We start from the raw sequence: 115,343 nt of genomic DNA, 5'->3' as shown, positions 1-115,343 counted from the left end.
CACTGGTCGCCAAGCGGCTTAGTGACTTTCCCAACGTAAAATGGATGCAATCTGTCTATGCAGGAGTGGATGCGCTCGCTACAGTAGAAAAGTCCGATTTTCTTCTCACCAATGTGAAGGGAATATTTGGTCAACAAATCTCAGAATATGTGTTGGGGTACCTCATCCAACACCATCGCCACTTTTTGCCCTATCAAGAAAGTCAGAATCAGGCCAAATGGGTGCCCAAACCCTACCAATCTCTAAGCGCACTCACTCTATTGGTCTTAGGGACAGGCTCGATAGGTAGCCACCTCGCCAAAACGGCTCAAGCATTTGGCATAAAAGTGATCGGCATTAATCGTAGCGGCATTCCGGCCATGCACTCGCCTTTCGCGGAGACTTACCATATTCAAGAGCTGGAAAGTGTACTCAGCCGAGTCGACGTTATTGTTAACACGCTTCCGAGTACACCCGATACACTGCATATTCTCAATAGCCAATCTCTTTCTCATTGTCGCTCTGCGCTACTGTTCAATGTTGGCCGTGGTAATGCTATCTGTGAATCTGGCCTATTGTCTGCGATTGAAAACCAATCTATCACTCACGCCTATCTTGATGTGTTTGAAAACGAACCACTAGAAGCCCAGCATCCCTTTTGGCATCATCCTGCCATTACTGTGACTCCTCATATCGCCGCGCTCAGTTTTCCTGAGCAAGTTGTCGAGATCTTTGCTGAGAACTATCAACTCTGGCGAGACGGCTTTTCACTCATCAATGAAGTCGATCTCGAGAAAGGTTATTGATGCTAGAAAAATTACTCAAAGAGGTTCGCCAGTGTAAGCTTTGTGAGCCAGAGCTACCGCTCGGTGCAAATCCAATCATTCAGGCAGGTAAGCAAGCCAAATTGCTAATCATAGGGCAAGCGCCAGGTACCCGAGTGCACAACACCTCCATCCCTTGGAATGATCCAAGTGGTGACAGGCTTCGTCAATGGCTTGATCTCGACAAAGCTCACTTTTATGACTCAAATAATATCGCCATCATGCCCATGGGGTTGTGCTATCCGGGTAAGGGGAAAAGTGGTGACCTCCCACCGAGAAAAGAATGCGCTCCTCAATGGCACAATAAAATTCTTGAGCAGTTACCCAATGTAGGGATGACATTGTTAATCGGCCAATATGCGCAAAATTACTACCTGCAAGATAAACCGAGGACGCTGACTGAAACCGTGAGAGTCTGGCAACAATGGGCCCCACGCTATTTACCTCTACCCCACCCTTCGCCGCGAAATACGCTCTGGCTAAAGCGTAACCCTTGGTTTGAGAATGAAGTAGTCCCGTTCATTCGACAATATGTGCATGAGCATTTAGGGCATTAAGTCACTATATAGATTCTAAGCGAGTCGCATTTTTGTAATAAAATTTCAACAAATATAGAAAACACCGTCTAGCCAAATTGATTACATTCATTTGCACAATATCTGCAAACTTAGCCTACACCATTTGACTCAAAGCGATATTTTTCGCTAGATTGTCTACTTAACAAGGAACAATGGATGTAATTTTTTTACAAGGCAGGATGACAATGAACGAGAAATACTCTGCTCTCAGAAGTAATGTAAGCATGCTAGGGCATTTACTTGGCAACACGATCAAGGATGCGCATGGTGATGCCCTTCTAGAAAAAGTAGAAACTATTCGTAAACTTTCTAAATCCGCGCTTTCTGGTAATCAATCTGATCGTGAAAGCTTGATTGAAGAGATCAAAAGCTTACCTGATGAGCAACTCACTCCTGTTGCGCATGCCTTCAACCAATTTCTCAACCTCACCAACATGGCAGAGCAGTACCATACGATCTCTCGTCATTGTGACGCGCACGTCTGTGAACCCGATGCCATCAATACCCTGTTTTCCAAACTAAGCCAAAATGGCATCAGTAAACTCGATACCGCTCAAGCGGTCCGTGACCTCAATATAGAGTTGGTACTTACAGCGCACCCCACTGAGATCACACGCCGCACGATGATCAACAAACTGGTCAAAATCAATAAGTGCTTATCGAAATTAGAGTTAAACGATCTGTCAGTGAAGGAACGTCAAAAGACAGAACGCCGCCTCGAACAATTGATCGCCCAAAGTTGGCATTCAGACACCATTCGCCAGCAGCGTCCGACTCCCCTTGACGAAGCTAAATGGGGATTCGCGGTTGTAGAAAATTCACTGTGGGAAGCAGTGCCTGATTTCCTACGCGAATTGGACGGCCGCCTACGAGGCTACCTTGAAGAAGGCCTGCCCATTGATGCACGCCCTGTCCACTTCTCGTCTTGGATGGGAGGGGATCGTGACGGTAACCCGTTTGTCACTCACACCATTACCCGTGAAGTGATGTTGCTGTCACGCTGGAAAGCGGCAGATCTATACCTTAATGATATCAATGAGTTGGTAAGTGAACTCTCAATGACTCGTTGTAATGATGCGGTACGTGCACTAGCTGGTGAAGATGAACATGAGCCTTACCGCGCGGTACTAAAGCAACTACGCTCCCTACTGACCGAAACCAAAGAAATACTTGATGCAAAAGTAAACGGCCAGAAGCTAGCCGTTAAAGCCCCACTTCAGCGTGTCGAACAACTATGGGCACCACTTTATGCGTGTTACCAATCTCTACATGAATGTGGTATGGGCATTATTGCAGATGGTTCTCTACTCGATACCCTGCGACGTATCAAAGCCTTCGGGGTGCATCTGGTACGCTTGGATATCCGCCAAGAGAGTACCCGCCATTCAGATGCGTTATCCGAATTGACTCGCTACCTTGGCATTGGTGACTACAACCAGTGGAGTGAGCAAGACAAAATCGCCTTTCTGACCAATGAACTGGCTTCTAAACGTCCACTTCTCCCACGTGACTGGCAACCATCAGAGCCCGTCCAAGAAGTACTGGATACCTGTAAGATTGTCGCAGCCCAACCGCGTGAAGCATTCGGGGCTTACGTTATTTCGATGGCGCGTACCGCCTCTGATGTTTTAGCGGTACACCTATTACTGCAAGAAGCGGGATGCCCATATCGTATGGATGTCTGTCCACTTTTTGAGACGTTGGACGATCTGAATAATGCAGAGTCAGTGATCAAGCAGCTAATGGGCATTGATCTCTATCGTGGTTTTATTCAAAACCACCAAATGGTCATGATTGGCTATTCTGACTCAGCGAAAGATGCCGGAGTAATGTCTGCAGGCTGGGCTCAGTACCACGCGATGGAGTCCTTGGTGAAAGTCGCTGAAGAAGAAGGAGTCGAGCTCACCCTATTCCATGGTCGAGGTGGAACGATTGGCCGTGGTGGTGCCCCGGCTCATGCCGCTTTATTATCTCAACCACCAAAAAGCCTGAAAGGTGGCCTTCGAGTGACCGAGCAAGGCGAAATGATCCGCTTTAAGCTGGGCTTACCAGAAGTGGCAGTAAACAGTTTCAACCTATATGCCAGTGCAATTTTGGAAGCTAACTTGCTACCACCACCAGAGCCGAAACAGGAATGGCGCGATCTGATGAATGTCCTATCAGAAGTGAGTTGTGAAGCTTATCGACGAGTCGTCCGCGGTGAACCTGACTTTGTTCCTTACTTCCGTCAGACTACCCCTGAATTAGAGCTCGGTAAATTGCCTCTTGGTTCTCGTCCAGCGAAACGTAACCCTAAAGGTGGAGTAGAAAGCTTGCGTGCGATTCCATGGATCTTCTCTTGGAGCCAAAACCGTTTAGTCTTGCCAGCATGGTTAGGAGCAGGAGAAGCCATTCAGTATTCTATCGACAAGGGCCATCAAACATTGCTTGAAGAGATGTGCCGTGAGTGGCCGTTTTTTTCCACTCGCCTAGGCATGCTCGAGATGGTTTATACCAAATGTAACCTTGAGATCTCCCGATACTATGACGAACGTTTGGTCGAGCCAAAGCTCTTACCTCTTGGCGATAAGCTTCGAACGCAGCTACAAAAAGACATCAAAGCCGTACTGAATGTCGAAAACAATGAGAACTTAATGCAAAGCGATCCTTGGGGGCAAGAGTCTATTCGCCTGAGAAATATCTACGTTGAGCCATTGAACATGCTGCAAGCTGAGTTACTCTATCGCACTCGCCAAAGTGAAACAGCTTCTCCTGAACTTGAAGAAGCATTAATGGTCACGATTGCTGGTATTGCAGCAGGTATGCGTAATACTGGATAAACCATTACCAAAGCACAAAAAGGCTGTCATCCTAGACAGCCTTTGCTATATCTGATTCTAAAAACGTCAAAGCAATTAGCATTATTTAAACAAAAAATAGTAACAATACAGATTCCACAGAATAATAATCCAAAATATTTATTTATTGAGCAAATTATCAGTTTTTTGGTTTATTTTGTTCTTCTATTCCACTTTATGCTTATTATTTAGATATAATGTTGCTCCCTTGCGATACACAACAACATCTACATATCGCTCTAGGTGATAAAACGGCTTTTTTAAGGTGACATGGCCAACTTTGTTGGCGCTGCTTAAATACATTCACTGATGATAAGTGCCAAAGAAGCACGACAGTAACTAAGCAGTTGTTAGTAGTTATTTGACCATTTGGATTGAAGACATGTCATTACCACACGTTATCCTGACAGTTCTAAGCACGCGCGACGCAACTGGATATGATATCACCAAAGAATTCTCGGCCACTATTGGCTACTTCTGGAAAGCCAGCCACCAACAAGTTTATCGTGAGCTAAATAAAATGGCTCAAAACGAGTTGGTTACCTGTGTTTTAGAGCCTCAAGAAGGCAAGCCAGACCGAAAAGTATATTCTATTACCGACTCCGGTCGTGTTGCATTAGGTGAATGGTTTGATCAACCCACAGCACACCCAACCGTTCGTGATGAATTCTCTGCGAAGCTGATGGCTTGTGCTGTTCAGCCTTCAGCGCCTTATCGTGAACAACTTGCAGAACTTGTTGAAGAATCACGCAAGTTAGTCGCTCACTATCAGGAAATTGAAAACGCATATTACTCAACACCTGCAACGCTGGATAAACAGCAACGCTTAGAACGTTTAACGCTTCGCCGTAATCTCTTGGTGCGCCAAGCATGGATTGAGTGGGCAGAAGAAGTGCTCGCGGAACTAAGCTCTCTAGGTTAAAGAGACAAAAAAGGGTTGAAGCCAAAGCTTCAACCCTTTTTCTTTTAAGAAAGAACCTTCTTAAATACCATCGCCACCAATAAAACTCTGCGAGCGCCCATTGAATTGTTGATCCATATCCAATGATGGCTTATCTGTCTTGGGTCGACCAACGATCTTAGCTGGTACTCCAGCCACAGTCGTATGAGCAGGGACAGCTTGCAGTACCACTGAGCAAGACCCAATTTTAGCACCCTCACCGACTTCAATATTACCCAAAATCTTAGCTCCGGCTCCGATCATTACGCCTTCTCGGATTTTTGGGTGACGATCACCGCACTCTTTCCCCGTACCGCCCAACGTCACGTCTTGCAAGATCGACACGTCATTTTCAACCACAGCCGTTTCACCAATCACTATGCCGGTTGCGTGATCCAGCATGATGCCTTGGCCAATTTTCGCAGCAGGATGAATATCAACTTGGCATGCAACTGAAATTTGATTTTGCAAGTAAGTCGCCAAAGCAATGCGCCCCTGGCTCCATAGCCAGTTTGCTACACGATAGCCTTGCAGGGCATGATAGCCTTTGAGGTATAAAAGAGGCATTGAATACATGGAAACCGCAGGGTCTCGATTCACTGTTGCACAGATATCACAAGCAGCGGCCTCCGTGATCGAGTGATCAGCGTTAAAAGCTTCTTCTACGACTTCACGAACAGCCATCGCTGGCATCGAAGCTGTGTTCAGCTTGTTCGCCAAAATATAGCTTAGAGCAGCAGCTAAGCTCTCATGCTTAATGATCGTCGCATGGTAGAAGCTTGCGAGCATCGGCTCCTGCTCTGACAGCTCTCGAGCTTCACGGACAATGGCTTGCCAGACTTTCTGTTTTTCACAATGTTTCATTTATCAACCCTTCACCTAAGCCGGCTTAAGTGCTTATCGCTTTCCATTTCTATCAGCGTTTACGCCTCTGATTTCTTATCTCGAGCAAGCAAATCTTTTGCTGCCAAGTGAGCATCTTTTCCTTGATACAATACTTGATAAATTTGGTCAACAATCGGCATCTCCACGCCCATTCTCTGAGACAGCAACCAAACCTCTTTTGTGTTGCGGTAGCCTTCAACAACTTGGCCAATCTCTTCCTGCGCCGTATCGACATCTTTACCTTGTCCTAGAGCGAGCCCGAAACGGCGGTTACGTGATTGATTATCTGTGCAAGTCAAAACCAAATCGCCAAGTCCTGCCATACCCATGAAGGTCTCTGGCTGCGCGCCTAATGCAGCGCCAAGACGCGTCATTTCCGCAAGACCACGGGTAATTAATGCCGTACGTGCATTCGCACCAAAACCAATGCCATCGGACATTCCAGCCCCTATAGCAATCACATTCTTCACCGCACCACCCAACTGCATACCGGTGAAATCGCTGTTGGCATATACTCGAAAGGTCTTACTGCAATGAATTTTCTCCTGCAGATCAGAAACAAAACCTTTATCAGGAGAAGCCACAGAGATTGCTGTTGGCATTCCCATCGCTAGCTCTTTCGCAAAGGTCGGCCCTGACAAAACCGCCATTGGGTGGTTTTCTCCTAAAGCTTCAACTGCAACTTCTTTCAACAATCGACCTGTTTCAGGCTCAAGCCCTTTGGTTGCCCAACAAATTCTGGAGTCCGGCCTTAGGTAAGGCTTAACATTATTCAGTACAATACCAAAAACATGGCTGGGTACGACAACCAATAGGTCACGACTTGCCTGTACAGCCTTTTCTAGATCTGATTCAATAATCAGTGAGTCAGGAAAATCAATCGCCGGTAAAAATTCGTGATTAGCTCTATCAGATTCCAAGCGCGCCATATGCTCAGGGTCATGCCCCCAAATCACCACATTCGCACCATTTCTCGCGAGTGAAATAGCTAGAGAAGTACCATAGGAACCCGCGCCAAGCACTGTCATTGCTATCTCTTTACCATAGCTGTTTTGAATGTCTGAGTCCGTCATTAATCCGCCTGATCGTATCTAATATGTGGAACTTGGAATGATTTCAGTGTAAGGCACTATTATCAGCAATAAATAAAAAATGCACAGCACATCCCTCGATGCTCTGTGCATTTCTTTAAGAAATAGCGATGAAACAATTAAGCTTCCGCTGTACCTTCTTGCTGAGCTTGCTGCTGTAGGTAGTTCATAAACAGAGCATCAAAGTTAACTGGTGCTAGGTTAAGTTGTGGGAACGTACCTTTAACCACTAAGCTAGAAATCGTCTCACGAGCATATGGGAATAGAATATTAGGGCAGAACGCACCTAGACAATGCGCAAGCTGGCCTGCTTCCATCTTGTCCGCTGTGAAGATACCACCTTGTTGTACTTCACATAGAAATGCTGTTTCTTCTTCGTTTTTAACCGTCACGGTTAGACGTAAAACCACTTCGTACACACCTTCACCTAGCTCACGGCTCTGGGTGTCTAAGTCCAATTTCACGTCAGGATTCCACTCTTTCTGGAACATATTTGGTGAGTTAGGCGCTTCAAAAGAGACGTCTTTTAAGAAAATACGTTGGATTGCGAAATTTTGCGCTTCTTGTTGGGGTGCTGCTTCAGCCATTTTAAAATCCTTTAATAGATCAAGTCGTCTGCTTGGAGACTAACTGAGAGAGTTGATTGTGACTAGGTTTTCCAAACAATTCGTGGAATTGTTCACATCTCTCTCTAATAAGCGCTGATTTTTTATTCAGCGCTTTCGTAAAATTCATGCCATTTACTTCTTGCCTTTTACCAGAGGCAAATTCGCTTCATTCCAGGCGATTAAACCATTCTTCAGCAAACTAACATTTTCAAAGCCAGCTTTTGCTAGGAGATTAGCACTCTCTTGCCCTGTTTGGCCCGTTTTGCATACCACAATAATTGGGTTAGATTTATGGTTTTCAAGACTACCTAAATTACCTGCTTTAATGTCAGAAGGTAAAATGTGAACTGCATCAGTAATATGCCCCTTACGGAACTCGTCTTTACTACGAATATCAACCACAACACCATTTTCACGATTCATAAGTTGTGTCGTTTGAGAGGCCGTCACTTCTTTATATGCCGCCGTTGTGGATTTTACGATATTCATGATTAAGGCAACCAAAAGGCCCACCCATACTAGAGAAAGTATCATGTTCTCTTGAAAAAATGCGATATATTCTTGCATGTCCTGTGCTCTTAAATTGTAGAGCGGCCTAAATATAAGCAGCTCTGGACTCAAATTCAGTTTGGGAGTATAGCGAGGATAAGAACTTAAGGCGAGAACACCTTAAGTTTGATAGTTAATTAGCTAGTCATTCTCTCGACGAAATGCATAACGAACCAATACAATAGCAACTCCCAACATCCCTCCCAGCAACGTCGCTAATACGCATATCAATGCTCGTTTGGGCCCGTTTTTTTCTTCTGGTACTACAGGAGGATCAATCACTTTAAATGCATATTCATCTTTCACTTCTGCTAGCATGAGTGTCTTAGTTTGTTCCTCAATCAATTGATAAAACACATTCTGCATATCTACCACTTTAGTTCGTTCTAATTGTTGTTCTAGATACTCAATATTGCGATTAGTTTCCGTTAAAGATTCTTCTTTCATCCATAAATTCAGCTCCTTCACCAACCATTGAGTCCATTGCTGAGCAACAAAAGGTGATAAATGAGTGATACTGACAGTGACAATTCCTGTGTCTTTTGCTTCAGATACATTTAAGAGTTCTTTAAATGCTTTATAAGCTTGCCAAGCGGTGGGTTCTAGTGATAGTTCAGAATTATCAGGATCATTTAACCAACGGGTGCCATCATAAAGCTCTGGGTCAAGTACCAACTTATTATTCTCTTTATCCCAAGATTGCGTTGCCATCAAAATCGGTAGTAATGCATACTTGTCAATAAAGGCATTGATAAACTTACGCGATTCCAATGTAGCTAAAGACAAAGACTTATCGTCCGTTTTTCCGCTATTCACATTAATACCAGCCAATGACGCTAGCCCACCAAATTGGCTGGCCATAGCCGCAAGGCCACCACTTTTTTCATCGTTAGCAGCAACTAAGGTGGCTGACGCTTGATAAGTGTTAGGTTGAGATAAAGCAAATAGCACACCGCCTATCGCAAACAATGCAGTCGTACAGAAAATGATCCATTTTCCCTTCCATATCGCCAAACATAATTCTCTCAAATCAATTTCATCTTTGGCTACTGAAAAGTCTTGCACATGCGTAAAATGGTTATCATGAATAATAGGTTTGTTCATAGTCTCTTCTTATAATATGAAGCCCTCTAACAATCGAGGGCTTCTTATACCACTAGTCTTTTATTGCACTCCAAGCCACACCAATTTGGTAAAGGATCTGTGTTGCTGAAGTTAAGGTGCTTAAGCCATCTAGGTAATCCGTATCGAGCGGCACAATAATCGTATCGCCAGGCTCTAAAGGCATAGACTGACGACTAAACCAAAATGAGTTGTTGGGTAACATAACGGAGCCATCAGCACGCACAACATAGATTCGGTCTGTATCCGCTTGTTTTTTCGTTCCACCAGCAGAGGAAATATAGTCTTCGATCGTCATCCCTGGAGTAAAGGTGTGGTTAGAAGAAAACTGAACTTCCCCCATCACACTGACAATGGGCTGCCGAGCAGGAATATATAGCTTGTCCCCTTTCTCGACCATAATGTCAGCGTTCGGTTCTCCTGAGAGCGCTTCGGGTAAATCAATCACTAAGCGACCAATGGCCTCTGCGGAGGCAAGCTCATCGGCAATAGCCATCGCTTCAGTAGGACTCGTAGTATAAGTAGCACTTGAATTCTGTCGGCGTAGCGCTAAATTACCAATCTCCTGTTTTAATTGTAGATTGAGTAGCTTTAAACGTTCTGCTTCTTGGCGACGTAAACTCTCACGACTAAACACCGCCCCTTGCGCATAGGCAAACTGGGTCAGCCCACCGGCACGCTCGATGAGATCTTGGATAGTTTCACCACGCTGGAATGTGTAAATTCCTGGAAAAACCACTTCACCTTGTAATTCGATAGCGTTACCGCGCTGCCAATTGGGCTGAGTCTTGATCACAATATGATCTTGAGCTTGAATATCGAGTTTCTCTTGACCACTCAATATTTCCTGAGGAGAAAAAGAGTAGTGTTGAACCACAAAGTCTTGTTTAACCTTCTCCGAACGACTTAACTCTGCGCTGTAAAGAAATGCTTGCTCAGCAAAACCACCGGCTGCACTAATAAGTTTTTCAAAACTGGCATTCTCTGTTAATGGATAAACACCGGGGTATTTTACTGCGCCAGTCACTTCAATAATCTTTGCCTGCTCAGAGAGATTTGCTTGAGCTTTCAGCCTTTCAATTATCGGTTTTAACAATGATTCTCGACTAGAAAGTCGGAAATCATCCGCTTCCGCAAATTTATCAGCATCAGCAATATCGAGCTCCTTTTGCCGCTCTTTCTCTATTAGCGCTCCTGTCGCAGAATCTAATGTCGCAACACTTTTGGATTCCGTTACTGAATTTTCTGTATTATTCCCACTGACGTGTTCACTCAGCTCTTTCGCTCTCTTTGAGCTGGTCGATTTCTGATCTCGATACCAATAGTCAACGTTTAGACCATTATCAAATACAAATAACTGGTCGCCTTTTTGAAGAGAGTAATTTTCGCTCGTACTTGGTGAAGTTAGCACTTCACCTAAGTTAAATTGCCACACGCTAATATCACGACTTTTAGGCTCTTCTCTAACCAGTAGCGCATAAGTCAGATCGGCATTTTCTTTCAAATCCTCGAAGCCAATCACATCGCTGATCTGCAGTCCATTTTTAAATTGGTACGCCCCTTGACGAAACAACTCACCACGCAATGCTATCGCATTATCCAAGTTATCCCCAGTAGGTAACAAAGATACTTCGTCGCCGGCTTGTAGCTTAAAGCTCTTTCCATGAGGTGATGACAGGTCCAATGTCAGCTGCTCAATACCATTTGCATTTCGTCTTTTTACGTTAGCTTTTGACAAATACGCACTAGGTAAAGCGCCACCGGCAATATCAATTAAATCATTGATATTATTATCCATGCCAAGCTCATAATGAGCGGGACGAAGCACTTCTCCTTTAATCACCACATCAGATTTTTTCGCTGGGACAAGGATGGTATCTCCTGCTTGTAAACGAACATCTTGGCTAGAGTCACCATTGACAATCAAATCGTAGGCATCGAAGGTTACTACTGTTTTACCTAGCCGTTTTACTTTAATGTTTCTAAGGCTACCGGATAATTTGATCCCACCAGCCGCAATCAAAGCTTGTGATAACGTCGTTAAACCATTGACATTGTAGGCTCCTGGCTGCTTGACATCACCAGTAACATAGACTTGCATAGTGCGCATTGCACTTAAAGATACAACCGCTTCAACACCAATCGATTTGCGCTGAATAAGAGACGCTACGTAATTTTTTAACTCACTAAACGTCTGACCAGCCACATACTCCGGCCCATATTCAGGTATATTGAGCTTCCCTTCGCGATCAATTTTCAACTTTAAGTCACTAAACGATTTGCCAAATAATTGAATACGAACTTCATCTCCTGGCGCGATGATATAGTCATGAGGCACTGGTAAATGATCGACAGGTGTAAAGTCTAGCGAAACACCAGAGAACACATCGTAACCAAAATAAGGTAGCTCTGAAGCCATTACTTCTTTGCTTTTTCCACGATCAGTCTTGGCCCCTCGGTCTGACGCATCAGTCGCTCTTTCTGGTTTTTTTACTTCAGGGGGTGCTGTATCTGTGCTTAAAGATGCGCTATCAAGAGAGTTTATACTAGAAAGATCGACTCCCATTTGTCGCGCAAGCTGCTCTTGTTGAGCCTTAGGAAGAGACTGGAACTGATTAATCTGTGCCTGAGTTGGCGTTGCAGCATGAATACTCGCACTTAGGAGCATTGGGATGGCCAACATATTTATGTTTATATTTAACTTCAACGTTCTGCTACTCATTAATTTATATAATACTCTACTCTCTGACATTAGTAACGCAAATCAAAACCTAAACTCATACTTCGAACCAAATACCGTTTCACTGTCAGTGGTACTTCTATTGATGTAATCAATGTTAAGCTTAATTTTTCCTTTGAGTGCAGGGAGCTGATAAGCCAATTGATATTGTTCCTGCTTTTCGTTGCTATCATTCAATAATTTTTTTGTCGAAATAATAGCAGAAATTTGATGGTCATTAACAAGCTGTAAATAACTACTCAATGACCAGCTAGCCTTATTCAAATAGCTAGACTGCAGATAATCGTCAATCCCATCACTAATAATGGACTGACTCTCCTCTGAAGACATCAATTGATATTCAGCCACTATACGTAATGAGCTATCAAATATCGACTTATGCCCGCTCCAACCCACTAGATACGCACCTAATCCGTTATCTTTTTGAGCTGAAGACATTTCTGTATACAGTCCATGCTGTACACTATATATTTCCGGCAAGGTCAACTTTACATCAACAGCGACTTGCTTTTGGTTCTTCAAAGCTTGCTGCTTGTTTGCCTCAAACCAATAATGCTGAGTCAAGCCAAGTTCGAACCAACTATTTAATTTACTCGCATACCTTAATGAGGCTCTGTAATCATAATCAAGTTTGTCTAACTTTGACGTCACAACGTTTAGATTCCAAACACCCAATAGCGGATTCTCTCCGATCCAGCTCAAGCCAGCATCTAAATCTTTTCCTGATGTAGTTAAAATGAGACTATGATTCCAGCCGTGCCCCCACCACCTAGGAAGCATCCCTACATCAAATAGTGTGTGGCCAGCATTCAAGGCGATATAACTGTCCGTAAATGAAGTTTCTTTGCTCTCATCATTTTCTCGGTATGAAGAATTAAGCCTAAACGCATAACTATCAGTGAGGTGCTCATAACTTGCCTCCACCGTCCATTTGTCACGGCTGACATCAGAAAACCAACCATTGTCCAGCTCCGAATTCCCTCCAGACATCACAAAACGACGATTACCTCGGTTGAGCTTAGCCGTATTCAGAGCGTATTTGAAATGCTCAAGTTCAGTACCAAGATGATTATTGACAGTGACAAGAGCGTCACTTCCTGCCACGGAAGACCAACGCAAAGGAAAATTACTTGTTACACCACTAAGTTTGCTTGCATCACTTAAAGCCGTCATGGATGACCTCAAAAAAGGGTCATTTGCTTCGATCCAAGGAGAAGAATAACTATTACTACTTATTAACAGAATAGGTATAAGTACTATCGATAAGCTGAGCCTCTCAATCCTTGGCATGTGTCCTACTTTAATTTTCTAATTCACCTATAAAGCACAAATAATGTAGTGTGAATTGCCTAAAAATGAATTCATTATAAAGGCCGATTTAGATTAAGCAATCCACCATACTGTGATCGTCTTGCATTAAAGTTATTTTAATTTTTACAGATATAATAAAGTGAAATAGAATCAGAATTGGAGCAGGTGAAATTTGCTCCAACATCGATGTTAATTTGTAAATTTACAAAGGGATACTCAATGAAAAAAATTGCTCTAACCATGTTAGTGGCGCTATGTGCTTCTGCTGGGGCTTTCGCTGAGGAAAGTACCGCTGCAAGTACTGCAGGTGGCTCTACCGCTGGTGGTACAGCAGCTGGCTCTACCGCAGCTGCATCTACAGCAGCTGCTGGCGTAGCAACCACGACGGCCGTCGCGGTAGGCGCGGCCGTTGCTGTTGCTGCGGTTGCAGTTGCTGCATCAGATAATGATGGTACTACTGGTACTACTGGCACTAACTAATTGGTACTTTCGTTATAAACACCCTTAGCTTTGCTAAGGGTGTTTTTTTGCAATATTAAGGCCTGAGCTTTCATAATGACCAATAAAATACTTGCTCTATTTATCACGACTTTAATCCTATTCTTAAGCGGCTGTACCCAACGCTTCTCTGATACTAACGAGACCCTTAAAGAAGCCTTTTGGGGGTTTGAAGACGTGAATTTAGATAAAGAATCGATAGAAAACATCCCTTACGCCAGCAGCTATTTTAAAATCAATGATGGTCCACAAATCTTTATGGTGCTTGCATTCGTTGAAAGTAACCCCAACACCGGAAAAACTCAGTATAAGTGGCTATCCAGTGATAAAGCGATGATTGTGACCGAAGAAGGACGTATCGTTAAAACATATAACCTTCCAGACGCAAATCTAAGGGGTACAATTCCTTTCAAAGAAATGAGCCACTTTAAAACGCCTCAGTATACTTGGGATGCCGTTTATGATTGGCAACCAGGTTACCAATATAATCATCATGCCAAAATTATGACAGAATCCGTTGCTACGACTCAATTAAACTCGGTACTGTGGTCTCAACAAGTTAAGATTTGGCAAGAGTACATTTCATTTGAAAAGCTAGGCAAAAACATGCAAAGCACCTTTTGGGTAAATGATAAGGGCCATGTACTAAAGTCGGCTCAATGGGTCATTCCAGACCAGCTTTTTATCGAGCAAGAAGTACTCAAACCATATCAAGGATGAACTTAATGACACGTGGTTTTTTATTTTTATTAACTTTGAGTTCTTTCGCAAACGCTATTGCCGCTAACGTCACTGTTGAACTTCCCAGTGAGCAAATCGTGATGGATTATACTGCTCCGATTCGTTTAGAAAGAGCCCTCGCTGACACCATAGAGCATAGTCAGAGAAATACTCCTTTTAGCTATCCGATCAATAACGCTCTATTCAACTTGGATAAACAAAGAGTTGCCAACAACAAAAAACAATCGGCACTGAATCTGATTGATAAACTCAAACAACAAGAAGCCGAACTGTATGAAAGTCTGGGTATTTTACGCGAGCAAGTTAAGACTTGGCAGGTAGGTTATCGAGAAAACCTCTCATTGGATCTCGACTTCGTTCGTCTCACTCCTTCTGCCAACCCTATGCTAACTGGCCACTATCAATTCGAATACCCAGAGCGGCCGACAACTATCACCCTAGAAGGACTGTTTTTCAGTCCGACGATGCCTGAAGTAAAACCCGATTGGACAGTGAAAGATTACTTATCAACATCCAGAGTACTTTCCAGCGCAAATAATAGTCATGCTTGGGTGATTTACCCAGACGGTCACTACAAACAAGTCGGTTTCGCTTACTGGAACGATGAAAAAACACCTCTGCCTCCAGGCTCTAGCATCTTCCTAGGGTTTAACAATCCATCCAAAGAACTCTCTCAACTTGAGCAAGAGATCGTCTCTCTGATTGCCTGGAGAAGAAATTACTAATGAAACTCAATCCAATCACAGCGCTATTTCTTTCCCTTGGTTTCGTTTCCATCAGTCAAGCAAGTGATAATCTCAAAGTCTCTCAAACGGATTTTGGTGGCGTCGGGCTAATGCAAATGCCTTCTGGACGCATGGCTGAAGAAGGTGAGTTCAACATAGGTGTCAGCATTAACGATGACTACCAACAATATACAGCATCAATTCAGTTGATGAGCTGGCTCGAGTCTACCGTCCGCTACACACGGGTACCCGATCTATTGTTTAGCAGCGATCCTGCCTATAGTGGAGATAATTTATATACTGATAAAGGAATCGACTTCAAAGTCCGCCTTTGGCAAGAGGGGTACTGGCTACCTGAGACGTCAATTGGAGTTCGTGATTTTGGCGGAACAGGGCTATTTGACGGTGAATTTGTTGCCGCCACAAAACGCTTTGGTAGTGTAGACATCACCCTAGGGCTTGGCTGGGGCTACCTAGGCCAACGCGGCAATGTGACCAACCCTTTCTGTAAAGCGAGTGATAAATACTGTAATCGTGACAGTGATTACAAAGGTACCGGTGGTAGTGTCGATTATGAGCGCTGGTTTAAAGGCCCAGCAGCAATATTTGGCGGTTTGGAGTATCAAACGCCTTACGCGCCACTTCGTTTAAAGCTGGAATACGACGGTAATGATTATACCCAGGACTACCCTGTTGTTCGCGCTGGTAAGCCTCTGCCTCAACATACTCCGTGGAATATAGGGGTTAACTATCGTTTAGGAGATTGGGGGGACGCCAAAGTCAGCTATCAACGTGGCGATACCATCACTTTCGGGGTTAATCTCTACACCAACTTCAATGAGATGAAAGCAACATGGCGTGATGAGCCTAGACAAGCAATCAATAACACTGATACCCCTAATCCAGATTGGCAATCGGCAGCAAAACAGATTGAGTCAAACGCAGGCTTTGAGCAAAACTCTGTTACGCTTGATGGCGATACCATCATCGTCAAAGGCCAGCAGAAGAAGTACCGCGACAGAGAAGAAGCGCTTGACCGAACCGCAGCCATTTTGTCTAACCACTCAAACGACTTGATTCGTGTATTTAAAGTCGTTGAACAACAAGATGGTATGAACCTTAAAGAAACCACCATCGATAAACAGAAATACCTCACTGCGGCGAATTACTTATCAACTGAAGCAAAGGTCAAAGACAGTTTTGAAGAATCAGAGCCTAACAATAATATTGCCAATGCACCTGCTGCAGAAAATAAGGAGCGTTGGGATTATGGCTTAGAGCCAGTGCTAAAACAAAGCATCGGAGGCCCTGAGTCTTTCTACTTGTACAGTTTAGGCATCAGCGCCAACTCAAGCTACAAGCTAATGGATAACCTCGAGTTCGGCGGTTCTATTATCTTCAACTTAATCGATAACTACGACAAGTTTAACTACGTTGAAAACTCTCCGCATGTAAGGAACTACTCGACACCGAGAGTTCGAACCATGTTCCGCGCCTACGTACATGATAACCCTGTCAGGCTTAACCACCTCCAGCTCACATGGTTTGAACAGCCATTCGAGCAAGTTTATACCCAGATGTACGCAGGCTATCTCGAAATGATGTTCGCAGGTGTAGGTGGTGAGATCCTATATAGGCCGATGAACACAAACTGGGCGCTAGGCTTTGATGCCAACTTAGTGAGCCAACGTGATCCCGATTCATGGTTTGGCACATACAGCGAAGATTATTTCTTTTATGATGAGGCAAGCTGTAGTGAGCCGATCCCTTCCTGCCAAGCATATGTGTTAAGTAAAGGGACAACGGGACATGTGACCGGCTACTATATGCCGAACTGGGATTTCCTCACTGGTACACTTTTCAAAGTCAGTGCAGGCAAGTTCTTGGGAGGTGATATGGGAGCTCGCTTCGATTTTTCTAAGCAATTTAATTCTGGAGTTATCGTCGGTGCATACGCGACCTTTACCGATCTGACAGCAGAAGAGTATGGTGAAGGAAGCTATAACAAAGGCTTCTATATTTCGATACCTCTGGACATTATGACGATTAAGCCAAGTACCAGTCGCGCTGACATCTCTTGGGAGCCAATTACCCGAGATGGCGGGCAAATGCTGAAGAAACAATACAACCTATTTGAGAAAACAGACGTTCGTTCTCAATGGTATCAACGGCCTAGCACCGTTGAGTAGAATTGGCGAAGGCTGGCAGTGCTGCCAGCCTTTTACTCTTACGCTCTAGGGAAAGGGAATGCGGTTACCTTATCAATATGATCATTATTGGTTGCCAGCATAACTAGACGATCGATACCTAATGCCACTCCTGCGCATCGTGGTAAGCCTGCTTCTAATGCCTTAATCAAATAATGGTCAATGGGTTGTGTGGTTAGGCCCATTTGTTGTCGTTTAACGTTATCTAGCTCAAAGCGTTTAAGCTGCTCTTCGGCACTATCCAGTTCATGGAAGCCATTTGCTAACTCTATTCCTTTAAAATACACCTCAAAGCGATCGGCAACACGGCTGTCTTGGTCGTTTATCTTTGCCAATGCCGCTTGTGACGCAGGAAAATCGTATACAAAGGCAGGAACTTGCTGACCGATTTCAGTCTCAACTCCAACGCTAAATAATAGTTGTAGCAAGGTGTCTCTGTCCTGTTCTGGCTGAGCAATATCACTAAGTCCTAACAAATCAGCCGTCACTTTCAGCTCTTCCATCGACGCCTCTAGCGGACAAATTTTCAATATTGAGAGAAAAGCCTGTTGATAGGTCATACGATCTGCGGCTCCAACCTTCAGAATCAGTTGCAATAGCTCATCCATCTCATCCATCAACTGATGGTGATCAAAGCCAATCCGATACCACTCAAGCATGGTGAACTCAGGATTGTGATATCGGCCATTTTCTTCATTGCGAAAAGATTTACAGATCTGGTAGATACAGCCACTTCCTGCAGCTAGCAAACGCTTCATATGAAACTCTGGGCTAGTCATTAGATAGAGATTCTTACCTTGCGAATAGCTAGGGCCAACAAATTTGGTTTGAAACGTGTGCAAATGAATATCTGTCACTGTTGCATGACTCATCGCGGGTGTATCAACCTCAAGGACGTTTTTATCCTTAAAAAACTGACGTATCTGCCCAATCAAATCCGCGCGTTGCCTTAACTGTTCAATGCTTGCCGTGGGTTGCCAATCTGCCTGCATAGCTCTTCTCTCGTGACGATGTATTGTGGCGCAAACTATCATCTTTCACTCAAATTGCAAATGAACAGCTCTTAGCTTGAAGCATTAAAATAACGTACTACAAGAAATAATTCCCCAGCTTTAACATTGATGAAATTAATAACAAATCTCACTCGCAACATACCCGTAACAGCGGGTTCTGCAGAGACTTAGAGCTAAAATAGGTTTGCCGTGATAGTAATCACATAACCTGTATTTTCTATGCTCTCATATGCATTACTGGGGAAAAAACCTAAATACATCAACTTTTCCATAACGATACTCTTCTACACTACCCCTACCACTTTTGGGGGAATTCCCTCATTTTATGATAACAAGCGGAACACTCCGCAATTTCACACTGGAGGATAACTGTGCAAACTATCATCACAGATATCGCAGTCATCGGCGCTGGCGGCGCTGGTCTTCGCACTGCTATTGCAGCAGCTGAAGCAAACCCTGATTTAGAAGTCGCACTGATTTCTAAAGTTTATCCAATGCGTTCTCACACAGTCGCAGCAGAGGGTGGCTCAGCAGCAGTTATCAAGGATGAAGATAGCCTAGACAATCACTTCAACGACACCGTTGGTGGTGGTGACTGGCTATGTGAACAGGACGTTGTCGAATATTTTGTAGAAAACGCGACTCGCGAAATGATCCAAATGGAGCAATGGGGCTGCCCATGGAGTCGTAAAGAAAACGGGGAAGTCAACGTACGCCGCTTTGGTGGTATGAAGGTTGAGCGTACATGGTTCGCGGCAGATAAAACTGGCTTCCACATGCTTCACACCCTATTCCAGACATCAATGAAGTACGACAATATCAAACGTTTTGATGAGTACTTTGTGGTGGATCTGCTTGTCGATGAAGGTGAAGTGCAAGGTCTTATCGCCATTCACATGTCAGAAGGTGAACTCGTTACGATTAAAGCCAAGTCTGTTGTTTTAGCAACAGGTGGCGCAGGTCGTGTTTATCACTGTAATACTAACGGCGGTATCGTAACCGGTGATGGCATGGCAATGGCTTACCGTCATGGCGTACCTCTACGTGATATGGAATTCGTTCAGTACCATCCAACCGGTCTTCCAGGAACAGGTATTCTGATGACCGAAGGCTGTCGTGGTGAAGGCGGTATCATCGTTAACAAGAACGGCTACCGTTACCTACAAGATTACGGTATGGGCCCTGAAACTCCAGTTGGCCAGCCAAAGAACAAATACATGGAACTCGGTCCTCGCGACAAGGTTTCTCAGGCTTTCTGGCACGAACAGCAGAAAGGCAACACCATTAAACATCCTCTAGGTGATGTGGTTCATCTAGACCTTCGCCACCTTGGTGAAGAGTACCTGCAAGAGCGTCTACCGTTTATCTGTGAGCTAGCGAAAGCATACGTTAACGTTGACCCTGCGAAAGAGCCGATTCCAATTCGTCCAACGGTACACTACACCATGGGTGGCATTGAAACCAACGGCGAATGTGAAACGCGCATTAAAGGTCTATTCGCGGTAGGTGAATGTGCTTCTGTTGGTCTTCACGGCGCTAACCGTCTAGGTTCTAACTCACTGGCTGAGTTCGTGGTATTCGGCCGTGTTGCTGGTGAACAAGCTGTGAAGCGTGCAGCAGAATTCAAGGGCTGGAACGAAGAGTCTATTGCAGCTCAAGTCAAAGACGTTGAGCAGCGTATCGCAGCACTAATGAACCAAGAAGGCGATGAAAACTGGGCAGATATCCGCACTGAAATGGGTCATACCATGGAAGCGGGCTGTGGTATCTACCGCCAAGAAGATTTGATGCAAGCCACCATAGACAAAATCACTGAGTTGAAAGAGCGTTACAAGCGCATCAGCATCAAAGACAAAGGCAAAGTGTTCAACACTGACCTTCTGTACGCTATCGAAGTTGGTTACGGCCTAGAAGTCGCAGAAGCAATGGTTCACTCTGCGATCCTGCGTAAAGAGTCGCGTGGTGCCCATCAGCGTCTAGATGATGGCTGTACTGAACGTGATGACGTAGAGTTCCTCAAACACTCGCTGGCTTTCTTCCAACCAGATGCAGCGCCAACTATCGACTACAGCAAGGTGACTATCACTAAGTCACAGCCTAAAGCTCGTCTATACGGTGAAGCCGCAGAGAAAGCAGCCGCTGAAGAAGCAGCAAAAGCGGCACAGAAGAACGCAGAGGAGCAAGCATAATGTCAGCAAATCGCATCCAAAAAGTAGAGATTCTGCGTTATGACCCAGAAAAAGACGCACAACCGCACTTCCAGACCTTTGAAGTACCATTCGATGAAACTATGTCGACCCTTGATGCACTTGGCTACATCAAGGATAACCTAGATAAAGACCTGTCTTACCGTTGGTCTTGTCGTATGGCGATCTGTGGTTCATGCGGCATCATGGTTAACGGCGTACCAAAACTTGCTTGTAAAAGCTTCCTGCGCGATTACCCAAACGGCGTGAAGATCGAGCCACTCGCAAACTTCCCAATCGAGAAAGACTTGATTGTCGACATGACACCATTCATTGAACGCCTTGAAGCCATCAAGCCTTACATCATAGGTAACGATCGTAAACCTGAAGACGGCACTAACCTACAAACGCCAGAGCAAATGGCTAAGTACAAGCAGTTCGCTGGTTGCATCAACTGTGGTCTATGTTACGCAGCGTGTCCGCAGTTTGGTCTAAACCCAGAGTTCATAGGCCCAGCGGCACTGACTCTTGCCCATCGTTACAACCTAGACAGCCGTGACAACGGTAAAGATGAGCGTATGTCACTCATTAATGGCGAGAACGGTGCTTGGGGCTGTACCTTTGTGGGTTACTGTTCTGAAGTTTGTCCGAAGAATGTAGACCCTGCAGCTGCAGTAAACCAAGGTAAGGTCGAGTCTTCTATGGACTTCGTGATCTCAATGTTCAAGCCTGATGGCACACCAACAAAGACTACACAGGAGGCGTAAGATGAGTAACCGTAAACCTTACGTTCGCGAGGTAAAACGCACTTGGTGGAAAGATCATCCATTTTACCGCTTCTACATGCTGCGTGAAGCAACGGTACTGCCTCTAATCCTCTTTACGCTCTTCCTAACTTTCGGTTTAGGTTGCTTAGTAAAAGGGCTAGAAGCGTGGCAAGGTTGGATTGAGTTTATGGCCAATCCACTTGTAGTCGCGATTAACATCGTTGCGCTTGCGGGTAGCCTACTGCATGCTCAAACGTTCTTCAGCATGATGCCACAGGTAATGCCGATTCGCTTAAAAGGTAAGCCAGTGGATAAGAAGATCATTGTGCTTACTCAATGGGCAGCCGTGGCATTGATTTCTCTGATTGTGCTAGTAATCGTTTAAGGAGCTATGACTATGAAACCTAATTTTTCTGTAGATAGAGCTCCTAAGCGTTCTGATGAACCAATTTGGTGGGGACTGTTTGGCGCTGGCGGTACTTGGTTTGCCATGATTACACCAGTGACGATTCTGGTTCTTGGTGTACTTGCTCCATTAGGCATCATCAATGCAGAAGCCCTAAGCTATGAGCGAGTGGTTGATTTTGCCACAAGCATCATTGGCGCTCTGTTTATCATTGGTACACTCGCGCTACCAATGTGGCATGCAATGCACCGTGTTCATCATGGTATGCACGACCTTAAATTCCATACCGGTTTGGTCGGAAAAATCGCTTGTTACGCATTTGCAGGCTTGATCTCTGCCCTCGCAGTGATCTTTATCTTTATGATTTAAACAACTGAGTTCTTAGGTGATAAAATAAGCCCGCTCAATGGAGCGGGCTTATTACTATCTAAGTGAAGCTAAAGAATAAAACGACTCAGATCTTCATCTTCGACTGTATTGCCCAGTTTGGCTTTTACATAGTCAGAGTCTATCGTCAATTTCGAGCCGGATTTATCCGTTGCTTCAAACGAGATCTCATCCATCAAGCGTTCCATCACAGTGTGCAAGCGACGAGCGCCAATGTTTTCCGTGGTTTCGTTAACCGTCCACGCCGCTTCAGCAATTTGAGTAATACCATCCTCGGTAAATTCGATATCCACATCTTCAGTTTTCATCAGGGCAATGTACTGCTCTGTCAACGATGCTTTAGGCTCTGTCAGAATACGTTTGAAGTCATTGCTTGAAAGCGCTTCTAGTTCAACACGAATTGGCAAGCGACCTTGTAATTCAGGGATAAGATCTGATGGTTTTGCCACTTGGAATGCGCCAGACGTAACAAACAAAATGTGATCAGTTTTTACCATACCATGCTTGGTTGAGACCGTACTGCCTTCAATAAGCGGCAGTAAATCACGCTGAACACCTTCGCGAGACACATCTGGGCCAGAGCTTTCACCGCGCTTACAGATCTTGTCAATTTCATCGATAAATACGATACCGTTATTTTCAACATTAAAGATAGCCTGCTCTTTTAGCTCCTCTTGGTTCACAAGCTTTGCAGCTTCTTCTTCTGTGAGCGCCTTGAAGGCATCTTTAATTTTCAGTTTACGCTTCTTCTTGGTATCGCCCGCTAGGTTTTGGAACATACCCTGCAGTTGGTTAGTCATCTCTTCCATACCAGGAGGCGCCATGATCTCAACACCCATCTGAGGAGCTGCCACATCGATTTCGATCTCTTTGTCGTCTAGCTTGCCTTCACGTAGCTTCTTGCGGAAAATTTGACGTGTATTTGAAGCACTTTCGTCCTGTTGCTCGTTTTGCCCCCATGCATCTCGTGCGGGTGGTAAAAGCGCATCAAGAACACGTTCTTCAGCTTGTTCTTCAGCACGGAATTTTACTTTTTCCATTGCTTGCTGATGCGTCATCTTGATAGCAACATCCGTCAGATCACGAATGATAGTCTCGACCTCTTTACCAACGTAACCTACTTCAGTAAATTTGGTCGCTTCCACCTTGATAAATGGCGCGTTCGCCAACTTTGCAAGACGGCGAGCAATTTCCGTTTTACCCACACCCGTTGGACCAATCATCAGAATATTTTTCGGGGTAACTTCGGCACGCAAGCTTTCTTCTAGCTGCATACGACGCCAGCGATTACGTAGTGCAATTGCTACAGAGCGTTTCGCATTATCTTGACCGATAATATGGCGGTTCAGTTCATGCACAATTTCGCGAGGAGTCATTTCAGACATAATCAAATTCCTTAAATTCTAGTAGCCACTATCTTGGGTTATTCAGCACTTAATAGAGCTGGAATTTCTAGTTCTTCGATAGTGTGGTGATGATTAGTAAACACACAAATATCACCGGCAATTTTCAATGATTTTTCAGCAATATCACGCGCATCCAGTTCGGTGTTCTCTAGTAATGCGGTCGCTGCAGCTTGAGCAAAATTACCGCCTGAACCAATCGCAATCAGATCATTTTCAGGCTGAACCACATCACCATTACCTGTGATGATCAAAGAGGCAGTCTCATCCGCCACAGCCAATAGCGCTTCTAATTTGCGCAGCGCACGGTCACTACGCCAGTCTTTGGCCAACTCTACCGCCGCTTTCGTCAAATGGCCTTGATGCATCTGCAGCTTGCTTTCAAACTTTTCAAACAACGTGAAGGCATCCGCTGTTCCACCAGCAAAGCCAGCAAGCACTTTGTTGTTGTACAGGCGGCGCACTTTGCGCGCATTACCCTTCATTACTGTGTTACCCAAAGATACTTGTCCATCACCAGCGATGACGACTTTGTTGTTACGACGTACAGATACAATGGTAGTCACGAGTAGGGCCTCATAATAGTTTTCATCTTAGTGTTAGAAGATATATGAGGTTACCTTAAAGGGAATTCAAGGGCCGTCGGTGCTAAGGAGCACGCTTAAAGGAAGCAATGAGCATCAAGATATTGCTACAAGCGCGTAGAACAAAATCTCTAGCGAACTTAGGCTTGATAAATGAAGCGAGCCAATTGGCTCGCTTCATTTATCTACTGACTGTCTTTCCAGATCGCACAAGGTTCAATCTTAGCACGCTGAAGTTTGTGCTTATCTCGTTCTGCATCACGCTTGAACTTATATGGCCCTAACACCACACGATACCATTTGCTGCCCTCTTTCTTGCGGATCTTGCTGTTGATCCCCTGAAAAGCAATATCGAGCTTACGCGCTTCGGCCTGAGAAGCATTGGTGTACGCCCCACACTGCATGATATAAGGGATCTCGGACACCACCTGCTCCTTGGCTGTGACTTCAATCTCACGACTGGGAAGGGATTCAACGTAGTCCCATTTTTCTTCCGGAGGAGGTGGTAACACCTTATCAGCCTTTGGTTTAGGTTTCGGCTTGGTTTGCTGCACAACAGGCTGGGGGGGCTCAGGGTCATTGTTCAATGTATAAAGTCCGTAGCCAAACCCTCCTACCAGCAAAATTGCCAGTAACCCGCTTCTCCATGGCTTTCTTTTGGGAGCCGACTTTTTACGCACGGGTTTGCGCCCGCTGTTACCACGACCGCGCTTTACATAATCTCTATTTGCCACTACTGTACATCAATGTCTATTACCTCTTTGGCTATGGTAATGCAGTTTGCGCCCTGATTACAGAGGGGAAATGGAAGCGGCGCATCAAAATGCACCGCTGAGGGGAAAGCTATTCTCAGATGACTCGCGGTGGAGCGGCACTTTCTCTGACCACTAACTGAGTTTCCAACAATCTTGAGCCTGCTCGAACATCATGTCCTCGCAACAACTCCAACATCATCAACATCGCTTGACGGCCAATTTCGTAGCGCGGCTGAGAAATGGTGGTCAGCGGTGGATCACAGTACTGAGCAAATTGAATATCATCGAAGCCAACGACTGAAAGATCTTGTGGTACTCGTAAGCCTAATTTCTTCGCTTCCTGAATCGCACCAATGGCCATTGCATCGTTGTGACAGAAAATAGCAGTTGGAGGCTCAGGTAGAGACAGAAGCTGTCTCACTGCTTTTGCGCCATCTTCAAACGAGAAATCACCGTAGATAGTGTAGTTGGGGTTCATCGTGATCCCCGCTCGACGCAGTGCTTGCTGGTAACCTTGGAAACGGAATTGACACAATACAGCTGAGTCCGGCCCAGAAATCTGGGCAATACGTTTATGCCCCATTTGTGTCAGATAGTTCACAGCTTCAAATGCCGATGTCAGGTTGTCAATGTGAACCGTCGGCAATTCCAACTCTGGAGCAAATTCACACGCCATCACCATAGGTGGCAAGTTTTTCTGCTCTGGTTTGCTGACGTCAAATGGCAGATCCGTACCAAGCAGCAACATACCATCTGCCTGCTTAGTAAAGACAAGGTTAACAAAAGAACTTTCTCGTTTTTTCTGCTGACCACTATCTCCTAGCAGTACTATGTACCCATGCTCCATTGCTGCATCTTCTATCCCGCGAATAATCTCTGTGTAGTAGGGATCACAAATATCTGGGATGATAGCAATAATGGTTTTGGACTCATTTCGGCGCAGGTTGCGCGCCAGAGAATTTGGTGAATATCCGGCTTCTAAAACTGCATCTTCGACCCGCTTCCTTGTGGCTGAAGATACTTTTTCCGGGTTCATTAGAGCACGCGATACTGTTGCAGTTGAAACACCGGCCAGCTGAGCAACATCCTTCATTGTCGCCATATATTAATTACCCTCTTTATTTCCTAAACATGGTAGCGCCTAGTGCCACCTAAACCGATTTTGATGAGCTGAAACCCATTCTTATGTTTATTGCCTAGAGCAATCGTTTACCTGTCTTATATCACTCAATTTATTCAATCAAGCTAATCCATAGTTTATTCATTTCGAAACAGAAAGTTACGGGAAGATTAACAAAATTAAACCCCGCAGCGAGACGTGAATCACAATTAAATGAAAAAGATGAAAATCAACTCAGATCTTGCGGCTCAATATCTAAAGACCAGCGAACCTTTTTTGCATTAGGTAGCATTTGGATCGCGGGTTTGGCACTAGCCAGTAGCTTTTGCATCCTTGGGCGAGTTTGCGTCTGCAACATTAGCTGCCAACGGTGCTTACCAGCTCGTTTTGCCAGCGGAGCCGGTGTGGGGCCCAAAACCTGACAATAACCGTCAAAGAGAGGATGAGCTTCCAAGGTATGACGAACCTGACGCAAAAATGCTTCCACGTGTTGGGAGTTATTCGCCTCGGCACGAAACAGTGTCAAATAAGAATAAGGTGGCAGCAGGGCAAATTTACGTTCCTGTAATGCAGTCTCAGCAAAATGGCGATAACTTTTGGTCAGCAGTGCCTGTAACAAACTGTGCTCAGGGTGATGGGTTTGTAGTATCACCTCCCCGGGTTTGCTCGCACGACCGGCACGCCCTGCTACCTGAATAAACAATTGAGCCAAACGCTCTGATGCCCTGAAATCACTGCTGTATAGTGAACCATCAACATCCAGCAATGCTACCAATGTCACATCAGGGAAATGATGACCTTTTGCCAGCATCTGAGTACCAATCAATATTTGGTATTTACCGCTACGAATTGCACCGAGCGCTGATTCAAGGCTCCCTTTACGCCGAGTGCTGTCGCGGTCAATCCGTATGGTTTTATATTCAGGAAAGAGCTCACCCAGTTGCGCTTCAAGCTGCTCAGTACCAACGCCCACCGTTACTAAGTTGGATGAACCACACCCTTTACACTGATGAATAGTAGGCTGCTGAGAGCCGCAATGGTGACAACGAATTTCATTGCTGTATTGATGGTAGGTGTAATACGCATCACAACGCTTACATTCGGCAATCCAACCGCAGTCATGGCACATCAAAGCTGGCGAAAAACCGCGGCGATTGAGAAATAGCATCACTTGATTGCCCGCGCTGAGATGTTGACGCATTTCAGCAATTAAAGACGCAGATAAGCCACTTTCCAGATACTGGCCTTTTACATCCAACACCTTATTTGTCGTCGGTACAGCATTGCCTGCGCGCGCTGTCAGTGTCAGATGGTGGTACTTGCCTGATAAGGCGTTATGCAGCGTTTCCAACGCAGGCGTTGCTGAGCCAAGAACAATCGGGATTTGTTCCTTATTGGCCCGCATTACGGCGACATCACGCGCATGATAGCGAAGGCTGTCTTGTTGCTTATACGAAGCATCGTGTTCTTCGTCTACAATGATGATGCCGAGATCGGCAAAAGGAGTGAGCAGTGCTGATCGCGTGCCAATCACGATGCCAGCCGCTTTATCACGAGCACTTAACCAAGCATTTAACCGCTCACTGTCATTGAGCCCCGAATGAATAACAGCAACTGGAACTTCAAACCTATGACGAAAGCGATTGATTGTTTGAGGCGTCAGGCCAATTTCGGGGACCAACACCAATGCTTGCTGCCCTTTCTCTAGTACTGGCTTAATCAGGTTTAGGTAAACTTCCGTTTTCCCTGACCCAGTGACACCTTCTAGTAGAAAGCAGCCAAATCCACTTAAGCTATTGACGGTTGCAATCGCCACAGCCTGTTCTTCATTAAGCTTTGGCTTATCAACATCCGCCTCCACCTGCTGGCTCCAATCGCGAATTTCTGGTTTTCGTTCAACCGACTCAATCCAACCTTTCTCATTTAATCCCTTAAGGACACTGGTACTGATCTCCTCATCAAGAAAATGCTGGTGTGGTACAGGACCAACTTCTAACCTATGCATCACTTTGGCTCGCTTCACAGTTAAACCAGAACCAAGCATTAACTGCTCACGACCAGAAGCGGTTAAACGCCATTCCACCAGCGAAGCGAAATCCGCTTCTTTCCCCTTACGTAACGCACTGGGCATAGCATTGAATAGCGTTTCGCCAAGCGGATAATGATAAAACTGGCTACACCACTGCAGCAGCTCATAGAGGCTATCTGACCAGACAGGCTGAGAGTCCAACACCTGTTTCAGCGGTTTGAGTTTATCAATGCTAAATTCTGATTGATTAACAAGCGCAGTCACCACCCCCACCAAAGTCTGGGGGCCAAAAGGCACAGACACACGTCCACCAATAACAGGGAATAGGTGAGCGGGGATCTGATAGTCAAATTGTTTGTCGAGCGGTACAGGCAAGGCTACTCGGGCAATCGTCGGTCGCATATAAGCTTAAATACAATCAAAGGTACCCAATTAGTCTAAGGGAAAAGCGCTAAACGGGGAAGCAACGACATCATGAACTTCAGTTCTGCGATGATTCAACCTCATAGGCGAAAAAAGTAGCAACTTTATTGGTAAATCGGTTGATCCCAGAGAACGTATTCATTACTATATCGCGCCTTAGTGATATGGCTTGCTTTTGAGCAGCGGTATCCAAAGTGACATTTTATTAACTACGTGTGGTGTCCGGCTTAGAATCGGATAGCGACACGGCCTATTACAGAGGTTCTCCCATGAAAGCTGGTATCCACCCAGAATACAAAGCAGTTAAAGCAACTTGTTCTTGCGGTAACTCTTTCGAGTTCAACTCAACTCTAACTAAAGAGTCAATCCACCTAGACGTATGTGACAAATGTCACCCATTCTACACTGGTAAGCAGCGTATCGTTGATACTGGCGGCCGTGTAGATCGCTTCAACAAGCGTTTCGGTGCTCTTTCTTCTAAGAAATAATTTCTTTTTAGATGAAAAGAAAAGGACGCTACGGCGTCCTTTTTTGTTATCTGCTTTTGCCCCAACCCATTCAGAATAATCTCTTCCACTGTTTGATATTCGCTAGCCATATCTCTACCCATCTGGTCTTATCTCCAGTGATTTAGCACATTTTATTGCTTTAGCTCGCATTCTGACCTAGGCAGCTTGACTTAGTTACTCTAGAATGGATTTCCCCTATCCTAATTATTATTAACGAGTACCTACACCTATGTCCGATGACAATCGCCAAGAACTATCCCCTGAAGAACAATTCCGTCAGCAAGCGCTGGATTACCATGCTTACCCAACAGCAGGTAAAATTTCGGTGGAGCTGACAACACCAGCCGAAACGGCAGGTGATCTGGCGTTAGCGTACAGCCCAGGCGTGGCTGAGCCTGTACGTGAAATTGCACAGAATGCAGATAATGCCTATAAGTACACCTCAAAAGGTAACATGGTAGCGGTTATCTCTAACGGAACAGCAATTCTTGGTCTTGGTAACTTAGGTCCACTGGCATCAAAGCCAGTCATGGAAGGTAAAGCTCTTTTGTTCAAACGCTTTGCAGGTTTGGACTCTATCGACATTGAAGTCAAACACCGCACAATCGAAGAATTTGTCGATACGGTTGCCAACATTGCCGATACGTTTGGCGGTATCAACCTTGAAGACATTAAAGCCCCAGATTGTTTTGAAATTGAAAAGCAATTAATCGAGCGCTGTGATGTGCCGGTTTTTCACGATGACCAACACGGCACAGCGATCGTAACCGCAGCCGGGATGCTTAACGCAATTGAGCTGCAAGGCAAAAAGCTAGAAGACGCGACGATTGTCTGTCTTGGCGCAGGCGCTGCAGCAGTAGCTTGTATGGAGCTACTGATCAAATGTGGTGCGATGCGTGAAAAAATCTACATGCTTGATCGCAAAGGCGTTATCCACACTCGCCGTGATGATCTCAACGAATACAAGCAGCTATTTGCGAATAACACTGACAAGCGTACGCTGGAAGATGTTATTGAAGGCGCAGACCTGTTCTTAGGCGTATCTGGCCCGAACTTGCTCGCTCCTGAAGCTCTCAAACTGATGGCTGACAAACCTGTTGTCTTTGCGTGTTCAAACCCAGATCCGGAAATCAAGCCAGAGCTGGCACATGAAGTCCGTGATGATTTAATCATGGGTACAGGTCGCAGCGACTACCCGAACCAAGTAAACAACGTGTTGTGCTTCCCATTCATCTTCCGCGGTGCTCTCGATGTTCGTGCTAGCGAAATCAACGATGAAATGAAACTCGCTGCGGTGGACGCCATTCGTGAACTGGCGAAAGAAGAAGTTCCAGCGGAAGTATTGAAAGCCGCTGGCGTGGATAAACTGGAATTTGGCCCTGACTACATTATTCCTAAGCCAATGGACTCCCGCCTATTACCGCGTGTTGCAAAAGCGGTTGCTCTAGCGGCAGTGGAATCAGGTGTAGCTCGTATTGAGATGCCAGAGAATTACATGGAAGCGTAAGCGTTTCTCTCTGAAACAAAAACCGCTGAATATTCAGCGGTTTTTTTTGTATTTAGCGAAATAAAAATAAGGTGTGCAGCTGGTGATTACTCTTCATCATACGCTTCGAATTCAATCCCCATCTCAGTCATGAGTTTTTTCACTTCCGCGGGAATATCATCTGGGCGATCTTTACGTAAATCTTCATCAGTAGGTAGTGGCTGGCCTGTATAAGCATGCAAAAACGCTTCACAAAGCAGTTCACTGTTGGTCGCATGGCGCAGGTTATTAATCTGACGACGCGTTCGCTCATCAGTTAAAACCTTCAATACTTTCAATGGAATAGAAACCGTAATCTTCTTTACTTGTTCGCTTTTCTTTCCATGTTCAGCATACGGACTAATGTATTCGCCGTTCCAATCTGCCATTGCGCACCTTTATGATTCATTATGTATAAAATTAGAAAGCGTAATTTTAGCGGGATTTATGGCCACAAGCAAAGACATATAGACGTCTAGAAGTGTTGACGTCTTAAAAAATGAGAAGTAAAGTGAAGAGATATACGATTGGAATAACATATATCTAACATCCGGCAAACAGGTATAGTGTAATCTCCAGCCAAGTCACTACAGTTCGAAAGGAAACACTTATGAGCGCCCGTAAACCAGCCACAATCGCGGTACGTACTGGTATCGAGTCAGACACTCAGCATCACGCCGTTGTGCCACCTATTTACCTCTCGACTAACTACGGTTTTCCCGCCTTTGGCGAAGTGCCAAAATATGACTACACTCGCTCGGGTAACCCAAACCGTGGCTTGTTAGAAAAAGCTCTGTATGAGCTGGAGTCTGGTAAAGGTGCGGTAGTGACCAACTGTGGAACCTCTGCATTGAACTTATGGGTCTCCGCATTTCTTGGCCCAGATGATCTGATCGTCGCACCACACGATTGCTACGGTGGTACGTACCGTTTGTTTAACACCCGCGCTAAAAAAGGTGACTTCAAGGTCCAGTTTGTCGATCAATCCGATCAAAAAGCCTTGGACGAGGCTATTGCAAAGAAACCTAAACTGATTCTGTTAGAAACACCGTCTAATCCTTTGGTTCGAGTAGTCGACATTGCTGCAGTATGTGAAAAAGCTCGTCAGGTTGGGGCTCTGGTCGGCGTCGATAATACCTTTTTGACACCTGTGTTCCAAAAGCCTCTTGAACTCGGCGCTGACTTTGTCATTCACTCGACAACCAAGTACATTAATGGTCATTCTGATGTCATCGGTGGCGTGGTGATCACCAAAACTGAGCAGCATGCTGAAGATCTTGCCTGGTGGGGCAACTGTATCGGCGCAACAGGCACACCATTCGATAGCTACATGACACTACGCGGTATTCGCACCTTGGGCGCACGCATGAAAGTGCATGAAGAAAGCTCAGCGCACATTCTCAATTACCTACAGTCTCAGTCTCTGGTAGGTAACATCTATCACCCTAGCTTGCCGGATCACCCTGGTCATGAGATTGCGAAAAAGCAGCAGTCTGGATTTGGCTCCATGCTTAGCTTTGAGTTTTCAGGCAGCTTTGAGCAGCTCAAACACTTTGTTGGTCAGCTAGAGCTCTTCTCACTCGCTGAATCACTTGGCGGCGTGGAAAGCCTGATTTGCCACCCAGCGTCGATGACACACCGAGCAATGGGTGAAGCGGCACTAGCTGAAGCTGGTGTGTCTCAACAATTACTACGCCTTTCAGTTGGTCTAGAAGACGCTGACGACCTGATTGCAGACCTTGAGCAGGCATTTAATAAAACCAAGGAGGCGTTGTCATGAGTCAGCAACGTCAATTGCATAAATTTGGCGGCAGTAGCCTCGCGGATCCAGAATGTTACCGCCGCGTCGTCAACATACTCAAAGAGTATTCAGACAAAGAAGATTTGATTGTTGTCTCTGCTGCGGGTAAAACCACCAACCGTTTGATCGAATTTCTCGACGCATTAAGCAAAGATGGCCGCCTCGCGCATGAGGCATTGCAAACGTTGCGTCAGTTTCAAACCCAACTGGTTGAGGAGCTACTCCAAGGAGAGACTCAACAACAGTTGATCGCAACACTCAACGATGAATTCAGTACACTGGGTGAGCTGACAGCTCCGTTAACTAGCGCCGAGCGCTCAGCCGTATTAGGTCACGGAGAAGTGTGGTCTTCACGACTACTGGCAGCATTACTGAATCAAAACGACCTACAGGCTGTCGCTCAGGATGCAAGAGCCTTCCTACGTGCCGAAGTAGGCACACAACCTGAAGTTGACCGAGGCACCTCTTATCCGCTGATCAAAGAAGTGCTCGCTCAACACGCCCATCACCGCGTTGTGATCACAGGCTTTATGGCACAGGATGAGCAAGGCCATACCGTTCTGCTTGGTCGTAATGGTTCAGATTACTCCGCCACTGTCATTGGTGCGCTAGCCGAAGTAAAACGCGTAACCATCTGGAGTGATGTTGCCGGTGTCTACAGCGCAGACCCTCGTTTAGTTTCTGATGCTTGCCTGTTGCCATTACTTCGCCTTGACGAAGCCAGTGAATTAGCCCGACTTGCAGCGCCCGTTTTACACAGTCGTACTTTACAGCCTGTTGCACAAAGTGCGATGGATTTGCACCTACGTTGTAGCTATGACCCCGAAGCTGGCTCAACTCGAATCGAACGTGTTCTTGCATCAGGCCGCGGTGCTAAAATTATCTCCTCGTTAAAAGAAGTACTGCTTATTCAACTCAACTTTGCCTCTGGGCATGACTTCAAACGCCTTGAACAGGAAACCTTGGCAAGTTTGAAACGAGCACAGCTAGAACCCTTAACCTACGAGGTTCAGGAAGATCAGCAAACCCTGCGCTTAGCCTACACTGCCGAGATTGCAGGTGGTGCGCTCGAATATCTGCAAGATGCGGCGATAGAAGCAGAAATTAAGCTCAAAGAAGGCTACTCACTGATTGCGGCAGTCGGCGCAGGCGTGACGAAAAATGCGAGCCATTGCTATGGTTTTTATCAGAAGCTCAAAGCTGCACCTATCGAGTTCATCTCAGAATCCCAATCTGGTTTGAGCTTAGTCGCTGTACTGCGCAGTACGGATACTTCTGTTCTGGTTAAATCAATCCATAGCCAGTTATTTCAAGCTCAAAAACGTGTCGGCATTGCTCTATGTGGTAAAGGCAACATTGGCTCGAGCTGGCTCGAACTGTTCGCCGAACAAAAAGCTGAACTGGAAAAGCGTCGCGGCATGAACTTTGAACTGGTTGCCGTTGTTGGCAGCCAAAATTATTGGTTCAATCCTGAAGGCATTGATGCCAGTACCGTCAGCGACCACTATGAAGAAGAGGCCGTTGAATACCAAGGTAATGAGTGGGTAAGAAAGCTCGGCGCCATTCAAGGTTACGATGACGTAGTCGTACTTGATGTGACGGCAAGCCCACAGCTGGCAAAACGTTACCTAGAGATTGCAGAACAAGGCATGCACCTTATCTCGGCCAACAAAGTCGCCGGCTCTGCGTCCAGCAGTTATTATCATCAAGTGCAAGATGCCTTTGCCAAGATAAACCGCTACTGGCTGTACAATGCAACAGTCGGGGCAGGTTTACCCATTAATCATACCGTCAAAGATCTACGTGAGAGTGGTGATGATATTCATGCCCTATCCGGAATTTTCTCCGGCACGTTATCTTGGTTATTCCAACAATATGATGGCAGTGTCCCTTTTGCTGAGCTGGTGGATCTCGCTTGGCAGCAGGGGTTAACTGAACCCGATCCGCGTAGCGATCTCGACGGTTCCGATGTTATGCGAAAATTGGTTATCCTTGCTCGTGAGGCAGGACTCGACCTCGAGCCTGAAGCCGTCAAAGTCGAAAGCCTAGTTCCCTCTGAACTCGCAGAGTTATCTCTCGATGACTTCCTCGATAATAGCCAACTATTAAGTGAGCTATTAGCTGAACGTTTAGAAAAAGCTCAGCGTGAAGATAAAGTACTTCGTTATGTTGCTAGGTTGGAAAAGAACGGTTCTGCAACCGTAGGGGTTGAGGCACTTAGCAAAGAACATGCATTAGCTAACCTGCTGCCATGTGACAACATATTTGCCATCGAAAGTAAATGGTACAAGGATAACCCTCTAGTCATTCGCGGCCCTGGCGCTGGTCGAGAAGTAACCGCAGGTGCGATTCAGTCCGATCTCAACTTACTTTCCAGCTTCTTATAATCGACTTTAGCGCAGCCCTCAGCTGCGCTTTTTCTTTCCCGCACAACTATTCACCTTTCAAGTTGAAAGCGTCTAATATTTAACTTGAGAAAAATTCATAATCGTATTGTTGACTTTAAATCGTATTCAATACATCCTGTGGACATATAGACGTCTAAACGTCGATTTGAGGAATTTGAGTTTTCGTGGTCTTGGTTACCACATGGAGAGAGTAAGATGGGATACACACACGCAGGCCATATTGATGCCTTAAATCAAAATATCGCCGAGCTTTCTGACAACATCAATGTGTCATTTGAGTTTTTTCCACCAAGCAGTGAAAAAATGGAAGAAACATTGTGGAACTCTGTCCATCGCCTCAAAACACTAAAACCTAAGTTCGTTTCTGTTACATACGGAGCCAACTCGGGTGAACGTGACCGCACTCACTCCATCATTAAAGAAATCAAGGCAGAAACCGGCCTAATCGCCGCTCCTCACCTAACATGTATTGACGCGTCACGCGAAGAGTTAGTTCGCATTGCGGATGATTACTGGGCAAATGGTATTGAGAGCATTGTCGCTCTTCGTGGTGACATCCCACCGGGTGGCGGTAAGCCAGAAATGTACGCCTCCGATCTGGTAGAACTGCTGAAAGAGCGTCATGACTTTGATATTTCCGTCGCTGCTTTCCCAGAAGTGCATCCTGAAGCAAAAAGTGCTCAAGCCGATTTACTCAACTTAAAACGCAAAGTGGACGCGGGAGCAAACCGTGCTATCACTCAGTTTTTCTTTGACGTCGAAAGCTACCTACGTTTTCGTGATCGCTGTGTTGCAGCGGGTATCGACGTTGAAATCGTACCAGGTATTTTGCCTGTTTCTAACTTTAAGCAAGCGTCACGCTTTGCCGCACAAAACAATGTCAAAGTACCAAGCTGGATGGCAAAACAGTTTGAAGGTCTGGATGATGATCCAACCACGCGTCAATTGGTTGGTGCAAGCCAAGCAATCGATATGATTCGAGTGCTGAGTCGTGAAGGTGTGAAAGACTTCCACTTCTACACACTAAACCGCGCAGAAATGACTTACGCGCTGTGCCATACGTTAGGCGTGCGCCCTCAGGTATAACCTGAACTCATTATTCCTCTAAAAACGTAAAAAGGGTTGGCCACAAGCCAACCCTTTTCTCATTAAGACAGGACTTATTCGACTTCGTCCATCTTACCCAGCAGATTACGGATACGCTCCTGCCATGCAGAGTGCTCTTGCTGCATTTGCTGTGCTTTCTGTTCAATCTCTTCACGGCTAGAGCGAAGCTCGTTAGCTTCTACAGCTAGCTTTTCTTTTTCTTCTTTCAGCTCTTCCACTTCCATTTGTAGAAGTGCAATGGTGTCAACTGCAGTTTGGATTTTCGCTTCTAGTTTTTCTAGTACTTCAAAAGACATCTTAGCCTACCTTGTATTGTCCGGTTATTGTGAAGAGCTTTCTCCACCTAATACTCTCATTCTACTTAGGCAGAGAGTGATAAACACGCCCTATATTCTATATTTCGTATCATTCGGTCAAAAAAACAGCATACATTGACAATGTACTGACGGAGAAGTGTTGCGGGTAATTTTTTTGGCGATTTGCACCTCATTTTGATCGAGTTCAATCTCACTAGCCCAAAATAGCAAACGTTTACTTACGAATGTGCTAAAATCCTGCGCGTTTAATTCATTCCCCTATTCTCTAGATTTGGAGTCCTCATGAAACGCGATTTAGCAATGGCATTTTCCCGAGTAACTGAAGGCGCCGCACTGGCTGGTTATAAATGGCTAGGACGAGGTGACAAAAATGCGGCCGATGGTGCTGCCGTTGAAGTAATGCGAATCTTACTTAACAAAACAGAGATCAGTGGCGAAATCGTAATTGGTGAAGGCGAGATTGACGACGCCCCCATGCTATATATTGGAGAAAATGTTGGCCTAGGCGGTGATGACATCGATATCGCAGTTGACCCTATTGAGGGGACACGCATGACAGCTATGGGTCAATCAAATGCCCTAGCGGTCCTCGCCGCAGGTGAAAAAGGCAGTTTCCTTAAAGCACCAGACATGTATATGGAAAAGTTGGTTGTTGGGCCTGGTGCGAAGGGCTGCATCGATCTCAACAAACCACTGAAAGACAATCTAGAGAATATCGCCCAAGCACTAAATAAAACCCTAGATACTTTGGTCGTTATTACACTGGCTAAACCCCGCCATGATCAGGTGATTACGGAGATGCAGGCAATGGGAGTACGTGTCTTTGCTGTGCCCGATGGTGACGTAGCTGCTTCTATTTTAACCTGTATGCCTGACAGCGAAGTTGATGCTATGTACTGCATTGGCGGCGCACCTGAAGGGGTGGTGTCTGCTGCAGTCATCCGCGCTCTGGATGGTGACATGCACGGCCGTTTACTGCCTCGTCATGAAGTTAAAGGCGATACAGAAGAAAACCGCATTTATGGCACGGCAGAGCTAGCACGCTGTAAAGAAATGGGTGTAGAAGCCAATGTCGTACTCACCATGGAAAACATGGCGAAGAGTGATAATGTGGTCTTCTCAGCAACTGGTATTACTAAAGGTGATCTGCTGGATGGCATTACTCGCCAAGGTAACATTGCTACCACAGAAACACTGCTTATCCGAGGTCGCTGCCGTACCATTCGCCGTATTAAGTCCACTCATTATCTTGAGCGTAAAGATGCTGAAGTAAGAGAGATTATTCTCTAACCTCTAGCAGAGTTATTTGATATTAAATAAACCTCTGCTGTATAAGTCAGATATGAAAACGGAGCCTAAAGGCTCCGTTTGAATCACTACTGTGACTAAGAGTCGGAGCCAAACAGATCTCTTGTATAAACTTTATCAACAACGTCAAGAAGCTCATCCGCCATCCTATTTGAGACGATGACATCCGCTGTAGACTTAAACTCCTCTAGGCTTTGATAGACCTTTGAATTAAAGAACTCCGGTTCCTTCAAAACAGGCTCATAGACAATCACTGAAATACCTTTAGCTTTAAGTCTTTTCATAATCCCCTGAACAGAAGAAGCTCTAAAGTTATCTGATTCCGACTTCATAATTAGTCGATAAATGCCCACTGTGTGAGGATTACGCTTTAAGATTGATTCAGCTATATAGTCTTTACGTGTACGATTAGCCTCAACTATAGCTCCGATTATGTTATTAGGGACATCTTGGTAGTTAGCTAGAAGTTGTTTCGTATCTTTGGGCAAACAATAACCACCATACCCAAATGAAGGGTTATTATAGTGATTACCAATTCTAGGATCTAAGCCAACGCCTTGTATTATTTGACGAGCGTCTAACCCATGCGCTTCTGCGTAAGAATCCAACTCGTTAAAGTAAGCTACGCGCATTGCTAGGTAAGTATTAGAGAATAGCTTAACAGCTTCAGCTTCTGTCGAGTTGGTTAGTAGCACTTCAATATCTTGTTTTTTGGCTCCTTCAATAAGTAAACTTGCAAACTCACGAGCACGATCACTCTGTTCGCCGACAATAATTCTCGAAGGATATAGGTTATCGTGAAGCGCTTTACCTTCTCGTAGGAACTCTGGTGAAAAGATGAGATTATTACATTGCAGATCTTGTTTAACTCTCTCTGTATACCCAACGGGTACCGTAGACTTGATAACCATAACTGCTTGAGGGTTTATTTCCATCACATCTTTAATAACAGATTCTACTGATGAAGTGTTAAAGTAATTGGTTTCTGGATCATAGTCTGTTGGTGTAGCTATAATTACAAATTTGGCACCGACATAGGCGTACTCCCTATCTGTCGTTGCTTCAAAATCTAATGATTTATTTATCAAAAATTCTTCTATTTCGGTATCAGCAATCGGGGATATTTTGTTGTTCAACAGTTCCACCTTTTGCTCAATCACATCTAAAGCAACCACTTGATGATTTTGAGATAACAACATCGCATTTGATAGACCAACATAACCTGTACCAACAACCGCAACTTTCACAACGCACTCCATTATAAATCGATGGAAAAATCAGTCCTCTTTCCATTTGCATTAGAAAACTCAGACATAATAACACCACATACAGGTGGAGTTACTGTTAACACCGATGTCTAAGCTATTTTGTGGCAAAACAAAACGGAGACCAAAGTCTCCGTTTATACTTATTAAGCTAAGTAGCTCACGGGTAATGTCGGGTAAGGAACAGCCATTACTGGTTGTCCCTCCCCTAAGAACCGTACGTGCGAGTTTCCCCGCATACGGCTCAAGCCTTTTTAAGCTCACTATTTACATGTGAACCGGCAACATAGAAAGAGTAACTGAGCCCAAACAAGTAGGCTCAGTTAAGTTTACAGTATATTTAGTTGATTCAGAGTAATAAGTAACCCACTTACAGCGAGAATTACTTTTGAAACATCAAAATGCACTGCTATTTTTAGATCAAACTTCATGGCAAAAGCCTTCAATAAGATCTAGGCGCCTAGATATTAAATCCAGGATTTATACCCCGCCCTGCCCGGCGGCTTGTAGCTCGATGTCTAGATCATCACTCTACGTCGGACAATTGATATGGTCTCTGTGTATCCCGATACTACTATTTTTCTACTGCTTGTAGCGCGCAGCCCACGTTGCTTTTTACGTGGCAACGAACACGCATTGACGCGCCCTTTGGTAGCTTCAACTAACGGTTAAGGTTCCGCTAACCTTCCTAGGGATATTTTTAGGTGTTACTAGTATCCACCCGGTACACAATTACTACACCAAGAACCCTTAAGCCGTCTTATCATCAACGACAGTGAGGTTGATAAGCCTCTCTTTCTATATAAGGTTAACTTGCGACTAATTCAATGTTTGAGTTATGAATTTGTCGATGACAGTTAACATGCAACATTATCAGATTAGAGCTAATGTCCGTTCCACCGTCAACTCGTCTGACGATATGGTGAATATCCCATTCATCCTCTGAGTTGAACTGCTGGTGGCAAACCGCACATTTAAAATCTTGCCTTGCGGCAATTTTCCATAACTTCATGTTACCCGACAAAGACTTTTTCAACCTTTGCATCTTCAGACGCTCAAAATATTGTTCGTCCTCCGGTAGATAGCAATTAGCCATTGCTCTAATCTTCACATGCTTATCGATTGCTACTCTCGCTGCACTAAGCAAGCGATAGTGTCCCTCTTCCCCTTTCATTTTTGGTGCGCTGAATACCCAATTTCTGTCGCCCACTGTTTTAAAGTACTTGTCCTTAATCCAGCGTTTGCGACGGTTTTTGTGTATTCGACGACACCACTGCCACAACATTTTCCAGATCCGGTAATCAATATACTTGAATGTCTCACTTGCACAGACCCAACGGTGATAATTACACCACCCTCTAATCATCGGATTCAGCGTGGTAATCACCACTGATGCTGGCACCGTTTTATTGCAATTAATAAAATCCCGTATGCTGCGCAGAAATAACTTTACGTTCTTACTCGATGGCTTGATTAACATCTTGCCGTCGTACTTACGCAAATTCTGCCCAAGAAAATCAAACCCGTTGTCTATGTGCGTTATCAGCGTTTTCTCTGCTGATAATTGCAGTCCACGTTCTGCCATAAAGGCTTCAACTATTGGTAATGCCTTATCTTCTAGTAGCTCTTTCGAGATCCCAGTAATGATAAAGTCATCCGCATATCGCACATAATTAACCTTAGTTTTGTAACTAGCTTTGGTGTTCTTCTTCCCAAAGTGGGATTCGAGCACCGCTTCCAGTCCATCTAAGGCCATATTCGCAAGCACAGGTGAGATAATCCCACCTTGTGGTGTACCTGCTTCTGTCGAGTTGATCTTCCCAGATTCCATGAATCCAGCTTTCAGCCACTTCTTGAGTATCGCCTTATCCATAGGGATATTGTCGATAAGCCAATCATGACTGATAAAGTCAAAACATCCTTTGATATCACCCTCCAATACCCACTGGGCACTCGCTTTGCGACTAAGGTTCACGAAGCATTGTTCGATTGCGTCAGCGCAAGAGCGATTTGGGCGAAAGCCATAGCTGTTTCGATCCGCCGTAGATTCCGAGATGGGTTCAAGAGCTAGCAAATATAGAGCTTGCATTGCTCTGTCTCTCATTGTCGGTATCCCCAGCGGCCTCTTCTTACCATTGGCCTTGGGAATATAGACTCGCCTTAGCGGTTTGGGCTTGTAGCCCGCTCGCTGTAGCTGCTCTATTGCTTCCCATTTCTTTGCAGGTGTACTCCAAGTTTCCCCGTCAACCCCTGCGGTGTTTTTCCCTCTGTTTTCGGTGACTCGCCTAATGGCAATCACCTTGGCAGCAAACGATCGGGTCAACATGCGTTGCAGTCTTTTAACCTGTCGCCAGTCAGACTTTTTCGTTGCCTTCGCGATCCTAACCTGTAGCCCTCTCACTGTCTGATGCATTAGCGCCCAGTCGATACTGTGCCAATGCTCCATTAAGTGGGAGGATGCAGGTAACCTTTGCATTGTTGCTGTACTCATCTTGCTTTCCCCCATAACCTTAACGGAGAGAAGCTATTGCCCCAACGGGGGTAGCTAATCCCCGTTGGGCTAATTCATTAGATGACTTTACACGTTTTCACACGATTAAAGACCAGTTGGAAGTCTGCACCATTTCTGGTTAGGACAAAGTTCGAATCCCTATCAAAGCCATTACAGCTTTGCATTCGCTTTTTCCAACCTCCTTTACCCACTTATTCATCAGTCTTCCTTGCGGTCGACCTGCCTAAATCAAAACTGTATTTAGGCAAATAGTTGGGCTTACCGAGTTCCATTGCAATTACACAAGCAGTTTAGGCTCTGTCTATCCACCGGAGGTCAATTGACGACGTATTCCCAGATGTAAGAGGAATAACCGACCACGTACCTTTTGGTCAGAGCGTATCAACAATATTTCGCTCATTGCGGCTGACGGTGTTTATCAACAGTTCACTTATGTTAACCATACTGCTTAGCCTAGCCCTCAACCCACATATTGTTTATGGATTACTCTTCACCCTCACAGATTTAGAGTTACTTTCGCAGAGATACATTGTCAGGGAGCTTCGCACAAGACCGTTACCAGTCATGCACTACCCCTAGGCTACTGCCAGTCGTATAGCAGGTCTCGCTACATAAGAGCAAGCTCGAATGCTGAGACAATAATTACAATAGCTTACGCCCGAAGGACGCTACAGTAATGAATCACGTTGATCATGCTTAACAGCAATATTTCGGATTGGCGTTTGATCGGCAGGCGAACCGCCGCTTTTGCCAGTAGCACAATATGGCTTTCCTAGATATGACTTTTGAACGGCAGCGAATGCGCCAATTTTAAGCTAATCGCGCAGATGCGATCAGGCGAACACTCCCGTGAAGGAATGCCGTTGATCGGATTGTGCGATCCGACCAACGGATTTCGACTACTAATTTTGCGAGGGTGGGAAGTAAATACTGACTAAAAGTTAGTATTTACTTTGGCCGTAGCCCGCGAGGTTAGCGACCTCCGCGACTCTCGTCGCACTACATCATACCGCCCATGCCACCCATGCCACCCATGCCACCCATATCAGGCATTGCAGGTGCATCTTTCTGAGGTAGATCCGTAACCATCGCTTCTGTTGTGATCATTAGGCCAGCCACTGATGCAGCGAACTGAAGTGCAGAACGAGTGACTTTGGTTGGGTCTAGGATACCCATCTCAAGCATGTCGCCGTACTCACCCGTTGCTGCGTTGTAGCCGTAAGAGCCTTCACCACCCTTCACGTTGTTGGCAACCACTGATTCTTCATCGCCTGCGTTCATAGTGATTTGACGGATTGGTGCTTCCATTGCACGTAGAGCAACGCGGATACCAACGTTTTGCTCTTCGTTATCACCTTGAAGTTCAGTGATCTTAGAAGCTGCGCGGATTAATGCGACACCACCACCAGCTACTACGCCTTCTTCAACTGCAGCGCGAGTCGCGTGTAGAGCGTCTTCTACGCGATCTTTCTTCTCTTTCATTTCAACTTCAGTAGCAGCGCCAACTTTGATAACTGCAACACCACCAGCTAGCTTAGCAACGCGCTCTTGCAGCTTCTCTTTGTCGTAGTCTGAAGTCGCTTCTTCGATTTGCTGACGGATTTGAGCAACACGGCCAGAGATCATTGCTTCTTCACCCACACCATCGATGATAGTAGTGTTTTCTTTAGTGATCGCAACACGTTTCGCTTGACCTAGGTCTTCAAGAACCACTTTTTCTAGCTCTAGACCCACTTCTTCGGAAATGACCGTACCACCTGTTAGGATAGCGATGTCTTGAAGCATTGCTTTACGACGATCACCGAAGCCAGGCGCTTTAACTGCCGCCACTTTCACGATACCACGCATGTTATTTACCACTAGAGTGGCTAGTGCTTCACCTTCTACATCTTCAGCAATAATTAGAAGTGGGCGAGAGGCTTTCGCTACTGCTTCTAGAGTTGGAAGAAGCTCACGGATGTTTGAAACTTTCTTGTCGATCAGAAGAATGAATGGGTTTTCTAGATCAACAGAACCTGCCTCTTGGTTATTGATGAAGTAAGGTGATAGGTAACCGCGATCGAACTGCATACCTTCCACTACGTCTAGTTCGTCTTGTAGGGCCTGACCTTCTTCAACCGTGATCACGCCATCACGCCCCACTTTTTCCATCGCTTCAGCAATGATGTTACCAACGCTTGCATCAGAGTTAGCAGAAATAGTACCAACTTGAGCAATCGCTTTAGTATCCGCACATGGAACTGATAGCGCTTTTAGCTCTTCAACGGCTGCAACGACAGCTTTGTCGATACCGCGCTTAAGATCCATTGGGTTCATACCAGCAGCAACCGCTTTTAGGCCTTCATTAACAATAGCCTGAGCAAGTACTGTTGCCGTTGTTGTACCATCACCTGCAGCGTCATTTGCTTGCGAAGCGACTTCTTTAACCATTTGCGCGCCCATATTTTGGAACTTGTCTTCAAGCTCGATTTCACGCGCAACAGATACACCATCTTTAGTAATCGTTGGTGCACCGAAAGATTTGTCTAGAACTACGTTACGGCCTTTAGGACCTAGTGTTACTTTTACTGCGTCCGCTAGAACATTGACACCTTCTAGCATTTTAATACGTGCGTCATTACCAAATTTAACGTCTTTAGCAGCCATCTTTAGTTTCCTTTTCTAAATTCTTCGTTTTGATTTGTCTTTGAACCTGAGCAAAAAATTACTCAATGATTGCTATTACTCAACGATAGCCATAATGTCGTTTTCAGACATCACTAGCACTTCTTTACCGTCGATTTTTTCCGTTTTAGTACCGTAACCTTCAGCGAAGATAACAGTGTCGCCAACTTTAACGTCCAGTGGCATCACAGAGCCATTTTCTAGAATGCGGCCTTTACCCACAGCCAGAACTACGCCGCGAGTTGATTTCTCTGCAGCAGAACCAGTTAGAACGATACCACCAGCAGACTTAGATTCAACTTCTTGGCGTTCTACGATAACTCGGTCGTGTAATGGACGAATGTTCATCGGTCGTCTCTCCTGATTAGTTTCCATATTTACATGATGAATGGCCATAACAGCCTAATGATGTCTATATGAGGACGGATAAGAGAAACCCAAGGGGGAAGGAGGAATTTTTGTGTGATCTAGGTCTTAGATGCTATTGAGAATCAAAAAGCCGGATGACTAGGAGGTCATCCGGCTAGAAGTCAGTCTCTATTTAATCTAGCTCTCGGCGGAAGGCGAAGCGTATCAGCACGATAGCCACACCCAACATACCACCAAGTAAGGTACCTAGGATTACTATAAGAGCACGTTTGGGTTTGATATGTGATTTAGGCTTAACCGCTTCAATTATCTGAGTCACTAACTTCGAGTTAGGTCTCTCTAATATAGCTGCCTTGAAAAGCTGTTGCGCTAAAAGTTCGTCCAAATATTCTTTAGTTTTAAGAGAAGAGATGTTCTCTTGGCGTTCGAGGGCCTCAATCGACACTCGTACCTTTTCTAATTCCCTCTTCTTCAATACTCGATTAAATGCAAGAGAAAATGTTGATACCCCATCAAACGCAGCTTTAGGATCTATAGATGTTTTAGAGATTGATATTTCTTTCCCTCGACTATCATATGATACACTTACACCATTAAGTACAGTCGTGTCCCCATCTATCTCAGAGGAAATCATATTTTTAAGTTCACCACTACTCAAAAACTGAAGGGGGATATTTGGCTCGGATACACCCGATACACCATAAAATACTTTTTCCAATACAAAGGAGGCCTGAGACCGATAAACATTCGGTTGTTTAAGAGCCCAAAAAGTAGCACAAACTGTAAACAAAACTGTTGTGGCAATAATAATGAACTTGCCAGCCCAAAGAGCCTTGAATAATTCTCGTAGGTCAATCTCATCATTGCTTTGAAACGAAGAGGGTATTTGAGGTGAGTATTGCTGTTCTTGAGGTGATTGTTGAATTTGCCCGCTCACACTTAATCCTTTTAAGGCCATAAAGCCTTAACAACTATTTCAGAAATTCTATTAAGCTTGGAAGTGTAACATAGAGGCCACACTGTGAACATAGACAACTAGTTTGACTTAAACCACAAGGAGTTAGCGCCACTCATCTAAAACGATAAGATCAATATCCTTATACTCCTTATCTAGAACATCACCTTCAAGAGCCTCATGGAACTTACCCATTTGACTGACTAATTCTCGCATCAGCACGACATTGGTGTGATTCGGGTTTTTACAGTGCCCAACTACCCTATCTATATGACTTTGCTGGGCCCACAATCTCCCTTGCATTTCCTCAGAGGCAGAATTGATCATCTCCTTGCACATATTCTTTTTAAAACGATTAAACTCTTCTGGATTATTTTGAGCTAGAGCCATGAGCTCATCAAAAGATGGTAAAGTTTGATTGATTAGTGCCGCACTCATGATTCCCCCATATAGTGATAGTTTTATCATCACCATAAAAAGAGTTTAGATTAACGACAGAAAAAGGGAAATGTACAGTTCCACATTCTCATAAGTGAGAACATCTATTGCTCAATAGGGGTAATGTCATAGCAACAACGACGTTGTCCTTGGATGATGTGCTCCGTCCGAGTAACCACACACAAGTCTCCAAGAAGCTTCTGGAACACATTCAGTTCAGACTGACACAAAGAAGGACAATGCACCGCCGCATTACAAATAGGACAGTGGTTTTCGATCAATAGATAGCGATTATTACACTCTTCAAGCTCCGCCATATAGCCTTCTTGCTGTCTCAATTCCACCAGTTTAATCAAACGCTGTTCCAATCCAGACAATTCACTAAGTTGCATTTGATAGCTGAGAAAGGTGCTCCGCTCGCGTTCCTCTGCAACTTTTTTGAGCCCATCCGCACCAAATAGATGCTCTACCGCATCAATCACTTGGATGGTCAGCTCTCCATGACGATCCGCAAACTGCTTATGGCCCAAGCCCGTCAGTAACCAATGGCGTGTGGGACGCCCAATCTTTGCCTTGCGATCTTCATATGATAGCAACCCATCCTTCTCAAGCTTTTGTAGGTGCTGCCTGACTCCCATAGTGGTCATACCAAGTTCTTGCGCAAGCTCCTTAACCGTAACGGCACCGCGAGTTTTGATGACTTGTAAAATTTTCTCCGTGCTTTTCATATCACTTCCTTTCATCACAATAATCATTATTGCGCACGGGTTTAATAACGCAACTCATTGATATACTAATACATCACCGGGCAAGAATTGCATTGGAACTAATTTCTTATTTCGGTTGTAACGATGAAACCGCTCTTTTAGTTGACCGGGCAAGCCTGAAGGTTCTATTGTTGCAAACCCATGCTGAGCGTAGAAACTTTCTAGGTGTTCGTAAGCAAAACAGTAGTCCCTATCTGCAAGGATATTAACAGAGCAATATTGCATCAATTGATGACCTAAACCGAGTTGACGTTTGCCAGGCACAACCAACATACCCGTAAGTAATCTGATATTTTCTATCGTTTTCAAGCGCACAACCGACACAATTTGATCCTCGAGATACCCTACTAATGTCAGCTCATCCTTTTTAGCCTTACCGGATGGGTAAAACTGCTTATACAAACGCGTGACTAAAGGCAATTTTAGCGGATCAATCTGTTCTATCTGCATGGCGTTCATTATCACCCAACCTTTATTTGAGGTAGAATGTGCGCAGTTTAGATTACTCAATAAATCCGATGCAAATATTAGCTAACGCAGATCTTAGTCGCTTCCATACCTTCTCCATTTCTCAAACCTGCTCTTACCTAGTTGAAGTGGCAAACGTTGAAGAGATTCAACAAGCCTATCAAAAACGAGAATGGTTGGGTCTTCCCAAGCTAATTTTGGGTAAAGGCAGCAATGTTTTATTTACTCAGCCCTATCAAGGCGTTGTAGTCGTGAATAATTTACTCGGTAAATCAATAACTGAAAGCGACACTCATTGGCACCTGCACATTGCAGGCGGTGAAGATTGGCCTAGCTTAGTCAAATGGAGCGTTGAGCAGGGTTATTATGGATTAGAAAACCTCGCCCTTATTCCTGGTTGTGCTGGCAGCGCCCCAATTCAAAATATTGGCGCTTACGGCGTTGAACTGAAAGATGTCTGCGAATACGTCGACGTACTTTGTTTGGAAACCTTTCATACAAAGCGATTGAGTACTGAAGAATGTCGATTTGGCTACCGAGACTCCATTTTTAAACATGAGCTGTTTCAGAAAGTCATGGTTGTAGCGATTGGCTTAAAGCTCCCCAAGCAGTGGTCAGCGAATATCGAATATGGCCCACTTCAATCTCTGCAAAGCGAAACCCTCAACGCACAGCAAGTGTTTGAACGAGTTTGCCAAATCCGAACGGAAAAGCTGCCTGACCCTACCAAGCTAGGCAATGCAGGGAGCTTCTTTAAGAACCCAGTGGTATCAAACCAGCAGTTCGAAAATTTGAGTAAACAATTCCCCAATATTGCCGCGTACCCAACACAAGGTGGCGTAAAAGTAGCCGCAGGCTGGCTAATAGATCAATGCCAATTGAAAGGCCATCAAATCGGCGGGGCTCAAGTTCACCCTAAGCAAGCCTTGGTGTTGGTGAATAAAGACAACGCCACAGCAAAGGACGTTGTCAAATTAGCTACCACAGTTAGACAAACTGTGTTTGAAAGGTACCAGATAACCCTAGAACACGAGGTAAGATTTATCGGCTCTCAGGCAGAAACCAATCTTGAGGAGATATTGGGGAATCAGCAATGAAAGAACATTCCGTCAAGCTCTCTATCTTGAAGGCTTTATCTCAAGGAGGCTTTCACTCGGGAGAGGAGCTTGGAGAAAAGTTTGGTGTCTCTCGAGCAGCGATCAGTAAACACATCAAAGGTATCCAAGCTTGGGGCGTCGATGTATTTAGCGTGCAGGGAAAAGGCTACCAACTCGCTAAACCTATCCAGCTACTCGATCAGGAAATACTCCAAAATAACCTAGGTAACCACGTAGAGCTAATCCCCATTATCGACTCAACCAACCAATATCTACTCGATAGAATCGATAGTTTAGAGTCAGGGTCAGTTTGCCTTGCAGAGTATCAAGCCAAGGGCAGAGGTCGCAGAGGACGAGAATGGGTATCTCCTTTTGGCTCAAACCTATACCTATCGATGTTTTGGCGTTTAGATGCTGGTATGGCAGCCGCGATGGGGTTAAGCCTTGTGGTTGGCGTGGCAATTGTCGAAGCTCTCGAAGAAATGGGACTGACAGGTGTTAAGTTAAAATGGCCGAATGACCTCTATTATCAAGATAAGAAGCTCGCAGGCATTCTGGTCGAAATGTCAGGTCAGGCTGGTGCAGCGGCCAACCTTGTAATAGGTATGGGGCTCAACCTGATGATGTCAGAGTCGACGGAAGGTATTAATCAACCTTGGTCTAGTCTCTCTGAGGTGGCAAACAATCAGGATATTGATAGAAACCAGCTCGCGATTTCCATGATAACTACACTACATAAAGCGTTGACTGATTATGAACTGTATGGAATGGTCGGGTTTGTGGAAAGATGGAACCGACTGGATAACTTCATCAACCGTCCTGTTAAACTGCTTATGGGGCCAAGAGAGATCACTGGGCTCGCTAGAGGTATTAACGAACAAGGCGCGGTACTTTTAGAAACGAAAAATGGTTTGGAAACTTATATTGGTGGTGAGATCAGTCTTCGCTCAAATAAGTAAATCACAGGCTTTACCATTGCGATTGTCGAAGCAAGATCTGGCCGCTAGGAACTGCTAGCACATTTTGCTAATATCCATGTCCACGTTAAGTAAAGGTAACCCATCCAACATGATGACTAATAGGAATTTATTCGAACAACTTCCTACTTTGGCGCAAGATCCCGCTCAGTTTGAAACCCTTTATGCGGCTAAAGATTTTCGGATTCGCTTAATTGAAGCGATTCGTCAGGCAAGTAAACGAATCTACCTGGTTGCTCTTTACTTAGAAGATGATGAAGCGGGAAGAGAAGTCTTAACCGAACTCTATGAAGCCAAGCAGCGTAACCCTGGTCTAGAAGTGAACGTCTGTGTTGACTGGCACCGTGCTCAACGTGGTTTGATTGGTGCTGAGCCGGGGGAAACCAATGCCTCCATGTATAAAAACTTTGCAGATAGATATGAACATAAAATTCCAATCTATGGCGTACCTGTTCGAGGACGTGAAGTCTTTGGCGTCCTGCACTTAAAAGGCTTCATTATAGATGACTCAGTCATCTACAGTGGCGCGAGTCTTAACAACATCTATCTTAATTATAAAGAACGCTATCGTTTCGATCGCTATCACGTTATGAACAATAAAGCACTTGCTGACAGCATGAGCAGTTTTGTGCAAAAAGAGATGATCGAACATCCGGCAGTGAATGATTTAGCTTGTCCGAGTAAACCTGATACCAAAGAGATAAAAGTACAGATTCGCCAGCTACGTGCCTCTCTAGCGAAGTCCACCTATCAATTTGAAACTCAGAGTGTCTCTCAAGAACAAGTCGCGATCACGCCAATCGTTGGGGTTGGGAAAAAGCGTAATAAACTTAATCAAGGCATCAATCAATTACTAGCAAAAGCGAAAGATGAAATTTTCATCTGCACGCCCTATTTTAACTTCCCACGCAGTGTTGCCAAAGAAGTCAGAAAGGCCCTAAAACGTGGGGTAAAAGTGACTATCGTCGTAGGTGATAAAACAGCCAATGATTTTTATATCTCGCCTGAGGAAGAGTTTAAAACGATTGGTGGCTTACCTTATCTCTATGAGCGTAACTTGCGCCAATTTGCTAAATCTAATGAAGCCAATATCGCAAGTCGTAAGCTTTCTATCCATTTATGGAAACACGAAGAGAATAGCTTCCACTTAAAAGGCATTTGGGTAGATAAGCGCTACATGCTAATTACTGGTAACAACCTAAACCCAAGAGCCTGGAGTCTAGATCTAGAAAACGCGATCTTTATTCAAGACCACTTCCACCACCTCACTCCTCAATTTGAGAAAGAAGTGGAGAATATTCTTCAGCATACTCAGCTAATTTGTACTTATAGGCAGTTAGAAAAAGCGGAAGATTACCCTGAGGCGGTGCAAAAGCTAATACGCAAGATAACTCGCGTGAAGGCGGATCGGGTTTTGAAGCAGATTTTGTAATCTTTAGCATACATAAATTTTTAACACTAACACAAAAGAAAGCAATTATAGTGAAAAAACAAATATTATCGAATTCAGTCCTCTGTCATGGCTTGGGTATAGCATTAATATTCTGCTATTTATTAGTGTTATCTGGAGGAAAGCTATCTACGCTTCCAGAAACTGTGAAATACAGTATATTAAGTGTTTTAATTGCTTATACAGCCACAGCCAGTACACTACCTCAAATCAGTAAGTACATGTTGGTAGAAAGGAAATACTACATACTCCCTGTCCTTTTGACTATGTTTGCTATTCTAGCTGGAACTATTGCGCTCACTAGGTTGGAGTATTCTCGCTCAATCCTCATTCACGGCTTTTGTATAAGCTTCGCTTGGTTGTATATAGTTAGCTTGATGACAAAAAACTATAAAAAACTCAAGCTTTCTGCTTTAGAAAACTTTGACTTAGCGATATTTGAGAACCATAAGAATATTGACATTATTCCTTTAGGACAAAAAAGAGACATAACCTCAATCCAATCAGGACTTGTAGTAGACTTACATAAAGAACTTAGCCCAGAAGACTCTAAGTTTGTAGCTGACTGCAGCATTAATAACATCTCTGTATTTCACTCCGAAAGCATCAGAGAGATGATTGAAGGAAAAGTTCAAACTTCACATTTATCTGAAAATGCCATTGGAACGCTCAGTCCAAATCCTATTTATTTTAACCTAAAACGTGTATGGGAATCGGTGTTAATTATAGCCAGTTTCCCTATAACACTCCCAATCATGGCTATTACAGTAATACTTATCAAAATAGAAAACCCTGGTCCAGCTATGTTTGTACAAGAACGAGTAGGTCAAGCGGGAAAAACATTCAGAATTTATAAGTTTAGAAGTATGACTATTAAAAGTTCTAATACAGTAGATAAGTTCGCTACAGAGGAGCAATCAAGAATTACAAAAGTTGGGAGAGTAATTCGCAAAGTGCGAATTGATGAGCTCCCTCAATTTTTTAATGTACTCAAAGGCGAAATGTCTCTTATAGGCCCAAGGCCCGAACAGGAAAGCTTTGTAAAGCGATTTGAAACTGAAATTCCTTTTTATGGTTATCGTCATATGGTCAAGCCAGGGATTACAGGTTGGGCTCAAACTGTACAAGGTTATGCAGATGATACTGACTCTACAAGAGAAAAGTTAGCTCATGACCTTTATTATATAAAGCACTTATCTTTTTGGCTAGATATGAATATTGTGATTAAAACTGTTAAAACAATGCTTACAGGGTTTGGGGCTAAGTAGCCCCTATATCTTTCTAGTCAGACCTTTATATGCATAATGACGGAAGTAGTTAATAGACTTAATAAAAGAAAGTTTTTCAACTTCCCGATATATGCGCCACTGATACTTTAAAACACTAAATTTATTCGAAGAAAGTGAAACTGTCCCAACCCTATACCTCGCTAAAGGTTTATCCACAAGTCCTTGGGCACAGTTGATGTTTCTTAAAATTTTAAGCCATAGTCCCATATCTTGTCGCTTCACGATATTCGGCATATATACTTTTCCCAAGACCTGAGCATCATAGATTGCAGTCAAACAGCCAATCTGATTAGATTTTAATATATCTTTGTAAGTTAAAGTTGGTGGTGGTGTTCTTAAGCCTAGAATTTTTCCCTTTGCATCAAAAACCTCGTAAGAGGTGTAAGAAAAGCTAACACCCTTAGTCAGCATAAAGCTGATTTGCTGCTCAAGCTTTTCTGGATGCCAGAGGTCATCAGAGTCTAAAAAGGCAATAAACCTACCTCTAGCGCATGAGAGCGCACGATTTCGGGTGACAGCTGGTCCAGCGTTCCAACTACGGCGTATAAACACAATCTGCTTATCATCTTCTATACATGCCAGTACCTCCTCAGGTAATGGCTGTGTAGAACAATCATCAACTATTATATGCTCATAATTTTTATAAGTTTGTTTTTGCACACTTTTAATTGTTTCAAGAAGTTCTAATCCTGGATTATAACAGGGGGTTATTATCGAAACTAAATTACTAAATCCGCTCACGATTGACCTCTATTTGTATTTAAATCAGTTATTGATCAAATGCAGATCGTAAAGCACTAATTCTGCACTAGGGAACTGAATGGAGTCAAATTTTTTAATACCGTTTGTCCAAAGAAAGATATTCGCGTCTGAGTAATTATCTTTAATAATATTATAGTTTGTAAAGCTTCCACTTACATTAAAGTTTGAAAATAAACCTATAATATCGAGTGAAAAAGGTCTTGTACCGATATCCTTATTAGAAATCCAATATATAGAGTCACACCCTAACAATCGAAGAATAGTAGAGTGAAAAGTAGATTGCGTTTCAACATATATCTCCCTAAAGTCATTTTCCTTGCTCTTTACAATGTTGCATACATTACTCAGATCATAGGTGGTTGAATATTTTAGGTCGAGCCAAACAATGCCATTGAAATGTTTTGATACTTCAGAAAGATAACTCTGTAGAGTGACAAGTTTACCTGAAAAGCTTTGAAAACGAACAAGCTCACCATCTGAGTCAGTTTTCCCATAAGAAACAAATAAATTTCTATAGTCTTCGAGGTATGTTACATCAATTTCAATAGCGCCTACTTTTTTTAAAAATGGAACATTGTTAGAGTTGAGAGTAAGTTTTTCCTTTATATCTATTTCCTTACTAAAGTCAGTAATATTTTCAAGGCTATTTTGATAGCTTTCAATTAAATATACTTGAGAAGCATGCAACCCAATTTCCTTAGCGTGAGTGTTAGCAGAAAATAACACTAAAAAGAGCGAAAGTAATACTCTTCGCTGATACTCTCTATTAATTTTAACCATTTCTCATCTCCAGTAATCTCTGACAAAATAAAATAAGGCAATTCATATAAATTTTCAACTCTTGATATATCACTATTAGATATACAATACGTATAAAAATTATCTTCTTCTGTATAACCTTCGATGAAGGGCTGGTGGTCTCCACAGACAATAGTAAAAGCGCTTTGTGCATTGAAAAAGGTTAATATCTCCTCATTTCGATAATGAGACATATTTACAATCCTATTAAGCTGATTCCCTTCAATTTTAACGACATCGGGTCTCTTTTTTAGATTACGTTCATAAGGATAATGACCATATGAACCAACAACATAGTTAAACGCCTTGGAATTTGGTTCAAACTTTTCTAGTGCGTAATCAAAAACCACACCGTCGTAAACGTAACCTCCAGGCTTATCAAGAATGTGTTCTTTATTATTATGTAAAGCCCAATCTTGTTGCTCAAAACCTAGGTATTTATATGTTTTAACTGCATTATACATCCAGGGCCTATTTGCATTTATAACTGTAGTATTATAACCAAAATCGTTTAAAACCCTTGGTAAGCAGTTTAAGTCATAAGAAATATAATTAAACTCAATGAGAGGACTCTTTAAGGAGGGAGCTCCACATAAAGACTCAAACTCGGATCGTGCGCTTTCTCCTGCAAAAGTAGAAACCCTGACCTTCTTATAACTCAAACCTGCTTTCGTAAATACCTCAAGGCTAGATTCAGAGGCAAAAAACAGAGATTCCAAAATTACAAGATTTATCGGCTTTTCAGGCACAATAGAGACTTCTTTACTATAAAGCTTTATGAGCGTGTCTTCTCTATCTTTCACATAAACATGGCCTAACTTCTTAGAGAAGTCTCCAACCAGTGTGAGTATAAGCCCTTGTTTTCTATAATTTTCGATTGGGTTCCAATCGATTCTTCCGAAAGTTACATTGGATATGAGGACAATAGCTATCAAAAATGTAGAAAAAGTCCAAAAATTTATTCTAAAGCATTTATATATAATATAAAGAAAACTAGCAAAAATACTTAAAAAGAAAACGACAACGATTGATTTAATTAGATAGCCTATTCCATCTAAGTATAGGAACTCCCTTAAAAGGAAAATATCGAACAACGATACTGGGGCCTCATAAAAGTTCCAATAGAATGTCATTAATGCAAAAGAAGATAACAAAAAATATAAGAAAATCCTTTTAGAGATACCATTCCTAACAAAAAAATAGTAGAAAATAAAAATAATAATCAAGTCTATATAGGATGAAGGATGAAAATTAACCATTACAAATTCCCTAAGTATACAACCAGAAATAAATCCTCAGTCATAATTTTACCCCTAAAAAATTGAACTTAACTACAATCTATGATAGAGATATATATCGTTCACCACGGAATGATCTAATACGGTACTCCATCGATAACTTTCCTTTATAATCTTAAGCTTCATTTTAATTTCAAGATAGTTTTCGACTGCATACCGCAAAGCACTCTGAAATGATTCATAACAATCCCTATCAAAGGATAGCTTTTCTAAACCGTGGGTTATAAGGAACTGATAATTTTCGCCAACGTTACTCGAAATAAAGACTTTTTCGTAAGTAAGTAACGTATAGAGAACACCAGATTGAGTAGCAGCTTTATAAGGAAGGATATAAATATGCTCTTGTAGTAACATAGCAAGTAGTTCTTCGTGAGATAGGTATCGGTCAACAATACATATATTATTGTTCTTTGAAAGGGCTTGCTTAAGGTCAGACATACTTGAAGACCATCTACCATAAATATCGAGGGGTAAATCAATCTTTTGTCGTTCGAAGAAATCTAGTCCTTTATAACCTTCCACTCGGCCCCAGAATACCAATCTCCCTCCGAAACGTGAGCTCGATACTTGATTAAGTTCTTTATCGCTTGCAATAGGCATTAAACCATGTTGGACCAATTTTACATTCTTGTGGAGACCATACTTAGTCCTAAATCGGTCCTTTGTGAACTTACTGACAAAAACCAAAGTCGGTACTATTTTACTAATGATTCGAAAAGGAAAAAAAACCTCCCCTTTATATCCATGGGGGACATCATTGTGCATTGTAAATACTAACTTATTTCTAAGGAGAAGAAAAAAAGGAATCTCAGCTGTAGCGAATATGCTCCAGATAAAATGAATTGAGTGATAGCTATAGCTACTAAAAAAAATAAGAAGAAGCATTCGCACGTAGTTAATAAGGCCACAAAACCTATTAGTAACACTTGGTGTGATATTATACTCGCGTAAATTAACGTTTTTGTTATCCCTTAGCTTATCAATATATTCATAATTACTGCTTGTTTTTGAGTAATAAAAATCAACTAGATAGTACTTGCTAACCTCGCTAATATAAAAGTAGTCATATGGTAGAGAGTAGGACGAAGGATCTACAACTGCTATTTTTTTTCTCAACTAAAAACTCCACAAACCTAATGAAAAAAACGCTCATACCGAACGGAATAACGAATATCTGAATTCCTATGTTTAATAAACTTAGCAGGATTACCACAGTATACACTGTAAGGTTCTGTGGACTTAGAAACAACTGATCCAGCTCCAATACACCCTCCCTCACCTATAGTTACACCTGGGAGGATAATAGAGGACGTAAAGATTACCGAATTTTTATGGATTACAACAGGTTTAGAACAAGAAGAATACATAGGGTCATCCAAGTAATGAGACATTGTAATAATCTGCACACCCGGTGTAATATCTACATTATCGTGAACAACTAACCCACCCCTACCATCTAGAAAGCAGTCACGCTGTACGTTTGAACATTCACCAATTTTGATGTTCCATGGAGAGTAAAATTTAACATTCATATGAACTGTCGAATCACCAATATCCATCCTATATATGTGTTTTAACAAGAAATGTCGTATACGATAACTAGGAACTTTATTTAAAATATTATTCCAGACACCTTGAAAAAAATATGACACCTTTGACTTCACAACAAACTCCTAAAACAAGCTTATATTAATACCTAGAACGTGACATTAGCACAATTCTAACGATGTCTATCAACTCAAAAGGGGAATCTTTTTTTATCAATTAATAAAATAGACACCCAATAAATCCATATAAATGGCGTAAGTAACAATGACTGCTGAAGAAAAGACACCAGTACAACGACAAAACCAGCAAAGATCTCGCGCGTATGGAGGCTTTTTCTAAATAAGTAGATCATCAAGTAGAAAAAGGGAAAAGACCCGACTATACCTAGCTCGGATAGGATAGAAAGATACATATTACTTGAATAAGATAGTTCCATATGAACAGAGGAACTAAACACATTAGAATAGTTATCTAATAAGGCCCCTGAGTTCCCCCACCCTACACCAACAAGCCAATTATCAAAAAACATCATAAGAGCACTTATAGTAAGAGCGATTCTTATTCTTGTCGAGCCATCTTCAAACATTAAAATGCGAGTAACGCGATCTCCTAAAAAAAACCATGCAAAGAAACAAAGTGCCAACATCAATAATATGGCAAAATAAAATTTTGGGGAAAATAGACTAAAACGAAAGTTTTTTAGAAACAGGTACAGAAAAAATAGCAGATAAGAAGAAAGAGAAAATGAGAATAAAATACCTAAGGCTAATAGGAACAAATAAGATTTTTTTTTACTAGTTGAATCTACAATACTGTATACTAATATAAAATAAAATCCCATCGATAATGGTTCGTTAAATATAAATGCTAATCTCACCAGGCCATATTCTGGATATGTTTTAATAATATTAATGAAATCCACATCAAAGTTCAAGTTAGCAACTAACGTTAATACCACATAGAACAATGCGATAAATGAAGTAACTTGTGCGAGTCTATTTAGCATTAATTTAAACTGAATTTCATTTCCATCATATAAATAGTAAATGCAACACATAAAAAAAACATAAACAAACAAGTGTAGTAATTTAACAAAATTAAAATCTATTGCTAGAACTGAAACTAAGAATGATAATATTAGAAGTATAATCGCAGAAAAAACACCCCTGTTTATTGAAAATTTCAATCTTCCAGTTAAAACAATATAAGGAATAGATAAAGTTGTGAATAACAGAACCCCTAAACTTGGCAGTGGTAATATATTCGATGTATAAAGTGAGTTAAAAAAGTCTGCAGTAATCAATACAAACACTAGGAATGCGCTAATTATATACATCCTATATAATCCTACTAACAATATTATTTACACCATTACCAAAATCAAAAATGTAAGCATCTCGAAGTGTTTTAGTTGACTGACTACACTGCTCGGAAATGTTATCAATATAATCACATAAATCTGAGTAGCTAGAAGCTACGCTTGACTGGTGTGCACCAATGATCTTTGAAAAATGGTCAGTGTAGTAGAACCTTTCTACAGATTGATAAAAGCTTTCATTTGGTTTATTGATATGATCAAAAGCAAGGTTAATCACAGGTTTATTAAGAGCAGAGGAATCGAGGGTTATAGATGATGCCATGTTAACAACAACGTCGGCAACAAATAAATCATCAAATAGCTTTAGAAGAGTGTCGGAGTTGAACTTAACCGAATCTTCTATTTGAGCTAAATTGTGTTCAGGAATATTCAACTTGAAACTATTTCCATTTCTTGGAAGGTTTTTATATAAACTACTAGACTCCTGAGGATGAAGCCTTACGTATAGAAACTTACCAGGAAACCGCCCTCTTTCGAAATCATTCATAAGCTTCTCGACAATAAGCTTTTCATTTGGGTATAGGCGCTCTACAGCTGTTGTATATACAACAACCTGCTTGTCTATCGGTATACCTAACTTTTCTTTAACCGATAACAACGAGGTTTTATTAACATGCTCTTTATATACATCAAACTGAGGAATTCCAACTTTGTATACACTTGAGTTAGAATTAAAAAAAGAATCAACAAAGAATTTGTATTCAAGCTCGTTTATTTTATTCCAAACTAAAACACTATCTGTTGGAAGAACGAAGCTACCTTTCGTAGTTATTACATCCCAGCTATGAACAAGGGACACAGTATTAATATTATTTTCGTAGCCAAAAGCAAGGTAGTAGTACTCATTAACTTTATTGTTTAGCGTGCTAAAAATAACATCAGGTCCAAATTCTTTTATAGTATTTAATACATTTTCATTATACAAACTTTTTATAAGTAACCATCTAAGAAACAAAAAAACTCTTTTGTTCTTTGGTAAGAATATAGGTAGTAGTCTTAACTTAAAAAAAGACTTCCATCCCAGATACTTACTATTTCTTTGCTTAATTTTGTAACTATAAGTACCTTGCGCCTTTTGCATTAATGAAGCACAGAGCAAGAACAATACATTGCTAATAGTGTAGGCAGATGGCCTTATTAATTCAGATACGCGTAACTGTAGTGGAAACCGATCCATCAGAGTCAAAATAGGTGGTTCATTACAAAGCTCTTTTGGTAATACAACCATAACTTTACAACCCCTTTCTAGTAACTGCTCTAATACACCTGTCAGTACAATATTCCTATAGCTGTAAGAATATGGGAGTGTGATAAGTATATTCTTATTCATATATAAGATCCCTAAAAGATATTTTTAAAATTTCTGATTATTTCATATCATTTTAGTTTTATACAAGTGAATTTTTAATAAAAGGGAGTTCCCTCCCCTTCAAGTAAAGTAATCATGCATACAAGCTACAATAACACAAAAATATTTTTACAATTCAATTTATTTTAATATAAAATCTTCTCTACTATTTCCCAGTCTTCAATATCGTCTATATCAAAACTATCTAATTTGGACATGAAATAAGGAATTACTCTACCCCCAAAAATGTAATCCTGAATATTTGAGTTACGAGTGATGTATATTGCAGCACCATTGCGAGCAAACAGTCTCTCAACGTCTTGTCTGCGTTTTGGGCTATTGTCTCCCTTCAAATACCTACCTTCTAAGGTCATTAGCTTTTCAGGCGAAAAGTTATGGGGAACCTCGACGACGCTGACTAGACTATCAGCGTCGTCATCGCATGAAAACAATTCCAAGGCCTCATTTATATGTAGGCAGCTTCTTAAAGGAGATGTTGGTTGCAATGTGACTATGGCATCAAATTGCTCATCAGACCTATTTACTACATCTTGAATAACCGGCAGTGTTGGAACCAAATCACCAGAGAGTACTTCATCTCTAAAGAATACTTCGGCTGAGTAAGAGTAAGCCACTTCTGCAATCTTATCACAATCTGTTGACACCACTACTATGTCCAAATTAGAACTAAGGGCAGCTTCAATGGTATAAGCTATCAGTGGCTTTCCATTCAGAAGTTTTATATTCTTTTGGGGAATCCCCTTGCTACCGCCTCTAGCGGGAATAATACCGAGACTTTTCATACTAATAGTTAATTGTTTTTTGGATACTAGTGGTGAATTCAGACAAACACTGCGCTATTTTTTTACCAGCATAACCATCTCCATAAATATCCGAAGACTTGTATCTACCGTGGCTCAGCTGTGTTGAGATAGCATCAAAGATTTCCGTTGAATCATTTTTGGCATCGATTACATTTTCTCCCTTCATCCGCATTTTCTGTCTCGTGCCAATATTGACGACAGGGGTCCCAACAAATGCTGCATCACGCAGGCCTGAACTACTATTACCAATCAGGCATGCTGTTGTATTGAGTAAGTGAATATAGATACTTGTCGGCAGATTTTTGAATAGATGGAGCCATTCTGGATTGTATTTTTCTCGAAATGTTCTTATCGCCTTTGAGATGTCATCCGAGCCAGCATCTGCGTTTGGCCATAGCAAAATAGTTGGCATTTTTAGTTTGTTGAGAGCGATTAAAGTCTCCTCAAATTGAGCTCGAGCATCGACGAACTCCGTAGTTACGGGGTGCTGAGAGACCAGTAAAAATGGGGAGTTTAGGTCGAAACTACCCCCAACACCACCGTAAACATCGAAAATTCCCTTTAATTCTTCAATAGAGTCACTTTTAGCCAACTCATGTCGAATTAAGTCAATTCTAGGGCAACCGAAGTTAAATACATCATTTGGATGCTCGCCCATTTTAATTATTCGTTCCCTTGCGTCTTCATTGGCAGGGAAGTGTAAGTGTGAAAACTTAGTTATGGCGTGCCGAATGCTTTCATCAATTGTTCCTGTGACCTCGCCTCCCATTGTATGAGCAATCTTAATATTCTGATAAGCGGCTGCAATAACCACGCTCATCATCTCAAATCGATCACCCACAATGACAACAAATTCTGGATCCAACGCATCTAGTATCGAAGAGGCCTCTATTAAACCCAACCCTGTAGACTTAGCCATCGTGACAGGATTTTCACCTTCGATAAGATTGTAAAACCTAGCATCAATTTTAAAACCATCCTTTATCAACAAGTCTTCCACTTTGCCAAATCGGTCTAGTATGGCAGACGCACCGACTACCGTTTGTAGATTTAGATCTGGGTGGTTTTTAATCGCAAGCATGACTGACTTAATGCTACTGTAGTTCGCTCGACTGCCCACAAATACTAGGATATTTCTTTTATTCATAGTCTGAATACTCAATTCTTGTGTTGGGTTTAATGTTTCTTACAACAACTTTGCCAATTAGGCTTCTATATTCTTTTGCTGGGATCCCAGAGCCAGGCTTCTTAAATGCGAGGTCTTCAAACGCTATGACTTCACCAATTTTTAATGCACGATTTGTAACAATGCTTTTCTCAAAAGTGAGCTTCATATTATCTAATTCCGACGTTACATCTTGCTTAGAAATCGTACTTGCAAGTGCAATATCTACATCGCGGATAGAATCGACTAACTGCTTAAATTCGTGTGGTTCAGAGGCAAACTGTGCATCACTACCATACATAGACTTAGACAGTGTAAAGTGTTTCTCAATAACTTTAGCGCCTTTAACAACTGCCGCAATACTAATGCTGTTTCCCGATGTGTGATCGGAATATCCCGTATCCAATTTGAATCGCTCTTGCATGTAAGCCATCATATTTAACCCAGAGTATTCAGGGGGGCATGGGTATTTAGAAGTACACTGCAATAAGACGACATCTGGGCAACCGTACTCCTTTAGAGTAAAAATCGCCTGCTCAAGGTCCTCCCAGCTACTCATACCACTTGATAAGAGCACTTTTTTTTGAGTTCTTCCTAAACGTTCCAATAAAGGTATGTTACTGACCTCGCCCGAAGCAACTTTATAAAATGGAACGCCAACTTCTTCTAACATATCAATAGCTTCAATTGAAAATGGAGATGAGATAAAATCGCAACCTAGGCTATTAGTATACTCTTTAAGCTTTTTGTGTTCTTCAAGAGTAAATGCGGTTCTCTCGAAATATTCTTTGCGTGATTCATCTTTAAAATACGGAGGGTTTGGTGCGTCATCGAGAGACTCAGCTTCATAAATATGAGTTTGAAACTTTACACAATCTACCCCTGTGGCAGCCGCGGCTTTAATGAATTGCTTAGCCAGACCTAGAGAGCCTTCATGTGTATTCCCTATTTCAGCAATGATATATGTGCTCATTAAGACCTCTTTAAAATTTCTTTAATGTGTTTTGGATTAATTTTTCCGCTTTTCATTAAGTATAAAAAAAACACTAAAACGAGAAAAGAATAAATAGCATTTTGAGTAATAAAGCTATAATTTGTGTTTACGTAACTTGAGAAAGTTATGACAGAAATAATCGTCATCAGCTCTTTAAAGTAGCTAACTTTATAGTAAAGCTTGTTATAAATCGCATAAAACAATGACATAAATAGCATTGAGCAAGTAAAAGCATATACCGCCGAGTCAAAGCTCAGGGTTGTTGCCAATGTTGAAACTAATATAATATTAATTATTCCTGCTATCGTTGTAACGACTGGTATCAAGTGAGTTTTCTTGTCAAAAAAAAGCAGTGTTGTTGAAAAGCAATATGATAAACGAAATAGATAAGCTCCTACCATAACTGGAATGAGTACAATTATCGAACTGTACTCATTGCTAATCCAGTTCTCAACAATAAAGCTAAGAGCTTGAGTTAAAATCAGATACAAGATAAAGAATAGCATCAAAAAATCCGAATAAGAACTTTTAATGAACTCCTTTCCGGACTCCCTATTATTACGTAGTTTTCTAAAAGCAGTCGGCTGCCAAGCAGTGTTAATTGAATTAACACATATTTTATTCAAGGAAGCTAACTTAAACAACACTGAAAATAACGCAACATCTCGAAGCGAAAGTTGATTAGTTAAAATTATAACGCTTGAAAAGTTAAAGAGATACCCACCTAGTTGATGAAATACTAACGGCCAAGAGTAACTAAAGATAGGCTTGATAAAGTCGGTACTAAGGGAAAATGTGAAGCTTCTTTTTGACTGAAAATAAACAAGAATAAAGTTAAATATCGAACTGAGTAGAAGCACAGAAAGTATCTGAAGCACACCACCATTAAAGAATGTTAAAAGAACAAAAATTGATGATATTTGAACTAATGTGACGAGCGCAACGCGTTTTACAATAACATGTCCAAGCTCTTGGACTATGAGCACGGCATTAAAAGCGGAATTCATTACACTAAATAAAGACGTTAATAAAACGATAACTAGCTCTATGTCATAGTTATCCAACTTACCACTAAATAATAGAACATTGAGCTCAGACCTAAACAAAAACGTTATAAAAACAAAAGTAATCGAACAGAGAACAACAAGCGATAGGATAGTACCTATCAACTTCTCCCTTTCTTTAGATTCTGTGAAATCAAAGTAAAATCTACCAATTGACGAATGCAGTTGTAAAGAAGCAAAAACTGTTAGCAATGGCGGTATTGACATTAAAGCATTATATACCCCAAAGTCATCGACACCCAAATGTTCGGTGTAAAGCTTTAATAATATAAACCCAGACAACTGAGGAAATAAATTAACAAGCAAAAAAGAAATTATATTTTTAAAGTTGTATTTCATTTTCAATCAACTGCTTTAATTTCAACATACCCCTACCTGGCTCATCGTCAATTAATTTAGAGTCGGAGAATACTTCTTTTTTTAATTCTACATAACGATTTGGGTCTCTAACATAAGCGCCCAATTCCGATACCAAACACTGAATTTCTTTAAATACTTTAATCGAAGCGTAATCATCAAACATTTTGTAATTGGCATCAAAACAATCAATAACTAACGATGGAATACCATGAGTTGTAGCTGTTAAAACAGTAGTTGAAAAGGTGGCAATATAGATATCAACTGACTTTAGACCAACATCAGTTCTTTGTTCGGATATTTTGCAGTTATATCTTGACTCTAAGTAATGATAATTCGACTTGTCCATTTTTGGATGAAGGAACACAATAACTTCTTTTTCAAGGTTACAAATACCAGACAAGACATTCTCAATGATTGCTATGTGCTCTGACCAAGATAAAATGTCATGCTCATACATCTGAGGTAGAGCAAAACCGATCACTCCAATACGCTTACGTTCATTTAAATATGCATCTTTTATTTTATATGAACCTGTAACTATGATGTTTTCTTCATCCACACCAGCGTTCAGGTATTCAAGCTTACTTTTTTGATTGTTTAAGCACAATGTTGCATTGTTATTTGCTCCCATTACCCAAGGATTCTTAGAAAGTACCCCAAATATTTTTAATGCAATGATTGTGTTTATCGGATAGTAGCATAGTTTTGTACCTTCAAAGTCTACTACTAGATGATTACATAACACCTTCTCTAGCCACGTAACAGCAAATTTTTCTTTTCTACTAACTCTAGCTCTCAGCATTCCTTCTTTTGTAGCGAATGTTGCAGTACTTGGAATTATCATTTTGATCTTTTCCTTCTTACAGAAATAGTAAAAAGGCAGTATATATCCATCGGCATAGCTTCTGTCGTTAGCAATTAGTGCCTGCTTAAAGTTAGATGGAACACTTTTTTTTATAGAAAGATACTTCTTGTAAAAACTTAGTACCGATAATGGTGTCAATAATATCCTCTTTAGAAAGAGATGTAATACGCTGTTTTCTTTTCTCTTTCTTTTATTATTTTCGGTTGTAACTTCTTCTGCCTTAGCGTTTTTATTATTCAGATAAATAAAATCAACCTGCTCTATTTGAGAAAAAGGTTGTTTTAATGTTTCGGACGCTAGGACAACAGTCGCACTCAAGTTACACTCCTTTATTATATAAGCGAACTCATTAGCACTCATTAAGTTATCAGGATATACCAGGATATTATTTGATGTCATTAGTATACCATGACATTGTAATTTTTATTCCTGCCTTGATGTCGTATTTCGGGTTATACCCTAGTACTTTGATTGCTTTACTAATATCAGCTTGAGAATGGCGCACATCGCCCGTTCTAAAATCTTTATAAACAGGTTCATTGATTACATTACTATCTAGTAAATTAGTCTTCATCAGGTGATACAACTCGTTCAAGGTAGTTCTATCTCCAACAGCTACATTGTAGACCTGATTGCTTCCTTCATCATCCGCAGTTGCGGCTAGTAAGTTCATTTGAATGACATTTTCAATAAAGCAAAAGTCACGGCTGGTCTCTCCGTCACCATTTATGTGAATATCCTCTCCTTTAATCATCCCCCAAGCCCATTTAGGTATCACCGCTGCGTATGCGCCATTTGGATCCTGTCTCTTGCCAAAAACGTTAAAATATCTAAGGCCTATTGATTTAAAACCATAAGTACGCGCATAAACACTTGCATAAAGCTCATTCACATATTTAGTTACTGCGTAAGGAGAAAGGGGGTTACCGATGTTTTCTTCTACTTTCGGTAACGCTGGCTGGTCGCCATAAGTTGAACTACTCGCTGCATATGTAAAGCTTTTGACTTCTTCATCTTTTGCAGCATTAAGCATATTTAAGAAGCCAGTTACGTTAGCGGCATTTGAAGTAATTGGATCTACAATCGAACGAGGTACAGAACCTAAGGCTGCCTGATGAAGCACATAATCAACTCCACTTACAGCTCTTGTACAGGTTTCGTAATCTCTAATATCACCTTCAATAAAAGTAAAGTTATCCCAGTGTTCTGTGGAAACCAGGCTTTTGACTTCATCCAAGTTATGCTGGTGGCCTGTTGCAAAATTGTCTAAACCTACAACTTTCTGATTTAATTGTAAAAGTGTTTCCAGTAGATTAGAGCCTATAAAGCCAGCCACACCTGTAACTAACCAGCTTTTTGGGCTTTGTATTAACTGTTCTTTTATTTCATCATAGCGAGTCATTGTTGTTAATCCCTTAAATTAAAGACGCATATCTACATCGTTTTTAGGTAACACGTATTTTAGGTCATACAATACATGACTTGCTTTACCTAACTTACGGATATTTTCGGCACCCATTAGTTTAAACTCATTATGAGATACCGCTAAAATAATCGCATCATAAGTGCCTGCTTTAGGAGACTCTGTTAAACTCAAGCCGTATTCATGGTTCGCTTCCGCATTGGAGCACCATGGATCAATTATGTCAGCATCAATATTGTATTCTTTCAGCTCTTCTACAATGTCTACGACTTTGGTGTTACGGAGATCTGGACAGTTCTCTTTAAAGGTTAAGCCCATCACCAAAACTTTAGCGCCTTCGACATGAATGCGTTGTTTGACCATTTGTTTAACTAATTGAGACACAACGTATTGCCCCATACCGTCGTTTAAACGACGACCAGCTAGAATCATTTCGGGATGGTAACCCACGGTTTGCGCTTTGTGAGTCAGGTAGTAAGGGTCAACACCAATGCAATGACCGCCAACAAGACCAGGACGAAATGGTAAGAAATTCCACTTAGTGCCTGCCGCTTCCAGCACTTCTAAGGTATCAATGCCAAGCTTATTGAAAATGATTGAAAGCTCATTAATCAATGCAATATTCACGTCTCTTTGAGTATTTTCTATAACCTTGGCAGCCTCAGCCACTTTAATAGAACTTGCTTTATGTGTTCCAGCCTCGATCACCGACCGGTATAGTGAATCTACAAAACTTGCAACCTCATCATTTGAGCCTGAAGTTACTTTAAGGATATTCGTTACACGATGCTCTTTGTCTCCTGGATTAATGCGCTCAGGCGAATAGCCAGCGAAAAAGTCTTTATTAAAGGTTAGACCTGAGCTCTTCTCAACTGCAGGTATACAGACTTCTTCAGTCGCACCTGGGTAAACTGTCGATTCATATATAACTATGTCCCCTTCACTAATCACACGACCGAGCATATCACTTGCTTTTATAAGGGGTGTCAGATCTGGTTGCTTGTGTTCATCTATGGGGGTTGGAACTGTAACAATGTACACATTGCAAGGTTTTAACTGGTCCATAGAGTCACTAAAAACTAGGTGTCTAGCATTTTCAAGCTCTTTCGATGAACACTCGAGAGTAGAGTCTATACCTGCACTTAGCTCATCTACACGAGCTCTGTTAATATCAAACCCTACTGTATCAAATTTTTTGCCAAACTCTACCGCTAACGGTAAGCCCACATAGCCCAATCCAATAATACCAATTCTACTGTTCTCAAGGTTAAAACTCATCTACCTACCTATATACTTTATTCTCACGACATGCTCTGGAGATGCTGACTAGCATTTATCAACGTTGGAATGCACAAATTGAGCATTCTAAATCAGCTAAGGTTATTAGTGAGCACATTGACAAAAAAAGCCGCATCAATCTTATCATCTCAGCAGCCTAAAACGCATTATGCTCACTGTATAATAACTACTCGCACTCACTTAATTTTATTTAAGATCAACGAGTTTTAGAAATCGAAACATCGTGTCCATGAGCTTGGAGAAGTGCGTGTTGTTTGGCTTTCTCTAGATCGTATTTAACCATCTCAGCACACATTTGCTCTACTGAAACTTCTGGTACCCAGCCCAACTTTTCTTTGGCTTTGGTTGGGTCGCCTAAAAGTGTTTCTACCTCTGCCGGACGGAAGTACTGTGGGTCAACTCTAACTATAATATCTCCGACGTTTAATGCTGGGGCATTATCCCCAACAACAGCCTCTACGATTGCGACCTCATCAAGTCCTTCACCTTCAAATCGGAGGGTGACACCCAACTCATGAGCTGACAACCGAACAAATTCACGCACAGAAATCTGCATACCAGTAGCAATCACAAAGTCGTCGGCAGTTTCTTGTTGAAGCATCATCCATTGCATTCGAACGTAATCTTTTGCATGTCCCCAATCGCGCAAAGCGTCCATGTTACCTAAATACAAACAGTCTTCTATTCCTTGCGCTATGTTAGCAAGGCCACGTGTGATTTTACGAGTTACAAATGTCCCGCCTCGTCTTGGCGACTCATGGTTAAACAAAATACCATTACAGGCGTACATCCCATAAGCTTCTCGGTAGTTCACTGTAATCCAGTATGAGTACATCTTAGCAACAGCATATGGAGATCTAGGGTGGAAAGGAGTGGTTTCTCTTTGCGGTACTTCCTGTACCAAGCCGTAAAGCTCAGAAGTCGATGCTTGGTAAAATTTGGTTTTTTTCTCAAGTCCTAGCAACCGTATTGCCTCAAGCAGTCTCAACGTGCCAATTCCGTCGACATCCGCAGTATACTCAGGCGACTCGAATGACACGGCAACATGTGATTGGGCACCTAAATTATAAATTTCATCAGGCTGGACGTCTTTTATTATTCTTATAAGGTTAGAACTATCCGTTAAGTCACCATAGTGTAGAAATAATTGTCTATTTTCATGATGACTATCTGTTTCTAAATGATCAAGGCGCTCAGTATTAAATGATGAAGAACGGCGCTTAATACCATGTACTTGGTAACCTTTTTCTAGCAAAAACTCTGCTAAGTATGAACCGTCTTGGCCGGTTATCCCGGTAATTAATGCTACTTTTTTCATATTTTAAACCTTTAATTAGATTAGCCAGTTTACTTACCAAACCCGAAACTCAGCTATTCTTTAAAATTAATATTACTCAACACCTTCGAGTAAAAATCGCGCAAAATCAAAGTCCAATTTTGTATCAATATCTATCGAACATTCTTGACTCATTATGCTGGCTACTATCTCGTCTGAATAATGTCTGTATTTATATTTCTTGAGAAATGCTACTCTGTAAGCGTATATAGCTCCGTTGAGCCTAAAATGAGTAGGCAAATCTTGACTACGTGCTTTTGAATGTTTACTATCTAGAAAATTGCCCATTTTGCGATCTACCGGAAGTGTATTTGACCAGAGTGGGCTATGCTCACACTCACACACACTAACAACGCCAGAGACATCTTTACCCTCGAGTAAACGCAAACTGTTGTCTATATCTAAAGCAGTTCTCAGAGGTGAAGTAGGTTGCAATAAAATCACAATATCGTCTGATTCAAGCGCTAACTCATTAATTGCGTGTAGAAGAACATCATCGGTAGATGCTGTATCACTTGATAACTCTTTAGGACGAAGGAATGGTGCCTCAGCCCCCCACTCTAACGCGACGTTCTTTAGGTTAACATCGTCTGTGCTTACCACTACTCGGTCGATATATTCCGACTGCAGACTAGCAGCAATAGTCCATGCAATTGTAGGTTTTCCAGCAAGTGGTAGAATATTCTTCATCGGTAATCTTTTGCTGCCAGAACGTGCTGGAATTACAGCAAAAACCCTTTTTCCCTCAAGCACTCTTATTGATCTCCTCAAACTTGATAGATGATTCGATGCTCTTTATAAGTGCAGCTGAAATAGTCTCAATATCTTTCTCAATCAAATGAACAGATGTGGGTAAGCTAATAGAATTCAATGAAATCTCTTTACTCGTGCCATTTAGAGCTGTTTTACAATCACGAAACGCAGGCATCTCTGACATTGGGTAGAAAACCGGGCGAGTATCAACACCAACTTTAGCTAGCTTCTCAACTAGACTGTCTCTTTCGATCACACAATGAGACTTGAGTTTAACTGTGAACAGCCAATAGCTATTACCATAGCCTTGCTCAATAGTTTGCCTTTCAAAGAAACCTGATGGCATTAGATGTTTCTCATACCAAGAGAAAATATTCATTCGTTTAGCTCTGAAGCTCGATAATTGCTCAAGTTGTGCGCAACCCACCGCAGCTTGCATGTTGGTGAGACGATAATTAAAACCAACAACTTCATGCCAGTATCTCTTATCTGGTCTCATGCCATGATCTCGCAAGACCTTCGCCCTTTCATAGGCATGACGATCTTTAAAGACCACGGCTCCTCCCTCACCACAGGTGATGACTTTATTGCCAAAAAACGAGAACGTACCCGCGTCTCCAAAAGTACCGACATGCTTCTCCGAAATCGTCGAACCCAAAGCTTCTGCACAATCTTCAATAACGGTCAAATTATGCTGTTTGGCCAGTTGAGCTATTTTCGGCATATTGCACGGAACACCATATATATGAACTGGCATAATGGCTTTTGTTTTAGGTGTAATATTGGCTTCAACCAGATCAACAGACATGTTCCAGTTGCTTTTATCTACATCCACGATAACCGGACTCGCCCCTGTTTGTATAACAGCATTCAAGGTTGCGCCGAATGTCAGGTCAGGGACGATAACTTCATCACCTGGACCTATTCCCAACGCGACTAATGCTAAGTGCAACGCAACCGTACCATTGCTTACAGCAAGGACGTACTCTGCGCCCGTATAATGTTTGATATCGCTCTCGAACTGCTTAACATATCGCCCTTGGGATGAGATCCAATTGCTCTTAATACAATCGGTGACATACTCAAGCTCATTACCTCCCAGCAATGGTTCTAACACGGGAATTCTGTGCAATCGATAGATAGAAGCAAAATCTACTATGATTCCTTTATCGTCTACAAGGGGGATCACCTTTATCCTATCACTCAAACCTGCTTGAATTTCTTCAATTGTAGCGTTGTGATGAAGGCTAACACAATCAGAGTTATATATTTTCTCAATATTATCATTGATCGTTTTTCCGGAAATAATCGCTCTTCGAATATCTCCATCGGTAATGACACCGAGCAGCTTACCTTCATTAACTACAAATAGTAGACCTTGTGCATTGTGATCGATTTTTACTAACGCTTCTTTTAACAAAGCGCCATTAATAATACACAAATCTTCTAAGTCAATCATAAAATTACCTCAATACTTCTGACATCAATAAATACTGAGATTCCAATACTTCGATTTCAGGTGTATAAATTTCTAATGAGTAATAGTCAAGGTCCTTTCTAATATGCTCAATGAACCATGATTTCTCTGTAAACGGTTGGTTGCTATCTTCCAAACCGTCGTTATCACTTATATGATAAGCGCCAGTGATCTCTTTAAACTCTTTTAAGTAATCAACGGGATTAAAACCCAGTGTATTAGAAGATACTTTGAGGTGTGCGACATCTATCAGTAACTTCACGTTAGATGCAACTTTATTAAATATTTCTCTTGTTTCTTCAGCTGCTGTCATTAATAACGGGTCACAATTGAATGACTCAAAGTTTTTTGTAGAAATAACGTTATTCTCGATAAGTAGTGTTATTCCTTTGCCACTTGCGTAATCAGCAAGCTTATTTACATTGTTTATAAACACCTTTAAGCCAGACTTACGATCATTGAGCTGTTTTTTTCCAATAACTTTGCCCAACTCAGACGCTTTTGGGTCGAGCAAGTAACCTGCATGGAAGCTATAATATTTCCCATTGTTCGCCGCAGTAAGTTCGATAGCTTTCTTTGCGTGTTCCATACTAGCTTCAACAATTTCATTGTTGAAGCTAGCGAGATTAAAAACAAATGGCTCTTTGGGCACAGGAAAGTAATTGTGCATAACAATTTTGAAACGTTTTGAGACGGCATACAAATCCTCCTCTAACGTATCTGTATGCCTTCCTCCTGATAGTTCTAAACCATGAATAATCTGGGAATCGAGAATTTTTGAGACCTCTAGGAAGGTCTTCGAAGAAAACCCTCCCGTTGACAAATATATCACTTATTTTTAACCTTAGCTGGCACACCAACAATCCGAGAACCCGAATCTAGGGCACTGAAGTTTAACAAAGAACCCGCACCCAGCACTATACCATCAGCTATGGATAAATTAGGAAGTACAGTCGAACCAGCGCCCAGAAAAGCCAAGTCAGAAATAATAACTCTACCGCATATAACCACACGGGGCCCAAGATGATTGTGATCCCCTAGGATACAATCATGCTCAATAATAGAACCCGTATTAACCAAGTTATTATTACCTAACTTCGATTGGGCGTTAATCACTGCGTTATGAGAGACAATATTTCCTTCTCCGAGTATCGCAGTCCGGTCAACAAAGGCACTTTTTGATACAATATTGGGAAAACTAAAACCATGAATCTTAAGCAAGTCGTACACTCTTTTCCTCGAAGAATTATCCCCAACAGCAATAACACATAATAAATGATTATATTTTTTGGGAAAAGTAAGCAAATCCTTTAAGCAATGTAATACTTTATAATCGCTTTTCTCTTCTGCTGGATCATAGTTATCTTCAATGTCAACCAAACCCAATATTTCATAGCTTTCAGTGGATGATTCAATCGCTGAAATAACCGCATGCGCATGACTTCCACAGCCAACTATCAAACATTGATTACGCACTTCTAAAGTCTCCTACTTGAAGCATATGACCTACTATCAACGTTTTGGTGCTTACGCTTCCGACAATGCTCTGTAACTCGGCTTCATAAAATCCCGTGCCGGGTCGTTTGAGTGTAAACATGTCTGCCGTCAGTATGGTCCCCTCTTGAATATCCTGTGCAATAAACAAGCTCTTTCTAGATACTTGCCTCATTTGCATTTCTTCTTTCTGGATAGATTTAATAGGACTTCCCAAAGAAACTTCTGCCGTTCGAATAGCATCAACTAACTCTTTGAACTCTTGCGGTTCACTAGATGCTTTGTGGTCTGGACCTGGCATCGATTTATCTAGTGTGAAATGTTTTTCAATAACGGTTGCCCCAAGCGCAACCGCTGCAACGGAGGGTATCGGACCTGCAGCATGATCGGAATAGCCAACATCACAGAAAAAAGAGTTCTTTAGAGTGTTCATAGCATTCAGATTTAAACTTTCAAAAGAGCAAGGGTAGTTTGAAACGCAATGTAGCAAAGTCAGTTTGCAATTGTGTTTACGGTATATATCGACAACTTGTTCCACTTCTCCAAGTGTCGCCATACCTGTTGAAACAATTGCATGCTCAGCATGTTCAGCTATAAACTCTTGAAGGGATAAGTCCACAATATCTGCTGATGCTGTTTTGAAAATTGTCACTCCGATAGACACCAAAAATTCTGCACTTTCGATATCATAAGGCGTAGAAATGAAGTCAACATTGAGCTTTCGGCAATACTCAAAAACTGGAATATGATCCTTATAGGAAAACTCTAGAGATTTAATCATTTGATAATGACTTTCATCTTTATCAGTAGTTGACTCTTGATACTTAACTTTTGGTGTACTATCACTCACCAGCTTGTCAGCGGTAAACGTTTGAAACTTTACTGCATCAGCTCCTGACTTTTTCGCGGCATCTATCATCTTCTTTGCCAGCTCAACCGATCCAGCGTGATTCACACCAATTTCTGCGATTATATAGCAACTCATATGGCATCCATAAGCATATTTTTAAATATATATAGTAAGAACTAACTCTTCGAAAATTATCCTCAGAGAAGACTTATCATCGATTTGAAAACTTCTAACAAATAAACAAAGTATCAGATTACTCGGTTTCAAAATGCTAATTTATCTTTGAGGTTTACAAGACAATAAATAACAAGGCCTACCCGAACTTTATGACCTTGCTCAAAACCATGTTGACTATGTCATTCGCTAACCTGATATCACTAGCCTCTGCGTAACAACGCAATTCAGGTGCATTGCCAGACGGACGGAGGTGAACAATACAATCATTCGACAGTGTAAGTCGAAGTCCGTCTGTCACATCCATGTATTTCACAGTCAAATCTTTGAAGCCTAACTTATCTATCAAACGTTGTGGTTCAGCCTCTCCCATTGCCACAATACGTTGACTTTTTTCTGTAGCGAAGTTTTGAACACGATCACTATGTGTAAACCGAGCGGGTAAGCCAGATACCAATTTTGATACCGACCTATTTTGTGATAATACAAGTAACATGAGCACAGGAAGAACAGCGTCTCGCGTTGGCAAGGCCTTCAGCGTGTTGCCGTTAACCGTCACATTACTTCCAAGTAAAAAGCCCCCGTTTGCCTCAAAACCGGCTACAGACTTATACTCCGAAGCTAATCTTTCAAACTCAGCGATTACATATGGAGAGCCTATCTTCGTTCTCTCAACATGAGCAAAATGATTGCACAATTCTATCACCGTATTGCAGCTTACCGGGACAGATAAGGCATCTATTTGCAAAGCCTGGGAAGCTAGTAAACCAAGAATGTCACCTCGCAACCAATTGCCATGCTCATCCGAGACCAATGGTCGGTCACCATCACCGTCTGTTGAAAACACTAAATCCAAATTGTGCTCATTAGACCAACCAATTGCTTTCGCGATATCAGCCTTTGACACCGCCTCAGTATCTATTGGTACAAACTCATCTGAACGTTCCAAACTTACAACCTCGGCACCAAATGCCTCAAAGATTTTATAGTAAAGATCCCGCCCAGCGCTCGAGTGCTCATAAATTCCAATGCGTTTGTTTTCAAGCCATTTTGACTTAAATAAAGACGTATAGCGCGAGATATATTGCTCCTCCGCAAATTTACAAACGGGTAGTTCCAACAATTCTGATATAGGAGTAAATTGAATTGTTGAACCTAGAATTGCTTGCTCATCTGCTTTGCTTATCTCACCATCAGGCTTATAAAACTTAAGCCCATTTCTATCAAACGGTATGTGGCTCCCAGTTACCATTATCGCCGGTATTTTTTGCTCTTGGGAGGCATAAGCCAAAGCGGGAGTTGGAATGACGCCATAGTAGGTCACATCAACACTCAACTGCTGAAGGGCCGCAGCGCATGCTTGAGCCATCGCATAACTGCTCGGGCGATTATCAATGGCTAATGCCACACGCGAAAACTCATATCCCTTTCGGATACTACTGATAAACGCCTGCGCGAAAGCAGCGCAAACCTGTGGGTCGAACTGTGTTACCAAGCCTCGAGCCCCACTTGTACCAAACGCAACACCACTTTGAGCAATTAGATCGCGAGAGACTAATAATGATTTTTCTACCATTTTAAACTCTTCCATAACGGTCTTCGAACCGAACAATATCATCTTCCCCCAAGTAGCTACCTGTTTGTACTTCGATCATTTCTAGAGGTATTTTCCCTGGATTTTCTAAGGCATGAACAGAGCCAAGAGGAATATAAACCGACTCATTTTCTGTGACTAGCCGAGTCTCTTCACCGATTAATACAGAGGCAGTTCCAGATACAACTATCCAGTGCTCAGCTCTGTGATGATGCTTCTGGATAGATAATTTTTCTCCTGGTTTGACCGTGATTCTTTTAACCTGATCACGTTTACCCTGATCGATCGAATCATATTTACCCCAAGGCCTGTACACTTCTCGATGTAATTTCTGCTCTGTTCTTTTCGCCAACTTCAGTTCCTCGACTACCGCTTTAACGTCTTGAACCTTGTCTTTGTCGGCAACTAATAGGGCGTCCTTAGTTTCAACAATCACCAAGTTATCCACACCAACTGAAGCAACTAACTTGTTTTCCGCACGAATATAATTATTGCGAGAATCGACGGTGATTACATCACCGTTTAGTACATTGTTGTGGCTATCCTTGCAGGAGATCTCCCACAACGCAGAAAATGAGCCGACATCACTCCATCCAGCCTCCATTGGAACCACCATTGCTGAATCCGTTTTTTCCATAACTGCATAATCAATAGAATCATCCGGGCACATCTCAAAAATAGCTTTGTCTACTCTTATAAACTCTTGATCCAACGATGGAGATTCAATAGCACGCTTACACACTGCTAGGATGTCTGGCGCATGTTTTTCCAACTCTTCTAAATATCGGTTTGCTTTAAACATAAACATCCCGCTATTCCAAAAATACTCACCAGAAGCAAGGTATCTTTTTGCCGTTTCAATATCTGGCTTTTCTACAAACTCATTTACTTCAAATGCACTACCGTTGTAATTAGAGGAGCCTGATTTAATATACCCATATCCTGTCTCTGGCTTGGTAGGCACGATACCAAAAGTTACTAGCTTATCTGAAGAAGCAAGAGGTAGTGCAGCCTCTACTGATTTTAGAAAAGCACCTTCATTTTCAATAAGATGGTCTGCTGCTAAAACTAGCAAGGTTGCATCTTCCTTTGACCCGATAGTGGACCTTAGAGCCGCAAGAGCTATAGCTGGCGCAGTGTTTCTGCCAACTGGCTCTAAGATAATTCCACCATGCTCAAATCCACCTAAACGCATTTGCTCAGCTGCAATAAACCTATGTTCTTCATTACATATAAGTATTGGCGCTTGGTGAGCAATGCTGGAAAGTCTCTCCACTGTCTGCTGTAGCATGGTCCCTTTACCTGTAACATCCAAAAACTGCTTTGGGTACAGTTCTCGTGACAAAGGCCACAAACGAGACCCAGTTCCACCAGCCATGATGACGGGAGTAATCATTATTGAATTCCTAATGTTGTTAAAAAAATACCAAGGACTTCACCGAGTCAGATTGCTTTTACAGCATCAAATTACAACTTAGTGCCTAACATAGTAGAAGCACTATCACAATTTTGATTGTATCTATAGGTAGCCTGTATTAATGGTGAGCTCGTCATGAACCAATAAAGTCTATACTATTAAAAAACTTATTTAAGCAGAATACATTCTATGTATCTATAAATAGCGTCAACTCAATTGTTTTCATTAATATCTTGACTTCAATTATTTTATCTTACTCAAACCAATTGACTACTCTTTTCTACATCAAGCCCAAGCACTTACAATGTTTACAATGCAAACTGTAGTGTTTCGCTAAATTAGTCATAGTTTAAAGTTCTTTCAATACAATGGTTAAGACTAACCCACTGTTGCACTGATTGGGTCTGAGTTAGCTGTAATCACTTGTGAAATAAAGCGTTATCTTTCCTCTTACTAGTGTGATTTGTAATAGTTTCATATATCACGCTATGAAATTCATCTCCATACCTATTATCTAGATGACCAAATTCACTATGCTACTGCTCTTTCTTGATTCATGTAAGTTTCACTCGCATATCTATCACTGATATACTCCATGTTAATACAACTAACAGAGACTGACTATGATCATCGTAACTGGCGGTGCTGGCATGATTGGCAGCAACATCGTTAAAGCATTAAATGAGAAAGGCATTAACGACATTTTGGTCGTCGACAACCTTAAAAATGGTAGAAAGTTCCAGAACCTTGTAGATCTTGATATCGCTGATTACATGGATCGTGACGATTTTCTAACTCAAGTCATGGCAGGCGATGATTTCGGCCCGATTGAAGCAATTTTCCATGAAGGTGCATGCTCAGCCACGACAGAGTGGGATGGTAAGTATGTCATGCTCAACAACTACGAATACTCGAAAGAACTACTTCATTATTGCCTAGAGCGTGAAATCCCATTTCTCTATGCTTCTTCCGCAGCCACTTATGGTGAAACTGATACATTTATCGAAGAAAAAGAATACGAAGGCGCACTAAATGTATACGGGTACTCAAAGCAGCAGTTTGATAACTATGTACGCCGCATTTGGCAAGACGCTGAGGAACATGGAGAGAAACTATCTCAAGTAACAGGATTCCGTTACTTCAATGTTTATGGCCCTCGCGAGCAGCACAAAGGTTCTATGGCATCAGTAGCCTTCCACCTAAACAACCAAATGAATAATGGCGAGAATCCAAAGCTGTTTGCTGGCAGTGAAACATTCAAGCGTGACTTCGTTTACGTCGGTGATGTTGCAGCAGTAAACTTATCATTTTTAGAAAGTGGCCAGTCAGGTATCTTTAACTTAGGTACAGGGAATGCTGAATCTTTCGAAGAAGTCGCTAAAGCCGTGATTAAGTTCCATGGTAAAGGTGAAATAGAAACTATTCCATTCCCTGAGCACCTTAAAGGCGCATACCAAGAGTTTACTCAAGCAGACCTAACAAAACTACGTGCAGCAGGCTGTGATCACCAGTTTAAAACAGTATCCGAAGGTGTTGCTGAATATATGCAGAAGATAAACAAGTAGCCTCTGATATTTTAAAGGCTTACTATAGAAAGGTGGTTTCAATGCCACCTTTTTTATTGCCTCTTCACTAAATAAAGGTAAGTTGTGACAAAACCAGCAATTCTTCATATTTGTCTTTCCCAAGGTTGGGGGGGATTAGAGATGTATCCGATTAGAACTGGCAAAGAGTTTCTTCAGCGTGGCTATAAAGTTTATGGCCTATGCACTAGGGGTACACAAGTTGCTTCAGGAATGCGAGAGTCTGGTATCGAAGCCTTTGAGATATCAAGCAAAGGGCAAATAGCATCTCAACTTTTACGACTGAACCACTGGTTAAAGCAAAGAAACGTCGAAATTATTCATTGCCATAAATCTGGTGATATTCTTGTTTCTGCACTACTGAGTTTATTAACTAGACGGAAAACTTTTTTCACAGAACACATGGGGGTTACTCGCCCTAAAAAAGACCTTTACCATAAGTGGGCATATTCACATGTTGACCAGATTTTTTCGATCAGTGATGAAACCTATAGACGTAACCTAAAAGCACTCCCTATACCTGAAAATAGAATTACCCGACTCTGGCTAGGCACTGACATCCCAAAGCAGCCAATTGAGAACCCAAATCAAATTGCCACTATAAAGGTTGAATTGGGATTACCTACAGATAGTATAATTGTTGGTAATCTTGGTAGGGTCTGCTCTGGTAAAGGTCAAATGGAACTCTTAGAGGCCTTCAATTTACTGAAAGACACATACCCCGAGCTTCATCTATTACTAGTCGGAGGGTTAGATGTTTCAGAAGGTTCGGACAACACTTTCGTTCACAAGCTAAAAAATAAAATTAAACACTTAAATTTAAGCCAGCGCGTTCATCTAGTTGGATTTAGGACAGATACTAATCGTATGCTAGCGGCAATGGATATTGTATGCCTACCAAATCACAATGAAGCTTTTGGTTTAACTGCAATAGAAGCCATGGCAGCCAAGAAACCCATAGTAGCTGCCAATACTGGAGCGCTGCCAGAAATACTAGTATCAACAGCTATACTAACAAGCCCATTAGAGCCTCAGAAAATAGCAGCTAGCCTAGAGTCCTATCTTCTTGACAATGAGTTGATGAAGAAAAATTCAGCTCTAGCTTATCAACGAGCACAGTCAGAATTTTCGATGAGTGCACATATTGAGAAGCTAGCAAAGTACTATCATGAGTAACCTCCATCAACCAGATTAACTTGACCTTGAGTCCATCTGATTCAAAGAGAATACACCAACTACCAAGGTGAACAAATAAACCACATGCGTATGGTGAAAAGGTACATCGGATAGGCCTGCAATGAAGAGAAGCATAATCAACACTTGGGTAATTACACTCTCTTCTTCTTTGGCCCTATTCAGCTTTTTTGGGTAAAAAAGCCAAACCATCATAATTGACAGACCAACTAAACCGTACCTAGCAAGAGTGTCTACATATTGATTATGGAGATGGGGTTGTCGATAGGCAACTCTATTAGGAACTTCACTAATTTTTTTCTCTAACACAACATCGCCAGCCCCAGTAATAGGCACTTCAATCCAAACGTCAGCCCCCAATTCCCATAGTGCCAATCGCGCTCCAATAGATGTTTCATAGTTTCCTTTGCTTATAGAATTAAACTCAGCCACTGTTCGGTCAATACGTTCATTTATCATAGGCTTAAACGAAAAATAAATAACACTCAGACCAATCAGTGTAACAGCCACCAGCTTCACAAGTGATAAGGCGTTGAAAACCCTATAAATCACGAACATCATTACTATTGGGTATGCCACCCAGACACCACGAGAATCAGTCAAAACCAACGCCCAGAGAGACAATAAGAAGCCAGTAATACATAAACCTTGAATAACTCTCGATTCATAGTGTTTAATCAGCGCTAAAGACGATAAAGACACAAAAGAGCAGTAAAGGGCATAAGGTATTGGATTGGTCGCCATACCAACCCTAGCTAAGTTTAAATAGTAATGTTCAAATATCGCATTAAGCCCACATACAGATGCAGAAAATATAATCGTATTATATATCCAATAATTAGAGAATTTAACCCAAGGAACAACAGATAAATAAATCAAACATGTTAATAAAGTTCTAGGCAACCCAAAATTATCATCTTTCCAAACATGCATAATAGAAAAATATGCAAAAACCAGAATACTAACTAAAAAAAACCTTTTGAAATTATACTGGTTAAAATTACTCTTAATACATTGTCTATATCTTATTATGCTGTAAACACTAACGATAACAGCAACCCTTGAAACCAAAGATTTAGTATCTGTGAAGTTAAATATTGAGATTAAAACTAAAAAAATTGGAGAGAAAAGAAACACCTTCTCCAATTGCTGAACTACATTCTTCATTGATACTTTCTATTATAAATACGCAAGATAAGCTTTCTGTATAGGGAGTAAAGCTCACGAGTAGGCTTTCGATACCACCTAGCTTTACTTTCTTCACCCAGTTGAATTGTTGTTGCAAATTCTTGAGGGTTTTCAACAACAGCAGGGGAAAGGATATAAGACGGCATGTCATGTAGATACAAAGAGCCAACATAGTTATCTACTGGCATGCACCATCGTTTAGAGTGGCGAACAAGCTTTTTAGCAGCACTCGGTGAAATCGCATAGCACCTGAGTCCGCCATAGTTATTTGTCATAAAAGAGATACTAAAATTATCACTTTCTTCTTTGAGGTACAAAACCCCTTTGTCAGTTTTAGGCTCTAAACGCAAAAATCCATAACTATCGATTTTTTCTTGAACCACTTTTAAACTACTCGGAAATGAAGGCAAGATTGCTGCATCATCCTCAAAAACTATAATAGGCTCATCAAGCTCAATAGACTTTTTCCACAGAAGGTAGTGACTTCCGTATACACCTAGCTCTCCTTTCGAGGGCATTCGGCCGCTGGTAAGCCATAGTCGTTTAGCATAGTTATAATTTTCGAACAATTTGTGAGGAGGCTCTGCTCTGCCGTCAACTGCATCAAAAAACTCAAAATCAATATTAAGTTGGTCTAGCTGCTTCTTGATGTACTCTCTACGCTCAGGACTACGCTTTAAACTAATAACAAAAACTTTCACTAAACACTACCAAACCAAGAGAAATGGACGCTATTAGACCATATATGACAATTAAATTGAACCGAATTTCACCAACACTAACACAAACCTAACGTCACATATCCATCCCACGACCTTCTTAATAGTTGATGTTTACCCGACGAATCAAGAACACGAAAGCAACTGGTTTCACCCAAAGACTTGTCCAAGTGTTTAGCACAACTCAATCATAACTACGTTCAATAGCCATAAACCCAACTATATTAGCTGTGTTTTCAACACAGTAATAGACAACGTCATTTCATGGTCATTGCTTTATATTTTAGTTAATGAGCTATACCATATAAAAATGATATGGATAGATATAGGTGAATACAATGTTCAGTTTTACTAACAGACTAAGAAACAAAATAAAAATATCGGGTCGACATCAATTCGCAATAGATCCATCTTCAAAAATACGACAATGTAAGATTGTTATTAAAGGAGAGAACAACAGCCTAAAAATAGGAAAAAATGCAAACTTGCGTCGTTGCAACATTGAAATAGATGGTAATAATTGTCATTTAATAATTGATGACAACACAATCATAGGCCATGACTGCTACCTATCCGCCAGAGAAAATGGAATTAAGCTCAGAATAGGTGAAGGAAGCATGCTATCCCGAAACGTAAAAATCATGACCAGTGATGGTCATAATATTACTAAAGATGGAAAACGCATCAACAGTGCTCAAAGTATCGACATTGGCTCTAAGGTTTGGCTAACCGATAATGTAACCGTTTTAAAAGGAGTGACTATCGGTGAAGGATCGATCATTGGCATTAATTCTACTTTGACTAAATCAGTCCCACCGGGCGTCATTGCGGTTGGTAACCCTGCCAAAGTCGTACAGAATGAAGTATCATGGCAGCATGAACTGACTTATTAGATGAACCCTAGCTTCCTAAATGAAAATTCTCATTATCGGTCCCTCTTGGGTTGGCGACATGGTGATGTCGCAAAGCTTGTATAAGACTCTCAAAGCCAAACATCCAGACTGTGAGCTGGATGTCCTTGCTCCTGCTTGGTGTAAGCCCATACTAGAGCGTATGCCTGAAGTACATCAAGCCATAGAGATGCCGATTGGTCATGGTGACTTCAACCTGTTTGGTCGAAGAGCTATTGGGTATGAACTACGTAAAAATAATTATAGTCATGCATACATCTTACCTAATTCAGCAAAATCAGCTCTAATTCCATGCTTTGCTCGAATACCGAAACGAACAGGTTGGAAAGGAGAGTTCAGATACGGTCTGCTGACAGATCTTCGTCCTGACAAGCGTGTTTTTCAATATATGGTCGAGCGGTATGTCGCGCTCGCCTCATCTTCTTCCTCTATGCTGGAAGAGGTGGCGTTGGCTAATTGCCCAAAGCCAAGCCTAACAGTCGACATCACTTCTCAACTCGCGGCTCGTCAGAAACTAGGTCTAGAGAAGCAACTTCCAGTCGTAGGCCTATGTCCTGGGGCAGAGTTTGGCCCGGCAAAGCGCTGGCCAGAAAAGCACTACTCAGCTCTTGCCAAATATCTTATAGATAAAGGCCAACAAGTTTGGTTGTTCGGCTCAGAAAAAGACAGAGCTGTCACCGAAAAAATTAAATCAGCTCTTACACCAGAACAACAACAATACTGTTTTAATTTAGCAGGGAAAACATCCCTTATCGAGGCGGTGGATTTGTTGGCAGCCTGTCATACCGTTGTATCAAACGATTCAGGTTTAATGCATGTTTCTGCGGCGGTCGGGTGTAATATAGTCGCTATTTACGGCTCTAGTTCACCAAAATATACGCCACCTCTGACTGACACGTTAGAAATGGTGCATACTGACGTTGAGTGTCGGCCGTGCTTCAAACGAGAATGCCCACTTGGTCACCAAGACTGTCTCAATAAACTAATGCCTTCTCAAGTCATCAATGCTGTTGATAAATTTCTAGAGCAATAATTCATGAAACACCTATGGTTTGAGCGTGGTGCTTACGCTTCTAAAAAAGCACGCAAGTATATTCAAGATGATTTTCAGCCTCAAAAAATCAAGAAAATAGCAGTAATTAGACACGCAGCACTTGGGGATCAGGTTGTTGTTCGCCCATTTTTGGTTGAAGCACGGAAGTTTTTTCCTAACGCAGAGATAACCTTAGTGCCAGTCTCTAACTATATGTATGGAATACCGAGTGACTTGGTTGATCATGTTCATGTGATGCCAGGAAAAGAGCCTGGAAAAACAACACCTGTCAAAGAAAAAGTACAAAACATCAAACAATTAGGCGAACAAGACATAATTTTTGATTTGGCGAGCACTAACCGTTCTCATTGGATGACAGCATTAAGTAAAGCCAAACTAAAAATAGGCTTTCCATACAAATGGTACTTCTGCGGTACTTTATTTAATGTTGCCGTTCATCGCTCTGATTTTCAGCCAGAAGTGGAATGCATGTTAGATATGCTCAAGCTACTAGGCCACAACCCCTCTCACCCACTAGACTTTGCCTATCCAGATCATCGCGAACTGGTAGACACTGAAGCTCCCTATGTGCTCTATTTTAACGGCGCCTCGCAGCTGCGAAAAATATTATCCAAAGAACAAATGTTTGCGGTATTAGAGAAGGCAGTCCAAGAGAACCCAACTCATACTCACGTGTATCTGGAAGGCAAAAATGACTTTGAGAAAGGGGATTTTTGTCAAAGCCTTTTAAAATATCCTAACTTTAAAATTCAGCCGTGTTTGCCACTTGACGAACTCGTAGACTTAACGGCGAAAGCAACGTTAATGGTAGCTCCTGATACTGGCGTCCGGAACATTGCAATATCGACCCATACACCAACTGTAGGCATTTTCTATGCGACAGTGCCGTTTCGATATACGCCTTTGTATGAGCACCATGATATCGTGATGAATGCTGATGGCTCAATACCGTCCACGGTACAAATCACAGATGCAATTTCCCGTGCCCTATCGAGCCAATAACTTCATTTCGGAATTTTATAAGCAGCAATGAAAAATCTATCAATTTTAGTTTCCAATCGACTCATTAGGCTCATCGGCAACATTTTTAAAATGTTGTCATACCCTTTTCATGCTTTGTTTCCAAATAAACGCTTTACGATTCCATCTTTGTCTAAGCCGAAAGTGGTTTCTAGTGAGCAAACCAAGATTCCCAAGATAATATGGCAAACCAACTTCTCTGAACGAAGTACTTTACCTGTTTATCTTAACTATCTGTTCAATCGCCTGATGTCATTAGATTATGAGTATCGCTATGTTAGTACAGAAGAACGTGCCGAGTTCATCAAAGCAAATTCTTCTGAGCGAGTATATAACGCTTACATGCAATTAAACGATGGTGCTGCACAAGCTGATTTATGGCGACTCATTACTATCTATACCCATGGTGGTATTTACATGGATATAGACGCAACACTCGTATGGCCGCTCAAGCATATCCTGCCTCAAGATGATAACGCGATGTATGTGAAGCTTGAAAAGAATCAACACTTTACAAACTTCTTTCTCGCATCAGAACCAAAAAACCCAGATTATGAATTAGCCATCAACAAGATTGTCGAGAACATTGAAAGTCGAAATATTGCGCAAGGCGTCTATTTTTTAACGGGCCCGATGGTGATCACTGAGGTTCTAGAAAATAAACAGGTTGCTTACAAAGAAAGAAAGTACGTCTGTATACAAGGCACATTTACAAATGAGCACTTTCAATACCTAGATAAACCTCGTAGTAAATGGACACATAAAAAACCGGAAGATCTCCTCAAGTGATACGAGCTCTATATACACTTTTACTAGCCATTGCTCTTCCTTTCCTTTTACCAAGCTTATATAAACATAAGCTTGGTAAACCTTCCGTGGGCTCTCGCTGGAAAGAACATTTCGGTTTCACACCTAGCCTGAACAACCCTGAGAAAAAGCCGGTCATATGGATTCACGCTGTTTCAGTGGGAGAAGTTATTGCTGCATCACCGTTGATTAAGAAGATACATCAAGCCCAGCCAAATGCTAAAATCCTTGTCACTACTACAACTCCAACAGGTGCTAAGCAGGCAGAAAATTTAAAGGAATATGCCGAACATAGATATATGCCTCTGGATTTTACTTGGGCAGTCAAAACCTTTTTAAAAACAGTCAGGCCAAAACAGTTAATCATTATCGAAACTGAACTATGGCCCAATACATTGATAGCGGTATCTAAACAGAATATTCCTATCACTATCGCAAACGCACGTTTATCCGATAAATCGTTTCGAGGCTATACAAAAATCAAGCCTTTGTTTGATAGCTTTTCTCCTGCTTTAAGCCAAGTCATCTGTCAGCACAAAGATGATGCTAAAAGGTTTGAGAAACTGGGAATACCACAAAGTAAAGTCTATGTCTCAGGCTCCATAAAGTTCGATATCTCTATTTCAGCTAAGCAATTAGAAACGGCAAACCGACTCAGGTCTGAGTTAGGCTACTCTCGCCCGATTTGGATTGCTGCCAGCACCCATGAAGGTGAAGATGAAAAAATACTCGCTGCCCACTCACAAGTTGTTGAGCATGTACCAAATGCCCTACTCATACTGGTTCCTAGACACCCCGAACGATTTAATGATGTCATGGTACAATGCAGTGAACACTTCACAACTGTACGTCGGACAACCAAAGTAGCAGTTACAGAAAATACAAAAGTGTATTTAGGTGACACTATGGGTGAAATGTTGACACTTATTGGCGCGAGTGACGTCTGCTTTATGGGGGGGAGCTTGATTGGAAGTAAAGTGGGAGGGCATAACCTATTAGAGCCGGCCGCACTCTCAAAACCAACCCTGACTGGACCGAGTTATTTTAATTTTGCCGACATCACACAACAGTTATTGACTGCAAATAGTTGTCAAATTATCAATTCAGAGTCTGATCTAGCAGACAAAATCATTTTGCTTCTTCAGTCTCCAGCGCTCAGGGGTGAACAAGGCCAAGCAGCCTTAAATGTAGTGGAGCGGAACCGAGGCGCACTCGAAAAAACAGTCCAATACATATTTGGAGAAAAGTGATGAGTTTGAAGAAGTTGTCCAAGTTATACAACTATGTGAGATGCGTACCCAAAACACTCTTCTTTAATTTTTATTACCTTCCATTTAGCCAAGCGATAAAATTGCCAATTCTGGTTAATCATCGCACCAAGTTTGTGTCTTTAGGCGGTAAAGTATCTATTCCAAAGTCTGCCAAACTAGGGAAAATCAAACTAGGGTTTGGGCGTGTACAAATAGCAGACAACAAATACTCTCGCTTTATATGGAACGTTGATAAAAACGGGCACATTAAGTTAGGCCATCACATTAAGATAGGCACAGGTTCCAAACTTCACATCACTGGAACATTAATCATTGGTTCGGGAAGCAACTTTACGGGCGAAGCGACTATTGTTTGTCATCGAGAAATATCTTTCGGTCACAACTGTTTAGTCTCTTGGCAGACTCTATTTATGGATTCAGATCTACACAAAATTACCGATTCAGAAAATCAACAAACTAATCCAGATCAACCAATAACCATTGAAGATAAAGTATGGGTTGGCGCTAGGTCTACGATTCTTAAAGGGGCTCACGTAGCAACCAATTCCGTTATCGCAAGTACTTCTACTGTGTCTCGTCAGTTTGACGGCAATACCGTTATAGGTGGCAACCCCGCACATGCCATTGCAGACTTTACAGGGAAAGCGTTCCACCTATAACACTTAGAGCCTACAATTTTTCATATTCCATAAAGACAGTCGTATAAAAACGTAAAAACGATAAATTTCACGAGTCACTTTAAAATAAATAGGCGTTTTGAGTTTCGCTCCGCTATTTTGAATCGTGGTTCCCATGTCTGCAGGATCTAACACTAAATAAGGAATAATACCGGTACACTTTAAACCTGTGCGGTATGACTCACCGATATGGTTATCCACTGCGCATAACCAGCGCTTACTCTTATCAAGAAGCTTCTTTGCGCCGCTAGGAGAAATACTGTATCCACGTGTTCCCCCACGGTTATCGTGCCAAAATACACTGTGAGAACCATTAATCTCTTCTAATAGAGTCGCTTTGCCATTTTGCGGCTCAACTCGAATATATTCATAACCTCTATTATGCATTTGCCCTAAAGTGTTTAAAGACGACTTCATAAAGTGAGTAGGCAAACAATCGTCTTCAATAATCAAAATCGGCTCATTGAGTTCTATGCATTTTTGCCATAGACGATAATGACTGGCATAACAACCACGCTCACCTGGAGTTAATGGTCTGCTACGAAATATTCTCCGATGTTGATCATCCGGTAAATTGATCAAGTCTTCAGGCAGGCCTTTTCGTCCATCGACAGCATTGAAGAACTCAAATTTGATGTCTTGAGCTTCTAGCGTATTCTGGATTCTCTCTTGTCGCTCAGTAGACTCTATCAACGATATTACAAAAACTTTCATAGAGAACACCTTTATAAAAACAACTTTGTTACGTCTTTAAGCACAGACCAGAAAAATCGAATACGGAAAATACGCATGATATTCAAATCACGATCTGTAATATTCATATGTTCTTTAATGACATTGAAATCAAGATTAGGGTTAACCCGAGATAAACGCTCAAAATACCTCATAGATAGCACTCTGCATGTTAAGGTCGTTAGAGGTGTCTGCTTATAAAAACGTGTTCTCATATCAAAATCATTACAAACAAACCTTTCTAATACCTCTTTCTTCATGCTTTCATTCTCAGCCCATCGATAATAAGAAAGATTCGCTTTAACTCTAATCGAATTATAACTATTGATATAGCGACATAAGAAGTCATAATCTGCTGTAGGGTATAAATCCGGGTTAAAGCCTCCAATATCCAAGCACACCTGTTTATCCATAAGTATGCCCAACGAGCCTGGGTTAATATTTCCCCAAAAGCAATCCTTTAATTTAAGTTCTTTTTCTTTTATTTTCTTATCACCATTATATGGATGAATATCACTTTGGTTGGTAAAGCTCTGGTTATCTACTTTAACAAAACTATATTTTTTGTATTTTGAAACAATATCTAACCAGTCTTTATCGAGTAAATCATCATCATTAAGTATTGTAATTCTACTTGCGTCGGCAAGTTCAATACATCGATTCCAATTCCCAAACATACCGATATTTTCATCATTAATATAATAACGAATATTACTGTCTATACCTTTTAAACTCTCTATTATTTGCTTAGAGAATTCTCGACTATCGTCATTATCAACAATCACTATTTCAAACTTGATATGTCCCGATTGCTGAGCAGCAGACTTTACGGCTTCCAGTAGAAGTTTTGGCCTTCTATAAGTAGGAATTGTGATTGAGACTTCGACCGCCTCTTCTTGCTCTATTACATTACTCCACAATAATTGAGACTTTACTGCTGTATATTTATTAAAGTGATTGGTAGTCGATGTTAAATCAAACATTTTATTTTGGACCTAAAAGATCTTTAATACCTTCTTGCAGTGAAATTTTTTTCTTCCACCCGGGAAGTGGGGTATAAGCATGATGAGGAGGAGCCATTACTTCTCTGTCACGATAAGGGCGCATCCCCCAATTGATTCTGAGTGGTAGCTGGGTAACACTTTCAACAAGGCTAACTAGCTCTCTTAGCGACGTGTCATCCCCAGTTAAAATGGAAAATTCCTCACGTCTAGGAGTATCTGATAAGGCGACTCGCTTTAATGCTACATTCAACGCGTTAATAGCATCACTAATGTGGCAAGCTTCAAACCTTTGTTCACCGAGGCTCATATCTAAATCATTGCCTTTCTCAGCGGTTTCAATCAGTAATTGAATAATTTTTTTTCGGTGATCTTCTTTGCCGTAGGTATCGTTGAAATGTAAATGTAGGCTATGCCATTTATAAGCATCAGAGTAGAAATTCAATAACTCCTGAAAAGCCTGCTTGGTTGCAGCATATAGGTTGGCGTAACGATAATGCTCTCCCTCAAACTTTTGCCATGTTGTACCTACATTGACGATTCGACATGTGCCCGTTTGATTCATCGCTTCGAGTAGTTGAGTGCCAAATACAATATTAGCCTCTAGCATCGGGGTGATATCACTTTCCTGATGGGCAACCCGATAACAGGTAGCAAGATGCAAGACGACATCAATGTCCGTTAACGCAGCCTTAATTGAACTGATTGTTCCATCGTATTCATGAATATGAGCACCTGTAATAGAGCCATTGTTTGCCCTTACCAATGCATGAACGTCATACTCATTTCTCAAGGTGGCAATAAATTGCTGACCAATAAAGCCTGTCGCACCTGTCACTAATACTTTCATAAGAATGGGCTCTCATAGTTTTCTAAACTGGGAAATGATTGATCTCTCTCAGAAATAATCAATTCTCCTAGTGGTACACCCTCAGTGTCTAGGCCCACACTTGACCATAAAATACCCTTATCTAGCTCTGGCGCATAAACATTATCAGTTTTGTAAAGCAACGTCGCATGCTCTGATCGCGTAAGAAAGCCATGAGCAATACCTTTAGGGAGATAGACAAGTTGTGGTTTATTTGCATTCAATTCCACCGTAACAAGCTTGCCATAAGTCTGGGATGATTTCCGGATATCAACGAAGAAGTCGAGTACTTCCCCCTCTAGGCAAGTCACGATTTTGTTATGTGCAGCAGGTGGCTCTTGAAAGTGAAGTCCCCGCAGAACATTCTTTTTCGATACAGAATAAAACTCTTCTTGAAGGTCAAACTCAGAAATTGGCGTACCTTCAAAGAAGCTTGGATGGAAGGTTTTAATAAAGGCGCCGCGATGATCTTCAAACTTTGGAAGATCAATTAAGTAGCAGCCTGAAATATCGAGGTGCGTTATATTCATAAAATAAAGCCAATGATTTCTCATTGGCTTTCCATTCTTTATTGCTGTTTTTAGAAACTAACACCGAAAAACTCTTCAAACTTTTCGATAACAAAGTCCAAGTGATCTTGCCCTAGACCTGGATAAACACCAATCCAGAAAGTGTTATTCATGATCAAGTCTGTGTTAGTTAAATCACCGACCACTCGATAATGCACATTATCAAAATACGGTTGACGGGTCAGGTTACCGGCAAACAGAAGACGAGTACCAATCTTATATTGGTCCATGAACCTCAGCAGATCGACGCGATCAATACCTGAGTCTTCACGTATAGTAATTGGGAAACCAAACCAAGAAGGCTCTGAGTTCTCCGTCGCTTCTGGCAGAATAATAAACTCTTCACATGACGCTAAGCCGTCACGTAAATACACATAGTTGTCCTTACGTTTTTGAACGAGCTCTTCTACTCTATCCATCTGAGCAAGGCCGCATGCTGCCTGCATGTCGGTAATTTTCAAGTTGTAACCTAGATGAGAGTAGGTGTACTTATGGTCATAACCATCAGGAAGTGAGCCTAGCTGCTGGTCAAAGCGCTTGCCACAAGTATTGTCACAGCCCGGTGGACAATAGCAGTCACGTCCCCAATCACGAAAAGACTCTACTAACTTGCGTAGTTCTTTATCTTTTGTAAAAACAGCGCCTCCCTCACCCATGGTGATATGGTGAGCAGGATAAAAGCTGACGGTGGCAATATCACCAATCGTTCCAACCATTTGACCATTGTATGTTGAGCCTAAAGCATCACAACAATCTTCGATTAACCAAAGGTTGTACTTATCGGCAACACGACGCGCTTCGGTAAGGTCAAATGTATTACCCAAAGTGTGAGCCACCATGATTGCCTTAGTTTTCTCCGAAACGGCAGCTTCTATCATTTCTGGCTTAATTTGGTAGGTTGGAATATCGACATCAACAAATACAGGCACCAAGCCATTTTGGATCGTTGGGTTTACTGTCGTAGGGAAACCTGCAGCAACGGTAATCACTTCGTCACCAGGTTTTAGTTGACGTTCACCTAGTTTAGGGGATGTTAGTGCAGTTAACGCAAGAAGGTTAGCTGAAGAACCTGACGTCGTAGTCAACACATAAGGAACCCCCAAGTACTCTCCTAGGCGCTGCTCAAAAGCGTCATTGAATCGACCTGTTGTTAACCAGCCATCAAGAGAGGCTTCAACCATTAATTGTAGTTCTCTTGCTCCAAGCACTTTACCTGAAGGAGGAACCACACTTTTTCCACCAACAAACTCTTTAGGTGCGTACTCTAGCTCTGCATATTGCTCTACAAGGTCTGCAATTTGAGCTCTTAATTGCTCTTTCGACATTATCTATTACCTGCTCTTGCGGTCATGTATTCTTTGATTTCATTTATCGTGTAGGACTTAATGTCTTCACCACTAAGCCAAGCTTTTTGCCAGCTTACAATTTTCTCCAGCGTCGTATCTAGGCTCCAAACAGGTTGCCAGTTCAAGCGCATCTTTGCTTTAGAACAATCCAACTTTAGGTAATGAGCTTCATGAGGATGAACCTCTTGGCTCAAGAACCATTGAGCATCTTCACCCCACAACTGTGCTATTCGATTGACGATGTGCTCAACAGGTTGAGCATCTTCATCTCTAGGGCCAAAGTTCCATCCTTCGGCAAAGCTCGGGCCTTCTAAGTATAACTTTTCAGCGATAGCGATATAACCTGATAATGGCTCTAAAACATGCTGCCATGGTCGAATGGCGTAGGGGCTTCTGATCTCAACTTTCTTATTATTGGCAAATCCTTGAAGAATATCAGGGATAAGGCGGTCCTCAGCCCAGTCACCACCACCGATCACGTTACCAGCTCGAACCGATGCGAGTGCACAGCCATGTTCTTGATACTTATCTGAGTTGAAGAAAGATTGACGATAAGATGAGGCCACCAATTCAGCACAGCCTTTGCTATTACTGTATGGGTCATACCCTCCCATGGGTTCATCTTCTCGGTAACCCCATACCCACTCACGGTTTTCATAACATTTATCGGAAGTGATATTGACGACCGATTTGACACCACCAACTTGTTTAATGGCTTCCAGGAGATACACGGTTCCCATAACGTTTGTCGAATAAGTTTCGATGGGTTCTTCATACGAAAGACGAACGAGAGGCTGAGCAGCCATATGGAAAACAATTTCAGGCTTAAAGTCATGTATTGCCTGTCTTAAATGCGTAAAGTCGCGAATGTCTCCTTCTTGCGATGACATCCCCTCCCATACCTTTGCTTCTTCAAACAGGCTTGGGGTCGTTGGCGCTGGTAGAGAGTAACCTTGGACAACCGCCCCCATTTCTTGTAACCACAGAGACAGCCAACTTCCTTTAAAACCTGTATGGCCAGTGACAAAAACTCGCTTACCTGTCCAAAACTTAGGATTCATGCTTTACTCCCAAACTTTCCAAGGCGCTTTACCTGACTGCCAAAGGCTTTCAAGATACACCTTGTCACGCAATGTATCCATTGGCTGCCAAAAGCCATGGTGCTCAAAAGCCATCAGTTCGCCATCTTTCGCTAATTGATTTAAAGGGTACTGCTCCCAAACACAGTCATCACCATCAATGTAGTTCAATACCTCTGGTGAGAGAACAAAGAAGCCGCCGTTAATCATCGCCCCATCACCTTTGGGTTTTTCTTTAAAGCTCTGTACTTGGCCCTCTTTCATGTCCAAGGCACCAAAGCGACCAGGTGGAAACGTTGCCGTCAATGTTGCTTTCTTACCATGTGACTTATGAAATTTGATAGTTTCAGTAATATCAATATCACCGACACCATCGCCATAAGTAAAGCAGAAAGCCTCATCGTCCTTCAGGTAGTCTGCGACACGCCCTAAGCGTCCACCTGTCATAGAATTGTCACCTGTATCTACCAGTGTGACAGTCCAAGGCTCTGCACGCTTACGGTGAACCTTCATCTCATTATTTTGCATATCAAATGTAACATCAGACATATGCAGAAAGTAGTTAGCGAAATATTCTTTAATGACATAACCTTTATAGCCACAGCAAATAATGAATTCATTAATACTATGCGAGGAATACTGTTTCATGATGTGCCATAAGATCGGTTTTCCACCGATCTCAACCATTGGCTTAGGTTTTACAGAGGTTTCTTCACTTAGGCGCGTTCCTAAGCCGCCTGCGAGAATAACTGCTTTCATTACTATCTCCAGTTATTAGACGCTACTTTGCGGGAGTAAAGGCGTCCGAGTGAAAGTGTTTCAATGGTAAATTATGATCTGAGAATAATGCTTTGGCTGCTTCAATCATAGAAAGAGAACCGCATGCATATACATCGTACGGTTCTAAATTGGCAATGTCCTCGATAACGGCATTTTGCACATAACCTACTCGACCTCCCCATTCTGGAGATCGAGACAAAACAGGGATAAAGCGGATGTGCTTGTTACCTTTCAGAAGTTTTATAAACGCCTCATCATAAATTTCATCTGGCGTTCTCATCCCCCAATAAATGGCTACATCCCTTTTATCATTATCGTGAATTAGTTGTTCGACCATGGCTTTTACAGGCGCAATTCCCGTCCCTGTCGCTAAGAAAACAATGGGCCGATTGGACGCTCTCACAAAGAATGTACCTTTAGGCCCTTCAATACGCATCAACTGATGGTCTTTTAGGTCATTAAACAGAAGATCTGACATCTTGCCCTTAGGGACCTTACGAATATGCAGTTCTAACTCCTGACTATCAACCATTGCATTAGCAATTGAATAACTGCGTTTCACTCCCTTAAAAATGAGGTCTAGATACTGCCCCGGACGAAAAATGAAGTTAGCCGTGGGAGGAAAGCGAAACTTGATGATCAAGATATCCTCTGTAGGAAAAGTGATATTGGACACTTTACACGGCAGGGTTTGCTGTTTAATTGCGCTAAGTTCTGGATAGAATTCAGCTTCAAGGACCAAGTCCGATATGGCTTTAGACTGGCAGGTCAGAATGGTCCCAGAGTGTACTTTTTCACCAAGTTCATTCAGCACTTCTCCGGAAATAACCTTTGCTTCGCAGACACCACAATCTCCGTTTTTACAACTATGTTCCAGCGCGATCTCCTGCGATAGTGCATCATCTAATAAATTATCTTGGCTGCTAAAACGCACTCCTGAGGGAGAAAGGGTTATGTCATATTGCATCGGTTTTATGTATTAAGTTACAAGAAAATAGGCCTAGATTATAGTATTTAGGGCAAGACTGTGCGAGACGAAAAGCAACAATCAGGGGGTTATTTGGATTGATAACCAATCCACCTCACACCAATGAATATTGCGCTTACCGACTTCCTTTTCAAACGACCTTTTCAATCTATCCAAGTTGCTCTGCTTCCAGCCATTTCCTGATTGCTGATAGCATTTATCAAAATCGATTATCCACACTTTGTTCTGTTCATCTATCAGGATATTGTGAATATTAAGGTCGGTGTGATTGACTTGCGCATCATGCATCTTGCGAATTTCGCAGCCAATCTTCTGATACATTTCTGCGGGAAGTGGCTTTTCTATCAGAATAGAAACCAAATCTCGTGCATTAGGGATTTTCTCACTCAGAAGATCCGCTTGGTAAGTGAAGCCAGCTTTCACCGCTCGGGCAGCAATTGGCCTAGGCACGTTGACGCCAGATTCAATCAAAGTATTTAGCAGCTGAAATTCCTGATAGCCGCGAGTTTTTTCCCAGCTTGAAAAGAGATAGCTATCTTCCACTAGTTTTCCAAACAAACCACCGCGACGATAATGCCTGAGTGCCGCTTCGATAGTTTTCGTTTGCACAAACCAAGTGGTTCCACGTCCTTGGGCGCTACCGATGACTTTACCGGCATTTTGCCAAAATTCAGCGTCAAACACCTGCTTAGGGTCTTCCTTAAGCAAGCTTTCGTCATACCATATGGTTTGGTTGTCCAATTGCACGGTTTTCATGCGGTGGCTATCTCTGATTAAATTTCAGTGGTCATTTTACATTTATTGACTGCCTCTGCATAATCTTCACCATTGCTAGCCAAAAGAATTATTTATGAGCCTTTTTTCTTCTGCCCCTGAGTCTTTGTGCATTCTGCGTTTATCTGCGATTGGCGATGTGTGTAACACCGTTGCGGCAGTGCAAGCCATTCAACGTCAGTGGCCGCAAACCGACATTGTCTGGATAACAGGTAAGCTTGAAGCCAAGCTGATTGAAGGCATACCCGGCATTCGTGTGATAGTTTTTGACAAGAAGGAAGGCTGGCAAGGCTATAAAAAACTCTGGGCGACACTAAAAGGACAAAAATTCGATGCACTACTGCACATGCAGTACGCATTTAGAGCCAGTATTGCCACCCTTGGCATTAAGGCAAAATACAAGCTCGGCTTTGATTCTATCCGCAGTCAGGACTTCCAAACTCTGTTCACCAATGTCAAAGTGGCGTCACCTGATTCCATGCACGTCTTAGATGGGCTGCTCGCCTTTGGCCGCACACTTGGCGTTGAAGATATGAGTCCCGTCTGGGTGCTTGAATATTCAGATTCAGATAAACATTGGGCACAACAGCAATTATCTGCCGACAAACGCAACCTAGTTGTCGTGCCTGCGGCAAGTAAAGCCTACAAGAACTGGACAGCAGAAGGCTACGTCGAACTTATCCAGCACGCCGTCAATCAAGGCTGGCAGGTCACCTTAGCTGGTAGCCCAGCGCAAGTAGAATTAGACCTCGCAAAGAAAATTGAGAGCAAGCTGACATGCACTGTCAACAATCAGGTCGGCCAAAGTTCGCTGAAGCAAATGCTGGCACTGTTAGACCAAGCTGATTTGGTGATCGCACCGGATACTGGCCCTGCGCATATGGCCAATGCGGTCAATACACCGGTTATTGGTTTGTATGCCCACCATAATCCTGAACGCACTGGGCCTTATCAATATCGCCAATATGTAGTGTCTGCTTATGAAGACGCAATTCAAGCTGAAACGGGGAAATCTGCAACTCAGCTTAGCTGGCGTGCCCGTGTCAAAGACAAAAACGCCATGCAGCGCATTCAACCTCAGCAAGTCATCGCCATGTTTGATAAAGTAACCACAGAACTCCATTTACAATAAACTCCGAGAGACTTCAGAGGTACCACAGTGAGTAAACCAACCATTGCCGTCGCACTTATCGTCAAGAACGAAGCGCAGCACCTGAAAGCTTGTTTAGAAACTGTTCACGACTGGGTTGACGAGATTGTGGTACTTGACTCCGGAAGTACAGACAATACCGAACAGATTGCACGCCGTTTTACGGACAAGTTTTTCGTCAATCCTGAATGGCCTGGCTTTGGCCCTCAACGTCGCTTGGCTCAGTCCTATGTTGAGTCGGATTACGTCCTGTGGTTAGATGCCGATGAGCGGGTCACTCCTGAGCTCAAGCAAAGTATTTTAGATTCAGTGAGTGCCAACAAGCCGGATACCATTTATCAAACGGCGCGTCTAAGCTGGGTGTTTGGACGCTATATTCGTCATTGCGGTTGGTACCCAGACCGTGTACTGCGCTTATACCCGACAAAGCTGACGCAGTACAATGACGCTCTGGTTCATGAAAAAGTCGAGGTGGCGAAAACCATGAAAGTCGAAAACTTGAATGGCGACTTGATTCACTTCACCTATAACGACATGAATCACTACTTAGTGAAGTCGGCGGGCTATGCCAAAGCCTGGGCTGAACAGCGCGAGAAAAAAGGTAAGAAAAGCAGCATCTCACAAGGCATTTTGCACGCATTAGGCTGCTTCTTGAAAATGTATGTTGTTAAAGCCGGCTTTCTTGATGGCAAGCAAGGCTTCTTGCTCTCCCTACTTTCAGCACACTCTACTTTTGTGAAATATGCGGATCTGTGGATTCGCAGTGAAACAGACAAGATGCCGGATAAATTCTAATCTTTTCAATCCAGACAAAGGGCGATATTTCTATCGCCCTTTTTTATTAATTCAGCTTACGGCTTATCCATGGTTGTAACTCTCTCGAGACCACATCTATATCAATTCTGGCCATATTTTCCTGACTGGCTTTATCTTCTGCCTCTGGTGGGCAAAAAGCGATATGGTTGCCTGCCGAGTTAATTGGTTTCCAGCGCAGCGGTGTCGCTGAACGCTTACTTGGAAAAAAGCCAACGGTCGGTACATCTATCGCCGCCGCGATATGCAAGGGCCCAGTAGAACCTGCAATAAACAAGTCGGCACAGGCGATAGAACAAGAAAAATCGACTAAGCCATCGTTCTTATCGTACACCACCGAGGCTCTGCCCTTTTCTTTTAGTAGGCTATGTAACTCAGCGGCTTTCTGTTCTTCTCCCGGCCCAGCTGTCAGTATAATTTCAAACGGCTCCGGCATATCGCAAATTAACTGAGAGTACTGCTGAAGAGATAAGTTATTGGCTGAGCCACCACTACCGGCATGAACGAACACCCATTGTTTCTCTACATTTAAATCCAACTGTAGTGAGAGTTTGTGCTTTTGTTGCTGCAGATCGTCAGCTGAGAAAGAGAGGTAAGGCGCATCAGGCTCAACCACTGCTTGACCAATATCCGTTAAAAACGCACGCACTAAGTCTAGGTTGTATTCGTATTCTGGTTTTGCTGATTGTGAACGCTTTTGTTTGATACGTTTGTTGTAAAAGATCTGCGCCAGCTTTGTCGCCGGAGCAAGGCGATATGGAATTTTCGCTTTCCAGACCAATTTCGCGTTATATGTCGTAGAGAAAAGGTTGATGGATGCATCAAAGCGCTCCGCTTTTATTTGCTCAATCAAAGTCGATTGCGCGTGCTTAGAGCCCTTCTTCGTTGGATCAACCAGCACTTTATCAATCCAAGGACAAAGCTCTGCCAGGGCCACTGTGTAATTAGGTACTAGCGCTGTAATCTGACAATCCGGCATAGAGGCTTTCAGCATCGCGAAACTGGGCCAAGCCAGCATAAAGTCGCCTATTTTGTCGTTACGAACCACCAGTATCTTTTTCATTACTTTTCCTAACTCTCAATCTTTGCTCCCAATGATAACGGCTAAGTTGGGTAAATGTGAGCCTTTTTGTTACCATTAAGCGATATAAAAGAATCATTTGAGTAACTGACTGTGAGCAAAAAACGCCTTTCCCGAGTGATCTATCCAGGGACCTTTGATCCGATTACTAATGGCCATTTGGATTTAATCGAACGTGCGGCAGATATGTTTGATGAAGTGATCATTGCTGTTGCTGCCAGCCCAAGTAAGAACACCATGTTTACGCTAGAAGAGCGCGTAGCTTTTGCACAGCAGGTGACTCAGCATTTGGACAATGTAATCTCGAAGGGATTTTCCGGTTTGATGGTCGACTTTGCGAAGCAAGAAAATGCGAACGTTCTTATCCGTGGTTTACGTACCACAGTCGACTTTGAGTACGAATTTGGTTTAACTAATATGTATCGTAGACTGATGCCCGGATTAGAAAGCGTTTTTCTCACACCCGCAGAAGAGCATGCATTTATCTCCTCGACCATAGTCCGTGAAGTGGCTATTCATGGTGGTGATGTCACCAACTTTGTACCAAAAGCGGTCGCGGAAGCGCTAAAAAGCAAAGCGAAAGTCTAACTTTAATAGAAATATAGAGCTGGCATAAAGCCTCAGCTCTATATTTGACTACTTCTGGCAATGGCTACAAAAAAACGTATTGCGCTGGCCAATTTTCTGCTCTTCAATCGCTTCACCACAGCTAGGGCAAGCTTCACCTGCTTTGCCATAAATTTGCAGCTCTTGAGCAAAATAGCCCGGTTTACCATCCGCCTGAGCAAAATCTTTTAATGTCGTCCCGCCCTGCTTAATGGCCGTATCGAGCACCTGTTTAATCTCTTTAACCAAACGTTGCCACTCTTTCGCCGTTAGTGTGCCTGCTGCCCGTGTCGGATGGATACGTGCACTAAATAATGACTCATTGGCGTAGATATTTCCTACCCCAACTACGACTTTGTTATCCATAATGAACTGCTTCACCGCGACGCGCTTATTCTTTGCCTTGTCCGCGATATATTGCGCATCAAAGTCTTCCGTTAGCGGCTCTGGTCCCATCCGGCCCAACGCATCATGTTTACCATCTTCGGTCCACAACCAAGCCCCAAAACGTCTGGGGTCGTTATAACGTAGTACCTTGCCATTGGTCAGTTTCAGATCGACGTGATCGTGTTTCCCCGGCTCCATGTCTGCATCCAGTACACGCAACGATCCTGACATCCCCAAATGGACAATCGCGCTGCCTACATCGGTTTCAATTAGCAAATATTTAGCACGACGAGAAATACTGCGGATCACCTGACCTTCCATCTTCTTTAGCTCATGCGGGATATCCCAACGCAGCTTAGGGGTACGAAAAGTCAGCTTGGCAACAGTTTGTCCAGCCAGATGAGGAGTGATCCCCATACGGCTGACTTCAACTTCAGGTAATTCAGGCATAGTGGTTAAGCAATTAATAATTCTGGGCGTTTAAGGTAGCAGATATTCCGGAGCAACTGAAACAGCGATCCATTGATCCTGCCAGTTTTTCAGCAGCCAAAATTGCGGCGTTTGGTAGAAGGTGATCCTTTGAGGCTCTTCCTGATCACGATACCAGACTTCAATCGTCTGCGGTGCGGACAATTGAGGCTTTAAGCTATCAAACGTTTTCTGGTCTACTTCGGTCCCGACGAGACCCACCCAGCGCTCAACCAATTCCTGCGCAGCAAGGGGGCTTTGCTGAGTCAGAACCCATTCACCATTTACGAATTCCAACGACCAGTCAGAAAAATGCAGAGCTTTCAATTCTGCGGAGGGGTTGAGCAAATAAGGGTAAGGACTAACTTCAGCGGTTGTTTGGTCGTCAATCAAATAGGTTTTGATGATAGTCGGCAAATTGAGGATCGCGATAAACGCGATAATGCCCAATATCATGATGTTATTCCAGCGACGGCGTCGTGAGGTAGAAACACGCATGAACTTATACTTCCCTAAAGGTAACTACAAGAAAGGTAGCAGAAAATAGCAAAGGGGGGAATGAAACAAAGGGGAAGAACGGTTGGTTGCTATTAGGATAACAAGCAATAAAAAACCCAGCGAGAACGCTGGGTTTCAAATACAGACTTCTGTTTAAGAAGCTTCAAAGAAGAATCAATTACTTGATTTTCGCTTCTTTGTACATAACGTGCTGGCGAACAACTGGATCAAACTTTTTGATCTCAAATTTGCCTGGCATGTTACGTTTGTTCTTGTCAGTAGTGTAGAAGTGACCAGTACCTGCAGAAGATACTAGACGGATTTTCTCACGTACGCCTTTCTTTGCCATTGCCTATTTCCTCTTAAACGTTTTCGCCGTTTGCGCGAATGTCAACAAGAACAGCATCAATGCCCTTCTTATCGATGATACGCATACCTTTAGCAGATAGACGTAGTTTAACAAAACGTTTTTCGCTCTCTACCCAGAAACGATGAGTTTGTAGGTTCGGCAGAAAACGACGCTTAGTAGCATTGCGTGCGTGTGAACGGTTGTTACCCGTTACTGGACGCTTACCAGTTACTTGGCATACTCGTGACATGAATGTCTTCTCCAAAATCGTTTCAGCTCGATATCAACCTTGGTGGCCGAACCTCTCTAGTTCTCTAAGAAGAATTTCGAGGTCTTATACCGCTATGGAAACCCATACAAGGCTATCAAAGGTCGCGCATTATACTAACTTGACTAGCATTGCTCAAGACCCGAACAGATCCTTTTTCAAGGTTTTCGTGATCTTTTTTAGGCAGAGCTGATAATAGTTCAAAAAATGTCGGGGGATTGTAGCAGAATTCGCGCAACTCACAACAAATAATGTGATTTAAATCCATCCACGCTCTGCAAAGGAGACCACCTCTCCATCTCCGACGACGAAATGGTCGAGAATTCGAATATCCACTAGCGCCAATGCATCACTGATTCGCTGGGTAATTCTACGGTCGGCTTGGCTTGGTTCCGCAATCCCTGATGGGTGATTATGAGCAAGAATCAACGCTGCCGAGTTAAACTCTAATGCCCGTTTGACAACTTCTCTTGGATAAACAGACGCTGCATCAATCGTACCTTCGAACATCACTTCGTCTTTAATTACCCGATGCTGATTATCGAGAAACAAAATATAGAAAGCTTCACGCTGGCGATCGCGCAGCATACTCGAAAGGTAAAGTTTGGTTTGTTGCGGGCTGGTCAGAGCCTCCCCTCGCTGTAAGGTTTCACTCAAATAGCGCTGTGTCATCTCAAGTACCGCTTGAAGTTGGACATATTTCGCCTCACCGAGCCCTTTATGCTGGCAGAACTCTTCTTTGCTCGCAGCGAATAAACTTCGTAACGAACCCAGCTCTTTGAGTAGTTTGTCTGACAGCTGAAGAACATTCATGCCCTGAGTACCGGTACGCAAGAAAATCGCCAGCAATTCAGCATCGGTAAGTGACTGCGGGCCTCTGGTTAACAGCTTTTCTCTCGGCATTGACTCACGAGGTAACATAGTTAGAACACACCCTTCTACGGTAAACACAGTGCCTCTAGCTTAAACAAGCTTGTCATCAAGCTCGTGCGCTGAAACTTTATCTTCGAAGTAGTGAAAGATTTTCTGTAAATAATAGGTATATAAAGAAGCAAAAAATAAAAAAGCAAAAACGTGCTGAATCTGCAACAACACTTTCCATTTCTAGAGTCTCTGATTGCTGCGTGGTAATCTACCCCCAGTATTTTTTAAGGATGATCATCATGCAAACACTCGCGGGCAAAAAGATCCTACTTGGTATCGGTGGTGGTATTGCCGCTTATAAATGTGCCGACCTAACACGTCGTCTGATTGAACGTGGCGCTGAAGTTCAGGTTGTTATGACCAAAGCAGCAAAAGAGTTCATTACCCCCTTAACGATGCAGGCAGTCTCTGGTCGCCCAGTTTCCGACAGCTTATTAGATCCAGCGGCAGAAGCCTCTATGGGCCATATTGAGCTGGCAAAATGGGCGGATTTGGTCTTACTCGCTCCCGCAACGGCGGATCTGATCGCACGAATGGCTGCGGGCATGGGCAATGACTTGCTGACCACACTGGTACTTGCAACCGATGCTCCAATTGCAGTCTCTCCGGCCATGAACCAGCAGATGTATCGCAATCCAGCCACACAAGAAAATATCGCGACGTTAAAAAGGCGTGGCATGCATATTTGGGGGCCCGCTGCTGGTGAGCAAGCTTGTGGTGATATTGGCCCTGGCCGCATGTTAGAGCCGATGCAATTAGTTGACTTATGTGAACAGTTTTGGGGCGACAAACCTCTTAGCGGTAAATCGATATTGATTTCTGCCGGCCCAACCCGCGAAGCTATTGATCCGGTACGCTACATTACCAATCATAGCTCAGGGAAAATGGGCTTTTCATTAGCAGAAGCAGCAGCTCAGCTCGGTGCGACGGTCACGTTAGTCGCAGGCCCAGTGACTCTTCCAACGCCAGTCGGCTCGAAGCGCATTGATGTTTCCAGCGCAGAAGACATGTACAACGCTGTCATGGATAAAGCTTGTGAACATGATGTTTTCATTAGCTGTGCCGCTGTAGCGGATTATCGCCCACAAGCAGTGGCTGAGCAGAAAATTAAGAAGACGGATGACAGCGATCAAATGACCATCACTATGGTTAAAAACCCAGATATTGTCGCGTCCGTTGCCGGTATGACTCAGCAGCGCCCGTTTACCGTTGGTTTCGCTGCAGAAACGCAAGATGTGGAACATTACGCGCGAACTAAGCTGACCAAGAAAAATCTCGATATGATTTGTGCCAACGATGTCTCATTAGAGGGGCAAGGCTTCAACAGCAACAACAATGCGATTAACCTATACTGGAAAGATGGTGAGCAATCACTTACCCTTGCATCAAAACAACAAATTGCGAAGCAGATACTTACAATTATCGCCGCAAAGTTAGACAATTAAGTCGCTATTCTAACAATCAAAAATTCGTCTATTCCGTTCACCTTAGCTTAGTAAGGTGGACGAATGCCTGTGTTTATGGGCATCAACAGTGGTAACAAAAGGAACTCGTTCATGGCCGGAACAAGAAAAAGTAATCGCCGGGAAGAAATCTTACAAGCACTTGCTCAAATGTTGGAATCCAACGATGGTGGCTCTCGTATCACCACCGCCAAACTTGCCAAGCATGTTGGAGTCTCGGAGGCGGCGTTATATCGTCATTTCCCCAGTAAAGCTCGCATGTTTGAAGGCCTGATCGAGTTCATTGAAGAGTCCTTAATGTCACGTATTAACCGTATTCTGGATGAAGAAAAAGACACGCTGACACGTATACGACTGGTTCTCCAGTTGATTCTGGCATTTGCTGAGCGTAACCCTGGCCTAACCCGTATTCTTTCAGGACACGCATTGATGTTCGAGAATGAACGCCTACGTGATCGTATCAATCAATTGTTTGAACGCATTGAAACATCCATCCGTCAGATCTTGCGTGAGCGCAAGCTGAGAGAAGGCAAATCCTTCCCTGTCGATGAGACCATTCTGGCAACGCAGTTACTCGGTCAGGTGGAAGGTAGCTTGAACCGTTTTGTGCGTTCAGACTTTAAATATCAACCGACCGCCAATTTTGAACAATACTGGTCACTCTTAAGTGCACAGATCAAGTAATCACTATGAGCAAAAAAAATAGCGTCGAAAAGCCTCAATTTACACTAGCCCTGCTCCACCCCAAATATTGGGGGGTTTGGTTTGGGTTTGGTTTGTTGGCTCTGACAGTCAACCTTCTACCTTATGCGGTACTGCTTAAAATAGGCCGAGGCATCGGAGCGATCGGTATGAAGCTGGGTAAATCCCGGGTAAAGATCGCTAAGCGTAATCTTGAATTGGCCTTTCCGGAGATGGAAGAGACAGAAGTCGAGCGCATGGTCGTAGAAAACTTCAAAAATACCGGTATGGCTTTGATTGAGACAGGCATCACTTGGTTTTGGCCGACGTGGCGTTTCAAACGTATTTTGATTGCGAAAGATATCGAAGAGCTAAAGAGACTCAATGACGAAGGTAAAGGTGTACTACTTTGCTGCGTGCATGCCCTCAATTTGGAAATTACCGCGCGAGCTTTTGGTGTACTTGGCCTACCGGGTTATGGCGCTTACCGCCCCCACACAAACCCGGCTTACGAGTTCATCCAATATAGAGGACGCACACGTAACGGCAACCAACTCATTTATCGTCGTGATCTTAAACAGATGGTACGCGTGTTGCGCCAAGGCCATCGCCTGTTCTACCTACCAGATCAGGACTACGGCCATAACAAATCTGTGTTCGTGCCTTTCTTTGCCGTCGAAGAAGCCTGTACAACGACAGGAACCAGCATCCTTGCTTACACTAGTAAGAGTGCCATCGTGCCAGGTTCTGGATTCCGTAACCAAAACGGCAAGTACGAAATCATGGCGGATAAGTCTATCGACCAAGATTTTCCACAAAAAGATGAAACGGCGGCCGCGGCCTACATGAATAAATTCGTCGAAGAGATTATCATGCGCGCTCCGGAACAGTGGATGTGGCTACACAAGCGTTTCAAGTCGATGCCAGACCACTCTCTCACTAACTCAAGATATCAATAACATAGGTGCTGCTTTCAATGAGCAACAACGATAAAAATAGCATCGATAAACATTTGCATAACCCTACCTTCGAGTGGGCATTTTTACATCCTAAACACTGGGGGACATGGCTGGGCATTTTATTTGCCGCCCTGTTTGCTTTTATTCCGTACCGCTGGCGCGATAACTTGGCACGCAAACTGTCCGTCTTTGCAGTGCGTAAAAACGGACGAGTGGTACGCCGAGCGCGTGTCAATCTTGAGTATTGCTTTCCTGAAAAATCAGACCAAGAACGCCAAGATATTCTGGAAGAGACCTTCGTTAAGGCTGCACAGTATCTGTTGGGTTATTCGGAGTTTTTGGTTCGTTCAACCAAACATAACCAAGAGCGTGGCGTCATGATTGGCGAAGAAAACATCCTACCGCTGCTTGATGCCGGAGAGAAAGTCATCATCTTAGCGCCACATGCTTGGGCGGTCGATTACCCTGCGGTCATGTTGGCTGCAAAGGGCTACAAAGTCACCACCATCATGAAGCCGCAACGTAACCCTATCGGGGACTGGTTGATGCAAGTGCAACGCATGCAATATGGCGGTCGTATTTTTGCTCGTGAAGCCGGGGTGAAGCCTTTCGTGCGTTCAATTAAAGATGGTTACCTTGGTTACTGGCTACCAGATGAAGATTTTGGCCCGGCCAACTCAGTATTTGTGCCTTTCTTTGGTACAGAAAAAGCAACGCTAAAAGGCTTTGGTAAAATGGCCCGCCTATCGAAAGCCAAAGTGATCCCAGTGTTACCTGCCTACAACGACAAATCAGGTAAGTATGAAGTGCATATTCTGCCTGCGCTCGAAAACTTTCCAACTGGCGATGAAGAAGCCGATGCTCGCGCAATGAACCAAGCCATTGAAGACTTAGTCAGACCGCATCCAGAACAATACATGTGGAACCTATCGCTACTCAAAACTCAGCGCGATGGAAGTGAGATTTACGATAACTCTCACAAAGGTACTAATAGCTAGCGAGCGATAAGGGTTGGTATTGTCACTCCAACCCTACAAGCCTTTCTCTCTATGCCTTCGAATATATGTCTCTATCCCCCAGCCAACGTTCAATTATCGCCGCGGCGCTGTCCGGGAAGTGATCATGAATATGACGTGCAACTCGCTGAACTTCTGGAATCAAATGCTGATCTCGAATCAGATCAGCAATTTTAAAATCAGCCATGCCCGTTTGCTTAGTGCCTAGTAGCTCACCTGGGCCACGAATTTCCAGATCGCGCTGAGCAATAACAAACCCATCATTACTTTCACGCAGGACACCTAAACGCTTTTGTGCAGTTTTAGACAATGGGAAATGGTAAAGCAGCACACAGTGACTAGCAACACTCCCTCGTCCAACTCGTCCTCGTAACTGGTGCAGCTGCGCCAACCCTAAGCGCTCAGGATTCTCGATGATCATTAAACTTGAATTGGGGACATCAACACCGACTTCGATCACGGTAGTAGCCACCAGCAAGTGAAGTTTGTTGTCTTTAAAATCCTGCATTACGGCCTGTTTTTCTGCTGGCTTCATCCGGCCATGCACTAAACCGATTTTGACATCAGGCAGCTTTCTTTGCAGTTCTTCTGCGGTGTCAGCCGCAGCTTGAGCTTCTAATACTTCTGATTCATCAATCAATGTACACACCCAATAAGCCTGCTTTCCTTCATTGAGGCAGGCATTGCGTACACGTTCAACAATATCATCTCGTTTGGTATCTGGAATAGCGACCGTCTGGATAGGCGTTCGCCCCGGGGGTAATTCATCAATAACGGAAGTTTCAAGATCCGCATAGGCGGTCATCGCCAATGTACGCGGGATCGGGGTAGCCGTCATGATCAGTTGATGAGGAAATACGCCCTGTTTCGCGCCTTTTTCTCTTAGTTCGAGGCGCTGGTGTACACCGAATCTGTGTTGCTCATCAATAATGACTAACGCAAGATGATGAAAAGCAACGTGCTCCTGAAACAAAGCGTGAGTACCAACCACCATTTGCGCTTCGCCACTGGCTATCTTGGCTAACTCAGCATCTTTGGCTTTACCTTTCAGTTTACCTGCTAGCCAGCCTACATGTATCCCCATAGGTTCCAGCCACTGTGCAAAGTTGATCGCATGTTGCTCTGCCAGCAGTTCAGTTGGGGCCATTAAAGCCACCTGATAGCCATGTTCTAGTGCTCGAAGCGCTGCTAAAGCGGCAACCAAAGTTTTTCCTGAGCCGACATCTCCCTGAACAAGACGCATCATCGGGTGAGGTTTCGCAAGATCTTGTTCAATTTCCGCAACAACTCGAGATTGCGCTTTGGTTGGGGAGAAAGGCAACTGACTGAGCAGCTTTTGTTTCAGTTCATTGCGTTCAGCCAGTGGCAGAGCAATGTCTTGCTGACCTTTGCTCCGCACTGAGAGCATCGAAAGGTTCTGAGCCAGCAGCTCTTCCATAATCAGGCGTATTTGCGCTGGGTGCTTACCTTCATCAAAGGCGTGTAAATCGATATCGGGTGTTGGCCTGTGAATCGTGTGCAGCGCCTGAGCAAGCGAGATTTGCTGATCATACAGGCCGGCAGGCAAGAGCTCTTGCACTGCCGACTTATCAAGTAATTCTAACGCTTGATCAGTCAAGTTACGTAAAGTGATTTGACGTAGGCCATCTGTGGTCGGATAGACCGGTGTCAGGCTCTGTTCTACCTCAGCAGGCTGATTCGGCGCATAGAATTTGTAGTCTGGGTGGACAATTTCTAAACCATAGCTGCCCCGTTTAACTTCACCATAGGCATGGACAGTTTTGCCCTCAGCAAAGTTGTTTTTCATCCCTGCGGTAAAATTGAAAAAGCGCAAGGTGATGATGCCATTACCATCACTGATTTTGACCGTCAGCATCTTACGCTTACCAAACAAAGTATCGACGCTCATGACCTTTCCCTGCACTGCCGCCCATAAACCAGCATGTAACTTCACAATAGGGTAGATACGCGTTCGATCCTCGTAACGCAGTGGGAGATGAAATAAGAGATCTTGTACCGAATGTAGCCCGACTTTTGCTAGCTTTTCTGCCACTTTGGCACCAACACCAGTCAGAGAAGTCAAAGGAATAGCAGATAGCAATTGGGACATAACAGAGCTCGGTAAGTTATTCAGTAAGTTACATAGGTGTCTGAACCTAATAGTTAACCATTGAGCTGTGTTTTTGTACAGGGAAATTTAGTCTGGTAATAAGAGTATAGCGCCTTCAAGCAGTCGGCATTGGTGATGAGCAGAAAATCAAAAGGGTTGACGCATTCGCTTCAACCCCTAACGTTCATTGACATTACTTCTTCTGCATTTCCTGCCACCACGCTTCATCAGCAATGATCTGACCTTCTTCATCAAGCGGCGGATAAGGTAGCCCCTTGCGTTTTGCAACTTTCGCAAGCACAGGGTGACCTCGCTCAAACAGAATACGATGAATCGTTTCTTCAGGTAGCTTGCTAACCTGATTGTTATACATGCCAGCCGCTTCGCGCTGACGCTGAGCTTCGTACATGATGACAGCACTAGCAACCGAGACATTAAGCGACTGGACCATGCCCATCATAGGAATGATGATATCTTGATCGGCCAGTTGCTTTGCTTCTTCAGAAGCGCCAATTTTTTCGCTCCCTAGAATGATCGCCGTCGGCTGAGTGTAGTCAATCTCACGAAAGTCAACCGCGTTGTCAGACAGGTTCGTCACTAGAACCTGCATACCTTGCTCTTTAAGCGTTTTGACGGCTTTGCTAATCGTATCGTGAGTGTCGACTTCAACCCAGTTTCGTGCTCCCGCAGAAGTATGGCTAAGCGTGCGCATATCATTAGGCCACACAGCATGAATCTTATGAATTCCCGTCGCATCAGCGGTACGGATAACTGCGGAAACATTATTAGGTTTGTGCACTTCTTCAAGACAGAAAGTCAGATCAGCCTGCCGAGACTTGAGGACTTGTTGAATTCGGTTGTAACGTTCTAAGTTCATAATGATAGTAAAATAAAAGCCCCTGAAACCGTAATTTCAAGGGCGTTTTGCTCGATGAATATACCGCTAGTTTTTACGGCGACGTACTTTTAGTGCGTTCGGCATTGCCTTGATCTTACGCATGATACCCGCAAGATGAACACGATCTTTGGTCGTCAGTAATACCGTCACCGTATACAATCGACCATCTTTCTCTTCCGTCGAAAGACCATGGATATTCGAGCCTGTTTTGGAGATCACATTGGTCAGCTCGGCCAACACCCCCTGACGGTTTTGGACATCGACATATAGCTCAGTGATAAACTCTTGGTCATAATCTTCTGACCATTCCACTGCCATGTACTTATCTGGCTCTTTCTGGTAGCCGCGCACATTTGGACACGTTTCACGGTGAACAACCAGCCCTCGCCCAGGAGAAACATGAGCAATGATGTGATCGTCAGGAATTGGATGGCAACAGTTAGCAAATGTCAGTAGCAGGCCTTCCGCACCACGAATTGGCAGCTTCTTCTTCGGTTTATTACTGTCAGCCTGCTCAACTTGAGTCAGCTCCTCAACATCACCAAGTAGACGACGGGCAATAACAATACTCATCAATTCGCCAAGGCCAATATCGGCTAGCAAGTCCTCAACACTATCGACTTTCAGTTCTGACAGGACGTGGTTGATGTTCTCTTCATCAATATCCGAAAGAGACAGGTCACCCAAGGCATGATTGAGCAGACGTCGGCCAAGTGTCACCGACTCTTCACGGCGCATGGTTTTCAGCACTTGGCGGATCTTCGTGCGAGCACGTGAAGTCACCACGTAGTTGAGCCAAGCTGCATTCGGACGCGCTCCTGGCGCACTAATGATTTCGATCGTCTGACCATTTTTCAGCGATTTGCTGAGTGGATAAGGGTTACGGTCAACACGAGCACCTACACAAGTATTACCCACATCAGTGTGGACGGCATAAGCAAAATCAACCGCAGTTGCGCCAACAGGCAGCTCGACAATGCGTCCTTTCGGTGTGAAGACGTAGATTTCATCCGGGAACAGATCCGATTTCACATTTTCGATGAACTCAAACGAGTTACCCGCACTTTGCTGAAGCTCAAGCAGGCTTTGCATCCAACGCTGAGCCTTCACCTGCGCCGTAGTACCAGTACGATCACCATTCCCTTTGTAAGACCAGTGTGCCGCCACCCCTTTATCTGCCATCTGGTCCATGTCTTCGGTGCGGATCTGCACCTCGACAGGTACCCCATGCGGGCCAACCATCGAAGTATGAATGGACTGATAACCATTAGCCTTGGGTACCGCGATGTAGTCTTTTACACGCCCCGGACGCGGCTTGTACAAGCTATGAACCTGTCCGAGTACCCGATAACAAGTATCGGCATCTTCAACCACAATACGAAAAGCGTAAATATCCATGATGGTGTGGAAGCGTTGCTCTTTGGTCTTCATCTTGTTGTAGATGGAGAACAGGTTTTTTTCTCGACCAAATACGCGTGCTTTCAGCCCAACCTCTTCAAGACGTCCTTCAATCTCACTATGGATATTTTGGATCATCTCTTTACGATTACCACGCGCCGATTTGACCACGGCTTTAAGAACACGGTAGCGGTTCGGGTAAAGGGCTTCAAAACCTAACTCTTCGAGTTCCGTTTTGATGTTATGAATACCGAGACGATGCGCAAGCGGAGAATAAATCTCCAGGGTTTCACGAGCGATACGGCGTTTTTTGTCCGCGCGTAATGCACCGAGCGTGCGCATGTTGTGCGTACGGTCAGCAAGCTTGATCAGAATAACGCGAATGTCCTGCACCATAGCAAGAACCATTTTGCGGAAGTTTTCAGCCTGAGCTTCTTTGCGATCACGAAATTTAAGCTTATCCAGCTTAGATACACCATCAACCAACTCAGCCACTGTGGTGCCAAATTGAGTTTCTAACTCTTCTTTAGTGACTTCTGTGTCTTCAATAACATCATGAAGTAGAGCGGCTTGCAGTGTTTCGACATCAAGGCGCATTTCGGCCAAGATTCGAGCAACAGCAACAGGATGGATGATATAAGGTTCACCGCTGGAGCGGGTTTGCCCTTCATGAGCGTCTTTCGCTACCACATAAGATTGACGCAGAGCCTCAACTTGAGGCTCTGATAGGTATTCTTGGGCAACGTCTTTTAGGCTATCGAATAGATACAAACTTTAGGCCCGGAAGATAGTTGATGAGAAGGAAGTCAGATTAACGACTGTGAGCAATGCTGCTTACGGCTGCTAGCTCTGCTGCTTCTTGTTCCTGCTGCTCCTGACGCTCACGAGCATCAAGGATTTCTTTCGTGATCAGGCCTTCTTCGATTTCGCGAAGGGCGATAACCGTTGCCTTATCGTTCTCTTCTGGCACTAGTGAATCTTTACCGCCAGTTTGCATTTGACGAGCGCGGCGAGCCGCAATGAGAACTAGGTCGAAACGGTTGCCAACTTTTTCAACAGCGTCTTGAACAGTTACGCGTGCCATGAGGACTCCAAATTAGTTAACTAAAATTTTGTATGACGAGAAATTATACAGTCTCTGTGTTCCCAGTGTCTAGATCAGAGTAGGCAGAGACAGTATTTCTTGATAAACAGCTTGTTAACAAGCCGGTTTATTCTGCTAAAAGCGCGTCAAGCATGCCTTTATATTTAGCAGCTTGCTTATCTTGCTTCAATCTTTCTGCACGTATGATGGCTTTAAAGTCCATCAGTGCGCTATCGAAATCGTCATTGACGATCACATAGTCGTATTCGCTATAGTGTGAAATCTCTGATTTTGCCTCAGCCATGCGTTTAGCGATCACAGCATCGCTGTCTTGGCCGCGAGCATTGAGGCGACGCTCAAGTTCACCATTCGATGGCGGCAAAATAAAGATACTTTGTGCCTGTGGCATTTGTTCACGGATCTGACGTGCACCCTGCCAGTCAATATCAAGGAAAACATCGATACCTTTATCGAGGTTTTCTTCGATCCATGGACGCGATGTACCGTAGTAATTACCAAACACCTCGGCGTATTCCAAGAATGCACCTTGCTCGATCAACTCTTCAAAGGACTCTTTCTGGACAAAATGGTAATGGACACCATCTTGTTCACCCGGACGCATGCCACGTGTAGTGTGTGAAACAGACACCTTCATTGCGTAAGTCGGGTTGGTCTCCAGCATGGCGGAAATCAAGCTCGATTTACCAGCGCCACTTGGTGCAGATACAATATAAAGAGTGCCTTTGCCCATAGGTACAATTCCACGTTTGGTTTGATCTTGCCAGCTTAACAAGCCGACATGTTAAAGATAGCACCGACCTTGCAGGATCACCGAAGTGGTGAAAATTAGGTCAGAAAAATGGAGGCGAAGAGTAGCATGATCCTAAGGATCTTAACAAGTATTTGAGTGCGTGGTTGTGCCATTTTTCGTGGTGCCAATTGATGTTGATGCGGGACTGAAAAAACCAGTGGAATCGCTCAAACAAGAGTTCACTACATAAACCACGACGCTAAAGGAAGCCAGCCGCAAGAATCTTCATAGGGAAGTTATACTCGAGGGGTTACTCTCAAGTACCTGCGTGAGCTTAGCGAGCTCTTCCTGCCAAAAGCAAACGTTTGCTAAATTTTTATAAAAGCATTGAGATTTCACTCAAGATCCTTACAATCCGCGCAAACGATTAAATGCTGTATATGTCTGATGAAATGGATTAGACGTTTCTACCATTGAGCCTATCTCGGTGACTACAGTCGCTATACTACTTTTCTTCTGCTACAGCATTGAACCCGTTGCCTGTTTATCCCCACTTTTAAAGGTTTCATTGTGAGTGTCGAATCAACCCTGAAAAGCCAGAATCAATCCGGTGTGCTGGAATCAGTATTTAAAATTACTCAACGTAAAACGACCCTAGGTACTGAGTTGTACGCGGGTTTCATTACTTTTTTGGCGATGAGCTATATTCTGGCGGTGAACCCCGCCATTCTAGGTAGTATTCCTGGTATGGATAAAGGCGCAGTCTTTACCGCGACAGCCATTGCAGCCGCAGCAGCCACGTTAATTATGGGCATTTGGGGCAATTACCCTGTGATGTTGGCACCGGGAATGAGCATGAATGGCTTTTTCAAAGGTATGTTGCTGAGTAGCTCGGTGGCATTGGTATGGCACGAAGCCCTGTTTGGCATTTTTCTCTCCGGTGTACTGTACCTGATTTTGTCGATGACCAATATCCGCAAAGCGATGATTGAGTCGATACCAGAGGATCTGAAACTGGCGATCACCGTTTCGCTTGGTTTATTCATTGCCTTTCTCGGCCTAAAAAACGCTGGCATTATTGTTTCTAACCCCATCATTCTCGTCAGTATGGGCAAGGTGACAGATCCACAAGTCATCATTGCGTACATCAGTATTTTTGTCGCTCTGGGATGCATGGTCCGTGATATCAAATTAGCGACCTTTATTTCGTTCATTACAGCCATAGTGTTAACAGTCTTTGCAGACATGATAATGGGTACCAATAACGCGCCAATTCCAGAACAATTTGTCTCTGCCCCACCAAGCTTAGCGAGTAGTTTTGGTGCCGTCTTTGACTTTTCTGGACTGACCGCAGACAAAATGTTCGATCTGCTGTTTATTGTGATTATTTTCCTCATCGTCGATTTCTTTGATGGTCTGAGCACGATTGTTGGTGTTGGGCGTGATGCAGGGATCATTGATAAGGATGGTAAAGTACCGAATGCACGCTCTGCTTTGGTAGCAGATGCGGGTGGGACAGTGATTGGTTCCGTTTTAGGCACCACCTCCATCACGGCATTTTCAGAGTCAGGCATCGCCTCTTCTCAGGGAGCAAAAACCGGATTAGCCGCTGTGATGGTCGCTGGGCTATTCCTGCTTTCATTATTCCTATACCCGCTGTTTTCTATTTTCTCAGCCGCGATGGTAGCACCAGCAATGGTCGTGGTTGGCATCTACATGATTGGACGGTTAGGACAAATCAGTTGGGAGCAAAAAGAGTCGCGCATTGCGGCATTCTTTACCATCATGTTCACTGTACTGAGTTTCTCACCAGCCAACGGCATGGCGATGGGCTTCATCAGCTACGCATTTACTATGGTCGTCGCCGGCAAAGGTAAGCAAGTTCATCCGGTGATTTACGCCCTATCCGCGCTCTTCTTGATGTATTTGATCCTGCTTTAATCAGATTTAGATTAAAAAAAGCCCCCACTCCAAGAGTGGGGGCTGCATAGCATAGGTCAACCTATTCAATATTCTGGATCTGAATCAGTAAATTAGCTTTATATTACTGATATTTATGCATTTCATTTTATTTAATGTAAATTAGTCACCAATTCTGTCACCACTTTAATATGGTGCATCTAGATTTGTTGAAGAGAGACTTTTACCGCCTCTAGTTGAGCGGAACCTTCTTGTTCCTCACAAAGCTACAACCTTTTAGTCCTGGTATTTTGCTAGTTTTTCTTTAGAATAATACTATACATATGCAATTAAGATTTAAGAGTATTTTCTAGATGTCATGTCAGCCAGACTCAGCACAAAAAGCAACATATATTGACCTTTTCTCTGGATGCGGAGGTCTTTCGTTAGGCCTCGGAAATGCAGGCTGGCATGGTCTTTTTGCGGTAGAAAAAGATCCGATGGCATTTTCTACTTTCAAACACAACCTCATAGATGGAAAACATGCGCACTTTGATTGGCCTAATTGGTTACCTAAAGAGGCGACAACTATTCAAAATCTTCTAGAGAAGTATCCTGAACAGCTAACCGCTTTAAAAGGAAAAGTAGATTTGATTGCAGGGGGTCCACCTTGTCAAGGATTCTCCCTTGCTGGACGCCGGAATGCCAAAGACCCGCGTAACAAACTCTCCGATGAGTACATCAAGATGGTAGAGATTATTTCACCTAAGTATTTGCTACTTGAAAATGTGAGAGGCTTCAATGCTTCTTTCAAAGCACCTGAGGGTAAAAAAGCAAAGAAACCACATTCTATGATAGTCAAAGCTAAGCTTGAAAAACTTGGATATAAGGTGTTCACCGATTTTCTGTGTAGTGCTGATTTTGGAGTTCCTCAAAAGCGTACTCGTTTTATTATGATAGGTGTTAAAGAAGGCCTTGTTGAAAACGACTTTGAGAACCCTTTTGAAGTCATCTCTAATAATAGAAGAGATTTTTTAAATAGTAAGAAGTTACCGCTGAGAGCTGTGAAAGTTAGTGACGCCATCGGTGACTTGTTAGTAGAAAGCAATGGCCTTACTCATCACTCGGGAAGTGAAGCGAACGGGTTTAAGCAAATTGACTATAAGTCACCGTCTAAACCTTCAAAGTACCTTCGACTAATACGAAAGGGAAGCGGTAAATTGAAGCCGAACAGTCTTCGCTTAGCTAGACACAAACCGAGCACAATTGAGAAGTTCACTAAGATACAAAAAATTTGTAAGCCAGGCATAAGCTTAAGTGATCAAATGCGCTTGGAAATTGGGACCAAGAAACAAGCAATAACTGTTCTGAATGCCGATGAACCATCTAAGACACTAACAACATTGCCAGACGATTTACTTCACTATAATGAACCCCGAATTCTAACTGTGAGAGAAATGGCTCGAATTCAATCATTCCCAGATAACTTTGATATATTGGGAAAATATACGACTGGTGGTGATAGAAGAACCCTAGAGTGTCCGAGATATACTCAGGTTGGAAATGCTGTGCCACCTTTATTAGCTGAAGCTTTGGGTTTATTCATCAAGAGGTTAGGTAATTAAATATGCTTATTCGAGATGATATTGATATTAAACGAGATACTGAAGAAAAAGATGAAAACAGTCTAAATGTTAACTTTGTTGCAAATGCTGGTGTAAAGGATATTGTTGGTAGAGGGTTAATATATAACGATAATGTTGCAATTATTGAGCTGATAAAAAATTCAAAAGATGCCACCTCATCAAAAGTAATACTTGAGCT

The 115,343-nt window shown here is 42.8% G+C and carries 106 protein-coding genes and 1 riboswitch (2 of these 107 cut by a window edge); of the genes, 40 read left to right on the top strand and 66 right to left on the bottom strand.

Going from position 1 to position 115,343, the window contains the following annotated elements; all coding sequences use genetic code 11:
• The 4 genes from L1D15_RS14230 to L1D15_RS14215 form a co-directional block, all read left to right on the top strand.
• Positions 1-785, top strand: the 3' portion of a protein-coding gene (locus L1D15_RS14230) for a D-2-hydroxyacid dehydrogenase (protein WP_239876211.1). It extends 139 nt beyond the left edge of the window; only the last 785 of its 924 coding nucleotides appear in the window; the start codon falls outside the window, past its left edge; the stop codon is at positions 783-785.
• On the top strand, positions 785-1,360 hold the full coding sequence (locus L1D15_RS14225) for a uracil-DNA glycosylase family protein (RefSeq protein WP_239866954.1): 576 nt from the start codon (positions 785-787) through the stop codon (positions 1,358-1,360). The genes L1D15_RS14230 and L1D15_RS14225 overlap by 1 nt, the downstream gene beginning before the upstream one ends.
• A gap of 206 nt (positions 1,361-1,566) precedes the next feature.
• Positions 1,567-4,200: a phosphoenolpyruvate carboxylase gene (gene ppc, locus L1D15_RS14220; protein WP_239876210.1), complete on the top strand. Its 2,634-nt coding sequence runs from the start codon at positions 1,567-1,569 to the stop codon at positions 4,198-4,200.
• A 400-nt stretch (positions 4,201-4,600) separates the two neighbouring features.
• Positions 4,601-5,140: a PadR family transcriptional regulator gene (locus L1D15_RS14215; RefSeq protein ID WP_239838003.1), complete on the top strand. Its 540-nt coding sequence runs from the start codon at positions 4,601-4,603 to the stop codon at positions 5,138-5,140.
• Between the two features lie 60 nt (positions 5,141-5,200).
• On the opposite strand, the gene cysE is transcribed toward L1D15_RS14215, so the two are convergent.
• From cysE to L1D15_RS14180, 7 genes are all read right to left on the bottom strand, one after another.
• A complete protein-coding gene (gene cysE, locus L1D15_RS14210) occupies positions 5,201-6,022 on the bottom strand; it encodes a serine O-acetyltransferase (protein ID WP_239866957.1) in 822 nt (273 codons plus the stop codon).
• Between the two features lie 59 nt (positions 6,023-6,081).
• A complete protein-coding gene (gene gpsA / locus L1D15_RS14205) occupies positions 6,082-7,116 on the bottom strand; it encodes an NAD(P)H-dependent glycerol-3-phosphate dehydrogenase (protein ID WP_239876209.1) in 1,035 nt (344 codons plus the stop codon).
• A 137-nt stretch (positions 7,117-7,253) separates the two neighbouring features.
• On the bottom strand, positions 7,254-7,721 hold the full coding sequence (gene secB, locus L1D15_RS14200) for a protein-export chaperone SecB (protein ID WP_239838000.1): 468 nt from the start codon (positions 7,719-7,721) through the stop codon (positions 7,254-7,256).
• 153 nt (positions 7,722-7,874) lie between these two features.
• Positions 7,875-8,309: a rhodanese-like domain-containing protein gene (locus L1D15_RS14195; RefSeq protein WP_239876208.1), complete on the bottom strand. Its 435-nt coding sequence runs from the start codon at positions 8,307-8,309 to the stop codon at positions 7,875-7,877.
• Between the two features lie 123 nt (positions 8,310-8,432).
• Entirely contained in the window at positions 8,433-9,395 is a 963-nt protein-coding gene (locus L1D15_RS14190) for a Wzz/FepE/Etk N-terminal domain-containing protein (protein WP_239876207.1), read from the bottom strand.
• 52 nt (positions 9,396-9,447) lie between these two features.
• Complete coding sequence (locus L1D15_RS14185; protein ID WP_239876206.1) at positions 9,448-12,081, bottom strand: SLBB domain-containing protein; 2,634 nt, start codon at positions 12,079-12,081, stop codon at positions 9,448-9,450.
• A 96-nt stretch (positions 12,082-12,177) separates the two neighbouring features.
• Positions 12,178-13,443, bottom strand: coding sequence for a capsule assembly Wzi family protein (locus tag L1D15_RS14180; protein ID WP_239876205.1), 1,266 nt, complete (start codon positions 13,441-13,443; stop codon positions 12,178-12,180).
• 240 nt (positions 13,444-13,683) lie between these two features.
• Here L1D15_RS14180 and L1D15_RS14175 point away from each other — a divergent pair, with 240 nt between their 5' ends.
• The 4 genes from L1D15_RS14175 to L1D15_RS14160 all read left to right on the top strand — a co-directional run bounded on the left by L1D15_RS14175 (position 13,684) and on the right by L1D15_RS14160 (position 17,617).
• Entirely contained in the window at positions 13,684-13,944 is a 261-nt protein-coding gene (locus L1D15_RS14175) for a hypothetical protein (protein ID WP_239837994.1), read from the top strand.
• A gap of 75 nt (positions 13,945-14,019) precedes the next feature.
• Complete coding sequence (locus L1D15_RS14170; RefSeq protein WP_239876204.1) at positions 14,020-14,682, top strand: YjbF family lipoprotein; 663 nt, start codon at positions 14,020-14,022, stop codon at positions 14,680-14,682.
• Between the two features lie 5 nt (positions 14,683-14,687).
• Positions 14,688-15,428, top strand: a complete 741-nt coding sequence (locus L1D15_RS14165) for a capsule biosynthesis GfcC family protein (protein WP_239876203.1) — start codon at positions 14,688-14,690, stop codon at positions 15,426-15,428.
• Positions 15,428-17,617, top strand: coding sequence for a YjbH domain-containing protein (locus L1D15_RS14160; RefSeq protein ID WP_239876202.1), 2,190 nt, complete (start codon positions 15,428-15,430; stop codon positions 17,615-17,617). Before L1D15_RS14165 ends, L1D15_RS14160 begins: the two co-directional genes overlap by 1 nt.
• 38 nt (positions 17,618-17,655) lie before the next feature.
• Here the strand turns inward: L1D15_RS14160 and epmA are convergent, their stop codons facing one another.
• Complete coding sequence (epmA, locus tag L1D15_RS14155) at positions 17,656-18,627, bottom strand: elongation factor P--(R)-beta-lysine ligase (RefSeq protein ID WP_239876201.1); 972 nt, start codon at positions 18,625-18,627, stop codon at positions 17,656-17,658.
• 392 nt (positions 18,628-19,019) lie between these two features.
• Between epmA and frdA the strand changes: the two genes are divergently transcribed.
• From frdA to frdD, 4 genes are read left to right on the top strand one after another with little or no spacing between them, the layout of a single operon-like run.
• On the top strand, positions 19,020-20,837 hold the full coding sequence (frdA, locus tag L1D15_RS14150) for a fumarate reductase (quinol) flavoprotein subunit (protein WP_239866964.1): 1,818 nt from the start codon (positions 19,020-19,022) through the stop codon (positions 20,835-20,837).
• Positions 20,837-21,601, top strand: a complete 765-nt coding sequence (locus L1D15_RS14145) for a succinate dehydrogenase/fumarate reductase iron-sulfur subunit (RefSeq protein ID WP_239876200.1) — start codon at positions 20,837-20,839, stop codon at positions 21,599-21,601. The genes frdA and L1D15_RS14145 overlap by 1 nt, the downstream gene beginning before the upstream one ends.
• A 1-nt stretch (position 21,602) precedes the next feature.
• Positions 21,603-21,986 carry a fumarate reductase subunit FrdC gene (frdC, locus tag L1D15_RS14140; protein WP_239876199.1) on the top strand — a complete coding sequence of 128 codons (384 nt, stop codon included), beginning with the start codon at positions 21,603-21,605 and terminating at the stop codon, positions 21,984-21,986.
• Between the two features lie 12 nt (positions 21,987-21,998).
• Positions 21,999-22,376 carry a fumarate reductase subunit FrdD gene (gene frdD / locus L1D15_RS14135; protein ID WP_239866970.1) on the top strand — a complete coding sequence of 126 codons (378 nt, stop codon included), beginning with the start codon at positions 21,999-22,001 and terminating at the stop codon, positions 22,374-22,376.
• 68 nt (positions 22,377-22,444) lie between these two features.
• Here frdD and hslU read toward each other — a convergent pair whose 3' ends face one another.
• The 5 genes from hslU to priA form a co-directional block, all read right to left on the bottom strand.
• Positions 22,445-23,779 (bottom strand): HslU--HslV peptidase ATPase subunit, encoded by a 1,335-nt coding sequence (gene hslU, locus L1D15_RS14130; RefSeq protein WP_239866972.1) that lies wholly within the window; start codon positions 23,777-23,779, stop codon positions 22,445-22,447.
• A gap of 38 nt (positions 23,780-23,817) precedes the next feature.
• Positions 23,818-24,363 carry an ATP-dependent protease subunit HslV gene (gene hslV, locus L1D15_RS14125; RefSeq protein ID WP_239837981.1) on the bottom strand — a complete coding sequence of 182 codons (546 nt, stop codon included), beginning with the start codon at positions 24,361-24,363 and terminating at the stop codon, positions 23,818-23,820.
• Positions 24,364-24,566: 203 nt separating this feature from the next.
• Complete coding sequence (locus L1D15_RS14120) at positions 24,567-25,115, bottom strand: SPOR domain-containing protein (protein WP_239837980.1); 549 nt, start codon at positions 25,113-25,115, stop codon at positions 24,567-24,569.
• A gap of 115 nt (positions 25,116-25,230) precedes the next feature.
• Positions 25,231-26,238, bottom strand: coding sequence for a DNA-binding transcriptional regulator CytR (cytR, locus tag L1D15_RS14115; protein WP_239837977.1), 1,008 nt, complete (start codon positions 26,236-26,238; stop codon positions 25,231-25,233).
• A gap of 247 nt (positions 26,239-26,485) precedes the next feature.
• Positions 26,486-28,687 carry a primosomal protein N' gene (gene priA / locus L1D15_RS14110; protein WP_239876198.1) on the bottom strand — a complete coding sequence of 734 codons (2,202 nt, stop codon included), beginning with the start codon at positions 28,685-28,687 and terminating at the stop codon, positions 26,486-26,488.
• 290 nt (positions 28,688-28,977) lie between these two features.
• Between priA and rpmE the strand changes: the two genes are divergently transcribed.
• Positions 28,978-29,196: a 50S ribosomal protein L31 gene (gene rpmE / locus L1D15_RS14105; protein ID WP_006963341.1), complete on the top strand. Its 219-nt coding sequence runs from the start codon at positions 28,978-28,980 to the stop codon at positions 29,194-29,196.
• A 250-nt stretch (positions 29,197-29,446) separates the two neighbouring features.
• Entirely contained in the window at positions 29,447-30,724 is a 1,278-nt protein-coding gene (locus tag L1D15_RS14100; RefSeq protein WP_239876197.1) for a malic enzyme-like NAD(P)-binding protein, read from the top strand.
• An 86-nt stretch (positions 30,725-30,810) separates the two neighbouring features.
• On the opposite strand, the gene metJ is transcribed toward L1D15_RS14100, so the two are convergent.
• Positions 30,811-31,131 carry a met regulon transcriptional regulator MetJ gene (gene metJ, locus L1D15_RS14095; RefSeq protein ID WP_006963343.1) on the bottom strand — a complete coding sequence of 107 codons (321 nt, stop codon included), beginning with the start codon at positions 31,129-31,131 and terminating at the stop codon, positions 30,811-30,813.
• Between the two features lie 221 nt (positions 31,132-31,352).
• On the opposite strand from metJ, the gene L1D15_RS14090 reads away from it, so the two are divergent.
• The 3 genes from L1D15_RS14090 to metF all read left to right on the top strand — a co-directional run bounded on the left by L1D15_RS14090 (position 31,353) and on the right by metF (position 36,037).
• The gene (locus L1D15_RS14090; protein WP_239876196.1) at positions 31,353-32,522 is read left to right on the top strand and encodes an O-succinylhomoserine (thiol)-lyase; all 1,170 of its coding nucleotides are present in this window, start codon (positions 31,353-31,355) and stop codon (positions 32,520-32,522) included.
• Positions 32,519-34,930: a bifunctional aspartate kinase/homoserine dehydrogenase II gene (locus tag L1D15_RS14085; RefSeq protein ID WP_239876195.1), complete on the top strand. Its 2,412-nt coding sequence runs from the start codon at positions 32,519-32,521 to the stop codon at positions 34,928-34,930. Before L1D15_RS14090 ends, L1D15_RS14085 begins: the two co-directional genes overlap by 4 nt.
• A 216-nt stretch (positions 34,931-35,146) precedes the next feature.
• The gene (metF, locus tag L1D15_RS14080) at positions 35,147-36,037 is read left to right on the top strand and encodes a methylenetetrahydrofolate reductase (protein WP_239837970.1); all 891 of its coding nucleotides are present in this window, start codon (positions 35,147-35,149) and stop codon (positions 36,035-36,037) included.
• Positions 36,038-36,111: 74 nt separating this feature from the next.
• On the opposite strand, the gene zapB is transcribed toward metF, so the two are convergent.
• Positions 36,112-36,354, bottom strand: a complete 243-nt coding sequence (gene zapB, locus L1D15_RS14075; RefSeq protein ID WP_006963347.1) for a cell division protein ZapB — start codon at positions 36,352-36,354, stop codon at positions 36,112-36,114.
• 303 nt (positions 36,355-36,657) lie between these two features.
• Between zapB and glpX the strand changes: the two genes are divergently transcribed.
• A complete protein-coding gene (glpX, locus tag L1D15_RS14070) occupies positions 36,658-37,665 on the top strand; it encodes a class II fructose-bisphosphatase (RefSeq protein WP_239876194.1) in 1,008 nt (335 codons plus the stop codon).
• A gap of 95 nt (positions 37,666-37,760) precedes the next feature.
• Here glpX and L1D15_RS14065 read toward each other — a convergent pair whose 3' ends face one another.
• The 8 genes from L1D15_RS14065 to L1D15_RS14030 form a co-directional block, all read right to left on the bottom strand.
• Positions 37,761-38,930: a nucleotide sugar dehydrogenase gene (locus tag L1D15_RS14065; RefSeq protein WP_239876193.1), complete on the bottom strand. Its 1,170-nt coding sequence runs from the start codon at positions 38,928-38,930 to the stop codon at positions 37,761-37,763.
• Between the two features lie 826 nt (positions 38,931-39,756).
• The gene (gene ltrA, locus L1D15_RS14060; protein WP_239876192.1) at positions 39,757-41,439 is read right to left on the bottom strand and encodes a group II intron reverse transcriptase/maturase; all 1,683 of its coding nucleotides are present in this window, start codon (positions 41,437-41,439) and stop codon (positions 39,757-39,759) included.
• Positions 41,440-42,459: 1,020 nt separating this feature from the next.
• On the bottom strand, positions 42,460-44,106 hold the full coding sequence (gene groL, locus L1D15_RS14055) for a chaperonin GroEL (RefSeq protein WP_239876191.1): 1,647 nt from the start codon (positions 44,104-44,106) through the stop codon (positions 42,460-42,462).
• Positions 44,107-44,181: 75 nt separating this feature from the next.
• Positions 44,182-44,472, bottom strand: coding sequence for a co-chaperone GroES (locus L1D15_RS14050; protein ID WP_239837966.1), 291 nt, complete (start codon positions 44,470-44,472; stop codon positions 44,182-44,184).
• 193 nt (positions 44,473-44,665) lie between these two features.
• Entirely contained in the window at positions 44,666-45,430 is a 765-nt protein-coding gene (locus L1D15_RS14045; RefSeq protein WP_239876190.1) for a Wzz/FepE/Etk N-terminal domain-containing protein, read from the bottom strand.
• 123 nt (positions 45,431-45,553) lie between these two features.
• Positions 45,554-45,886, bottom strand: a complete 333-nt coding sequence (locus L1D15_RS14040; RefSeq protein ID WP_239837964.1) for a DUF3135 domain-containing protein — start codon at positions 45,884-45,886, stop codon at positions 45,554-45,556.
• Positions 45,887-45,990: 104 nt separating this feature from the next.
• Positions 45,991-46,614: a metalloregulator ArsR/SmtB family transcription factor gene (locus tag L1D15_RS14035; protein ID WP_239866993.1), complete on the bottom strand. Its 624-nt coding sequence runs from the start codon at positions 46,612-46,614 to the stop codon at positions 45,991-45,993.
• A 54-nt stretch (positions 46,615-46,668) separates the two neighbouring features.
• Entirely contained in the window at positions 46,669-47,112 is a 444-nt protein-coding gene (locus L1D15_RS14030) for a GNAT family N-acetyltransferase (RefSeq protein WP_239876189.1), read from the bottom strand.
• A gap of 59 nt (positions 47,113-47,171) precedes the next feature.
• On the opposite strand from L1D15_RS14030, the gene murB reads away from it, so the two are divergent.
• The 4 genes from murB to L1D15_RS14010 all read left to right on the top strand — a co-directional run bounded on the left by murB (position 47,172) and on the right by L1D15_RS14010 (position 51,913).
• Entirely contained in the window at positions 47,172-48,218 is a 1,047-nt protein-coding gene (gene murB / locus L1D15_RS14025) for a UDP-N-acetylmuramate dehydrogenase (protein WP_239876226.1), read from the top strand.
• Entirely contained in the window at positions 48,215-49,177 is a 963-nt protein-coding gene (gene birA / locus L1D15_RS14020; RefSeq protein WP_239876188.1) for a bifunctional biotin--[acetyl-CoA-carboxylase] ligase/biotin operon repressor BirA, read from the top strand. Before murB ends, birA begins: the two co-directional genes overlap by 4 nt.
• A gap of 109 nt (positions 49,178-49,286) precedes the next feature.
• Entirely contained in the window at positions 49,287-50,627 is a 1,341-nt protein-coding gene (pssA, locus tag L1D15_RS14015) for a CDP-diacylglycerol--serine O-phosphatidyltransferase (RefSeq protein WP_239876187.1), read from the top strand.
• A 50-nt stretch (positions 50,628-50,677) separates the two neighbouring features.
• On the top strand, positions 50,678-51,913 hold the full coding sequence (locus L1D15_RS14010) for a sugar transferase (protein ID WP_239876186.1): 1,236 nt from the start codon (positions 50,678-50,680) through the stop codon (positions 51,911-51,913).
• Between the two features lie 3 nt (positions 51,914-51,916).
• Here L1D15_RS14010 and L1D15_RS14005 read toward each other — a convergent pair whose 3' ends face one another.
• The 21 genes from L1D15_RS14005 to L1D15_RS13905 all read right to left on the bottom strand — a co-directional run bounded on the left by L1D15_RS14005 (position 51,917) and on the right by L1D15_RS13905 (position 76,134).
• On the bottom strand, positions 51,917-52,675 hold the full coding sequence (locus L1D15_RS14005) for a glycosyltransferase family 2 protein (protein ID WP_239876185.1): 759 nt from the start codon (positions 52,673-52,675) through the stop codon (positions 51,917-51,919).
• Positions 52,676-52,699: 24 nt separating this feature from the next.
• Positions 52,700-53,476, bottom strand: a complete 777-nt coding sequence (locus L1D15_RS14000) for a hypothetical protein (protein ID WP_239876184.1) — start codon at positions 53,474-53,476, stop codon at positions 52,700-52,702.
• On the bottom strand, positions 53,422-54,753 hold the full coding sequence (locus L1D15_RS13995) for a sulfatase-like hydrolase/transferase (protein WP_239876183.1): 1,332 nt from the start codon (positions 54,751-54,753) through the stop codon (positions 53,422-53,424). The genes L1D15_RS14000 and L1D15_RS13995 overlap by 55 nt, the downstream gene beginning before the upstream one ends.
• Before the next feature lie 72 nt (positions 54,754-54,825).
• The gene (locus L1D15_RS13990) at positions 54,826-55,392 is read right to left on the bottom strand and encodes a hypothetical protein (RefSeq protein WP_239876182.1); all 567 of its coding nucleotides are present in this window, start codon (positions 55,390-55,392) and stop codon (positions 54,826-54,828) included.
• A 1,138-nt stretch (positions 55,393-56,530) separates the two neighbouring features.
• Positions 56,531-57,676 (bottom strand): O-antigen ligase family protein, encoded by a 1,146-nt coding sequence (locus L1D15_RS13985; protein ID WP_239876181.1) that lies wholly within the window; start codon positions 57,674-57,676, stop codon positions 56,531-56,533.
• A gap of 1 nt (position 57,677) precedes the next feature.
• Positions 57,678-59,048, bottom strand: coding sequence for a CDP-glycerol glycerophosphotransferase family protein (locus tag L1D15_RS13980; RefSeq protein ID WP_239876180.1), 1,371 nt, complete (start codon positions 59,046-59,048; stop codon positions 57,678-57,680).
• A 164-nt stretch (positions 59,049-59,212) separates the two neighbouring features.
• Positions 59,213-59,869, bottom strand: a complete 657-nt coding sequence (locus tag L1D15_RS13975) for an acylneuraminate cytidylyltransferase family protein (RefSeq protein WP_239876179.1) — start codon at positions 59,867-59,869, stop codon at positions 59,213-59,215.
• Between the two features lies 1 nt (position 59,870).
• Positions 59,871-61,037: a UDP-N-acetylglucosamine 2-epimerase gene (gene neuC / locus L1D15_RS13970; RefSeq protein ID WP_239876178.1), complete on the bottom strand. Its 1,167-nt coding sequence runs from the start codon at positions 61,035-61,037 to the stop codon at positions 59,871-59,873.
• Positions 61,030-62,028 (bottom strand): N-acetylneuraminate synthase family protein, encoded by a 999-nt coding sequence (locus tag L1D15_RS13965; protein WP_239876177.1) that lies wholly within the window; start codon positions 62,026-62,028, stop codon positions 61,030-61,032. Before L1D15_RS13965 ends, neuC begins: the two co-directional genes overlap by 8 nt.
• Positions 62,028-63,452, bottom strand: a complete 1,425-nt coding sequence (locus L1D15_RS13960) for an oligosaccharide flippase family protein (protein ID WP_239876176.1) — start codon at positions 63,450-63,452, stop codon at positions 62,028-62,030. The genes L1D15_RS13965 and L1D15_RS13960 overlap by 1 nt, the downstream gene beginning before the upstream one ends.
• The gene (locus L1D15_RS13955) at positions 63,436-64,656 is read right to left on the bottom strand and encodes a hypothetical protein (protein WP_239876175.1); all 1,221 of its coding nucleotides are present in this window, start codon (positions 64,654-64,656) and stop codon (positions 63,436-63,438) included. Before L1D15_RS13955 ends, L1D15_RS13960 begins: the two co-directional genes overlap by 17 nt.
• A 67-nt stretch (positions 64,657-64,723) precedes the next feature.
• Positions 64,724-65,740: an NAD-dependent epimerase/dehydratase family protein gene (locus tag L1D15_RS13950; protein ID WP_239876174.1), complete on the bottom strand. Its 1,017-nt coding sequence runs from the start codon at positions 65,738-65,740 to the stop codon at positions 64,724-64,726.
• 18 nt (positions 65,741-65,758) lie between these two features.
• Positions 65,759-67,039 (bottom strand): Vi polysaccharide biosynthesis UDP-N-acetylglucosamine C-6 dehydrogenase TviB, encoded by a 1,281-nt coding sequence (gene tviB / locus L1D15_RS13945; RefSeq protein ID WP_239876173.1) that lies wholly within the window; start codon positions 67,037-67,039, stop codon positions 65,759-65,761.
• A gap of 217 nt (positions 67,040-67,256) precedes the next feature.
• Positions 67,257-68,378 (bottom strand): GDP-mannose 4,6-dehydratase, encoded by a 1,122-nt coding sequence (gene gmd, locus L1D15_RS13940; RefSeq protein ID WP_239876172.1) that lies wholly within the window; start codon positions 68,376-68,378, stop codon positions 67,257-67,259.
• Between the two features lie 72 nt (positions 68,379-68,450).
• The gene (locus L1D15_RS13935) at positions 68,451-69,149 is read right to left on the bottom strand and encodes an acylneuraminate cytidylyltransferase family protein (RefSeq protein ID WP_239876171.1); all 699 of its coding nucleotides are present in this window, start codon (positions 69,147-69,149) and stop codon (positions 68,451-68,453) included.
• A complete protein-coding gene (locus L1D15_RS13930) occupies positions 69,142-70,608 on the bottom strand; it encodes an aminotransferase class I/II-fold pyridoxal phosphate-dependent enzyme (protein WP_239876170.1) in 1,467 nt (488 codons plus the stop codon). Before L1D15_RS13930 ends, L1D15_RS13935 begins: the two co-directional genes overlap by 8 nt.
• Positions 70,609-70,612: 4 nt before the next feature.
• Complete coding sequence (locus L1D15_RS13925; RefSeq protein WP_239876169.1) at positions 70,613-71,449, bottom strand: TIM barrel protein; 837 nt, start codon at positions 71,447-71,449, stop codon at positions 70,613-70,615.
• Between the two features lie 5 nt (positions 71,450-71,454).
• On the bottom strand, positions 71,455-72,102 hold the full coding sequence (locus tag L1D15_RS13920; protein WP_239876168.1) for an acetyltransferase: 648 nt from the start codon (positions 72,100-72,102) through the stop codon (positions 71,455-71,457).
• Positions 72,095-73,105 (bottom strand): N-acetylneuraminate synthase, encoded by a 1,011-nt coding sequence (gene neuB / locus L1D15_RS13915; protein ID WP_239876167.1) that lies wholly within the window; start codon positions 73,103-73,105, stop codon positions 72,095-72,097. Before neuB ends, L1D15_RS13920 begins: the two co-directional genes overlap by 8 nt.
• A 178-nt stretch (positions 73,106-73,283) precedes the next feature.
• Positions 73,284-74,735: a phosphomannomutase gene (locus L1D15_RS13910; protein ID WP_239876166.1), complete on the bottom strand. Its 1,452-nt coding sequence runs from the start codon at positions 74,733-74,735 to the stop codon at positions 73,284-73,286.
• A complete protein-coding gene (locus L1D15_RS13905; protein WP_239876165.1) occupies positions 74,722-76,134 on the bottom strand; it encodes a mannose-1-phosphate guanylyltransferase/mannose-6-phosphate isomerase in 1,413 nt (470 codons plus the stop codon). The genes L1D15_RS13910 and L1D15_RS13905 overlap by 14 nt, the downstream gene beginning before the upstream one ends.
• Before the next feature lie 644 nt (positions 76,135-76,778).
• Between L1D15_RS13905 and rfaD the strand changes: the two genes are divergently transcribed.
• The gene (gene rfaD, locus L1D15_RS13900; protein WP_239876164.1) at positions 76,779-77,720 is read left to right on the top strand and encodes an ADP-glyceromanno-heptose 6-epimerase; all 942 of its coding nucleotides are present in this window, start codon (positions 76,779-76,781) and stop codon (positions 77,718-77,720) included.
• 84 nt (positions 77,721-77,804) lie between these two features.
• Positions 77,805-78,914, top strand: a complete 1,110-nt coding sequence (locus tag L1D15_RS13895; RefSeq protein WP_239876163.1) for a glycosyltransferase family 4 protein — start codon at positions 77,805-77,807, stop codon at positions 78,912-78,914.
• A 15-nt stretch (positions 78,915-78,929) separates the two neighbouring features.
• Here the strand turns inward: L1D15_RS13895 and L1D15_RS13890 are convergent, their stop codons facing one another.
• On the bottom strand, positions 78,930-80,099 hold the full coding sequence (locus L1D15_RS13890) for an O-antigen ligase family protein (RefSeq protein ID WP_239876162.1): 1,170 nt from the start codon (positions 80,097-80,099) through the stop codon (positions 78,930-78,932).
• Entirely contained in the window at positions 80,096-80,821 is a 726-nt protein-coding gene (locus L1D15_RS13885; protein ID WP_239876161.1) for a glycosyltransferase family 25 protein, read from the bottom strand. The genes L1D15_RS13890 and L1D15_RS13885 overlap by 4 nt, the downstream gene beginning before the upstream one ends.
• Positions 80,822-81,177: 356 nt before the next feature.
• Here L1D15_RS13885 and L1D15_RS13880 point away from each other — a divergent pair, with 356 nt between their 5' ends.
• From L1D15_RS13880 to L1D15_RS13855, 6 genes are read left to right on the top strand one after another with little or no spacing between them, the layout of a single operon-like run.
• On the top strand, positions 81,178-81,732 hold the full coding sequence (locus tag L1D15_RS13880; protein ID WP_239876160.1) for an acyltransferase: 555 nt from the start codon (positions 81,178-81,180) through the stop codon (positions 81,730-81,732).
• 19 nt (positions 81,733-81,751) lie between these two features.
• Complete coding sequence (gene waaF, locus L1D15_RS13875; RefSeq protein WP_239876159.1) at positions 81,752-82,783, top strand: lipopolysaccharide heptosyltransferase II; 1,032 nt, start codon at positions 81,752-81,754, stop codon at positions 82,781-82,783.
• A 3-nt stretch (positions 82,784-82,786) separates the two neighbouring features.
• A complete protein-coding gene (locus tag L1D15_RS13870; RefSeq protein ID WP_239876158.1) occupies positions 82,787-83,806 on the top strand; it encodes a glycosyltransferase family 9 protein in 1,020 nt (339 codons plus the stop codon).
• 27 nt (positions 83,807-83,833) lie between these two features.
• Complete coding sequence (locus L1D15_RS13865) at positions 83,834-84,613, top strand: glycosyltransferase (protein ID WP_239876157.1); 780 nt, start codon at positions 83,834-83,836, stop codon at positions 84,611-84,613.
• The gene (waaA, locus tag L1D15_RS13860) at positions 84,610-85,881 is read left to right on the top strand and encodes a lipid IV(A) 3-deoxy-D-manno-octulosonic acid transferase (RefSeq protein ID WP_239876156.1); all 1,272 of its coding nucleotides are present in this window, start codon (positions 84,610-84,612) and stop codon (positions 85,879-85,881) included. The genes L1D15_RS13865 and waaA overlap by 4 nt, the downstream gene beginning before the upstream one ends.
• Positions 85,881-86,561, top strand: coding sequence for an acyltransferase (locus L1D15_RS13855; RefSeq protein ID WP_239876155.1), 681 nt, complete (start codon positions 85,881-85,883; stop codon positions 86,559-86,561). The genes waaA and L1D15_RS13855 overlap by 1 nt, the downstream gene beginning before the upstream one ends.
• Positions 86,562-86,564: 3 nt before the next feature.
• Here L1D15_RS13855 and L1D15_RS13850 read toward each other — a convergent pair whose 3' ends face one another.
• From L1D15_RS13850 to L1D15_RS13810, 9 genes are all read right to left on the bottom strand, one after another.
• Positions 86,565-87,293 (bottom strand): glycosyltransferase family 25 protein, encoded by a 729-nt coding sequence (locus L1D15_RS13850; protein ID WP_239876154.1) that lies wholly within the window; start codon positions 87,291-87,293, stop codon positions 86,565-86,567.
• Positions 87,294-87,304: 11 nt separating this feature from the next.
• The gene (locus tag L1D15_RS13845; RefSeq protein WP_239876153.1) at positions 87,305-88,294 is read right to left on the bottom strand and encodes a glycosyltransferase family 2 protein; all 990 of its coding nucleotides are present in this window, start codon (positions 88,292-88,294) and stop codon (positions 87,305-87,307) included.
• A 1-nt stretch (position 88,295) separates the two neighbouring features.
• Positions 88,296-89,162 (bottom strand): NAD(P)-dependent oxidoreductase, encoded by an 867-nt coding sequence (locus tag L1D15_RS13840; RefSeq protein ID WP_239876152.1) that lies wholly within the window; start codon positions 89,160-89,162, stop codon positions 88,296-88,298.
• A complete protein-coding gene (locus L1D15_RS13835) occupies positions 89,159-89,734 on the bottom strand; it encodes a dTDP-4-dehydrorhamnose 3,5-epimerase family protein (RefSeq protein WP_239876151.1) in 576 nt (191 codons plus the stop codon). The genes L1D15_RS13840 and L1D15_RS13835 overlap by 4 nt, the downstream gene beginning before the upstream one ends.
• Before the next feature lie 26 nt (positions 89,735-89,760).
• The gene (rfbH, locus tag L1D15_RS13830; protein ID WP_239876150.1) at positions 89,761-91,074 is read right to left on the bottom strand and encodes a lipopolysaccharide biosynthesis protein RfbH; all 1,314 of its coding nucleotides are present in this window, start codon (positions 91,072-91,074) and stop codon (positions 89,761-89,763) included.
• Entirely contained in the window at positions 91,074-92,156 is a 1,083-nt protein-coding gene (rfbG, locus tag L1D15_RS13825; protein ID WP_239876149.1) for a CDP-glucose 4,6-dehydratase, read from the bottom strand. Before rfbG ends, rfbH begins: the two co-directional genes overlap by 1 nt.
• A 3-nt stretch (positions 92,157-92,159) precedes the next feature.
• Entirely contained in the window at positions 92,160-92,933 is a 774-nt protein-coding gene (rfbF, locus tag L1D15_RS13820) for a glucose-1-phosphate cytidylyltransferase (protein ID WP_239876148.1), read from the bottom strand.
• Positions 92,934-92,955: 22 nt separating this feature from the next.
• Entirely contained in the window at positions 92,956-93,921 is a 966-nt protein-coding gene (locus L1D15_RS13815; protein ID WP_239876147.1) for an FAD-binding oxidoreductase, read from the bottom strand.
• An 81-nt stretch (positions 93,922-94,002) separates the two neighbouring features.
• Complete coding sequence (locus tag L1D15_RS13810) at positions 94,003-94,698, bottom strand: 3-deoxy-D-manno-octulosonic acid kinase (RefSeq protein ID WP_239876146.1); 696 nt, start codon at positions 94,696-94,698, stop codon at positions 94,003-94,005.
• 94 nt (positions 94,699-94,792) lie between these two features.
• Between L1D15_RS13810 and L1D15_RS13805 the strand changes: the two genes are divergently transcribed.
• Positions 94,793-95,848, top strand: a complete 1,056-nt coding sequence (locus L1D15_RS13805) for a glycosyltransferase family 9 protein (protein WP_239876145.1) — start codon at positions 94,793-94,795, stop codon at positions 95,846-95,848.
• Between the two features lie 27 nt (positions 95,849-95,875).
• Positions 95,876-96,661 carry a glycosyltransferase family 2 protein gene (locus tag L1D15_RS13800; RefSeq protein ID WP_239876144.1) on the top strand — a complete coding sequence of 262 codons (786 nt, stop codon included), beginning with the start codon at positions 95,876-95,878 and terminating at the stop codon, positions 96,659-96,661.
• Positions 96,662-96,707: 46 nt separating this feature from the next.
• On the opposite strand, the gene L1D15_RS13795 is transcribed toward L1D15_RS13800, so the two are convergent.
• Positions 96,708-97,742, bottom strand: coding sequence for a glycosyltransferase family 9 protein (locus L1D15_RS13795; protein ID WP_239876143.1), 1,035 nt, complete (start codon positions 97,740-97,742; stop codon positions 96,708-96,710).
• Positions 97,743-97,853: 111 nt separating this feature from the next.
• Between L1D15_RS13795 and coaD the strand changes: the two genes are divergently transcribed.
• A complete protein-coding gene (gene coaD / locus L1D15_RS13790; protein WP_239876142.1) occupies positions 97,854-98,348 on the top strand; it encodes a pantetheine-phosphate adenylyltransferase in 495 nt (164 codons plus the stop codon).
• A gap of 48 nt (positions 98,349-98,396) precedes the next feature.
• On the opposite strand, the gene mutM is transcribed toward coaD, so the two are convergent.
• The 5 genes from mutM to radC form a co-directional block, all read right to left on the bottom strand.
• Positions 98,397-99,203 carry a bifunctional DNA-formamidopyrimidine glycosylase/DNA-(apurinic or apyrimidinic site) lyase gene (gene mutM, locus L1D15_RS13785; protein ID WP_239876141.1) on the bottom strand — a complete coding sequence of 269 codons (807 nt, stop codon included), beginning with the start codon at positions 99,201-99,203 and terminating at the stop codon, positions 98,397-98,399.
• A gap of 30 nt (positions 99,204-99,233) precedes the next feature.
• A complete protein-coding gene (locus tag L1D15_RS13780; protein WP_239876140.1) occupies positions 99,234-99,719 on the bottom strand; it encodes a hypothetical protein in 486 nt (161 codons plus the stop codon).
• A 178-nt stretch (positions 99,720-99,897) separates the two neighbouring features.
• Positions 99,898-100,068 (bottom strand): 50S ribosomal protein L33, encoded by a 171-nt coding sequence (gene rpmG / locus L1D15_RS13775; protein ID WP_004410866.1) that lies wholly within the window; start codon positions 100,066-100,068, stop codon positions 99,898-99,900.
• Between the two features lie 13 nt (positions 100,069-100,081).
• Positions 100,082-100,318 (bottom strand): 50S ribosomal protein L28, encoded by a 237-nt coding sequence (rpmB, locus tag L1D15_RS13770; RefSeq protein WP_004410867.1) that lies wholly within the window; start codon positions 100,316-100,318, stop codon positions 100,082-100,084.
• A gap of 276 nt (positions 100,319-100,594) precedes the next feature.
• On the bottom strand, positions 100,595-101,257 hold the full coding sequence (gene radC, locus L1D15_RS13765; RefSeq protein WP_239876139.1) for a DNA repair protein RadC: 663 nt from the start codon (positions 101,255-101,257) through the stop codon (positions 100,595-100,597).
• 242 nt (positions 101,258-101,499) lie between these two features.
• Between radC and coaBC the strand changes: the two genes are divergently transcribed.
• The 4 genes from coaBC (at position 101,500) to lpxM (ending at position 105,361) form a co-directional block, all read left to right on the top strand.
• Positions 101,500-102,705 (top strand): bifunctional phosphopantothenoylcysteine decarboxylase/phosphopantothenate--cysteine ligase CoaBC, encoded by a 1,206-nt coding sequence (coaBC, locus tag L1D15_RS13760; RefSeq protein ID WP_239876138.1) that lies wholly within the window; start codon positions 101,500-101,502, stop codon positions 102,703-102,705.
• 111 nt (positions 102,706-102,816) lie between these two features.
• Positions 102,817-103,407, top strand: coding sequence for a nucleoid occlusion factor SlmA (gene slmA, locus L1D15_RS13755; RefSeq protein WP_239837909.1), 591 nt, complete (start codon positions 102,817-102,819; stop codon positions 103,405-103,407).
• Between the two features lie 5 nt (positions 103,408-103,412).
• Positions 103,413-104,363 carry a Kdo(2)-lipid IV(A) acyltransferase gene (locus L1D15_RS13750; protein ID WP_239876137.1) on the top strand — a complete coding sequence of 317 codons (951 nt, stop codon included), beginning with the start codon at positions 103,413-103,415 and terminating at the stop codon, positions 104,361-104,363.
• A 17-nt stretch (positions 104,364-104,380) separates the two neighbouring features.
• Complete coding sequence (gene lpxM / locus L1D15_RS13745; RefSeq protein WP_239837907.1) at positions 104,381-105,361, top strand: lauroyl-Kdo(2)-lipid IV(A) myristoyltransferase; 981 nt, start codon at positions 104,381-104,383, stop codon at positions 105,359-105,361.
• 49 nt (positions 105,362-105,410) lie between these two features.
• On the opposite strand, the gene recG is transcribed toward lpxM, so the two are convergent.
• The 5 genes from recG to gmk all read right to left on the bottom strand — a co-directional run bounded on the left by recG (position 105,411) and on the right by gmk (position 111,620).
• Positions 105,411-107,489 carry an ATP-dependent DNA helicase RecG gene (gene recG / locus L1D15_RS13740; RefSeq protein ID WP_239876136.1) on the bottom strand — a complete coding sequence of 693 codons (2,079 nt, stop codon included), beginning with the start codon at positions 107,487-107,489 and terminating at the stop codon, positions 105,411-105,413.
• Between the two features lie 193 nt (positions 107,490-107,682).
• Entirely contained in the window at positions 107,683-108,366 is a 684-nt protein-coding gene (gene trmH, locus L1D15_RS13735; RefSeq protein WP_239837905.1) for a tRNA (guanosine(18)-2'-O)-methyltransferase TrmH, read from the bottom strand.
• A gap of 66 nt (positions 108,367-108,432) precedes the next feature.
• A complete protein-coding gene (spoT, locus tag L1D15_RS13730) occupies positions 108,433-110,556 on the bottom strand; it encodes a bifunctional GTP diphosphokinase/guanosine-3',5'-bis pyrophosphate 3'-pyrophosphohydrolase (RefSeq protein ID WP_239837904.1) in 2,124 nt (707 codons plus the stop codon).
• A gap of 40 nt (positions 110,557-110,596) precedes the next feature.
• Positions 110,597-110,869, bottom strand: coding sequence for a DNA-directed RNA polymerase subunit omega (rpoZ, locus tag L1D15_RS13725; protein ID WP_006957184.1), 273 nt, complete (start codon positions 110,867-110,869; stop codon positions 110,597-110,599).
• Between the two features lie 127 nt (positions 110,870-110,996).
• Positions 110,997-111,620: a guanylate kinase gene (gmk, locus tag L1D15_RS13720; protein ID WP_239837903.1), complete on the bottom strand. Its 624-nt coding sequence runs from the start codon at positions 111,618-111,620 to the stop codon at positions 110,997-110,999.
• A gap of 414 nt (positions 111,621-112,034) precedes the next feature.
• Positions 112,035-112,134, top strand: a riboswitch (purine riboswitch).
• Between the two features lie 56 nt (positions 112,135-112,190).
• On the opposite strand from gmk, the gene L1D15_RS13715 reads away from it, so the two are divergent.
• The 3 genes from L1D15_RS13715 to L1D15_RS13705 all read left to right on the top strand — a co-directional run.
• Entirely contained in the window at positions 112,191-113,561 is a 1,371-nt protein-coding gene (locus tag L1D15_RS13715; protein WP_239876135.1) for an NCS2 family permease, read from the top strand.
• 332 nt (positions 113,562-113,893) lie between these two features.
• A complete protein-coding gene (locus L1D15_RS13710) occupies positions 113,894-115,144 on the top strand; it encodes a DNA cytosine methyltransferase (protein ID WP_239876134.1) in 1,251 nt (416 codons plus the stop codon).
• A 2-nt stretch (positions 115,145-115,146) separates the two neighbouring features.
• A protein-coding gene (locus L1D15_RS13705) for an ATP-binding protein (protein ID WP_239876133.1) crosses the window boundary here: on the top strand, positions 115,147-115,343 show its 5' portion. The gene runs 2,230 nt beyond the window's last position; only the first 197 of its 2,427 coding nucleotides appear in the window; the start codon lies at positions 115,147-115,149; its stop codon lies off the right edge, out of view.

This window comes from Vibrio sp. Isolate25, assembly GCF_022398025.1.
Lineage (GTDB): Bacteria > Pseudomonadota > Gammaproteobacteria > Enterobacterales > Vibrionaceae > Vibrio > Vibrio coralliilyticus_A.
This window is presented reverse-complemented; position numbering and strand designations above follow the sequence as displayed.

Coding starts and splice junctions, on each gene's coding strand:
- L1D15_RS13780 (WP_239876140.1), bottom strand. CDS start 99,719: ATGCGTGTTTCTACCTCACGACGCCGTCGCTGGAATAACATCATGATA.
- L1D15_RS14050 (WP_239837966.1), bottom strand. CDS start 44,472: ATGAACATTCGTCCATTACACGACCGAGTTATCGTAGAACGCCAAGAA.
- L1D15_RS13980 (WP_239876180.1), bottom strand. CDS start 59,048: ATGAATAAGAATATACTTATCACACTCCCATATTCTTACAGCTATAGG.
- L1D15_RS13960 (WP_239876176.1), bottom strand. CDS start 63,452: ATGAAATACAACTTTAAAAATATAATTTCTTTTTTGCTTGTTAATTTA.
- L1D15_RS13890 (WP_239876162.1), bottom strand. CDS start 80,099: ATGAAGAATGTAGTTCAGCAATTGGAGAAGGTGTTTCTTTTCTCTCCA.
- cytR (WP_239837977.1), bottom strand. CDS start 26,238: ATGGCGACAATGAAGGATGTTGCTCAGCTGGCCGGTGTTTCAACTGCA.
- L1D15_RS13795 (WP_239876143.1), bottom strand. CDS start 97,742: ATGAAAAAGATACTGGTGGTTCGTAACGACAAAATAGGCGACTTTATG.
- L1D15_RS14185 (WP_239876206.1), bottom strand. CDS start 12,081: ATGCTCCTAAGTGCGAGTATTCATGCTGCAACGCCAACTCAGGCACAG.
- rpmB (WP_004410867.1), bottom strand. CDS start 100,318: ATGTCACGAGTATGCCAAGTAACTGGTAAGCGTCCAGTAACGGGTAAC.
- mutM (WP_239876141.1), bottom strand. CDS start 99,203: ATGCCTGAATTACCTGAAGTTGAAGTCAGCCGTATGGGGATCACTCCT.
- L1D15_RS13870 (WP_239876158.1), top strand. CDS start 82,787: ATGAAACACCTATGGTTTGAGCGTGGTGCTTACGCTTCTAAAAAAGCA.
- gpsA (WP_239876209.1), bottom strand. CDS start 7,116: ATGACGGACTCAGACATTCAAAACAGCTATGGTAAAGAGATAGCAATG.
- cysE (WP_239866957.1), bottom strand. CDS start 6,022: ATGAAACATTGTGAAAAACAGAAAGTCTGGCAAGCCATTGTCCGTGAA.
- zapB (WP_006963347.1), bottom strand. CDS start 36,354: ATGTCTTTTGAAGTACTAGAAAAACTAGAAGCGAAAATCCAAACTGCA.
- metJ (WP_006963343.1), bottom strand. CDS start 31,131: ATGGCAGATTGGAACGGCGAATACATTAGTCCGTATGCTGAACATGGA.
- L1D15_RS13990 (WP_239876182.1), bottom strand. CDS start 55,392: ATGCCTATTGCAAGCGATAAAGAACTTAATCAAGTATCGAGCTCACGT.
- coaBC (WP_239876138.1), top strand. CDS start 101,500: ATGCAAACACTCGCGGGCAAAAAGATCCTACTTGGTATCGGTGGTGGT.
- slmA (WP_239837909.1), top strand. CDS start 102,817: ATGGCCGGAACAAGAAAAAGTAATCGCCGGGAAGAAATCTTACAAGCA.
- L1D15_RS14165 (WP_239876203.1), top strand. CDS start 14,688: ATGACACGTGGTTTTTTATTTTTATTAACTTTGAGTTCTTTCGCAAAC.
- L1D15_RS13805 (WP_239876145.1), top strand. CDS start 94,793: ATGAGCCTTTTTTCTTCTGCCCCTGAGTCTTTGTGCATTCTGCGTTTA.
- L1D15_RS13880 (WP_239876160.1), top strand. CDS start 81,178: ATGTTCAGTTTTACTAACAGACTAAGAAACAAAATAAAAATATCGGGT.
- L1D15_RS14145 (WP_239876200.1), top strand. CDS start 20,837: ATGTCAGCAAATCGCATCCAAAAAGTAGAGATTCTGCGTTATGACCCA.
- L1D15_RS14160 (WP_239876202.1), top strand. CDS start 15,428: ATGAAACTCAATCCAATCACAGCGCTATTTCTTTCCCTTGGTTTCGTT.
- hslU (WP_239866972.1), bottom strand. CDS start 23,779: ATGTCTGAAATGACTCCTCGCGAAATTGTGCATGAACTGAACCGCCAT.
- epmA (WP_239876201.1), bottom strand. CDS start 18,627: ATGCAGGCAGATTGGCAACCCACGGCAAGCATTGAACAGTTAAGGCAA.
- rpmG (WP_004410866.1), bottom strand. CDS start 100,068: ATGGCAAAGAAAGGCGTACGTGAGAAAATCCGTCTAGTATCTTCTGCA.
- L1D15_RS13975 (WP_239876179.1), bottom strand. CDS start 59,869: ATGAAAAGTCTCGGTATTATTCCCGCTAGAGGCGGTAGCAAGGGGATT.
- secB (WP_239838000.1), bottom strand. CDS start 7,721: ATGGCTGAAGCAGCACCCCAACAAGAAGCGCAAAATTTCGCAATCCAA.
- tviB (WP_239876173.1), bottom strand. CDS start 67,039: ATGAGTTTTAACCTTGAGAACAGTAGAATTGGTATTATTGGATTGGGC.
- L1D15_RS14030 (WP_239876189.1), bottom strand. CDS start 47,112: ATGAACGCCATGCAGATAGAACAGATTGATCCGCTAAAATTGCCTTTA.
- L1D15_RS14215 (WP_239838003.1), top strand. CDS start 4,601: ATGTCATTACCACACGTTATCCTGACAGTTCTAAGCACGCGCGACGCA.
- L1D15_RS13950 (WP_239876174.1), bottom strand. CDS start 65,740: ATGACTCGCTATGATGAAATAAAAGAACAGTTAATACAAAGCCCAAAA.
- rpoZ (WP_006957184.1), bottom strand. CDS start 110,869: ATGGCACGCGTAACTGTTCAAGACGCTGTTGAAAAAGTTGGCAACCGT.
- L1D15_RS13930 (WP_239876170.1), bottom strand. CDS start 70,608: ATGATTGACTTAGAAGATTTGTGTATTATTAATGGCGCTTTGTTAAAA.
- L1D15_RS14170 (WP_239876204.1), top strand. CDS start 14,020: ATGACCAATAAAATACTTGCTCTATTTATCACGACTTTAATCCTATTC.
- L1D15_RS14190 (WP_239876207.1), bottom strand. CDS start 9,395: ATGAACAAACCTATTATTCATGATAACCATTTTACGCATGTGCAAGAC.
- priA (WP_239876198.1), bottom strand. CDS start 28,687: ATGCGACCGACGATTGCCCGAGTAGCCTTGCCTGTACCGCTCGACAAA.
- ppc (WP_239876210.1), top strand. CDS start 1,567: ATGAACGAGAAATACTCTGCTCTCAGAAGTAATGTAAGCATGCTAGGG.
- pssA (WP_239876187.1), top strand. CDS start 49,287: ATGATGACTAATAGGAATTTATTCGAACAACTTCCTACTTTGGCGCAA.
- rfbF (WP_239876148.1), bottom strand. CDS start 92,933: ATGAAAGCAGTTATTCTCGCAGGCGGCTTAGGAACGCGCCTAAGTGAA.
- frdD (WP_239866970.1), top strand. CDS start 21,999: ATGAAACCTAATTTTTCTGTAGATAGAGCTCCTAAGCGTTCTGATGAA.
- frdC (WP_239876199.1), top strand. CDS start 21,603: ATGAGTAACCGTAAACCTTACGTTCGCGAGGTAAAACGCACTTGGTGG.
- gmd (WP_239876172.1), bottom strand. CDS start 68,378: ATGAAAAAAGTAGCATTAATTACCGGGATAACCGGCCAAGACGGTTCA.
- L1D15_RS13815 (WP_239876147.1), bottom strand. CDS start 93,921: ATGCAATATGACATAACCCTTTCTCCCTCAGGAGTGCGTTTTAGCAGC.
- L1D15_RS13850 (WP_239876154.1), bottom strand. CDS start 87,293: ATGAAAGTTTTTGTAATATCGTTGATAGAGTCTACTGAGCGACAAGAG.
- trmH (WP_239837905.1), bottom strand. CDS start 108,366: ATGAACTTAGAACGTTACAACCGAATTCAACAAGTCCTCAAGTCTCGG.
- L1D15_RS13855 (WP_239876155.1), top strand. CDS start 85,881: ATGAGTTTGAAGAAGTTGTCCAAGTTATACAACTATGTGAGATGCGTA.
- rfaD (WP_239876164.1), top strand. CDS start 76,779: ATGATCATCGTAACTGGCGGTGCTGGCATGATTGGCAGCAACATCGTT.
- L1D15_RS14040 (WP_239837964.1), bottom strand. CDS start 45,886: ATGAGTGCGGCACTAATCAATCAAACTTTACCATCTTTTGATGAGCTC.
- L1D15_RS14085 (WP_239876195.1), top strand. CDS start 32,519: ATGAGTCAGCAACGTCAATTGCATAAATTTGGCGGCAGTAGCCTCGCG.
- waaF (WP_239876159.1), top strand. CDS start 81,752: ATGAAAATTCTCATTATCGGTCCCTCTTGGGTTGGCGACATGGTGATG.
- L1D15_RS13710 (WP_239876134.1), top strand. CDS start 113,894: ATGTCATGTCAGCCAGACTCAGCACAAAAAGCAACATATATTGACCTT.
- L1D15_RS13865 (WP_239876157.1), top strand. CDS start 83,834: ATGAAAAATCTATCAATTTTAGTTTCCAATCGACTCATTAGGCTCATC.
- L1D15_RS14100 (WP_239876197.1), top strand. CDS start 29,447: ATGTCCGATGACAATCGCCAAGAACTATCCCCTGAAGAACAATTCCGT.
- L1D15_RS14195 (WP_239876208.1), bottom strand. CDS start 8,309: ATGCAAGAATATATCGCATTTTTTCAAGAGAACATGATACTTTCTCTA.
- gmk (WP_239837903.1), bottom strand. CDS start 111,620: ATGGGCAAAGGCACTCTTTATATTGTATCTGCACCAAGTGGCGCTGGT.
- recG (WP_239876136.1), bottom strand. CDS start 107,489: ATGTCCCAATTGCTATCTGCTATTCCTTTGACTTCTCTGACTGGTGTT.
- L1D15_RS14000 (WP_239876184.1), bottom strand. CDS start 53,476: ATGGTTAAAATTAATAGAGAGTATCAGCGAAGAGTATTACTTTCGCTC.
- lpxM (WP_239837907.1), top strand. CDS start 104,381: ATGAGCAACAACGATAAAAATAGCATCGATAAACATTTGCATAACCCT.
- neuC (WP_239876178.1), bottom strand. CDS start 61,037: ATGAATAAAAGAAATATCCTAGTATTTGTGGGCAGTCGAGCGAACTAC.
- L1D15_RS14180 (WP_239876205.1), bottom strand. CDS start 13,443: ATGCCAAGGATTGAGAGGCTCAGCTTATCGATAGTACTTATACCTATT.
- L1D15_RS14225 (WP_239866954.1), top strand. CDS start 785: ATGCTAGAAAAATTACTCAAAGAGGTTCGCCAGTGTAAGCTTTGTGAG.
- L1D15_RS14035 (WP_239866993.1), bottom strand. CDS start 46,614: ATGAAAAGCACGGAGAAAATTTTACAAGTCATCAAAACTCGCGGTGCC.
- L1D15_RS13965 (WP_239876177.1), bottom strand. CDS start 62,028: ATGAGCACATATATCATTGCTGAAATAGGGAATACACATGAAGGCTCT.
- L1D15_RS13845 (WP_239876153.1), bottom strand. CDS start 88,294: ATGTTTGATTTAACATCGACTACCAATCACTTTAATAAATATACAGCA.
- L1D15_RS13840 (WP_239876152.1), bottom strand. CDS start 89,162: ATGAAAGTATTAGTGACAGGTGCGACAGGCTTTATTGGTCAGCAATTT.
- L1D15_RS13985 (WP_239876181.1), bottom strand. CDS start 57,676: ATGTATATAATTAGCGCATTCCTAGTGTTTGTATTGATTACTGCAGAC.
- L1D15_RS13995 (WP_239876183.1), bottom strand. CDS start 54,753: ATGGTTAATTTTCATCCTTCATCCTATATAGACTTGATTATTATTTTT.
- L1D15_RS13835 (WP_239876151.1), bottom strand. CDS start 89,734: ATGAGAAATCATTGGCTTTATTTTATGAATATAACGCACCTCGATATT.
- L1D15_RS14175 (WP_239837994.1), top strand. CDS start 13,684: ATGAAAAAAATTGCTCTAACCATGTTAGTGGCGCTATGTGCTTCTGCT.
- metF (WP_239837970.1), top strand. CDS start 35,147: ATGGGATACACACACGCAGGCCATATTGATGCCTTAAATCAAAATATC.
- ltrA (WP_239876192.1), bottom strand. CDS start 41,439: ATGAGTACAGCAACAATGCAAAGGTTACCTGCATCCTCCCACTTAATG.
- glpX (WP_239876194.1), top strand. CDS start 36,658: ATGAAACGCGATTTAGCAATGGCATTTTCCCGAGTAACTGAAGGCGCC.
- murB (WP_239876226.1), top strand. CDS start 47,172: ATGCAAATATTAGCTAACGCAGATCTTAGTCGCTTCCATACCTTCTCC.
- radC (WP_239876139.1), bottom strand. CDS start 101,257: ATGTTACCTCGTGAGTCAATGCCGAGAGAAAAGCTGTTAACCAGAGGC.
- rfbH (WP_239876150.1), bottom strand. CDS start 91,074: ATGTCGAAAGAGCAATTAAGAGCTCAAATTGCAGACCTTGTAGAGCAA.
- rpmE (WP_006963341.1), top strand. CDS start 28,978: ATGAAAGCTGGTATCCACCCAGAATACAAAGCAGTTAAAGCAACTTGT.
- L1D15_RS13905 (WP_239876165.1), bottom strand. CDS start 76,134: ATGATTACTCCCGTCATCATGGCTGGTGGAACTGGGTCTCGTTTGTGG.
- L1D15_RS13910 (WP_239876166.1), bottom strand. CDS start 74,735: ATGGAAGAGTTTAAAATGGTAGAAAAATCATTATTAGTCTCTCGCGAT.
- groL (WP_239876191.1), bottom strand. CDS start 44,106: ATGGCTGCTAAAGACGTTAAATTTGGTAATGACGCACGTATTAAAATG.
- L1D15_RS14090 (WP_239876196.1), top strand. CDS start 31,353: ATGAGCGCCCGTAAACCAGCCACAATCGCGGTACGTACTGGTATCGAG.
- L1D15_RS13750 (WP_239876137.1), top strand. CDS start 103,413: ATGAGCAAAAAAAATAGCGTCGAAAAGCCTCAATTTACACTAGCCCTG.
- L1D15_RS13810 (WP_239876146.1), bottom strand. CDS start 94,698: ATGAAAACCGTGCAATTGGACAACCAAACCATATGGTATGACGAAAGC.
- birA (WP_239876188.1), top strand. CDS start 48,215: ATGAAAGAACATTCCGTCAAGCTCTCTATCTTGAAGGCTTTATCTCAA.
- rfbG (WP_239876149.1), bottom strand. CDS start 92,156: ATGAATCCTAAGTTTTGGACAGGTAAGCGAGTTTTTGTCACTGGCCAT.
- neuB (WP_239876167.1), bottom strand. CDS start 73,105: ATGAGTTGCTATATAATCGCAGAAATTGGTGTGAATCACGCTGGATCG.